The following is a 113,584-nucleotide window of genomic DNA, read 5'->3' on the forward strand; positions in this document are numbered from 1 at the left end:
TCCTTTTTGTGGTCTTCTCATTGCGGCTTGCGGGGGGGGGGGGGGGGGTTTTGGGGGGGGGGGGGGGGGGGGGGGGGGGGGCCCCCGGGGGCCCCCCCGCCCCACCGGCGAGGGACGGCCTGGATCAGGCCGGGTCCTCGGTGAAGGAACCGCAGGCGGAGGCGCCGGTCGCGCAGGTGCTGCCACAGCCGTCGCCCGTGGAGCACATGAGCTTGCCGTACGCGTGCTCGGCGATGATGACCTTCACGTCCAGGGGCGCGAAGTCGTCGTCGTCCAGGCCCGCCAGCGGGGCGGGCGGGGCCAGAGTGGCGCTCGTCATGGTGTGCCTTTCTCTTGTTCGGGATGGTGCGGGACTACCTGGATCCCGGCGTTACGCCGAGGGCCAGGAGAGCGAGATCCGGCTGTGCACCTTGTCGATGACCCGGTCGGCCGGGATCTGGCCATCGGGGGTGCCTGCCGGATAGACCCGGATGACCGGGCTGGGGCCGCCGCGCCGGTTGGCCTCCCAGTCGCGCAGCACGTCGGCGATCTTGTCGGCGAGCTGCTTCGCGTTCGGACCGAGGGCGTGCACGCCGTACTCGATGTGTTTGCTGTCCTCGGTGCGGCGGGTGACGAGATAGGCGAAGGTGTCGTCCTCGACGGCAGCGAGGGCGAACCGCTTGTTCACGGGAGCGACCAGACCCGTGTCCAGGTCGTCATCGACGGCCATCGTGCAGAAACCCGGCAGGCTGATCGCCATGGCCATCTGGAGGGTGTCGATGAGTTCTTGGATACGAACGGTGACGCCGGTCCACAGTTCGTGGCGCGGTGTCGTGACGGCGTTGTCCAGCCGGTGCGGGTCGGCTGGCAGGCCGTCATCGAACTTGAGCCCGATCTCCGGGGTGCCGTTGACCAGGAGGAGTTCTTCCCGGTGGGCGGTCGAGCCCTGCATCGGTACGAAGCCGCAGATTCGCGCCGACTCGCTCTCCAGGTAGCTGCCATGCTCGCCTGTGACCTGGGTGAAGGCGACCGACCGGGTCAAGCCCCGCATCCGCAACGGCACCACGAGCCGGCCGCCCTGCCTGAGCTGCGCGGTCCACGCCGGAGAGATGTCCCAGGCCCCGGCGGTCACCATCACGACATCGACCTCACCGAGGCCAGGGATGGGCTCGGCCGCGTCGGCGGTGACGACGTGGACGCGGCCGTAACCGTGCTCGTCCAGGAGACGGCGCGCGCGTCCGGTGACGACGGGGTCGATGTCCACGGTGACGACTTCACCGTCCTGGCCGACGAGTTCGGCGAGGTAGGCAGCGTTCAGCCCGCCCGAACCGATCTCCAGCACTCGCATCCCGGGTTTCACCTGGGCCTGCTCCAGCATCATGGCCTGGATCTGAGGGGCGGAGACGGAGCTGAGCTGCACGCCGTGCTCATCCGTCTTGGTGATCACGGCGGCGTACGTGTCGTACGCCTTGTCCAGCGGAGTGTTGGGGGTGAACTCGTGCCGGGGCACCTTGCGCATGGCCGCTTCGATCTCCGGGGAGGAGATGTTGCCGTCCGCGCGCAGCTCGTCCACCACCTTGTTCCGCAGGCGGGTCGCCTCGTCGGGATCGACGGTCGTGTTCGTCATGGACTTCCTTCGGTCGTACGTGCTGGGGGGAGGTAGGCCGGCACCGCGTGCCGGAGGGCCGGGAGGCTATCGGCGAACGCTCTCCGTTCTCGTCGGACCGCCCAAGGGGCGGCGGTGTCGTGCCGGACGGCGCGCGAGGGTTCCAGCGCCGGTGGTGAGCTGCCCGGCAATCCCGTCCGTACCTCTCAGGACCGCCTGGCGGCCGTCTATGCGGCGGGCACAAGATTGTCCAGATTGACGACCTCGTAGTCCCGCAGTTCGCGTACGAGTTGGCTCGCCGGGAACCAGCCCAACTGGGGGTGCCCGTACGCCACGGGCGCATCGTTGTCCTTGGTAGGAAGCGGCTCGAGTCCGGTTGCTGTGAGGCGGTACCGGGAGCCGATGACGCCCCAGACCGATGTCGCCCGCGCGACGAAGGCGACGTGCCCCTTCCGGAGGTGCGGGCACAGTTCGATCGCGGTCCGCACATGCTTCAGGCACACCAGAGGCTGGGCCGTCCTCACCGGCTCATCGGGGCGGTGAGCCGGGTCTTCCTCCGTTCCGGCCAGGAAGACGTACCCCCGGTCGGTCTCGGCCGAGCAGAAGCCGATCTGGCACCGAAGCTGCTGCATAGCCGCCAGCTGCCGGGCGGGGTTGACCAAGCGCCACTGCGGCTTGCCCGTAGGCATCCCAGCAGCGTTGAGCGACTGGGAGCACCGCGCCCACAGCTCACCGCGCGGGCCACGGTCGGCCGGTGTCTCGTCGTGGTAGGCGAGACGCACGGAGCCGAAGGCGTTCATGCTCAGCGTGAGTTCCGACTCCAGCCCGCCGTACTCGCCCTCTCGCGAGGTGATGTACGGGACGAGCCTCGGCGCTGCGCTGGTCCGCTTCACGCTGCTGCCCTCGCGCTGTCGATGGACCGGTGCGGGGCGACCACACGGCCGTCGGAGAGGAGTTCGCCAGTGTCAAAGAGAAGCACCCCGTTGCACAGCAAGCTCCAGCCCTGCTCAGGGCGGTGCGTGACGGGGCGCGAGGCCGCCTCAGCCGTGGGGCACGGCGGGTTGTGCGCACACATGGTGCTCGTCCTCTCGGGTGGGAAATTGGGCCCTCTTCGGCGAGTTACGGTGCCGTGGGGGAGCACGGAACGGAGATTGCCGAAGAGGGAGTCGTGTGGTGCCGCGGCATGAAGTCGGCGATGGCTGCTTCGCTGTAGCCGTAGAAGCGGCCAAGGGTGGTGATGCTGCGGTCGCCGCAGAGCATCGGTGGCTTCTCGCCCCACTCGACAACGGGGCCGGTGTCCGGACAGGACGGCAACCGCAAGCGGGGGTTGGGGAAGCCGGGCTGCTCAAGAAGGAGGTCACGGACCTTGAGCCCGAAGCAGAAGCACGACACCGGGTAGTACCCGCCTCGCCGCGTGCCCCCGACGGGGACCGCGAGGAAGGGCATACGCAGGGTGCGCACAGCGACGCTCTTCTCCAAGAGCCAGGTGTCGGAGATTCGTCGCTCGTAATAGTCGAAGTCGTACGCGTCTCGCGGAAGGGCTGCCGCCGTGGCGGTCACGGGCGGGTGTCTGACAGCGCTGGGGTTGTGCATCACTCCGCCTCCGTGATGTAGCGGGCTTCGATCAGCTCTTCGACCAGGCCGGAGGTCACGAAGGCCAGGCGACGAGCAAGGCCGACAGCCTGCTGGTGTGCGGCCGGCGTTCGCTCGCCCCTCAAGGGGAGACCTCGTTCAACGAGCTGGACCATCACCCGGGTGGGCGGAAACTGCTCGTCCGCGACGGCGATGTCGCTGAGCTGCTTCAAGTGGCCGCGGAGGCGGTCGACCAAGGCGCCGGTCGTCGTGACCGGCGGCGGCTGATTGCCGATTGCCATGTCGAGGTCGTCAAAGACTTCCTCGACATCGAGCGGCTTCCAGTCCTTGATCCGCTCCAGGACGGACCTCAAGCCCTCTGCGTCGAGTGGAGGTGTCCACCGCGCAGTGCTGGGCTCGTCGGCCGGCGGAGGAACCACGTCGTTCTCCGGAACCAGAGCGGTGAGGGACATCGGAACTCCTGGGGGAGGGCCAAGCGCCGGCCGTGGGGGTTAGAAGTGCTTGGGGGCTTCCGGGGGCCCTATGAAGACCCACACGTCCTTGCCCGCTGGGGACACGGATACGGACGTGTCGTCGGCCAAGGCGCGCAGCAGCATCAGACCGCGCCCCTCTTCGGCCAGAGTGTCCGGAGACGCGTATACAGGCGGGCAAGGGTCCTGGTCGCGGACGATGGCGGTGACACCGTCCGGCACCTTCTGGAGGAGCAGGCTGGCCATCCGGCGTCCGTCGGCGTCCGCCGCCGTGTGCTGCAAGACGTTGGTGATCAGTTCGTTGACCACGGTCAGCATGCGGTGCGCGGTGCCGTTGTCGATGCGCCACCAGCAAAGGTGCGCCGCGACGATGTCCCTGACGGTTACCAGATCTTCGGCCCGAACTTCGAAACTCATGTCGAGTTGGCCGCCCACGCTTCTGGACGTGGCTCGAACAGAAGCCTCCCGATCACGGGTGTCGACGAGTAGTTCCATCGCTGCTTCCTCCGTTCTGCCAGAACCCCTTCAGCAGGGGTGGGTTGCGGTGTGTACTGGAATGGAACCGATCAGCAACCATTTAGGCAGAGCGCACCGAGAGCGTGCAGAGCCTGATGCCGACAGATGAAGAGTTCGGCATCAACGACTTCGGGGACAGAACATGCCGCAGCCAATGAAGCAGCTCGATCCGGGTGCCTCCGCCCAGGAGTGGTTCGGGAACGAGCTGCGCAGGCTGCGCCTGGAGCAAGGGCTGTCGGCCAAGGAGCTGGGACGGTTGGTGCAGGTCAGCGACGACATGATCTTGTCGATCGAGAAGGGTAAGTACCCAAGCTGCCGTCGCGACGTGACTCAACGGCTCGATGACGTCCTCCGCACAGGCGGACTGTTCGACCGCGCGTGGCCGATGGTCTTCGGCAACCGCGATGCCGACAAAAAGCGGGCTGATGCCGATAAAACTTCAACGGGCAGGGGGCAGCGGCCCGTTCAGGCTCCGACAAGCCGCATCCTGGGCAGAGACGATCCAACTCTTCGCCCTGGGAGCCATGAGCCCGTGATTCGACGCTCGTTCCTCCAGATCGGTGGCCTCGCCGCCATCGCCCCCCTCGACTTCACCGAGGTTTTCGCCCCCGCCGAGCTGTCTCTCCCGGCAAACGTCAACCCCGGCCACATTGACCAGGTCTTGGCCGCAGCCACCGCTATCAGCGGCATGGACAACGAGCTCGGCGGCGGTGGCATGGTGCGTGACGTGGCCAGTCGAGCGATGCAGTGGTCGGCTGGCCTGCTGCAGGCCCAGTACCCCGAGCACCTGCGAACCGAACTGTTCGCCTCCGTATCGCGACTCGGCATCGTGGTGGGCGCCTCTGCGTTTGATGCCTACCACCACGATGAAGCCACCCAGACGTTCCGGTTCGCAGCAGACTGCGCCGAGGAGGCTGGCGATTGGCATCTACGAGCCAAGACGTACTCGTTCCTCGCACGGCAGGCCGTATGGATCGGAGCCCCCGACGACGGCCTCACCTACGCCGAGAAGGGGCTCGTGCGCGCCGACCGGTTGTCCGCGACGGAACAGGCGATGCTTCACACGGCACGGGCCAGGGCTTTCGGGAAAATGGGTAACGTGCGCGACACCATGGCAGCCGTCGGCGCCGCGGATGAAGCGTTCACCCGGGCCCGGCCTGCCGACGACTCACCGTGGATGGCCTACTACGACGAGGCGCAGCACAACGGGGACACAGCGCATGCCCTGTTTGATCTCGCCATCCTTGCTGGACAGGACCCGGGCAGGGCAGCCCGCCGATTCGGCACAGCGGTGAAGGGACACACCGACGCCTACAAGCGGTCCCGTGCGATCTCGCGCACCAAACTGGCCTCCCTGATCATGGCCAAAGGCGACCCCCGCCAGGCGGCGGCACTCGGCCACGAGGCCCTGGACGAGGTAGGCCGGCTCACCTCCCGGCGCGCCGCCGACGACCTACGACAGCTCGGCCGTTTCGCCTCGAAGCATCGGACGGTCCAAGAGGTTTCGGGGCTGCGCGAGCGGATCGCCGCTACGGTTTCCGCATGACTTCTGCGGCAGCCGCGCCTGCGCGTCACGTCCTGGAGCAGGCATGTTCCGCGGTCGGACTGGACTCCGCCGGGGCAGAACCCCTACGTCTGGCCGAGAACCAGATATGGCGGCTACCGGGCAGGCGGGTGATCGTACGGATATCGCGGGCGGGTCAGAGCGCTGCGGCGGCCCGTGAGGTGCGCGTCGCACGTTGGCTCGCTCAGGAGAACGTCGCGGCTGTTCGCCTGGTCGACGTGGAGCAGCCGGTCGAGGTGGGCGGTAGGCCAGTGACCTTCTGGGTGGAACTTCCATCGCAGGAGCACGGCTCCGTTCAAGAAGTCGCCCAACTCCTGGCGCGGCTCCACTCCTTGCCCATGCCAGACATTGAGCTGGGGTATCTCGATCCGTTCGTCCGGGTCGGAGAACGGCTGCAAGCGGCCACCACGATCCGCGACGACGACAGAGAGTGGCTGCACGGACTCCACCGCGACCTCGAAGCGGCCTGGACCGAGCGGCCGGCCGGCCTCCCCGACCGGGCCGTGCACGGCGACGCCTGGCCCGGCAACTTCGTCCGCACGGCCGACGGGGTCCTGATGATGGACCTGGAGCGCTTCTCCGTGGGGCCTCCGGAGTGGGATCTCGTATCCACCGCAGTGCGCGCGAAGACCACGGGCGCGGTCACCATGCGCGAGTACGACCAGTTCTGTGCGGCTTACGGGCACGACGTCACGGCGTGGGAGGGCTATCCCATCCTCGCGCGCGCCCGAGAGCTGCGGATGGCGACGTACGCGGCCCAGCATGCAGCCGGCAACGAAGAATGGATCAGCCAAGCGCAGTACCGGATCGACTGTCTGCGCGGTCGATCCGGTCCGCGGCCGTGGACGTGGAAGGGAATCCTCTGACCAGGGCACTCGCCGACGCACCGCCGGCGTCAGCGCGGCGGCGAATCGGGCCTGTGCCAGCGGCGTGATGCCGCACCTCGTACTTGTCGAGTTGTATGAGCTGGGCCGCTCACCGAAAGCGCACTACCTGAGGAGCCCGAACGTCACGGCAGCGGCAGTTCCGCCCAGCAGAGCACCGACGATGGTCTGCGCGATGGTGTGGTCCCGGAGCTGGACGCGGGACCAGCCGATGGCGGCGACGACAACAGCGAGGCCGGCCATGGGCGGACCGAAGGCGAGTGCCAGGATCGTGGCCACTCCACCGGCGACGGCGGTGTGCACCGACACCTTCCACCAGACGGTGACCACCATGGTGGCCGCCAGGCCGACGAGCATGGCGATGACCAGAGCGAAGAGCTCACGGGGAGCGTCGAAGACGACCTGGATCAGGATGCCGACGAGCACGGAGACCATGGTCGCCGAGAGTGGGACGGCACGCTGGGAGCGGACCTTGACGTGCTTGTCCGTCCAGGACCCGCGTTTCACGCCGAACAGGATGATGGCGAAGGGAATTCCGCCGCAGAACAATGCGGCAAGGAGCCCCCAAGCCAGCCCTTCGGGGCTTCGCGTGCTGTGCCAGCCGATGATCAGCAGGATGGCTATCACGAGGTAAGCCGGCGCAAGGGCGTCGGTGACTATGCGGGCCAGGCGAGTTGAAGTGATTTTCATCCTGAACTCCGGGCGGAGGAGAATTCTCGAACAAGTGCTGATTCGTAGGCTGTTGCCAGGTGCCTCAAAGCTTCGACTTCGCTGTGAAGGTCCTTGCCGCCACTGGCCGGGGCTGTGTGCTCACCCACGCGGGCGTCTCCGTTTTCCCGCGCCTTCTTCGCTCTGGCGATCCAGCACGCCTCGGCATATATCTCGGCCTGGGCGCCTATGAGGCCCTTCTCCACGACGTATCTTGCGGCCTCGGACCGTAGCGTCGGGGAGGCATGGTCCCCGAGATCCAGAATCGCGTCTCGGATTTCTATCCCCCGTCGATACAGACGACCGCGTGTGTGGCGGAAAAGAAGAGCATCCGCTCGTCTGCTGCGCGGTGGATCGAGACGAACTGAAGGGACAGCGGAAGTGAGCTCAAGCCAGAGGGGGTAGAGCCGGGTGAGAGCGAGATGGGCGCGGCCCCATTGGTGGAGCCGACGGACGACCGGCAAGGTACTTCCGGCGAGGATGAAGACCAAAGCCCCGAACAAGAGGGCGCTGCTGACGTTTTCATCAGTCCGAGGAGATAGCGACGTCAAGCCGAAGTAACGAAGCGTCAAGGCCAGGACGCGGTGCCCCGCGTAGAGGATCCCCAGCGCCGTCCCCATGCCGGTGATTCGAAGTCCGCGCCCCAGGAGGCCGGATCCCGGAAGGCGACCCCATCGCCAGCACAGTCGAGTGGCACTGACGAGGGCCGTACCGAGGTAGCTGGACCAGATGACGCCGTAGACGGCTATACGCCAGTCGTCGGCGAAGTCGGTGAGAAGGTCGGTGGCTTCCCCGGGCTGCGGAGCGGCGAAGAACAGCAGGGTCAGACCGACTCCGGCGGCAAGAGGGACGGCGATGCGCGGACGTGATCCGCGGAGCGAGGTGGCCTGCTCCTGTGCAACGTCATACACGAAGGTCAGTACGGCGTAGGCGGCCGTGATGCCTGCCAGGTGCTTGCAGAGGGTCGCCACGCGGCCGACCACCTTCGCGGACGGCTCCTTGTACCAAGGCCGCAGATCGAGCATCGCCACCCGGATACCCGTCGCCAGGAGCAGCGCCTTGCCCTTGGGCAGGGCACGGATCGCGTCGGGCGGCAGGATCCGCTGGGTGCGCATGCTGATAGAGGTGGACTTGCCGCCGTCGCTGGTGGAAACCGAAGTGGTCTGCACGTCGTGGTCGCCGACCTGCCGGCTGAGCCGGTCGGCGAAGTCGGCGTCATCGATGCCCGATCCGATGATCTTGATGGTGGCGGCGGACCAGAGGGCGTCCATGCCGGCCTCGCCCCAGCACCGCTGGCCCTGCCGGTAGGACTGCAGGATCGTCATCGGGATGACACCCCGGCTGCCCAAGTGGCTGTAGAGGTCGGGGAGGTCGGAGATTTTGCAGACGTTCGCGGCTTCGTCGAGGACGCACAGGGCGGGTGGGTCGAGCCGTCCGCCGGAGCGCTCGGCGACGATGACGGCCGCCCGCATCACGGCGTCGGCCGCCGCGGCGATGATCGCGGACGCGCTGCCGCCACCGTCCTTGCTGAGGAGATACAACGTGTCGCGGGAGGTGGCGAAGGCGAAGGGCTTGAACTCGGGGAGGTCCTTGGCGGGGGTGACCCAGGCGGCGACGTCCGGGTCGAGCAGGCAGCTCGCGTACTGCCGCGCCGTCTCGTAAATGCCGTCGCGGGTCTCGGTGGCGCCGGAGACGGTGCCCTGGAGTTGGGCGGCGACCGCGTCGTGGCCGGCGTCGGTGAGGAGGTCGACCGGGGTCCGGTCGGCGGGGGAGGCGAGCCAGGCCAGGACATCGGTGATCGGCCGCCGGTGGCCGGCGGCGGCGAGGAACAGTGCGCCGAGCGTGTTGGACGCGGCGGTGGACCAGAAGTCGGAGCCGTTCGACTCGTCCACGCTGGCGGCGACGAAGTGCCCGGCAAGACGCTTCGCCCCGGCCAGGTCGCGGGCGTCGGCCAGGATGTCCCACCACATCTCGCGCGGATGGTGGGCGATCTGCTGCGGGTCCAGGGTCCAGACCGTGCCGACCTCGGCACGGGCGTCGACCGTCGCGGTGAAGGCATCGTTCGCCGCCTTGTTCGACGTCAGCAGCACCGGACCGGGAGCCGCGAGAATCGCGGGGATCGCTAGCCCGGAGGTCTTGCCGGAGCGCGGGGCCATGATCGCGACGATCACGTCCTCCCAGGACGCACGGACATCGGCACGCCCCGGGGAGAGGCCACCGAGCAGGATGCCGCGGTCAGCCGGAGCGACCTCTTTTGCACCCCCGGCCGCTCAGGGACGGCCGCAGGCTCCTGGCCTTGGCGGTGATCTCCTTGTCCAGCAGCGGGGCGAGATCGGCCTTCCGCGCGAGACCGTTCCTTGCACCGCCGCGCAGCCGCATCCACACCACCAGGCCGAGGACGGCGAGACACACGGTCAGCAGGCCGGGGATGATCCGCGCACTGACGAACAGGGCGGTGGGGCTCAGGTGCGGCCACAGCACCTCGGGGTGCAGCACTGCGTCGGTGGCCGCGTATGGGGTCCAAGGCCCCGCTCCGACGAGGGAGTTGCTGAGGTTGCCGGTCAGCCAGGCCAGCGAACCGAAGGCGAGCGCGATGCCGATCAGGCCGAAGAGGAGATAGAAGAGGAGATAGAGGAGCGCGTCCGACCTGGTGGTGGTCGAGGGCGCGCTGGTACGCGGTGCGGGCATGGTGAGTCCTGGGAGTGAGCGCAGGCGAGTGATGGGGGCGGGGCGCGCGGCGCTCTTCTGCTGATCATCGAAGAAGGCACACATCGGCGGTCGGGGCTATCGGGTGCGGGGAGCACGCGGCGACGGGGTGCTCGTCTGCTTACCGCGTTCGCCCGGCGTACAGGTACGCGAACAGGCCCGGCGGTGTTGCTGGCGCTCTGCAGGTGGGGGATCACGGCGTCTTCCTCAAAGGGGAGTGGCGAACAGGAGCCCCGGTGTTCGGGCTGTCAGGGAGAGAGGATCCGCAGAATCCGCGATTTGGCGCGGCCGGAGATCACTGGTAGATGCCGCCGCTCACCCCCGGGGCGGCGGAGCCGTGGTCGTAGGTGAAGTTCGCACAGGCGGCGCGGGCGAAGTAGACGTCGCTGTGTAAGCGGCCCAGCGGCCGTCCCGGCGGATGACGGTCGCGACGATGTCGAGCCCGGGTCTGCTTGCGTATGGCCACCCATCGGCAGTTCGCCGGTTAGCGGCCGGTAAAAGCCGCGAACTGGTTACGATTAGCATGCCGAGGCTGATCGGCGCCTGGTCATAGCGAAGGGGCTCATGCGCGCCGACGACATCAAGCCCGGCATTCGCCTGACCGGGCTGTCTTCAGGGACGGTTACTGTCGTGGCTGTCACTGAGATCGGTCATGCCCTGCAAGTCACCATCCGGGACGATCTCGGGCATTTGTCCGATCAAGTGCTCTTCCCCAGTGACATTGCTTCGCTGCGACCAGAGGCGCCGAGATCCCGGTGGTCGTTCGACGCCGACCCCGGACAGTTCCGTCTGGCCGCCGAGGCACTGCGCATGCGGCACGCGGGCCTGTCGGACCCGATGCTGGCGGTCGAGACCAGCGACATCGACCCGCTGCCCCACCAGATCCGAGCCGTCTACGGGTCCATGCTGGGCCAGTCCGGCTCTCTGCGCTTTCTGCTCGCGGACGATCCGGGCGCCGGTAAGACGATCATGGCTGGCCTGTACCTCAAGGAGCTGCTGCTGCGCGGCGATGTGCAGCGTTGTCTGATCGTCGCCCCGGGCGGGCTGGTCGAGCAGTGGCAGGCCGAACTCGCAGAGAAGTTCGGGATCGAGATGGCGATCTTGACACGCGACCTCGCTGAGGCGGACCGTGACGGCGACCCGTTCAGGCACAACCCGATGCTGATCGCGCGCATGGACCAGCTAGCCCGCAACGAGGAGTGGCAGTCCATACTCGCCGAGTCGGAATGGGACCTCATCGTCGTGGACGAGGCCCACCGCATGAGCGCCTCCTGGTTCGGAAACGAACTCAAGCGCACGCGCCGCTACGAACTGGGCCAGCTGCTCGGCAAGATCACCCGGCACTTCCTGCTCATGACCGCGACACCGCACTCCGGGTCGGAAGCCAACTTCCAGACCTTCCTCGCCCTGCTGGACCCCGACCGGTACGACGGCCAGTACCGCCAGGGCGTGCACTCCACCGACACCACCGGACTGATGCGCCGGATGATCAAGGAGGACCTGCTCACCTTCGAGGGCAAGCCGCTCTTCCCCGAGCGGGTGGCTGAGACAGTCGAGTACACCCTGTCCCCGCAGGAGATGCTCCTGTACGAAGAGGTCACCGAGTACGTACGCACGGAGATGAACAGGGCCGAGCAGGCCGACGGCAAGCGGCGCACGGTCGGCTTCGCGCTCACGGTCATGCAGCGGCGTCTCGCATCCAGTCCTGAGGCGATCTACCAGTCGATCCGGCGCCGCATCGCCCGGCTGCGCACCCACCGTGAGCAGACGCTGGCGGGCCCGTTCGTTCCCCCGTCCGAGACGCTGTCGTTCGACCCGGACGACTTCGACTCCGACGAGCTGGGAGCCGCCGAGCTGGAGCAGCTGGAGAGCGAGGTCCTGGACGCCGCCACGGCCGCGCGCACCGCAGCCGAGCTGGACGCCGAGCTCGCAGTCCTGGCACGTCTGGAGGAGATCGCCCAGCAGGTGCGTGCCTCGGGTGAGGACCGCAAGTGGCAGGAGCTGCGTTCCCTCGTTCTCAAGACCCGCGAGGATGGCCTGAGCGGCGCCCACCACATCCCGCGCAAGATCATCATCTTCACCGAGCACCGCGATACCCTCGACTACCTCGCAGGCCGCATCACCACCCTGCTGGGTGGCGACGGGGATGCCGTGCGCATGATCCACGGCGGCACCGCGCGACAGGCGCGTCGGGAGATCCGCACCAAGTTCACCAACGACCCGCGCTGCCACGTCCTGATCGCCACCGATGCCGCGGGCGAAGGACTGAATCTTCAGGCCGCGCACCTGATGGTCAACTACGACCTCCCCTGGAACCCCAACCGGATCGAGCAGCGCTTCGGGCGTATTCACCGGATCGGCCAGCGCGAGGTCTGCCGACTGTGGAACCTCGTGGCCTCCCAGACCAGAGAAGGTCAGGTCTTCCAGCGCCTGCTGACCAAGATCGAGCAGCAGCGCCGTGCCTACGGCGGCAAGGTCTTCGACGTCCTGGGGGAGAACGCCTTCGCGGACGAGCCGCTGCGCGACCTGCTCATGCGAGCCATCCGCTACGGCGAGCAGCCGGAGGTCCGGGCCTACCTGGACCAGGTCATCGACAATTCTGTGGCCGACGGGCTGCAGGAGCTGATCAAGGAACGTGCCCTGGCCACCCCGGACATCGGGCTGGAAGAGCTGGCCGAACTGCGTCGAAAGATGGACGAGGCCCGCGCCCGGCGCATGCAGCCCCATTTCGTGCAGGCATTCGTCATGGAGTCCCTGCGTGCCCTAGGCGGGCGGGCGTCCAAGCGGGAGAAGGACCGGTTCGAGCTGACCCAAGTGCCCGCTGTTCTGCGCGAAGGTCGGCGTACAGTCAGTCCGCGCTACGCACGCATCACCTTCGAGCCCTCGACCGTGGTGATACCCGGCCGACCGGTCGCCGAGCTCGTAGCGCCCGGTCATCCGCTGATGGACGCGATCATCACCGAGATCCTGAACAGGTACGGCGACGCCCTGACCCGCGGAGCCACCTTCCTGGACCGGAGCATCACCACCCCCCAGCTCGTGTTCGCCCTCCTGGAAGAGCTCTCGGACGGGCGCGGCACCGCGATCAGTAAGAGGTTCGAGTACGTCTCCGTGCTGCCGGACGGAACCGCACAGCCGGCAGGCCCCGCCCCGTACCTCGACCTGTCCCTGCCCGCAGGTCTGAACCTTGAGCAGCACACTGCACTGGCCCTTGCCGTCAACTCCGAACTCTCCAACGCGTGGCTAGCCGAAGGCGTGGAGAAGATCGCCCAGAGCTGGGCGATCCAGCACGGTCTCCCCGAGCACCGCGCCGACGTCGCCGCTCGCGTCGTCCCGGCCGTCGAGCGCACACGCAAACTTGTACGTCAGCGGCTGCTGGCGCAGATGAACTACTGGGACGGCGAGTCGATCAAGCTCGCCGAGGCCCAAGCGGCCGGCAAGAAGATCCGCATGTCGCCGGCCACCGCACGTGACCGCGCCCGATCACTTGAGGCCCGGCTCGATCACCGTCAAGGCGAGCTCGACCTCGAAACCCAGGTCAACGTGCACCCGCCACAGATCATCAGCGCCGCGCTCGTCCTGCCTGCCACGGTCATCCCGAGAGCCGCCGGCGAACAGCCGACACCCGGCAGCTTCGCGCTGGACACCACCGTCACCGAGCGTCGCGCCGTCGATGCCGTACTGGCTGCCGAACGCCGGCTCGGTCGGGAACCTGAGGAGATGGCGCACTCTAACAAGGGCTTCGATATCCGTTCCCTCAAGCCCAACGGCCACCTGGTCTTCATCGAGGTGAAGGGGCGAGTGCTGGGCGCTGACAACTTCACCGTCACCACCAGCGAGGTCGGCTACGCCAAGAATGCCGAGCCCGAGTACCGGCTCGCCCTGGTCGCTGTCGACCCCGACACCCCCGACGGCTCCAATGACCAGGTCCGCTACGTGCTCAACCCCTTCGCCGACCTCGTCCTAGACAAGTACGTCGACGACCTGCGCCGCAGGTGGAAGGCCGAGTGGGAGCGCGGTGTAGAGCCTCTCTGACGCACAAGATCCACACGCTTTCATCCGCTCGACTGCCACCCGAGGCACGGTTCGAGCGCCTCGGAATCTAAATTGAGTAGGTGAACACCGCAGTGCAGCCCGGAACGCCGTCAGGTTCTGTCCCTCGACGCAAGCTCATCGAGGTCTCCCTCCCGCTGGAGGACATCAACGCCGAGTCGGCCCGCGAGAAGTCGATCCGACACGGACATCCCTCCACGCTGCACCTGTGGTGGGCCCGCCGCCCCCTGGCAGCGGCGCGGGCAGTGCTGTTCGCCCAGCTCGTCGACGACCCGTCTTCGCATCCCGAGCTGTTTCCCTCCGAAGTGGAGCAGAAAGCGGAGCGCGAACGCCTGCACGGGATCATCCGACGGCTGGTGGTCTGGGAAAACATCAACGACGAAGGCCTGTATCGAGAAGCCCGCGAGGAGATCCTCAAGAGCACGGGAGGGAACCCGCCGGCGATCCTAGACCCGTTCGCGGGCGGCGGCACGATCCCGTTGGAAGCGCAGCGCCTGGGCCTGGAGGCTCACGCCAGCGATCTCAACCCGGTGCCCGTACTGATCAACAAGGCCCTCATCGAGATTCCGCCGAAGTTTGCGGGTCAGCCGCCCGTATTCCCAGGGGCCGCGGAGAGTCGGTTGGGGGCTTGGCCTCGGGCCACCGGCCTGGCGGAGGACGTGCGGCGTTACGGCGCGTGGATGCGCGACCGCGCCCAAGAGCGCATTGGAGACCTGTACCCCAAGGCGCAGATCCCAGTGCTGCGGCAGAACGGCGAACCCACTGGGAAGAACACCGAATCCACCGTCATCGCGTGGATCTGGGCACGCACCACGGTCTGCCCAAACCCAGCTTGCGGGATCCGTATGCCGTTGGTGCGCTCCTGGTGGCTCGGTAAGAAGAAGGGTAAGGAGGCCTACGTCGTCCCGACCGTAGTCGACGACGTGGAGGCGTCTGGCGGGCGGAGGGTCGAGTTTGCTATCGGGCACGACCCGAAGCAGGCGCCGACGAAGGCAAACGACGGAACAGTCAGCAGGAATGGCGCAATCTGCATTGCCTGTGGAACCACCGCCGAACTGGCTTATGTCCGTGCCGAGGGCAAGGGTTCGCGGATCTCACCCCAGCTGATGGCTGTGGTGGCGGAGAGCCAACGCAGACGCATCTACTTGCCTCCCACCTCCGAGCACGTTCAGGCCGCCGACGTTTCGTTCCCAGCCAGCTCGCCGCGTGGAGCCCTCCCTGATGCCGCACTTGGGTTCCGTGTCCAGGGCTACGGGCTGACCGAGTGGACTGACCTTTTCACACACCGGCAACTGACCGCGCTAACTACGCTCAGCGATCTCGTCACTGAAGCGCGGGAGAAAGCGCTCACAGATGCCCTCGCCTCCGGCCTCGCTCACGGCAAGCGTTTGAACGACGGTGGGTTGGATGCCGAGGCGTACGCCGATGCGGTAGCGACTTACCTCGGTATGGCGCTAAGTCGGACAACTGACCTCAACAACTCGATCGCCACATGGTCGAGCAGCCGTGACCAGACACGAAATCTCTTCGCCCGTCAGGCAATTCCAATGGCATGGGACTTCGTCGAAGTATCGCCATTCGCCCGTGCCGCAGGCGATCTCTCGATCGCCACCGAAACGCAGGCCGATGCGCTAGAGAACATGTCTGGCCAGCTTAGCGGTGAGGTACGTCAAGCAGATGCCGCTAGCCGTGACTATTCAGGTCTTCTGGTTGCCACTGACCCGCCATATTACGACAATATCGGCTACGCTGATCTATCCGACTTCTTCTATGTCTGGCTCCGTCGAGCCTTGCGCACAATTCACCCAGACCTGTTCGCCACGATGCTTGTCCCCAAGGCCGAAGAACTCATCGCTAATCCCTTCCGGCAAGGGGGTCCAAAGAGTGCTGAGAAGTTTTTTGAGGAGGGATTCCAGCGTGTCTTCGCTCGCACTCGGCAGTCGGCATCAACGGACTACCCTATCAGCGTAATCTACGCCTTTAAGCAAGCCGAGTTGGAAAAGGACGGTGTCGCTTCCACTGGGTGGTCGACGTTCCTGGAGGGTATGGTGCGCAGCGGCTGGACCATCACTGCGACCTGGCCGATCCGCTCTGAACGAACCGGCCGCATGCGCGATGTCGGGTCCAACGCCCTCGCCTCCTCTATCGTTCTAGCTCTGCGCCCCCGCCAGGAAGCTGCCCCGGCCACGGATCGCACCGGGTTTCTCGCTGCATTGCATATTGAACTAGACGAGTCTCTTCCACGGATTCGTGAGGGTGCAATCGCCCCGGCGGACTTGCGTCAGACGATCTTGGGTCCAGGCATGGCAGTGTTCTCGCGCTTCTCCCGGGTGCTGGAGGACGACGGCTCCACCATGTCCGTGAAGACCGCGCTAGCGCTGATCAACCAGACATTCGACTCCTTGCAGAACGAGCATGACGCCGAACTGGACGCCGACACCCGGTTCTGCCTGGACTGGTTCCGTTCCTATGGCTGGGACACGCGCCCCTACGGTGACGCCGAGTCGCTGGCCGTGCCGCTGGGCCTGTCTGTCGACGGCATCGCCCGCGGCGGAACCCTCACCTCCGGCGCCGGCAAGGTCGCGCTGATCAAGCCTCAGGATCTCGACCCTCGGTGGAATCCGGCGCACGACGACCGGCTGTCACTGTGGGAGGTCACCTGCCACCTGGCGCGCGCGTACGCGACCGAGGGGCGCGAGGAGGCCGCCAGGCTCATGGCCGAGGTGAAGGGGAGGGCGGACCTGGACGAGGTCAACCGTCTGGCCACCCGCCTGTATGAACTGATGGAGTCTCAGGACTCCTCGACTGCTGGCCTGTTCAATGGGCTCGGTGGTGCGTGGGCCGATGTCTCCGCGACGTCGACCACGATTCGCCCGGCCGCTGTGGCCGAGATGCTCTTTGGGGAGGAGATCTGATGGCGCTGACGAACAATGAGAAGGTACTGCGCAGCTTCGACCAACTGCTTGAGGGCATGCGGCCGTGGGTCGACATGCGTATGTCTGCGCAGGCTCCGACCGGCAAGGACTGGATGGAGCTGATCGCCGCTGAGGACGTGGCGAAGTTCGGCACGGCCAAGACGTACTCGCGGGACGACGTGCGGTTTCTGCTGCGCATCGTGACGGAGAGATGGAAGGTCTTCGAGAAGGACCTCTCGCGCCCGCAGTCCGCGTTGGCCTCCGAGCTGCGGGAGACGGCTAACGCGGCTCACCACGGGCAGAAGTTTTCCTCGGACGACACCTACCGTGCGCTGGACACGATCGAACGTCTCCTGACGGTGATCGGTGCCGGGGACGAGGCCGATGTGGTCGCGAAGATGCGCATGGAGCACCAGCGGGAGGTTTTCGAGAAGCAGACCCGCAACCGGCTGATGCGAGAGGCGCAGGCGGTCAAGGTCGCCGGCGTGCAGGCTGGTACGACTATCAAGCCGTGGCGTGAGGTCATCCGGCCGCACGCCGACGTGATCCGTGGGCAGTTCTCCGCCGCTGAGTTCGCTGCCGACCTGTACGCGGTAGCCCGCGGCCACACCGCGGCGCCGGAGTATCTGAACCCGGCTGAGTTCTTCTCTCGTACCTATCTCACCAGCGGTCTGTCCGACCTGCTGACCCGTGCGCTCAAGCGTCTCTCTGGGGACGCCGGGGCGAGCCCAGTGATAAATCTGCAGACCCAGTTCGGTGGCGGTAAGACGCACTCGATGCTGGCTCTGTACCATTTGTTCTCCGAGGGCCTGGCCACGAGCGCGCTATCTCAGGCCGTGCAGGATGTCGTGCATGCCTCCCTGCCCACGGCCGAAGGCGACCCGCTGAGGTCGCTGGACGTGAAGCGGGTCACGTTGGTGGGCACGAAGCTTTCCCCGAGCCAGCCGATCGTCAAGGACGACGGCACGCAGGTGCGCACGATCTGGGGGGAGCTGGTCTGGCAACTCGGGGGACGCGAAGCTTTCGACCGTGTCGCGTTGGCGGATGCGACCGGCACCGATCCGGGTGACGCGCTGGACGCCGTCGTACGCGACGTCGTCGCCGGCGGCAAGAGCGTGCTGATCCTGATCGACGAGTGGGTGGCCTACGCCCGCCAGCTCGTGGGGCGCGACGACCTGCCTGGCGGATCCTTCGCCACGCAGCACACCTTCGCCCAGCACCTGACTGAGATGGCCAAGTCCATCCCGGGCGTCATGCTCGTGGTCTCTATTCCCGCCTCCGATTCCCTGGACAACGGCGGCGGCGGCTCGGCGCTGGAGGTGGGTGGCCCCAACGGGCACGTCGCTCTGGAAACCCTGCAACACACCATCGGTCGCAACGCCGATGACTGGCGGCCGGCCAACAACATCGAGTCCTTCGAGATCGTGCGCCGGCGCCTGTTCGAAGAACCCGATGCCGTGGCCCTGGCGGACATCTCCGCGGTGGCCAAGCAGTACGTGAAGTACTACCAGGACAACACCGGGTTCTTCCCGCGTGAGACGACCACCGGCGAGTACGAGCAGCGCATCCGGGCGGCGTACCCGATCCATCCCGAGTTGTTCGACCGGCTCTACGAAGACTGGTCGACGCTGCCGAAGTTCCAGCGCACCCGCGGTGTGCTGCGTCTTATGAGCGTGGTCATCAACTCGTTGTGGGCCGCCAATGACACCACGCCGCTCATCACGCCCGGCGCGGTGCCCGTCCACGACACTCAGGTCTTCAGCGAGATCACCAAGTATCTCGACGACAACTGGAAGCCGGTCGTGGACAAGGACGTCGACGGCGAGGGTGCCACCCCGGTCCAGATCGACCGCGAGCGTCCGTCGTTCGGACAGCGAGCGCTCACCAGGCGAGTCGCCCGGTCGGTGTTCATCGCAACCGTCCCGACGCTGCGCTCGGCGCACAAGGGCGTGGACATTCAGCAACTCCGCCTGGGCACCGCGGTGCCCGGCGACGTCATCAACCACATCGGTGACGCCCGTGCCCTGCTGGGGCAGCGTGCCACGTACTTCTACGAAGACGGCGACCGCTCCTGGTACGACCTCGCGGCGTCGGTCTCCCGAGTGGCAGCCGACCGGGCCGCCGGCTACAGCGAAGCCGACGTGCACGCCACGATCGTCGAACGCATCAGGGCCACAGGGAAGGCGCCCAAGGCGTCCTTCGGTGCTGTGCATGCTGCACCCCTCGACACCGGGGACATCCCCGATTCCGAGGTCCTCAAGCTCGTGGTCATGCACCCGAAGTTCACCTGGGGCAAGGATGCCTCCACAGCCACGGACTTCGCCGAGCGTCTTCTGCGGGAGGCCGGTACCGGGCAGCGGCAGCGCCGCAACATGCTGGTCATGGTCGCTGCCGATCGCGAGACCTACCCCGAGCTCGACGGAGTGGTACGCGAGTACCGGGCCTGGCAGTCCATCGCCGACGAGGCCGACGAACTCGAACTCAGCGCCCAGCAGCGCAAGCAGTCCATCACCCGCGGCCGCCAGTTGAACGCGGCCGTCGACGACCGCGTCCGCGCAGCCTTCACCGCAGCACTGATCCCGACCGAGCTGCCCGGCCAGAAGCCGACCATCTCCTTCACCCGTGTTGCCAAGGACGGCGGTTCCCTTGCCGAGCGCGTCACCGCGGCGCTCAAGGCCAAGGGCTGGATCACTCCCGTGCTCGGGGCCACGCTCGTACGCATGGCTCTCGAAGGCGCCCTGGTCAACGCCTGGAGCAAGGGGCACGTGCGGTTCGGTGACCTGTGGTCCTGGTACACCCAGTACCCGTACCTGAAGCGCCTGCCCAACCGGCAGGTGCTTGAGCAGGCCGTACTCAGCGCTGCCGATGTCCTCCTGTGGCAGCAGGACGCCTTCGCCCTCGCCGATGGCTACGACGAGGCCACAGACGAGTACCAGAACCTGTGGATCCACGGTGACAAGCCCGAGCCCGGTTTCGTCACCGACGACATGCTCCTCGTCCAGCCGGGACGAGCGGTCGCCCAGCGTGCACGGGTCGTCGCCACCCCGCCGGCTGAGCCGAAGAGCCCGGCCGAAGACGCCAGCAGCAGCAAAGACAGCACCCCGCAGCCCAGCATCGTCACTCCTCTCCCGGGCACCGGTTCTCAGCCTTCGAAGCCGATGGCCAAGAAGGTCGCGCGGAGGTTCTGGGGCGTCAAGACTCTCAACCCCAACCGTCCTGCCGCCGACTTCGCCAACATTCAGCAGGAGGTCCTCGCGCACCTTGAGGCTGCCGACGGCGCCCGGCTCGAGGTCCGCATCGAGATCACCGCAACGACCACTGATGGTTTCACCGAGCAGCAGGTGCGAACCGTCCGCGAGAATGCTGTCCAGCTGAGGTTCGAGGACAGCGGCTTCGAGGAAAGCTGAACAAACTACACGCCGATACGCGGTCCCACATGCGGCAGGCCTTTTTGCGCCTCGGGATGAGGCAGCCACCTCGTCCCGAGGCGCGAGAAGGCCAAGAGCCGTGCCGTCGTCATAGCCGGGAATGGGAGCGGAGAATTTGAGACAGGTCGAGGTTCCCGAGCGACCCAGTCGTTAGCTTCCCGCTCGGGCATCCGGCGTGCGGCTCTTCGGCTGGGTGACCCAGTCAAATACACGGCCGTTCTTGCATTGAACTTCTTGGTGGAGTGGCTACTGAGGCAGTGGGCAGTCAGAAGTGGGGGTTCTCGGTGGGCCGGTCGGCTTCGGTGGCTGCCTGGAGCAGTTCGGTGAGGTCGTCGGGTTCGGACGAGCGTTGATCGATCCACCACCCGGCACGGGTGATGGTGCGGGTGGCTTCCTCGATCTCCTCCCACTCCGGTTCGCTGGTCTCGCCTTCGAGGACCAGTGCGGTGTGGGCGGAGGCCAGGACCTGGTGGCGTCAGCGCACGCCCCAGGCGACGGCTCGCTCGGTCCCCTCCAGGGGAGGCATCCGGTACTGCTGCGACCAGGCTTCGGATTCGGCCTGTTCCTCGGCCCGCTTGGTCTTCAACCAGGCGGCCTTGTCCTGTTCGTCTCCTTCCTCGGCGGCCCGCCAGCAGTTGGTGCTTATCTGCACTTCACTCGTATGGGGTGGAGCCTGGTCTGTGAGTGATGTGGCGGACGACGATGTGGAAGTTGAATTTCCATCAAGAAGCCGGTCAGCAGGTCGCGCCAAGCACCGCAGAGCCTCGTGCATCCGGCGCTGCAGGCAGTTGCAGCAGCGGTGCGACCAGCTCGTGGTCGGAGGCGCGTGACCTGTGGCAAGCTCATCCCCCTTGGGGAGAGGACTAACTGATGAACCGTTACCAATGCGGGTCGTGCTCGTATCAGAGCGACCATCCCGGCGAGGCTCAACAGCACTCGCACCAGACGGGCCACGTTTGCATCGGCAGGGACGGTGCCGGGCCAGCCGAAGGTAAGTTCGGCAAAGCCAGGGTCGTGGTTAGGGTCGGCGCCAGCGTTCTGGCCGCCACGACCATCGGGGTCCTCGTCTGGAAGTACAAGGGGCTTCAGGAAGAGCACGAGGAGCTCCAGACGAAGCACGAGGGGCTTCTGTCCATGGCTGAGGGACTGGTCGTGCAGTTGGCGGAGTCGACGGCGGAGAACGAGAGTCTGAAGTCGGAGAACGACTACCTGAAGTCGGCCACCGGTGCCTCGAAGACGCTCAAGAGCTACGACTGTTGAGTGACGGCGTACTGCGGGGTAGTGCCACTGGTGCACGGGTGCCCCGGCGCTCGATGCCGTTGGAAGGTCGAGCGGGCGCCGGCCCATCCCGGTGTTAGATCCCTTCTCCGCAGGTCATCCATTCGGGAAGATCAACTGATCGTTGCGGTTCAGCCACCGCTCAGCGCAGTGGCCCGAGTTGCAGAACCCGCCGAAGCACGATCACCTGAGGACCGTGATCAAGCTCGGAGGCTGTGCAAAAGAGTGACCCCCGTGAAGTGCGGAGCTAAAGGTCAGCGCGCTGTGCCAGGATTACCCGATGGACTATGACCTGACGCGTCTGGGGTGGCGAGAGTTCGAGCACCTGTCTCAAGCACTGGCCAAGTGCGTGCTTGGCTCTGGTGTTTCAGTCTTCGGGGACGGCAAAGACGGTGGTCGGGAGGCGGCGTTCACCGGTCAGGTTCCTTACCCCAACGAGCAGCAGTCTTGGGATGGCTATGGGGTGGTACAGGCCAAGTTCAGGCAACGTTCCCAAGGCGTTAGCTCTGGCACCGAATGGCTTGAGCGCCAGATCGAGGCGGAGTTCAAGGCGTGGCTCCACCCTGATTCCAAGCGCGGGCGGTTGCCAGACTATTTGATCTTCACGACTAACGTGCCCCTCTCGCCCGTGCCTGAGACCGGCGGAATCGCTCGTGTTGATCGACTTATATCTTCCTACGCCAACAAGTCAAAGGTCGCCCTGAAAGGCTGGGCCGTGTGGCACGGCGACGAGATTTGTCGCTTTCTAGACATTCACGAAGGCGTCCGTCGGGCCTTCGCCCACTTCATCACCCCCGGTGATGTTCTCTCACGCTTGCTCACCACGGTCAGTGACGCGGATGCCGATACCACAGAATTGATCCGCGCTCATGCCGGCAGGGAACTCCTTTCCGATCAGTGGGTGCGCCTCGGTCAGGCTGGAGCTCAGGCAGACGATCAAAAAATCCGACTCGGTCCGGTAGCGGTCGATCTGCGCGCCACCTTTGGAGAGCGTGATACGCGGCCAGAAATGGAACGGGCCCCCATCTACCAAGACGGACCAAGCTCATACTCTACCCGTGTCGCCGCATATATCCTCGAACGTGGTGATACGGTTCTACGTCCGTCGCGGTACACCTCGACAGAAGCGCGGAATGTCGTGTTGATTGGCGGTCCTGGGCAGGGAAAGAGCACCCTTGGACAGCTGATCTGTCAGGTCTATCGCGTCGCTCTCCTTGATGAAGAAGGCGAGCATCTGCTCACCACTGAGGCTCGCGCAATCCTACATGCTCTCCGTCGCGATTTCGCAGATATCGGGCTGCACCCGCCCCAGGGCCGCCGGTGGCCCATTCGTATCGCCCTCAATCAGTACGCCAATGCCATTCTTGGCGGCGAGGACGTGAGTCTCCTACGCTTTCTAGCCGATCGGGTAGGTCACCGCAGTTCCGTGCCAGTCACTGGTATCCACATCAAGCGCTGGTTGCGGACATGGCCGTGTCTGCTGGTCTTGGATGGACTCGATGAGGTGGTCTCCCGCCAGGCGCGGGAGGAAGTAATGTCCCGCATATCTGATTTCCTTCTGGAAACCCGACAGATCGATGCGGATCTCCTCGTTATTGCAACGACGCGCCCGCAGGGCTACAAAGGCGAGTTCCACTCTGGCGACTACGAGGCGCTCACTTTGGTACCCATGTCAGACAGTGATGCACTGCATTATGCCGAGCGGCTCGCCACCGCGCGCCATAGTGATGACCCCGACATGCGCGACACTGTGTTGGAGCGAATCAGAACAGCTGTATCCGAGGATGGCACCACCCGCCTAATGCGCTCGCCGCTGCAAGTGACAATCATGTCTTTGCTGGTGGAGCGACGCGCCCGACTACCGCAAAACCGCTATGAACTTTTTGACGCCTACTACGACACCATCTACGCTCGCGAAGTTGATAAGCCGGGCGTAACCGGACAGCTCCTTGCTGACAATAGGCTCCACATCGATTGGCTTCACCAGCATGTGGGGCTACTCCTGCAGATTCGCGCAGCCAAGTCGCAGGAACTGGATGCGGTGATCGAAGATGATGAACTTCGCGAACACATCCGACAGCGACTGCGCGAGGAAATCGAGGACCCGGATGAGTCCGAGGTCCTAGCTGGTAATCTGCTGGAAGCAGCAACCGACCGGCTTGTCTTGCTCGTTGCCCCGAATGCGGGTTTCATCGGCTTCGAAGTACGCAGCCTTCAGGAATACATGGCTGCCCGGGCGCTAATCTCCGGTCCTGAAGCCGAAATCGTCCCGCGACTCGAATCTCTCGCTGCCAGCTACTCATGGCGTAACACCTGGATGCTGGCCGCTGCAGGCATCTTCACGCACCGTCCGCACCTGCGCAGCGACCTGATCAACGCGCTACGTTCGCTTGATTCCAGGGACGCTATGACAATGCTTCTGGTTCCTGGAGCGCAGCTGGCGCTAGATCTCCTAGATGACGATTTCAGCCGTCATCACCCTCGCTTTCATAATCTGCTAGTTGACTATGCGACTACGCTAATCGGACGCCCTCCACGGATCGATATTCTCCAACGCGCCGCACATAGTTTGGTTTCGGCAGCGCAGCGCCATGAGCAAGCTCGTATTCGAGTCGAACACGCAATACGAGATGCGCTGAGCGCACGTGACGCCCGACTCCTAACGGCTCTCGGAGTCCTAAGCTACCTGGCCCGAGCTACAGGGCCTGGAAGTGCATGGGCTCGCCGCCTACTTGCCGCGACTATTTTCAACTTCAGATCCGAGGAACGCTCGGCAGCAGCAGTTCTGTCCAGCCAGTATCTTTCAGGAATGATTCCAGATCTCCCTTCTCTCGATTTCGAAGTAGTCAAAGACTCCAATCTCGCCCAGTACCTACGGGATCACCTACCGGCAGGTGAACTATCAGAGCTTGACCCCGTCCGAGGCTTTCTTAAGGCACTTGAACGACACCCCGTTCATCAGGTTCGAGTCGAAGGCATTATTATTCCTGTCGTCGAACCTTCACTCCCCCTGGATAGTGAAGAGGCGCTCGCCGCCACAGGCGACCCACAATCGATCGAGGCGTGCATCAGCGTCATCAACGCCCAGGACATTAAATCCTGGCAGATCACTATGACTTTCACGCAGCTTCTCGACTTGCTCGCCTACCCCCTGCTACTTCCTCCAGGAGACCTCAAAGTCACCGGCGTTAGCTGATTGTTTATGAACATTCAGCCGGGCGGGCAGACGCCCTGAGGTCCAGCACGCATCACTGGCCTTTCGTCCTCTTGCTAAATCTGGGCAACTCGAGATCGACGAGAGGGCGTCCTGTCCGGCGCTGACTGTCTTCCCTTTTGGCACGTAGGAGTTGGAGGGTGAGGTCGAGTCCTTCAAGCTCACCGGCCCAGCCTTCGGCTTGGGCGCGGGCTCGGCGGGTGATGAGATCGGCTTCGAGGTCGTTGAGTCGATTGATCATCTTCGGGCTGATCTGGAGCATGGGACACCTGATGCCCCGTTGACCGAACTAACTGAGGTGCCCCCTGGGCTTCCTTCGAGGATGGTGTCGACACCGATGCGGGGCTTGCCGTCGTGGCGGACGCTGATCTGCTGGCGCCAGGAGCTGTAGAGGTCGGCCGGAATGTTTAGATCGGCTTGCTCGGGGTTGATCTCCTCGATGCGGGCCCAGAAGTGGTGGGCGACGTGGCGGACGAGGTGGACCAGGAAGGCGTAGTCGGTGTCGGACTTGCGGCGGTGGAAGTAGTCGAGCAGGAGCCGTCGGACACTCTGGTTGCGGATGGTGTGGCGGTCGACGAGTTCCTCGAGAGTGAGCTGGCCGCGGTGCAGGGCCTGACGCAGGGTGGCGGGTGTGCTGGGTGCGAAGTGGCCCATGGCGTGCAGGACGTTCCAGGCAGCATGCCCGGCGAACACGTTGGCGTCCTTCTTGCCGGGCCGCAGAACAGCCTTCGCCGTGCGTGAGGCGTGGGCGTGGTGGAGCAGCGCCGCCGGGCTGAGGTCGGCGAAGCCGATGCCCTGGACCGCGAGCAGGCAGCACACGTCGAAAAGTGCTTCGCGTTTGTGGGGCCACGAGAAGTCATGGTGAGCGACCTGGGTGGCGTACTTCTCCAGCAGGGGGTCGTTCTGGGCAGCGATGAACTGGTCAGGGAATCCGTTGAAGTTGTGCTTCTTCATCACCAACAGCGTCGGCTGGACGACGCGGAGGCAGAACAGAGCCCTGACGCCGACGCTGTACTTCTGCCCGGTCCGGTTGGCGCCCAGGTCAGCGGCGGTGATCTCGCCGCGGCCCAGCGGGCTGGCATCCCAGCGCTGTTGCCAGGTGCTGCCCTCGAACCCGCCCAAGTAGGCCAAGACGCGCCGGGTGGAGGCCCGGTGCTGTTCGGTGGTCCGCGCGGACGCTGCCGGCGAGGCGTCGTGCGCGAGCTGGCCGATGAGCAGCGGCGCGGCGGCGGACAGATCCCCGAAGGGGCGCGGCACGGTGGTCGGCAAGGCCGGTCGGGCCTCGATCTGGCTGGAGGCGAAGGCCGGCTCGTCGCCGGTGTGGGTGTGGCGGCGGCTGACTCCGGTGGTGGGACGGGCGAGGTCAGGCACCGAACACCGCCTCGATGTCCGCTGCGGCGTAGCCCGCGGGGTAGTGCCGGGCCGGGCCGGGCCGGGGCGTGGCGTAGTGCTCGGTGAGTTTGTCGAAGAGTTCCTCGATGTGGACGGCCAGATAGCGGTTGGTGGTCTGGATGTCAGCGTGTCGCGTGATCGTCTGGACCTCGGGGAGCGTGAGTTTCCCGCCATTGGCCATGCGGTAGGCGGCGGTGTGCCGTAGATCGTGCAGGGACCAGTTCGTTCCCAGCAGGGTGTTTGCCCGCTGCATGACACGGCGCATGGCCCAGTAGGTCAGCGGACGGTCGGGGCCTCGACGGGCCCTCCAGAGGGGTCCGCCATCGGTGGGTGTGCCGGCCGCGTCGAGGTAGAGGGCCAGGCGGAACAGGCCCTGCGGGGAGACCGGGACCGCTTCCCTGGCCCGGGTGCCCTTGGTGATCACATAGATCCGCTGGCCGGACCAGTCGATGTCGCCGACGGCGATGCCGAGAAGTTCCTTGGCGCGTGCGCTGCTGGAGACGAAGATCTCCAGCAGCGCCCGGTCCCTGTCGCAGTTCATCGCGGTGAACAGTTCGTCCCACAGCCGGTCGGGAATCGACCGCGGCGACCGGTCGGACACTCGCTGCCGTAGCCGGGCCCGGCCCACCATCGGCGTAGGTTCCAGCGGACTGCGGTGCCCCAGCGCGCAGCGCCGCTGAGCCGAGTGCGGCACCGGGTTGACGACCGGTCCGCGGCCGTGATGTGCGTGGAACTCGTAGAACCCGCTGATCACCGTCAGAGCGTGGTTGATGGTGCGCGGCGAGTACCCGGCGCACAGGGACGCCTTGCCCGTGCGGAGATTGACCGTCCCGGCCACCGGAGCATCGGCCCGGTGCCGCTGACGCTGCGGGTTGGCGGCCGAGCGCAGCCAACCCGTCAGCACCGCGACCTCCGACTCCGTCGCCCGCTCCCACCTGGTGCCCAGCAACCACAGCAGGCGGAACCACCGGAGCATCCCGTAGCCGTAGCTGCGGCAGGTCAGCGGGCTGGAATCCCCAAGCGCCAGGTCCCGCAGAAACGCGGTGACCGGCTCGACCTCGGCCCCCGTCGCATCGAGCATCGCGTACGGCGGATGTGCCCGGTTCACCTCCACCACTCGTCCAAGGCGAGGGATGGCCCTGCGGCCCTCCATCAACTCAGCGCGTACACGCATCACTTGCTCCTTGATCGCGGCCTGCTACGCCGTGACCAACGAGGCGAGGATGGTGCAGTTAACAGAGCACTCTTGCTTGGCGAGCCACTCGGCGAAGCCCGCGCGACGGTCGGCCGCCCGGTCGGACAGGTCGCGCTCGTTTCGGTGGCCACAGGAGTGGGTGATCTGCCAGGTGGTCTTCACTCCCGGGTAATTCCGTTTAACGGGCGTTGCGTTCGAGGTCGTGCGGTTGTACTGCTGCTTCAAATCGAGAGCCTCTCTGTTGGGGTGTGGGGTGGTGGCCTGCGTCGTTGCGGAGCGTCGTGCATCGGATGCACGATTCACGCGGCGGACGGAGGTGGTTGATGGTGGCGGGCGGCGGGCCGGGGGAAGCTTCCGCACGGCTGGTGTTGCTGCAGGGTGTGTCCCTGCTGCGGCCCGAGGACGCTGTCTTCGAGGCGATGCTGGAGGGGTGGACGCGTCAGCAGCGCGGTGGGCGACGTCTGCAGCCGAAGACGATCGGTGACCGGCTCCGGGTGGTGGAGCGCTTCTCGGAGTTCGCGAACGCCTATCCGTGGCAGTGGACCGCGTCGGACCTCGACGACTGGATGACGCACCTCATCGGTGTCTTGCGCCGGGCAGAGTCGACAATCCGGAGCTACCAGGGTGCGATCCGGCTGTTCTGCGACTACGTCACCTCGCCGCACTACCAGTGGCCCGCCGAGTGCGAAGAGCGCTTTGGAACCCACCCGGTTCAGATCTGCCACGAGTGGAACACCGTGGCCCATTTGGTCGAGTGCGAAGGTCGGCGGGGCCGTCGGCCGATGACGCGGGCCGAGCTGCAGACGTTCTTCGACTACGCCGACGAGCAGGTCGAGCGTGCCGTGCGGATGGGACGGAAGGGTGCGTTGGCGGCGTACCGGGACGCCACGGTCTTCAAGGTCATGTACGGGTGGGGCAGCCGATGTACAGAGACGTCACGCCTGGACACGGTCGACTTTCACCGCAACGCCGCAGCACCGGAACTGGGTGATTTCGGTGCCCTGCACGTACGCTACGGCAAGCGCACGAGGGGGTCGCCGTGGCGGCGGCGCACGACCCTGTCGGTGATGCCCTGGGCCGTGGAGGCGGTAGCCGACTACGTGGCCAACGCCAGGCCGCGGTACGCGAAATCGGCGGACCATGCGGCGCTGTGGCTGACGGAGCGGGGTGGTCGGTTGCAGCCGAGGGAGATCGAGGATCGGTTTGCTTCCTACCGGGATGCGCTGGGTCTGGATGGGGATCTGGTGCCGCACTGCCTGCGCCACAGCCACGTCACGCACCAGATCGAGGACGGCGCCGACCCGGCGTTCGTGCAGCGGCAGGTCGGTCACCGCTACGCCTCGACGACGGCCCTGTACACCGGCGTGAGCGGGGACTTCATGAACGCGATGATGCGGAGAATGCTGGACCGGGCCCTGAGCCCGGTGCGCTAGCCGACGGCTGGGGAGAGGGGACACGTGCGGAAGTTGGATTACCGCTGGCATCTGCGGGAGGTGATGGCCATGCGGGGCATGTTCGCCACCACCGACCTGCGCCCACTGCTGGCTGAGCGGGGCATCGATCTTTCGCCGTCGCAGGTCTACCGGCTGGTGACAGAGCGGCCCGAGCGGCTGAATCTGCCGGTGCTGATGGCCGTGATGGACATTCTGGGGTGCCGGATGGAGGAGCTGATCGAACCGGTGGCGGCGCAGGCGCCGGCCGCCCGCCGGGCGGCCGGCGAGAACAACTCGGGCCGGTCTGGCGGTGCGGGGGTGGGGGAGTTCCGTCCCCGCCGGGCCCGGGTTCTCCCGTCGCCCGAGGACGGGCCAGCGAAGTAGGTGGCCGAGATGGAGCTGCCGCGGTGGCAGACCGAGCCCGAGGCGGTCGTGGCTGACGTGGTCGCCGCGGTCGATCCGTCCTGCTGGCCGAGCGTGGTGACCGGTGCGGTGGAGCGGGTGTTCCGGCAACGTCCGCAGCGGCGCGAACTCGCCCGGATGCTGGAGTGCGATCCGTCCCTGTTGACCTCGGGCCTGCCGCAGGTGCCGCGACTGGTGGAGCGGCTGATCCGCGACCTGGTCGAGGGCGGGGCCTCGGGGCTGGTGCTCCCGAGGTGCGCCGCGTGCGATCGCCAGCGGCCTCTCACCGCTACCTCTCCGGAGGGCCGCATCTGCGGCACCTGCTACAACCGGTCCCGAACCGAGGACCGCCGCTGCGTCGAGTGCGGCCGTCGCGACTTCTGCGGTCGGGACCGGCAGGGGCGTCCGCGGTGCCGCAAGCACCTGCCCGACCAGGGAATCGATCCGGCACACGAGATCGCGCAGCTGCTCGCTGCGTCCACGGGGCTCGAGCCGGACGTGCTGGCGGGCGCGGTCAGGCAGGCGGAGCGCAGCCGCGCCGGACAACTGCGCTTGTGGTGGGCGCTGTCGGACCGCCCTGACCTCTTGACGGGCGCGGGCGCACACGGCCCGCAGGCAGTCTCCGCACTGGCGCAGATCCTGGTCGATCGCGGTGCGCGCGGCGTCGTGGTGCCGCTGTGTCCGTGGTGCACCGCCAGCACCAACCTGGTTAGCGTGCGCGATGGCGTGCGCTGCTGCTCGTACTGCTGGGCGAAGAACCGGACGGCCCGATGCGCACGCTGCGACCGGGACCGGCCGGTGAGCGGTCACGACGGCGAGGGCCGGGAGGTGTGCGGTTCCTGCCGACAGAAGGACCCGTTGAATCACCGTCGGTGTGACGGCTGCGGGGAGACGCGCCTGCGCCGCAGGCGTACCGAGGACGGTGGCGGGCTGTGCCCGGCATGCTGTACCAACCCCTACGCCCTGTGCGCGACCTGCGGAGCATGGCGGCCGTGCTGGTTCGCCTCGACGCCGGCGCCGCGCTGCCAGCCGTGCACGGCAAAGGCCCGGCACCAGGCGGTGTGCGTGGGCTGCGGGCAGATGCGCCGGGTCAACAACCGCACCACGGACGGGGAACCTCTCTGCGCCACATGCGGCAAGCCACCGTCACCGTGCGACGGCTGCGGCAAGACCTACCGCATCTCCGCGCTTGTTCCCGACGGGCGACGCCTATGCCAGACTTGCTGGAGCAAGCACCCCAGCGCCAAGAAACCCTGCGAGCGCTGCGGGATTGTCACCCGCCTCTTCCACCGAGGGATGTGCCCGAACTGCGCCCGCGACCGCAGTCTGCGCGACGTCTTCGCCGGAGCCGACGGCCGGGTGCGCCCCGAACTCCAAGGCGTCGTCGACCTGCTGGGCACGCTGGACGGCCGCACGGTCCTGCGATGGGTACACAAGACCCCGGCCCGCCGCGCGGCCTTCCGGGCGCTGGCGACCACGACGGGCCCCGTTACCCACGAGAGCCTGGACGCCTTCGCCGACGAGGCGATGGCCGAGCATCTGCGCGCGCTCCTGGTCGCCCACGGCGTCCTGGCCGTCCGTGACGAACACCTCGCCCGGATGGAGAAATGGCTGCCGAAGGTCCTGGGCCGTCTTCCCGACGCGGGGGAGCGGCGGATCGTCGAGCGGTGGGCACGCTGGCAGCCCTTGCGCCGCCTGCATCGACAGCCTGCGCACCGCCCGACCAGTGCGGGGCAAGCCTGCGGGATCCGCCAGGAGATCCGCGCGGTCGTCCGGCTGCTGGAGTGGCTGCCCGGCCAGGGCAGCAGCCTCGCCGCGTGCACGCAGCACCACATCGACGACTACCTCGCCACGGGCTCGGCCGAGCGTCTGCGGATCCGGTCCTTCCTGCACTGGACCAGCCGCCACCTGCACACCCGAGCCCTGACGGCCCCCTTCTACACCAGCTCTCTGGCCGCCGACATCGTCGCGGCCGACGCTCGCTGGCGCTTGGTGCACCGGCTCGTTCAGGAGCCCGGCCTTGCCGTCCGCGACCGCACGGCCGGACTGCTCCTGCTGCTGTATGCGCAGCCTCCGTCCCGGATCTGCGCACTCACCAGGGACGATGTCCTCGACGACGGCACCGCGCTGCGACTGCGTCTGGGCACACATCCGGTGGAGATTCCGCCGCCGCTGGACACCATGGTCCGCGAGCTGCTTCGTCACCCGGTCAGCAAGGCGCACCGCCTCGAACCAGGCCCCAGCCGCTGGCTGTTCCCCGGTTCCCGCACGGGCCGGCCGATGGAGCCGGTCAGCCTGTCCCGCAGGCTCAAGGCACTTGGCATCCGGCCGCGGCCCACACGCAATGCCTCGCTTATGGACCTCGCCGCCGGGCTTCCTGCGTTCGTCTTCAGCCGCCTGCTCGGCTTCAGCGAGCAGACCGCCGCCAACTGGATGGCCGAGAGCGGTGGCGAGGACGCCTCCTACGGCGCCCACCGGGCCCGTATAGCAGGCAGCGCCCGACCGGCCAGTCACGGCGATCCGGTCACGGCCCCGCGGGGCCCGTGACCGCATGCGCCGCAGCCGGACGACATTCAGCTGCAGAAGGAGCTGTCCTGTGCCAGCGGCAGGGCCGCACTGGATCCGACGCCGATGGGCGCGGTGGTGGGCTTGACCGCCCGGACGATGGCGGAGTGGATGCGTTGCAGCACGAGACTGCTTCAGGAGGCTTACTCCGGTGAAAGCAGTGGGTAAGGGGGAGACATGGAGCAGGGGAAGGGGCCACTGGGGCGGGAGCTCGGCGGGCGGTATCGGATCACGCGCAACTTAGGATCCGGTGGGTCCGGCCGCGTCTGGGAGGCATACGACGAGACGCTGGAACGCCGCGTGGCTGCAGAGGCCATGGGGCGAGACCGCCTCACAGCGGTGGAAGCGCGACAGTTCGCCCGGGCGTTCACTGCACTGGACCATCCGAACATCGTCACCGTGTACGACCTCGTCGAAGAGGACGGAATGGTGTGGCTTATCAGGCCGCTCATCTCCGGCCCATCGCTGGCGACGTACCTTTCCGAGCATGGGCCGATGTCCAGCGAGCAGGCGCAGGACGTCGCGCGGTCGCTGCTTGACGCCCTGGCCGCGCTACACGAGGTCGGAGTTGTTCACGGGGATGTACGGCCCACCAAAGTCCGTATGTCCGGCAGCAGATGGGTGCTGATGCCGGCCCTCGGTGCACCGGCACGGGACGACACCTTCGATACCGATGATGGCCGGATGGAGGCCGCCGCGGAATACACCGCCCCTGAACTGGTGCACGGCGCCCAGCTAATGCCGAGCAGCGACCTGTTCTCGCTGGGGGTGACACTCTGCCTTCTGGTCACGGGACGCTCGCCGTTCCGGCGGGAGAGCACGTGGGCAACCTTGGCAGCGGTAACCAGAGATCAACCGCCATCACTCGAACACCTCGGTGAGTTCGGATATCTGATCTATGACCTGCTGGACAAGGACCCTCAGCGACGTCTCACGGCGGCCAACGCCCGGCTGAGACTCGACAGCCCACCACGGGGTGGGGCACCCATGGCAGCCCCGCCAGCGATGTCGATGCCTAGCTCAGCGGCCAGGAGAAGCGCCATGGGTCTCACAAGTTCGCTTCTGCTGGTCCTCTTGATACTTGCAACGGCTCTGGTCTGGGCTGTGCCGCGGGCCCACGTTTCCTCGGCCGACGTCTCGAACCTCCTTGTGGCAGTGCTGCCCTGGGCAGTGTTCTGCCTCGGCCTCTGTGTCCTAGTTCTCCAGGCACGCACTGCACTGACACGCAGCCGCGCACCAGCTTACGAGCCGCTCTCCGTTTGGCGCAGCTACACGCGATCGCTTGCGCCACCCGCTCGGTGGACCAACGAGGAACGGGAACAGCGTCGCGCTTCCGCCGAACAAGCCGTGGACGAAATGCTGTTGAGAATCGATCAGAGGGTGGCCTCCGCGGCACCCGGCCCGGGTGAGGGCAGGGGGATCAACTGATGTCTGACCAGGACACACCACCCGCCGGTACGCCCGCCTGGACGATGCCCTCCTTTCTCGAGGCCGACGAGGCACGCAAGTGGCAGGAGATTGATCCAAGTCACCTGGCTTGGCGGCGCGATCTCGTGGAGCGCCAACTTCACCGAGAACGCGTCGACCAGTGGGTGGGATACGGCTTCCGCCTGCTCGAGCACGTGATCGTTTTGGGATTCGGTGTTGCCTTCATCTGGCTGGGGTTCTACGCCATCAACCACAAGGTGTCGATGCAAGTCGTACCGATGATCGGCGGAGGAGTAGCAGGGCTCGCCGGAGCAGTCCTTGCGGTGAGAAACCGGCGTGAGTGAACCACCGCCTGAAAGCTTCTGCACTCATCAGGACACTGACCAGGAAGGACAGCCCACCGGCTCACGAGCAACACACACCGCTCCTGGGCAGAGCTGAACGCCGAGGAGGCAATCTGCCTCGGCGTTCAGCTCGGCGGATCACTATGAGCCTGGAGCGAGCGGCCCCTCTACAGCCTCGACATCAGCGCCAGAGGGGCACGGGCCTGGCAAGACCTACCTCGACTGGCAGCTCGACGACCCCGTGGGCCAGGGCATCGAGGCCGTGCGCCCGATTCGCCACGAGATCCGGCAACGAGTGCAGACACTAATCGCCGAGACCCGCACCGCGCGGACCTGAACCCTTCCGCCCTTCAACGCATTACCCGCGAGGCGGGGCATTCGTCACGTTCGAACATCCCGCTGTACCAACAACGGCCATGGGATTTGTTCCTTACGGGAGTTGGCTCAGCGGTTGCGGGCGAAGGCGATGCGCGGGTCGACCGGCCGGGCCGCCGGGGTGGCGGGAACCGGTGCCGGGCCTGGACCCGGGAGGCCGGCGCGGGCTGGACTGGTGGCGAGCGCGGCGGCGCTGGACAGGGCGCTGTGGGCGGGGAGGCCCTGGTCGCGCTCGTGGTGCGCGGCTGCCGCAGGAGCAGGGCGACTGCGCGCTGCGACGTCCTGAGCGAGGCCGGGATGGATCGCGACCTGGAGATCGGCTCGGCGCATCGACACCGTGGCACCGGCGACCTTCCCCAGGGCCTCACTGCGGTCGGTGGTGATGGGCAGCGTGTAGATGTCCAAGACCGGGTTACGCCGCCAGCCGTGTTCCTCCAGGATGAGACGGCCGCCGAGAGTGGAGAGGCGGTCATCAGTGGCCGCGACGATACCGAGCCGCGGGTGCTCGGCGAACGCGACATCGGGAGCTGCACGCGGAGGCCGGTCGCGAGCGGTAGCCGTATCGGAGGCCAGACCAGGGTCGAAGGCGGCGTCCGCATCGACCTGGTAGCCGGCCTTGCGTAGCAGCGCGACGGCTCGGGAAGTACGGCCCTGCCCGTCCCATTGCTGATCGGCCAGGGCGTACAGCGTCGGCTGGTCCGGGACGGGGTGGAAATCGAACCCATTCAGCATCCACGCGCTGGCCGCGAGGTTCTTCGGGTTCGCGGCGACGATGCCGTGGTCGGGGTGGTGGCCGAATGCGAGATCGGGCAGTGAGTCGTAGTGGGTGGGCATGGCTGATCCATCCGGTGCAGGCGCGGGGAGTTGGGCAGTAGGGGGCCGGGGCGGTTCTGTTGGTGCGGGACATGGCGTACTCCGATGCGGGGAGCGGTCAGCGACCGGGTACGGACGAGGGACGGACGGGCGGCAGCGCGGGGCGTACGGGCGAAGTTGCCGGCACTGGTGCCGCGGCCGTGTGCCGGGCGGTCGGTGAGAGCGCGAGGGCAGCACTCACGCGGGGCGAGGCGGAGGCTGGCCGTGGAGGCACACCGAGCTGGTCAAGGCGGGTGTCGATGGCGGCGAGCAGGCTCGGGACACTGCCGCCGTGCCGGGCGTGGGGACCGTTGGGCTCCGAGTTGTAGATCACTTCGTGGACTGTGGTGTCGTCGGGATGCCCTCGGGTCACCAACCAGCTTTCGGGGCGCCCGGGCGGGTGGTCGGTCGGCGGTTCCTGGGGCGGCGAGATGATCAGTGAACTGCCGTCGGGAAGTGCGGCGTGGACGATGTAGTCGCTGAGGCCGTACTCGACGGTGCACTCCAGGCCGCGCTGCCGAAGGGGAACGGTGAGGTGTTCGTACCCGTGTTCCTGTCGGAGGGCGGCCAAGGGCTGGTCGGAGTGCATGCGGTTTCTCCGTGTCCGGGTGCCCGTCAGCCGACGACGCGAGCCGCAGGCAGGTGGGGCATGGGGTGGTGGGATTCACGAGGATCCGGGGATCGGCCGGTTTGGTCGGGCCGGAACTCGGTGGTAGGGGCGTCAGCGGGAACGATGCGGAGCCGGTGCGTTCGACGCGGGAGGGACGGGCGGCGAGGCGAGTGGGGTCGTCTTGATGGCGGAGGCGGAGGCGGATCGGGCAAGGGCCACCTGGACCCGTGTCGCATGAGGGGACTGACCGGGATCCGGTCGACCGGCCAGATGGTCAGCGGCCCGGGCGAGCGCCGCGCCCTGGAAGGACAACTCGTCCGCGTAGTGCCAGCCTTCAGAGTTACGGATCTCCTGCGCCTGGCTCTCGTAGATCTCCCGCGAGCCGGGCAGCGAGTCGTCCATGAGGGCCATGACCTGATCCCACTCCTGCTGGATCTGGCCTGCTCGTTCCAGGGTGGTGTCGATGCCGCGCAGCCGCCGCAGGTCCTCGCTGATCGGCCCCTCGACGTAGTCGGCGCCGTGGGCGGCGGCGCGGACTCCGGCCAGTACCTCGGTGCTGTGGGCGAGGAAGGCCTCGACGTGTTTCCACGCTTCGGCATCACGGGCCACCTTGCCGTCCGCGTAGCCCTTATCATCGATGGGCCAGCCGTCCTTGTCGCAGAAGGAGTCCGAGACTGCGTCCCAGGCGTCGGACGCCTGCTTGATGCCGGCGGCGGCAGCGGCCAGAGCCGGGATGTACTGCCTCCACGCCAGATGGCCGGCGGTAGCCGGTGGCTGGTCCTCATGGGAAGCGGGAGAAACAGGCATGGTTGATCCTTGTTCTTGTACAGGGGCCCGCCGGGAGGCGGCAGTGAGGGGGCGGGGGCTGGGCTATGCCGACATACGGGCGTCGGTGTCGAACAGTTCGCGCTCGGCCGGGTGCAGGATGTGCTGAGTGATGAAGGAGCGGCCTGCGACCTTCCACAGGCCCCGGCCCTTGGTCAGGGCGGACACCGCCTGGGTCTCGACGCCGGTCAGACCGAGCAGCGAGGCAGCGGCAGCGAGTTGGTCGGGTTCCTGGCGGTAGATGATGCGGGTGGAGCAGTCGGCGAGGAGGCCCTCGGCCAGCACCCGGCCGCGCGAGCCGACATCGCCCGCCGAGAGTAGGTCGCTCAGGCGGTGGATGACCATCAGGTTGGCGATCCCGAGACCGCGCGAGAGCTTCCACTGGGACTGCATGCGCTCCAGCAGGCCGACGTGCCGCATCACCCGCCACGCCTCGTCGTAGATCACCCAGCGCCGGCCGCCGTCCGGGTCGGCGAGCGCGCTCTCCATCCACGCCGAAGCACAGGTCATCGCAAGGACCAGAGCAGTGTCGTCGCCGGAGCCGCCGAGGCGGGAGAGGTCGATGGACAGCATCGGCGTGGTCGGGTCGAACGTCACGGTGCTCGGGGCGTCGAACATGCCGCTCAGGTCGCCGTGGACGAGCCGGCGCAGGGCGTGCGCGAGGTCCTGTGCGGCTGGTCCCATGTGTCCGGCCTGGTCGCCGAGGGCTTGGTCGAGGCGCTCGGGTGAGCCGAGGATGTGCGCGATCTCGCCGAGCAGCGGCACCGTGCCGCTGGCGTCGGCCTCGGTCACGGCCAGGTCGAGCGCGAGGTCCAGGGCGGTGTGCTCCATTGGCAGGAGGTCACGCTTCAGTACGGTGCGTGCCAGGCCTGCCAGGAGCAGGAGGCGGCGCTTTCGCACCTCGGTTACCCAGGCGCCTTCGCTCACAGAGGCGGGCTGGGCCGGAGCGTCCAGCGGGTTCAGCCTGCCCGGAAGTCCTGGTCCCAGCGCGATGCTGTAGCCGCCGAGGGCTTGTGCGACGGCCGTCCACTCTCCCTTGGGGTCGCAGGGCACGTAGATCCGGTAGCCGTGGGCGATCGCCCGGGTGGCTATTGACTTGGCCAGCGCGGACTTGCCCATGCCGATGATCCCGGCCAGGACGGCGTTCGGGTTGGTGAAGCCCTCGATCCGCCCGCTGCTGTACAGCGAGAACGGGTCGTAGCAGAACGCTGCCTCCGCGTGGACGTCGCGGCCGATGAAGATGCCCTCCGCGCCCAGGCCCCCCTCGGCGAGGAAGGGGTAGGCCCCAGACACGGTGGCGGTGGTCATCCGGTGGGCGGGCAGGCGCAGCTTGCCGCCCCGCGCCGAGGATGGGCCGGGGCGCCCAGCAGGCGGGTAGGCCGGCCGCAGCTCCGGGGCGAGTGCCTCCTCGGCGCGGTGCTTGGGCGGGGCGCCGGCGAGGCGGGCCTGACGGCGGGCTTCGGCGAACTCGGCACGGGCGGCCCGTTGCTCGGCACGGGACGCCTTACGGGGGACGAACAGGTTGGTCGCGCTGGCGCGGGTACGAGGCATGAACGGTTCTCCAGGCGGAAGGCGGGTCAGCGGCGGACGAGGCCGGTGAACGGCGCGTGCAGGTCAGCCGGGGTAGTACGGTGGCGCGCCAGATGCGCGGTGCGCTGATGGCGCTGGCAGATCGTCAGCTCCGGTGCCCCTTCGGGCAGGCCTGCCCGGCATCCCTCGGGCGCGGGTACCTCGCCGGCGCCCGGACGGGGCGCCGCGTGGTAGGCGGCGTGTACGTGGTCGGCGGCCTGCCAGATACGGGTACGGGCGGCACGCAGCTGCTCGCCCTCGGCCGGGAGGAGTTGCCCAGTGCGGGCGGTGTGGGCGTCGAGCAGGCTGTACAGCGAGACGAGATGGGCGTGCAGGGCGTCCAGCTCGGTGCGAGTGGTGACAAGGGGACCGCCGGGAAGGTTGAGCGCGCGGTGGAAGTCGAGCGCGGCGGTGGCGAAGGGCACGAAATCCTGCGCGGTCGTACCGGATGTGCGGGACATGAGGGGTGCTCTTTCAGAAGGATCGGCGTCAGACGGCGAGGGCGAGCGGCATGGCGGCGACGGTGAACGCCTCGGCCTGCTGCCAGGTGAGCGGCCGCAGATCGAGCTGGGCACCGACGGCCGCGGTCTCCACGACCGCGCACGCGGAGCGCAGCACTTCCTCGGAGTCGGCCGAGACGGTCAGCAGACCGGTCATGGCGACATCCGCGTGCCCGGCGATGAGCTGACGCTCACGGGACTTGATGTCCTGGTACTCGATCGAGTCCGCCTCGGAGTCGACCTGACCGCGCCGGGCCCGCTCGGCGGCATCGGCGATCACGCTGGCCTTCCTGCGCTGGACATCGCGCAGGGCGGCGTCCAGGCCCTTCGGCTCGTACGAGAGCGACAGGGTGCGCCGCACCCCGGCCGTGAACAGCAGCTGGTGAAGAAAGCCCGCAGACGTCTCGGTGCGGGGCCAGTTCTCCACCCAGTACGTGGCGTGGACGGCCGAGTCGGTCGCGATGTGGTCCGCCTTCTCGACGACTACGACCGGGCCGGCAGCGGCAGGCTCCGCCTCCGGACGACCAGCAGTTGACCAACGATCCAGAGTGGCCCGGGCCTTGGGGTCGTACGCGGTTCGTACGACGGCCGCGATCTCACGGGCGGTGAGCCACCCCGTGGGGTTGAGCCCGGCGGTACGCGCGGCCTGGTCGAAGGTCGAGGTCAGCTGCGCCAGGACGCTGAAGGAGCCGGTCAGGCCGCCTCCGGCCTGGCTGATCAGTCGCCGTGCGGCCTTGGCGTCGAGCGACACCGCGACGTACGCCTCGTGCGGGGCCGCCGCCGGACCGGCGCTCTGAATCAGCTCGTTGTAGATCACGCCGGCCACAGGGGTCTCGGGCCGGCCGTGCTCCTCCCAGTAGCGGCGCAGGGCGTCGCCGGAGTCCGGGACGGTGCGCTCGATCACCTGGATCCTGGCCACCTGTCCGGTCCGGGCGAGCGCGGCCAGCGCGCGTCCCCAGCCGCTGACGTTGGCGTTCTGGTTGCCGGGATCGAGCAGTGCGTAGGCGCGGGAGGAGACCTTGACGACGGCGGTCAGCGTGCCGGTGTGGGGATCGTGGACCGCGCCGTATCGGCCATCGGGGGCGGTGAGTACGCGCAGGCTGGCCGCGGTGCCGGGCAGGTGGAGGAGCCCTTCGCGGACCGGGCGGTGCGAGGGCCGGGCCAGCCAGACGAGCTGACGCCGGACCCGGCGCAGGACGTACCGGGTGACGATCGGAGCCCAGTCGGCCAGGGTTCGCCCCCGGTGACGGACGAAGACGAGGAGGGCGATGACGGCCCAGAGGGGGATGAGCGCGAGAGCGCCGACCACGCCGCGGGCGAGGATCACCGCGAGCAGGAGAAGGCCGGTGAGACCGACCACGACCAGCTGTGGGACGGTCAGGCCGAGCAGGACGCCGCGCCTGCTGCGGTGGGGAAACTTCACGGTGGCCGTGGTGGCTTCGGCCTGGGACTTGGCGGACATGGTGGTTCCAGACGGTGGGAGCGGGTGGAGGACAAGGAGAGCGGCGTTCTTCTGGAGGTCATGGCGGGGCTCCGTTTCTGGTGATCGGTTGGGCGGGGTGGGGGCGGGCTGCGGACCACAGCCCGCCCCCGGCTGTGGTGGGTCAGGAATCCGAAGGCGGCCGACTGGGGTAGACCCAGCTCGTCGGCGTGGGGGAACCGGTGGCCGACGGCCCGGAAGAGAGCGGCGGCGTTGCGGCAGGGCCGCGTCCGCCACCAGGGGCAGGGCTGACAGGCGGCGCGGACCCCACGTCGGCCATGCCTCCGCTCGGGGCCGACACGGCAGTCACCTGACCACCTGAGGTGCCCCCTTCGACGCCGCCGGTTTCGCCTTCACCGGGCCGGGTGATGAGCGGCGGGATGCCGGGGCGCTGGATCAGCGCACGGCCCTTGTCACCGGAGGCGTTCGGGTCTTCGCCGTACCGGAAGCGGGTCTGCGGCTTGACCTGCCCGGCGTCGATGCCCTCCTTGCTGAGGTTGCCGCCGGAGGGGTCGATGCCGGAGGCGACTCCGTCGGTGCCTGCGCCAGGGACCTTGCTCGGACCCTGCGGTGCAGGGGCGCCGGTGCCGGCCCGCATCGCCATGCTGCCCGCGGTCTTCGCGGCCCCTGCGGCGACCGCCATGCCGGCGACGCTGGTGCGGTGCAGGTCGTCGTGGCCACCGCCGTCGCTGGCCCAGTGGACGAACTTGTACGTCGCATACGGGCACAGCAGCACCAGAACCATGACGACGATGCCGGCCATCGCGTCGGACAGCGCGGCCATGCCGTCGCTGGCATCCGACTTACCCATCGCCGAGACACCGATGAGGAAGACCACGGTCATCAGCAGTTTCGAGACGACCAGGGTGGCGGTGGCCTCGATCCAGCCACGCCGCCAGCGTTTGGCCACCTCCCAGCCACCGCCGGCTCCGGCGAAGACGGCGAGGGCGACCATGACCAGGACGCCGACCTTACGAGCGACCATCACCCCCCAGTACAGGAACGCGCCGATCGCACAGCCGAGGGCGACCAAGGCCGGCACTCCCCAGCCAAGGCCGTACATCGCCCCCAGCAGGTTGACCTTCACCACACGGCGGATCGCGTCGTCGACGGAGGTGTTGGCTGCTTGGAACAGGCCGTCGGACAAAGCGTCGACCACGGTGATGGCGACAGAGGTGAAGGCGATGGCGCAGAAGCTGAACAGGACGCCGGTCATGGTGCCGATCGCGGCCTGGGCCAAGGCACGTTCGTCCCGTCGCCAGGCTGCGAGCATCAGCTGGATGCAGAACGTGCCGACGGTCAGCGCGAGCCCGATAGGCAGCAGCAGTTCGTAGTTGTCCCTGAACCATGTGGCGTTGAGATCGATGGCGGTCGTCGCGTTGACGGCCTTGGCGGCGAGATCCGCAGCGCTGGCGGCCAGCTCTCCGGACGACTTCGCAATCCACGCTCCGATGCCGTCGGTGACGGCCCCGGCGGGGTTGGTGGCGAAGTCGACGGCGCTGCACACCTTGTCCATCAGAGGAAAGTCGCAGACTCCCATGGTGATGCCTCCTTCCTTACGTGAAGAGTCAGGGCGCGACGGACGGCAGGACGCCGACCAGGGCGCAGGGCTGGTTGGGTCGGCACTGGACCGCGAGGGTGGCCATACGGCTCTCCGCACCACCGGCGGGCGAACCCTTCCAGGCGATCGACTGCTTGCCGGAGACCGTGACGGCGTAGATGTACGCCTGCGTGATCGCCCCGGGATTTGCCTGCAGGGCCTGGGTGAACGAGTCGGGGAAGTGCCCCTCGTTCACCTTGGCGGTGGCGAACTGACCGTTGGCGGCCATCTCCTTCCAGAGCACGGGCGAGGGAACGACCTCGTCGACCGAGGCCGAATCGGCGTACTCGGCCTCGGCGGTCACCCACCCGCGCAGGGCGGACAGCAGCTCCGCTTGGGAGTACGCACGGGTGTCGTAGGACCACAGAGCTGCGGCGGCTGCTTTCCCGAACGCGATCGGGTTGTGCGTGTCCGGCGGGACCGGGAGGGCGACGGAGTGTGCGCTCGGCGAGGGCGATCCGGACGGCGAAACCGCCGAGGAAGAGGGCGCCGCCGAACTCGACTGCCGGGCAGCGGGCTCGGCGGGCCCCCTGCCGTCACGGGTGAGGTAGGCGGTCAGGCCGGCGAGGGCGACGAGCACCACCAGGACGGCGGTGCCGAGCAGCGCCCGGCGGCGCAAGCGGGAGGCGCCGCCGAGGTTCGGGGAGCTGGAAGGCATCAGTGGACCTGTGTCCCCAGCGTGCTGAAGAACGCCACCACGCCGTTAGCGGCGCCCAGTAGCAGGGCCGCACCGGCGCTGACCAGCACGCCCTTCTTACCGTTGGCCTCGGCCTGGTGGCCGCCGGAGTGATGGCCCCAGGCCCACACGCCCGCGCTGACGGCGAGCGCGCCGACCACGGCGATGATGCCGAACAGGTTGATGGAGCCCATCACCTGCTTGAGGACGGCCAGGCCCGGCAGCCCGCCCTCGTTCGGCTTGATGCCAGGGTCGTAGGCGAGCTGAACGACCTTGTCGGCGAGATACATAAAGAACTCCAGTTCGATTTAGTGCACGCCGAAGCCCGAGGCGATGAAACGGCGGTGCGAGAGAGAAAGTGGAGGGGGCTGGTCAGACGACTCGGCGGGCCGCGAGAATCTGCGCTTTCCAGGAGGCGAGGGTCGTGATGCGGACCACGTCACCGGTGTGCGGGGCGTGGATGATCAGGCCCTGGCCGATGAACATGCCGACGTGCTCAGGGGTGTTGGCCGTCCCCTCGGTGAAGAGGAGGTCCCCCGGCTGGAGTGCGTCGACCGACACGGCTTTGCCATCCTTGACCTGCGTGTACGTCGTCCGCGTCAGGGTGACCCCGGCGGACCTGTACGCCTGCTGCATCAGCGAGGAGCAGTCGCACCGGCCCATCGGATCCTTACCGTGGGAGTCGGTGCAGCTCCCGCCCCACTGATACGGGGTGTCGAGCTGGCCGAGCGCCCAGCGGATCGCCGTCTGGACCTTCGGCGAAGCGGCGGAGGGGATTTCGTACCCGTCCGGCACCGAGCCCGCCGGGATGGTCCCGAAGTCGGTACCGTCCCCGCCGGCCGTACAGCCACCCGCGGTGCTGGTGGTGCTTCCTGAACCGGACGGCGAAGGAGTCGTTGACGCTCCGTCGGTCTTCGGCAGCAGGGGCTCGATCGCCTGCTGCAAGGCAGTGGCCAGGGGCTCCCACTTGGCGTACGCCTCCGGGAAGCCGGACCTCTGCACCGCCTGGGCGGCCTGGGTGACAGACAGGGACTGCCAGCCCGAGACCTTCTTCAGCCCCTCGTAGAACTTGGTCGAGGCGTGCACCGGGTCGAGGATCTCGTTGGCGGTGCCCCAGCCCTGCGACGGACGCTGCTGGAACAGCCCCAGCGAATCACGGTCCCCGTAGGTCAGGTTCCGCAGCCCGCTCTCCTGCAGGGCAGTGGCCAGGGCCACGACCTGCCCCCGGGCCGGAATGTTCATCGCGACGCCGGTCGCCTGGATCGTCTTGGCGTTGGGCACCTGCTCGGCCGGATCATCCAGCCCCGCCACGGAGACCGTCCCCTTGTCGCCGCCGTCCAGGATCGCCTTCACCTGAGTAGCCACCGCTGCGGTATCCACAGACTGTGCACCGCCGGTCGAACAGGAGGCCGAAGCCGTCCCGGCACCGATGGCGAGGATCGGAACGGCCAGCAGCAGCGGACCGGACGCGAAGAGACCGACGATCGCTCCAGAGGTCTTCTTCATCGCCTCAGCCGTTCACCGAGGCGGTGATGCCGGCCGGACAGCGGTGTTGGGTCAGGGCGCGGAGGTATCAGGACATGCTGCATCGCAGCGGCTCCTCGGTGTTCGTAGGAAGCGCGGTGCCGACTTCCCGTGCGAAGCCGCCGGCACCACGCCGATGCAAATCCGCCTTCCAGGGCGGGCCCGGTGCAAGGGAGTTGGTAGCTCCCGGACACCGGTCTCACGTCACGCGCGGCAGCCAGCCGCGCTCGTAATCTCCGGCAGTACACCAGGGCTCCTGACGGCGTGCGGAACGAGAGAGATGCGCCATACCCGCAGCTCGATTGGACAAGACGGCACGGATAAGCACAGGTCAGCGGGGGTGGAGCGAGGCTCCGACCCGGTGACACGGCGAGACAGTAGACCGGGACTCCGGCCGCACCAAACGGCTCTCGGGCTCGGCCTCGGACAGAGACACGGCTCGTTAGGTGCGGCCGGAATTCGCGACTAACCTCCGGCGCAACCCCGCTCGAAACGACCGCTGTTGAGCGACGTCCGGAGCGGGTCCAGTCCCGCCGTGCCCTGAAAGAGGCCCCGCACATGAGCTACACGCTGCACCGAGGCGATGCCCTCACTGTGCTGAAGACCCTCCCGGACGAGAGCGTCAACGCCGTCATCACCGACCCGCCGTACAACTCCGGCGGGCGTACCAGTTCGGACCGCACCGGTCGCACCGCGCGAGCCAAGTACGTCACCAGCAACAGTGCGCACGACCTGCAAAACTTCCCCGGAGAGAACCGCGACCAGAGGAGCTATCGGAGCTGGCTGACCGCCCTGCTCACCGAGGCGTACCGGGCCTCCACCGAGCACTCGGTCGCCATCGTCTTCTCGGACTGGCGCCAGGAGCCGACTACGTCCGATGCCCTGCAGATGGCGGGCTGGACCTGGAGTGGCACGATCCCGTGGATCAAGCCCGCCAGCCGGCCTCGCAAGGGTGGGTTCAAGCAGTCGGCCGAGTTCATCACCTGGGGAGTCAAGGGCAGCCTGGCGAAGGACCGGGACCTGTACCTGCCCGGCCACTTCATCGCCTCCCAGCCCCGCAAGGACCGGGTACACATCACCCAGAAGCCAGTCGAGATCATGCAGCAGCTCGTACAGATCTGCCCCGAAGGCGGCACCGTCCTCGACCCCTTCACCGGCAGCGGCTCCACGGGCGTCGCAGCCCTGCGCGAGGGACGCCGATTCGTGGGTGTCGAGCTGTCCTCGCACTACGCCGACGTCGCCGAACAGCGGCTCCGCGCCGAGCTGACGCAGGACGACTTCACCCTGGCCGGACCGGAGGAATGATCACGAGAGTGGAGAGTCCGGGGCAGACGGGCCGCAGACGCCGAAGGGCGGCTGGCATCGAGAACCCGATGCACCAGCCGCCCTTCTGTCTTACGTCAGGCCGCCTCGAACGCCCGCCAGATCAACGGGCCCGCCTTCTCCAAGTCGGCAGGCCACGAGATCCGCACATCCAGGTCCCCAGTCCCGAGGTGCCCGATGTCGCGCATGTCACGGGAGAAGCCCTCCTCCAGCGCGACGGTGTCCGGGGCGAGTCTGAGGTAGACCATGATCGCCTCGTGCTTTGGACGGAAGATCACCGACGCAACGTTCACCAATCGCCGATAGGCGATGTAACTGCGACGACCTTGAACCCGAGCAGTACACATCCAAGGACTTCGCCAAGCTCTGCAAGAAGCTCGGCGTGACCCAGTCCATGGGGGCCGTCGGCACGTCGGCGGACAACGCCGCCCTGCGAGAGCTTCTACGTCTTCCTCAAGCGGGAGATCCTCCAAGGTGCCCACTGGTGGGAAAGCGACACCAACTGCCGCCGTACGGTGTTCCGTTGGATCAGCCGTACAGCACCGCGACGCAGGCATTCCGCCACCGGAAACGTATGCCCGATCGAGTTCGAGCGTCAGCGCGAGCTCCAGTCAAGTAACGTGACGCTCACCGCAGAAGCGTGTAAATCGGTGTCTACCGTTCACGGGGGCCCCAACTTCCGTGAAGTGGGCACGGTGAGTAACGACTGATGGCCGGAACAGCCTTGACGAAGTTGCCTGGAAGCGTCGTGAAGCTGGACCAATATCGCTGCCGCAACCGACCACTACCGGTCACGCCCCGACTACACCACCGCACTCCTCAAGATCACCTGCTGAGAACGCATCAGCCCTGAATCGGTGGGCAAGCTGAAAGAGCTCGATATCACCCGTTCGGCGAATTCCGCCCCTAAGGTGCATCCTTTCTCGGCGTGAAGGAAACTTTTGTTCCATGGCGGCGAATGAGATCTTGAATATGAAACCCATTGATGACTACGGTCACACCAGCGAGAAGGAACAATGCCCCGTAGGTAATCTTCTGTGCCGCAACCAGCCTTTCACTGCGCGTGATTACGGAGATAAAAGTCGCGCCAGTAAGTACAATCCACGGGACTCGTTTTGCAAATACTTCCCACCGAGATTCCCTTGGAGCGGGAACGGCATGCCCCGGGAGGCCACGCTCCACAAGCTCCATCAATGGTTCTGCTTGATTGACCTCCATTGCGCGCTGTCGCGCCCGGCGGGTACCCCGCTCCAGATCCGGGTCGAATTCTGCGAACTCGCCAACCCAATCATCGTTGAACCGCACAACCCCACGAAGAGGGTTCTTCTTTTGCATTCGGCCAGATCGAATTGAGACCGGAAGATCCGGCAACAGAGGAATAGGAAAAAAATGCTCCCCCGCTCCTGCAGCTACACGATCCGTCAAGAAGTTGGATGCCAGTTCTTTAAATCTCCGATAATCGCCATCGTCATTGCACACTAGCAACAGAAATTGAGACGGCGGGACTATCCGCAAGGTCTCGGTGAACTCCCAGAGAGTTCCTTCCGGGAAGGATTTCTCACGGACCGCAGCAATCATCAAAACCAGGCGCGCAGACTTGATTCCTTCACTCACGTCCGACTTCCAGTCGTCTAACGGTAGATAGAAGCGTTCCACGCCTGGAAGTGGATGCTCCTCTCCTGGGCGCCCCACCCCAATAACACGCCCGAATCGGAGGAACTTTCGAAAAATTCTCTCTTCGTTCGTGGCCTCAGTGTTGACGTTACCAAGGAAGCCAACCACAAATTTCCACAATGACGACAGGGATGCCCATAATCCAGCAGATTCCGACCAGAAAAGCTCTTTATCAATATCAAAGGATCTCAAATAGAGGACGTACTCCCTATCCCGCAAATTCTTGTCATTGCCATAGAAAGAGATGATTGCACTGTGCGCGTACTTTCCGATCGCCCTCGTAAGGGATAGTGCCAACACGCACGACGCCAACATTCCGAACCAGTTGAGAACTAAGATCCAGGTTACGGGATTCCCCGCAATTGCCCCGACGATGTCGACGACTAAGAGTGAGGCGATGGCACCGCCGGGGACGAGAGCACACATCAGTGCCAGTACTGGCATGGCCACTCGGCGCGCCGCGGCTGCGGAGTCCTTAGGTTTTCCTGGTGGTCTCAGCATGTAGTGAGTGTTCCACAATCTCGCAAATTGCGTCTATGTTCACCGGAAAAATCCTCCGTACCGGCTTGGCGGCCCCGATGAGCGCATCGAATTAACGAGGCCTGCACATTGTCGAAAGGTCTATACCCTCCTGCCCCGGATGCACGGCGAGCTTCACCACCGTCCAGCACCGGCCCGCTCCATCTGAGCCGTCCTATCCGACCCAATGGTCGCAACTAAAGGCTCGCCGGCAGGTCGAGGCGCGGCCCGGGCGCTCACCATTCATGGCTGCGAGCACCCATGCTGACCGCGCCAACCTGAGGCGCATTCATGAACCGTGCGTCCGCAGTGCGTCTGGCGATGGGCTTTCATGGGACTTCCGTGCGACCCATCGGTGAGTTTGAGAGAACCTTGGGACTACTGCCTTGTCGAGCCCGGCGGCCAGATGACCCGGACGTCCATACCTTGCTGTCTTGCATAGGCGACGATATCGGCCGTGCCGCCTTTCCCGCCCGCTGGCTTACCGTCCCAAACTGCCAGCAGGATGTCGCTCTGATCAGCTACCTCTTGCCCTGCAGCCAAATATGCGTCTTCACCAGGCGTGGAAAAAGCCAGCTCTGAACGAGAGGTGGCCAGCTGGAGCAAAGAATTGTAGGCAGATCGCGCTTCATCGTTCTGGAAGCTGCTTTCGTAATCTCTGCTCGGGATGACAACATGCAACCGTCCTCCGCTGGCCAGCATTGCCAGCGCGAAAGCCTGGTCTGCTCCCTCCGCAAGGCACGTCACGCCCAAAATTTCATCTTCCAGGCCGCTCAGCTCTGCTGCCATGGCTTCGACGACATGCCGTCGCGTGGCGACGCTCAGCGTCTGATGCCCTGTACACCCGATGCGTTTCATAGCACCTTCCGCTTGGCCAGCTTCCAAAAGTACTTGCCCATAGGGGTCAAGTAGACCTCTCCACTTTCCATGGCTACCCAGTAGTGATCACGTTTGCCGTCTGTGGTCACAAGGTTGGCGTTACGCAGCCGTCCGAGATAGTCGAACTGCTGCTGCTCCGGAGTACCTGGAGTTCCGGGAGACAGAGGTCTTCCTTCGCCCTCGTGTTCTGGGCTCAGGCGTACTCGGCTGTCTGCTTCAGGGAAGTGCTCGGGCAACTTTCGCAGCATGGTGGCGTCCAGCCATGGAGGACCGATACGCAGAACAACGGGCTCGGTCAGGTTGGCCTTGAGAATAGGACGCTGCTGCCATGCGTCGAAGGCTGGGCTTATGTATCCGTAGAGGCTGAGCGCAGTGACCTTTCCCAGGTGGTCAGTGGCTCCTCCTTCGAGGCCGTCAAGGAGAACGCGGGTGAAGGCACCGTGTCCTTCTACCTCCTGCGATGCTTCGATTCCTCGGCTTGCGGCCAGGATGGTGACGTTCTCCCGCAGAACGCTCTTGTTAAGGCGGAAGTTTTCCGAAACGGCTGCAGCTTGCTGCCCCGGTGTGTTGCCCAGGTCTCCGCTGAAACAGCAGTCGAGTATCAATGTGACGCTACGGGCGGGGGAATCATTGGCCAGGGTGATCAGGTCGTTCATCGATACGCCCAGCGTCTGGTCTGTAGCGTCCTGGGTGACTAGATCAGCGCCCCAGGGCGTCTGAGCCCCGTGGCCGGCGAAGAAGAAGAGCAAGTCCGCGTCACGGGCGTTAGCAAACAGTTGGGTGAGGGCGTGGCGCAGACCATCTCGTGTGACTTCAGGACCGCCCTCTGCACCCGTGATCAGTTGGGTGCGCCAGTTCGGGCTGTCATCGGCGTTGACCGAGAGAAGTTTGTCAAGCGCTGTCGCATCTGCGACGCAACCTCCCAGGGATTGACCTTCCGGATAGTGGTCAATACCTACGATGATCGCCCGCTTCACGCGTTCTTGCCTTCACCCATCATTTGCCGAACCGCCGCAGCAATGAGGTCCCACTTCCACGCCATGGTGCGGTTGCGCTGCAGGCCGACCGGTAGTGCGCTGCTGGCTCCGGCGCCGTCGACGTAGACACCGAAGACGGGGACCAACAGCTCCTTGGCCATGGTGATCTCCTTGGCCACCCCGGTGGCAGTCGCCATGTGCCGGCCCACCAGCACGATGCACATGTGCGTACTGGCCATCTTCTTCTTGATGAGGGCTTCCCACTGGCTCTGAGGCAGCGAGGTCTTGCTAGACCAGTCCTCGACGGTGAACGGCGCGGGCGAGTCGGTCACCGCCTGGCCCGCGAACATCTTCTTCTGCAGTTCGTTGTGATCAAAGTCAAAGCTGAGGAACGCGCGCGGACTTGTCATGGTTCTTGCTCCCGAGCAGGATCGATGGAGTCTCACACTAGGCGACAGGTCCGACAGCGCGGCGGCGTTTTTATGACTTTGAGCTGGTCGCAACTGGGCCCGCTAGTCTCCGGGCACGAGTCGCAGCTTCCATAGCCCAGGCCGGCCCCCTCCGGCGAACATCTGTGCGTGACCGCTCGAGCTGTACAGGACCGAATTGCGGCTCTGTAGGCTCCTCGAAGGGAAGGTCCTGAGCGTTGTCGCGGCAATCGCCAGGACGCGTATGTCTGGAAAGGATGCGCTGTGACCGATTCGCCTAATCCACCCCGTTCAGGTGGCCAGCCACAGACAAAGCCGTCGGGTTCGTCCGATACACGTGGTCACAAGCCTACGAGGCAGCCGGGGCGGACCCCTGCGTCGCCGCCTCCCCCGCCCCCTGCTCAGGGTGGGGGTAACTGACGAACATGGTCACGATCCGGCGGGCCGAGATGCATGCCGCTCCCCACGGGAAGTCCTGCACATCGGTCGCGCCGGGCGAGCGATACTTCAACGGTTCCACCAGCACCAGGTCTCTGTCTGGGGAGTCGTCGGAGCTGACGTTGAAAGACGCCTGCCGCCCCTCAATGTAGGAGCCGTCTTCCAGGATGCAGCCAACGATGGGGTTTTCTCCGGGGAACCAGCGGTCGAACATGACCCACCACGCTGACATCACGGATGCATGAGGCCGCTTTCCTATGATGGCTGCGGCCGCGGCCGCCAGTGCACATGAGAACAGCAATAGACCGGCAGCCCACCAGGCAAGTTGGACATACTGATCGCGCGCGTAGCTGCCCCCTTCACGCACAAGGCGACCGACGTCTGGCGTCAGATTGGGCATGAGGCCGCGCGCTGCCGCGAAAAACGCGAGTGTCACCAATTCGGTGAGAACGCTGCAGAACACTACCGCTCCCGTCTCCCGGAACGGCGTAGGCCGACGCTCGCTGCCCTGACGTTCGCGGATGACGATGAACGTCAGCCCTGGTAGCAGCAGGACGACCAGCAACACGAGACCGGTGAAGGTAGTGGGCACGGCGGGCCCTTCTGGCCGTAGAGGAACAAAGACAGTCGGCCACCGTACAAGCCCACAAGTGCCCTGCCAACAAAGCCGACATCGGCATCGCCGTGACAGACGCCTCCTTCACCGGTCCCGCTGATGACTTGGCAGCGAGCTCTTTCAGCTTGCCCACCGATCGGGGTGACGGTCGTGGGGTGCGCAACGCACGAGGATCCCATGCCGTTGAGGGAGGTGTTCGAGGTCTCAACTCGCTCGAGCGGGAGCATCGTTGGATTCCTATCCTGCCGCACTCGACCTGCCTCTCGCTCTGGTCGAGTGGGTCACCATGCTCATAGTCACCCGCGAGGGTGGCCGCCGCTGCAAGCTGCCCCCGCACCAACGCGTGCTGGTCGCCCTGGTGCACCTGCGCATGCACGACGCCCTCACCCAGATCGCCGCCGCCTTCGGCATCTCGGTCGGCACGGCCCACGCCTACACCCTCGAAGGTGAAGGGACCGATATTCGGACAATGCTCTGAGAACCACTGATGGCCAGCCCCACGAGGGGCTGGCCATCAGCCGTCGGTGGTTCCGGACGAATCCGACCCCTTCGGCAATGTGTCTCATGAGACACCTCGAACCCGGCTGATTCAGCGGAATTGATCGATCTGACGTCCTGATAGCAGAAAAGGCGCCTTGACCTGCGAGGGTGCGAGTGTCTATGTCGTACCCGGCACAAGAGTCAGGGCACCTTTCTGGTGAGCGAGCGTACAGAGTGGGACCGTCGGCTGCGTGTGCGGGCCGATGGCAAGGGGCTGGTCGGACATGCTGGGGCGGTACTGCTGCGCCGATGCGCGGACGGGGTGGGGCTGACCGGCGCCCTCGCCGCCGTGCTGCCGGTGGGTGTTGGGCGAGGCTGGCGCGACCGGGCGACGGTGGTGGTCCAACTGGCGGTGGCCATCGTGCTCGGCGCGACGAATCAGAGCGAGACCGAACAACTGGGTCTGCACCACCGGGACTTGTTCGGCCCGTCCGCTTCGGACTCCCCCACCCGCCGGACGCTGGCCGGCCTGGACGACACTGTGCCGGCGCTGATCGCGCAGGCCCGGAGGAAGGTGCGCTGGCATGTGTGGTCGCTGCTGCACCTGCTGCACCTGCGGCCCGGCGGCTTTCCCTGGCTGAGCGTCGCGGGGCGGCACCTGAAGGGCTGGATCGTGGTGGACATGAGCAGGTCATCGTCCTGCTGAACCAGCCGGCCAGCCCGTTCCGGCTCCGGGGCGACGAACTGTCACTGAACGGCAAGGTGGTCGCTCACGTCGAATGCGTCGACGCCGACGAGGCGGTCGGAGGGTACTTCCGTAACGGCGGCCGGGCCGCGACCCTGAACCCCAACGCCCGCAGCCGGTGCGTCGGGTGCGCCTCTCGGTCATGGGAAGGGGGGGGGGGGGGCCCCCCCCCGGGGGGGGGGGCCCCCCCCCCCCCCCCCCCCCCGCGCGGGGGGGGGGGGGGGGGGCGGGGCGGGGGTTTGGGGGGGGGGGGGGCCCCCCGGGGGGGGTGGGGGCCCCCCCCCCCCCCTTCCCATGACCGAGAGCAGTGCTTGTCGACACCGTCCAGGGCGAGCCCTTACCACCGATTCCCGGCCTGGTGAAACCCTCGGACCTCCGGATCCTGACCAGGCCGTCGCCAGTTCCGCGACGCGGTTCACGTCCTGCCGCCGGGAGTTCCTGCATGCCGCCGATTCCGAATCTTCGTACCGCCACCGCCACCGACGACCCGTGGAACCGGTTCTACGAGTTCATCGGTTACGCGGTTGGACAACAGTGGAGGGATCAGGGTGCATCGCTCAGTTCCGCCAGCGGCTCGTCCTCGACGCGGGCAACCGCTGCCCCGCCGAAGGCACGCCCTGGGGTCGGCAAGGCCGCCTGAGGGCTGTACTTCTCGGCATCCTCAACCGGGATGATCCGCACCTTGTCCTTCGTGCCACGGGGCCCGGGGCGGACCACGATCCGGTGGACGACCATCGACAGGGCTTGACGCTTCGCCCAAGCCTCCAGCCCCTCCCACTCGGCGAGGATGCCCCGGAACACCTGGGGGCTCGGGGCTACGGCCGGCACCGGCACGTTCTCCCGCTGCTCGATCTGCCCCTCCAGCTTGGCGATCGCGTCGGTCAGCTCCCGATAGCGGTGCTCGTAGCTCTCCAGCTTGATCATGCCCTTGGTGTAGAGGGTGACCAGCCGCTCCAGTTCGGCGTTCCGCTCGTTGAGCTGGGCATACTGATCCACTTCAACGGGCCGTGCCACCGGGATCGCCGCGGCCTCCCTGGCCGAAGCCGCCGCGATGGTGTCTCCCTCCGGAGTGACCCGCGACACCAGGAACGAGCGGACTGCGTCTTCCACGACGGTGAGGAGCACCGTGCCACCCGCGCACGTGGCCCCGCGAACCTTCGCCGAGCAGCGGAAGAACACCGAAATCCCGCTGTCACCGTTCTTCCGCTTGTACTTCGTGCTACCGGACACCATGCGCCAGCCGCACAGATCGCAGTAGATCAGGCCCGTCACGCTGTGAGCCGGGGAATTGTCCCGAGTGCTGCCCGCCCTGCGTCCCCGCCGCGCCTTGTACGCCGTCCAGAGGTCCTCGGGAACGAGCGGATCATGAATCCCCTTGATCCACTCGATGCCGGGAGCGTCCACGTGGCTGCTCCCGAGCTCCTTCCGGTACTTGGTCGGCTGGTGGCGTACGTAGCCCGCCTGGTAGCCGCTGTCGAGCATCCGGTACCACTTGCCGATGGTCAGGACCGCCCCTTCGCGGGTGCGTAGGCCGCGCGCTGTCATGTCGACCACGATGCGGTTCATCGGCTCTCCGGCCGACAGGCGCTCGAACATCTCCCGTACGTAGGCGGCTTCCGACTCCTCGACGTGGAGAGCTCCCACACGGCACTTCTCGCAACGGGAGTCAGGATCCCCTTCCAGCGGGCGTCGGCACTTTCCGTAGCCGAATCGGAGCTGGCCGTCGTGAGTGACGCCGCGGTTGCGTCGGTGGTCGTGGGTCTCCATCCAGGATTCACGGCTGCGGTCGACCTCGTACTCGGCGACGATCAAGTGCGTGTTCCGGCCGAGCCGACCGCCGCTGCTGGAGGTGTCGATATCCTCCTTCGCCGCCCGGATCTCTCCGCCGGCCTGCTCTAGGCGCTTGATGTTGTACGAGCTCAAGGTCGCGTCGCGCCCGAACCGTGACCAACGCCACACCAGGACGACGTCCGCTTCGCCCCGTTTGATCCGTTGAATGATCTGCTCCACCTGGCGTTTCGCGAAGTACTTGCCACTCAGGTTGAGGTCCTGCAGGACATCGATGACGACCATGCCCTCGCGCTCCGCCAGCGTGTTGCACGCATCGATCTGGAGTTCGGGTGAGATCTTCTCGTCCTTGTCCCTGTACCGTGATACGCGCACGTAGATGATGGCGCGCTTGGGCTGCTGTGGAAACAAGGAGCCGGTGAGCATGCCTGGAGTCACGGCCGATCCCACCCTTCTTGATCCTGAGCGGACGTTTGTGTCATGAGTACTAGTATCGGAATCGTCGGCCTGCCGAATGTCGGCAAGTCGACCCTGTTCAACGCCCTGACCAAGAACGACGTGCTGGCGGCCAACTACCCGTTCGCCACGATCGAGCCGAACGTGGGCGTCGTCGGCGTCCCCGACTCGCGCCTGAACAAGCTGGCGGAGATCTTCGGCTCCCAGAGGCTGCTCCCGGCGACGGTCGACTTCGTCGACATCGCCGGCATCGTCCGAGGCGCTTCGGAGGGTGAGGGCCTGGGCAACAAGTTCCTCGCGAACATCCGCGAGTCCGACGCGATCTGCCAGGTCATCCGCGCCTTCAAGGACGAGAACGTCGTCCACGTCGACGGCAAGGTCTCGCCCAAGGACGACATCGAGACGATCAACACCGAGCTGATCCTCGCCGACCTCCAGTCCGTCGAGAAGGCTGTCCCGCGCCTCACGAAGGAGTCCCGCCTCCAGAAGGAGAAGGTCGCGGTCCTCGCCGCGGTCGAGGAGGCCCAGAAGATCCTCGAGTCCGGCCAGACCCTCTTCGCCGCGGGCATCTCCGCAGGCACGGAGAAGGGCAAGCTCCTCCACGAGCTGCACCTCCTCACCACCAAGCCTTTCCTCTACGTCTTCAACGTCGACGAGGACGAGCTGGTCGACGAGGACTTCAAGAACGAGCAGCGCGCCCTGGTCGCTCCCGCCGAGGCGATCTTCCTCAACGCCAAGATCGAGTCCGAGCTGATCGAGCTCGACGACGACGAGGCCCTCGAACTCCTCCAGTCCATGGGGCAGGAAGAGCCCGGCCTCGCCACCCTCGGCCGCGTCGGCTTCGACACCCTGGGCCTGCAGACCTACCTCACGGCAGGCCCGAAGGAAGCCCGAGCCTGGACGATCAAGAAGGGCGCCACGGCCCCCGAGGCGGCCGGTGTGATCCACACCGACTTCCAGAAGGGCTTCATCAAGGCGGAGATCGTCTCCTTCGAGGACCTGGTCGAAATGGGCTCGGTCGCCGAGGCCCGCGCCAAGGGCAAGGCCCGCATGGAGGGCAAGGACTACGTGATGCAGGACGGGGACGTGGTGGAGTTCCGCTTCAACGTCTGATCGCATACTCCAAGGCCTGCCGCGTGCGGGCCTCATCAAGGACCCAGGCGTCGCCTCCTGTGCATCCTTGAGCCAGTCTGCAACCAGTCCGCAGGACACCTGTACGCGCCCTTCGGAATCCAACGCGAGGCAACGAAGAAATGCCAGGTCAGGGCCCTGGTTGGCGCTACGTCGCAGGTCAGGGTCCGTGGGCAGGCATTCCGCTTCAACGTGCAGTCGCCTCGTTACTGCATGTTGGTTTCGCTAAATGTGCAGGTCAGAAGGGGTCGGACTCTGGCGAGTCCGACCCCTTCTGCGTTCCCGTGCGGACATGGTGCTGACTTTTCAGCTGCTTCGGGGCGGTGTGAGCTTGTCGAGGTCCAGGCTGATGTCGAAGGGCACCGGACGCTGGAGGGCGCCCCGGAAGATACCGGCGGGCGCGTAGGCGCCGGTGGGTTCGTCGAGCTCGTAGGCGTGGACGACGGGTGCCCCGTCCTCATCCTCGATGCACCAGTAGTGCGGGATGCCGGCCTCTGCGTACTTACGAAGCTTTACGGTGCGATCGCGGTGGGCGGACTCGGGGGATACGGCCTCGATGACGAGTTTCACGTCCTCTGGGGCGTACCAGGTGCGGTCGGGGTCGTAGGGCAGGTCCGTCAGCAAGAGGCCCGGCTCGGGGCGGTTGCGGGCATCGAGGCGGATCGTCATCTCCCGCTCGACCTCGAAGCCAGCTGGCGCCTGCGCCATGAGTGTGGTGGTCAGGGCGGTGACGAGGCGGCCATGCCAGGACCGCTGGGGCGACATCATGAAGACGAGGGCTCCGTCGATGAGCTCGGTGTGGCGGGGTGCCTCGGGGAGGCGGTCCAGGTCCTCCGCGAACCAGCCTTCCGCGCGCGGCGGGCGCATCCAGTCGGGCAGTGCGGTCATGAGCCAACCCTAGCGATTGCGGCCGTCGAGAGGGGGTGTTGTGCTGCTGATCCATAATCGGCGCATGGATGTCGTGGGGATACTTGAGGCCGCCTCGCTGCTGGTGCCCGAAGGCGTTGCCACCGACAACGACATCACCGTTTCCGATGTCTGGGACTACCTCGCGCACGACGAGTGGGAAGTGGCGCTCGACCTGCTCCAGGAACTGGGTGACGGATGGACAGCGCCGACGGGCTTCTGGGAGCAGTTGGAACGCGCGGCGGTGACGCTGGGGCTCGAACGGAGCAGGGAGTGGTGCCGGTGGCGGGGTGCCGAGACGCGAGTGGGCGTCATCCGGGCTGATCTCGTGCTCCTCCCGGCTGGTGAGATGTTCCGGCGTACTCCGATCCCCGGAGCTGGGGTGCTGCGGCCGATGTGGGACATCGGCCACCGGAGGGAGGACGGGGCATCCCACCTGGACATCGCCCGCGTGTGGGTCGAATTCGCTCCCGACCTCGCGTCCGGCGCTCGGGCTCCAGTGCGCCTCCTGCCCCTGACGCCGGCGCGGTGGAGGCGCCTCGCCCCCGGCGACCGGATCACGCTGTACGAGACCGCGGTGGTCGGCGGGACGGCGTCGATCCTGGAGGTGCACCCTCCAGAGGTGTAGGGAGAGTGGACGGGAGACGGGTCGCGGGCGTGGAAGACCGTGGCCGCCTCGCGCCAGACCAGCTGCACCGTCGTCAGGTCGAGCTTGAGCCCCGCTCTCCAGGTGACAGAGTTCGACACAGGTCGCCTGCGCAGGCTGACGGCGCCGTGATGCGGGCCTTGGCCCTGCTGGGTGCGACCAAGTGCACGATCGGTGACTGTGAGCGACAGCCGGCGAGGTAGGGGATCGGTTTGCTGCTAACATCTACGTTACTAACATAAGTGTTAGTGTCATGCGTGGAGGTCGACGGACGTGGTGGATTTTGTTGGTCGTCGGCAGGAGCTGGCGATGTTGGAGCGAGAGCTGCAGAAGGTGGCGGCAGGGGCTGGCGGGGAGCGGCCCGGTCGGTGCGTGATGTTGCGCGGGCGGCGCCGAGTGGGCAAGTCGCGACTGGTCGAGCGGTTTGCGGAGCGCTCCGGAGCCCCGTTCCTGTTCTATGCGGCGACTGGTGCGTCCCCCAGGGATGATCTGGCACGGCTGGCCCGGGACGCCCAAGCATCGACGCTGCCGTTGGCGGGGCTGGTGGCCGCCGCGCGGCCGGAGAGCTGGGATGCCGCGTTCGACGTGCTGGCTGCGGCGCTGCCCGCCGACCGGGCGAGCGTGCTGGTCATCGACGAAGTGCCGTACCTGATGGATATCGCTGGCGCCTTTGAGGGGATGCTGCAGAGGGCCTGGGATCGGGTTCTGGAAACCAAGCCAGTGCTGCTGGTCCTCATCGGCTCCGATCTGTCGATGATGGAGGCTCTGAACAGCTACGGACGACCCTTCCATCAGCGCGGCCGGGAGATGGTGCTGGGACCGCTGAACCCCGCCGAGGTGGGGAGGATGCTGGGGCTGGATTCGGCAGAAGCCTTCGACGCCGCGCTGGTCACCGGCGGGCTACCGCTGATCTGCGCGGAGTGGTCGAGCGGCGCAGGGCTGTGGGACTTCCTCGGCGAGGCGTTGAGTGACCCGGTCTCGGCCCTGCTGGTGTCAGCCGAGCGCTCGCTGGCTGCCGAATTCCCCCCGCAGGCTCAGGCACGTACGGTACTGGCGGCCATCGGCAGTGGCGAGCGGACTTTCACCAACATCGCCCGTGCAGCCGGCGGAATCGGGGCCACGCCCCTGCAGCGAGCGCTGGAGCTGCTCATGGACAAGCGGATCGTCGCCGCGGAGCTGCCCGTATCGCTGCGTCCGTCGAAGGATCGCCGCTACCGGGTGACAGATCCCTACCTGCGGTTTTGGCTGCATCTACTCGGCCCCTCCATGGAGGAGATCGAGCGGGGGCGGGGCGATCTGACCTTGGCGCGGATCCGGGAGAACTGGACCAGCTGGCGCGGCCGGGCCGTCGAGCCCCTTGTCCGTGAGGCCCTGGCGCGGATGCTGCCCGACGACCGGCTGCCCGCGGCCCCCGCAGTGGGCGGCTACTGGACCCGTACCAACGACGTCGAGATCGATATCGTCGGGGCGGACCGCGCCCCCATTGCCAAGGAGCTGCTCTTCGTTGGCTCCATCAAGTGGCTGGAGCAGTCGCCCTTCGATCGGCATGACTTGGCCGCTCTCCATCGGCACCGGGCCGCCCTCACCGACGAACCTGTTCCAGTCGTGGCGGTTTCGCGCAGTGGAGTCGACTGTCCGGGGCTTGATGCCACGTACGGCCCCGGCGATTTGCTGACCGCCTGGCCGCTGTGAGTGGCGGATGGCAGGCGCGGAACGGGAGTTGGGGAGCGCGATCAGGCTGAACAGGCGTTGCGGAGAAGTCCCTCGAACCTCGGCCCCTCGCTGGCGCTGTTGTGTAGCGTTGGCGAACCTGAGCCCTCTCGTACTCTGTCGCGAATCCCGTGCTGGGATGGTGCTGGGATGACGTTGCATTTCCGCAGGTCACGTGGGTTGTGGTGGAGTTCCGGTTCAACGTGTGAGTGAATCGTTACTGTGGGCTAGGTAGCTCGTCAAGTTTGCAGGTGGCTAGGGGGCGACTCTTTCGGGAGTCGGCCCCTAGCCAGTTCCCGTGCTGGATGGGTGCTGGATTTTCTGACGTGCCGTCACTTCGGGTTGAAGTCGTCGCCGGGTTCTAGGCGAGCATCGACTGGAAGGAGGAGTCCTCCTCGTCGGGCCGGTGCGGGAGAAAGCCGTCGGGGACGGTGCGGGCGGCGGTGGTGAGGAGACGGTCCAGGACTTCCCGTTCAGTGGCCGGGGGGAGTCCCAGGGCGGTGAGGAGACGATTACGGACCGCGGGGTGGTCCGGGTGGTCGTCGAGGTAGTCGGAGCTGAGGGCCGGGGGCCGGAAGCCGGCCAGGGCGTCGTGCCAGGACGGGAGGGCGACGAAGAGGGTCAAGGCCTCGGCGAGGGACTCGGCGATCAGGGAGGCCTGGCCCTCGGAGTCTGTGTAGAGGACGGGGCGGGGGCCGCCGAGGACGGCCGGCCCACAGAGGTAGTGGGTGCCGCCCGCGTTGCAGCCGGCGATGGGCTCCACCGGGAGGCCGTTGGGCAGGGCGATCGGCTCGATCGGGTCGGTGCGGGCCAGGTCGAACTCGCCGTCGCAGGCCAGGTAGGAAGCGGCCTCGGGATGCGCGGCGATCCTGCGGAGCAGGGCGTTGTCCGAGAGTACGGCCGGGTTGAGGGCTGCGGCGATCGCAGGAATGAGGGGACGCCCGGCGAGGACATGGCGGACGGCGTCGAGGGGGACAGGGCGCTCGTAGTAGTCCTCGAAGCGGGCCTGGACCGCCTCGGGGGAGCGGTCGGTGAGCAGGTGGAAGAGGAAACCGGAGCCGTCGGGGTCCTCGCTGCCGGGCGGGAAGGTGATGGCGGAGCCGGCGCGCCAGGCCGTGTCGCCGGTCTCCCGCCACAGGCAGGCGGTGACCCGAGGGGCGTCGATGTCCTCGTCATGGAAGGCGGGTTCATCCAGGAGCGGGCGCAGCGCGGCGGGAACTTCGTCGATGACGCCGGGCCAGACCTGCTCGTCGTCCGTCGCGTACGGGCTCATCTCCGACTCATGGTCGAAGCCGCGTATGAGCACGCCGGCCGGGGTGAAGAGGACGGAGAAGTCGTCCCCCGAGCCGTTCTCCATCAGGGCTGCCTCTTCGCCGGGGCCCCAAGCCGTGTCGAAGGTGTAGCTGCAGAACTGCGGATCGCGGCCGATCGTGGCGTCCAGGACGGCCAACGCGCGCAGGTGGGCGCGGAGTTCGGTGGGACCGGGGAGGAGGGCGGCGGTCTCGTGCACAGTGCTCATGGCGCCATGAAAGCAGCCACCACTGACAACCCGGCAGTGGTGCGCCACCTCCAGAGAATTCCGACCGCCAAGTGTTCCTGGCGCGGGATCAGGTGTCGTAGACCGTGGAGCGGTGACCGACGTGCACGACCCACACCACCAGCTCTCCGTTGTCGATCGTGTAGACGACGCGGTAGTCACCCACGCGTAGGCGACGGCGGTCGGGCTGAGAGACGAGTGCGGTGGTGTTGAAGCCGAGTGGGTCGCTTTCCAGCTCGGTCAGCTTTGCCAGAATGCGGAGTGCCACGGCGCGGGGAATCTTTCGCAGCTCCGCTTGGGCCTCAGGTCGGAAGACGGTGCGGTACTCACTCACTGCGCGCCAGGGTCTCCCTCATGATGTCCTCAAGGGGAATGCCGGCCGCGGGGTTCGCCATTCTCTCGTCGATGATCTGATTGATCTCGCGCTCTTCCCAGGCCTGGTACTTCCGCAGGGTCTCGATGGACACCACCGCGGCAACTTCCTTGCCTCGGCGTGTGATCACCGTGGGCACGTCGTCGCGATCAGCACGCTCCACGACCTCGGCCAGGTGTGCGCGCACGTCGCGGATGGACTCTATGGGCAGTGGGTGCGTCATACTCTCAAGTGTACCGAGTGTCTCATGTGTACACAACGCGACCAGGGGCTTTGTTGTCGCGATCGGTGCTGAATGTGTTGGATGGACTCCGGCCGTGCTGGATCGGTGCTGGATGCGGCGGTAAGGAAACCCGTTTTCGCAGGTCGGAGCGATGCTCTGAATGTTCCGCTTCAACGTGTGAGCGGGTGAAGTAACACCACGTTGGTGGCCTGGCAAACGTGCATCAGCCGCTCTTTCCGCTGATCAAGAAGGTCAACGACGATCACGGGGCCATCGAGATCGTCTCCAAGTATGGCAACGCCGTGCTCGTCTCGGCCGAGGATTACGCGGCCCTGCGCGAGGGCTCGTACCTGCTGCGCTCGCCTGCGAACGCGCGGCGGCTGCTCAAGGCGTACGAGAACGCTCTGGGCAACATCAACGTGTCGGAGCGCGAGCTGATCGATCCGGATGCGGCGGATCCTGCTGCGGGTGCCGCGTGAGGCTTGTCTTCGAGGACCAGGGCTGGGAGGACTACACGTTCTGGCTCAGGAACGACCGCAAGATGCTCGCTCGGATCAACAAGCTCATCGAGGACGTCAAGCGCGACCCCTTCACGGGGATCGGCAAGACCGAGCCGCTGGAGTACCACTTGCCCGGGGTGTGGTCGAGGCGGATCGACGATGAGCACCGCCTCGTCTACCTGGTCACAGACAAGGGGATCGTGATCCTCGCAGCCCGCTATCACTACTGAAGCGTCCGCTGAGAGTGCCGTGATCCACGTCTCGGTCGCGGGATTCGATGCCGTTCAGCCCACCGAGGCGGATCTGCCCGGCCGGTCCGGGTAGCCGACGGTCCCGAGCGGGAGCCCTCCTGGGGCGTCGCCCACGCCCTGTCGCGGGCCGCCGACGGGCGTGCCATGTCCGTCCTCCTCACCGCCCCGCAGCCCGACTGGCCGTCCGGATGGCTCACTGTGACGCGGATGACGGAGGAGGGCTACGACGAGGTGCGGGCGCACGTCCTGCGGTGCCCGGCGGACGCGCCCGGATTCTGGCGGGGTGTGTACACCCACGAGAGCGTCCCGGCCGAGCGCTTCTTCACCTTCACCCAGGACGCCTTTCCCCGGCTGCTGTTCGCCGACTCCCTGCGCCTGCAGCACTTCAAGGGTTCCTATGTCGAGGAACTGCCCTGGCTGATGCGGCTGCCGGGGGCCCCGACGACCACTTCGCCCGGACCCTGGCCGAGTGCGGCGGGGACCGGAACCAGGTCATGCGCAGGTTCAAGGCCCTGGACCTGGAGATCTCGTCCGAGAGCCCGAACACGAAGAAGAACGCGAAGGTGTGGGAACAGCGCAACGTCGGCCACGAGGAGGCCACCTGCCGTTGCGAGTGGCACGGAGAGCGACTGTGGGACCGCGACCGGGTGCACTTCTCCCTGCCGATTCCCGAGCACGACGACCGGATCCTGGGCGGGATCTTTGTGGGGGATCTGGCGACCTGAAAGGGGACGGTGACCTCTCTCCGCCGTCGGACACGCGGGTGGTGCGTCGGGCCGTGGCGCTCCGTATGGTAGGGGTGGGGTGCGGTGCTGAGATGGCGCCCCGTGCCGGGATGGCGCTGGGAAATCTGATCCCTCGTCACCCGTCATCACCCCTGCTCACCTCTACCGTGCCGGGTCGGTGGGGATGCGGCGGTGCATCACACGGCGCCCAGGGCGCCACAGCGGAAGATGCGGCGGTCCACGGGATTGTCCCGCAGGATCGCCTCCCGCAGATCCTGCAGCTCGCGGCTCAGATCCAACCCCAGCCGCGCGGTCATTCGTGCTCGCGCCGAGGACAGCACTCGCAGCGCATCCGCGCGACGGCCGCACTCGTAGAGCGTGGCCGCACGGAAGGCCAAGAGCATCTCGTGTTCCGGATGGTCCTCGGTGAGCCGCGCGAGCTCCGCGGCGAGCGACCAGTAGTTATGCAGCTTGAACTCCGCCGCGACACGCAGCAGTTGCGCCGAGATCAGCAGTTCGTCGAAAGCGGTGCCGACACCTCGGCGTGTCCGCTCGGATGCGACGTCCTCCAGCACCGCCCCCCGCCACTCGGCCAGGGCTGACGAGGCGAGTCGTGAAACCTCCTGCGGCTCGGTGCCCCGCTGAGCCCGGTTGACCAGCTGAGTGAAGCGGTGCAGATCCACCAGCTGCGGATCGCCGGTCAGGGTGTACGTCGAACCGCTCCGCACCAGCCGCACCGACGCGTCGCATCCGCCCTGGCGAAGGCTCGTCCGCAGCCGGCAGACATTCACATACAGATCGGCCCGGGACCGCGGTCGTTCGTCCTCGTCCGACAGCAGCTCGATCAGCCGGTCCATCGGGAGCGGCCGGCCCATCTCCAGCAGGAGTAAACCCAGCAGCAGACGCTCGCGGCGGCGACCGATGGCTCTGGGGTGCCCGTCGACGGTCCACTCAACTCTGCCGAGCACTCGAAAATGCGACCCCGTGGCAAGCATGGCGGCAATGATGCTCAGCTCGTCATGTTCCTGGCAAGGTTTTGGCATCCTCCCGACAGGCCTCATCTATCACACTGCTCCCCCGTGCAACCGCGCCAGGGGGTCGAAACTTGCCTTACGTCATTGCCGGTCTGGTGCTCGTCGGAGCCGTCGCCCTGCTCAACCTCGTCCTGCTCATGGTCGTCCTGCGCCGCTGGCAGGAGCTCGAAGTCGTACGCCGACGCGACGACTTCGCAGCCCAGGGGCCGCAACCCGGAGACGGACTCCCGGACTTCACCGCCACCGCGCTCAGCGGCCGGACCCTGAACCAGGACGACTTCCGCTCCGGGGAGCTGCTGCTGGGCGTCTTCTCCCACGACTGCCCGTCCTGCACCGACAGCCTCCCCGACTTCGCCGAACGGGCCGACCGGGCCCGGGCAGCAGGCGGCCGGGTCCTGGCCCTGGTGATCGGCGCCGAAGCCGGCGAGAGCAGCCTGACCGCCCAACTCGTCGGGCCGGCGGACGAGGTGGTACCGGAGCCCGAGGCGTCACCACTGTTCCGCGCCCTGCGCGTCCCTGCCTTCCCCACGATCCTCAGCTACCAGGACGGCGTTGTCGCCGCTCCCTCCGCCGCCGGCCGCGAACCGGTATCGGCGGCCTCCTGAACCCCGGTGCGACCGCGGACCGCGGTCGCACCGCGGAGTACGCACATCCCATCCACACAGGAAGAGGAGAACCATGCGCACACTCAAGGCCGGTGCGGGCCGCCTGATCGAGCGGATTCTGCCCAAGGCCGAAGCCGAGGCCGGCTGCCCGCCGGACTGCTGGACCGAGTGGAGCACCAGCGCCCAGCGGTGCCGCCGCTGCTGCTACACGGGCGCGTGCGGGGTCAGTTGCGGCAGCTGGGACTACTGCTGAACAACCACGGGGCGGGCCGCGTGCGGCTCGCCCCGTGCCCGCCGGCCCAGGACCCATTCTTTCGGAGTCACCCTTGTCCGACCTGCTGCTCGTCTGCCGCCTGACCCTGATCTGCGTGCTGGCCGTGGCCGGCCTCGCCAAGCTGCGCGACCGCCACCGATTCGCCACGGCACTGGGCGACCTCACCTACCTGCCGGCTGCCGCCCGGCCGGCTCTCGCCGTCCTGGTGCCCGTGGCCGAGCTCATCGCCGCCGTGCTCCTCGCCCTGCCCCGGACGCTCACCGCGGGCCTGGCCGTCGCCGCCGCCCTGTGCGCGGCATTCAGCGCCGTCGCCGTCGCCACCATGCGGCGCGGCAGTTCCGCCGGCTGTCCCTGCTTCGGCAGCAGGACCACTGTGCCCATGGGCCCCTGGCATGTCGCCCGCAACGCCACACTCACCGTGCTCGCCCTGCTCGGCGGCGCCATCGCCCTCACCGACGGCACCACCACCCCCCTCAACGCCCCTGCACTCGCGCTCGCCGTCGCCGTCGCCGTCTATCTCACCGCGTTCGCCGTCTTCACCGACGACCTCGCCTTCTTCTTCTCCGCCCGCACCGGCCAACGCTGAAAGGACGATCACAGAGTGAGCTACGCCATCACCGGCCTCGCCCTTCTCGCCGCGGTCACCCTCGTCAACGCCCTCCTCACCTTTGCGGTCATCAAACGCTGGCGCGCGACGATGGCCGCCCCCGCCCCGGCCGCCGCGGCCTCGGGCCCGCCGGCCCTTGCCGTACACGAAGGTGACCGCACCCCCGCTTTCACCTTGCACACCCCCCGAGGCGAAGTCAGCGAATCCACCCTGGCCGGGCACCCCGTCCTCATCTGTTTCCTTCGCCCCGACTGCGGGCCCACCAGGGAAAGCCTCCCCGACATCCAACGGTGGGCCGAGGCGAACACCCCGTCAGGCGCGCATCTCGTCGCCGTCATCAGCGGACAGCCCCCCGAAGCCGGCCCCCTGCTCGAAGCAGTCGGCCCGCTCACCGAACTCACCGCCACCGAACCCCCGAACGGTCCCGTAGCCGGCGCCTTCGGCGTACGCCACCACCCCACCTTCGTCCTCCTCGACGCCGACGGGACCATCACAGAGACAGGCATCGGCCAAGGTTCCCTGCCCGCGCTCGACCTCCTCACCGCATGAGCGGGCAGTCCACCTCCCGCACGGCCGAATTCCTGCGGGGCCTCACCGCCGTACTCGCCCTCACGCTGCGCTCCTGCCCCGGGGCCCTCGCCGTCCGCATCGCCACCGTCGTCATCGCGGGTACAGCCCCCGTAGCCGCCTCCTGGCTGCTCAAGTACGTGGTCGACAGCCTCACCGCGGATGAATTCCGCGCCTCGGACCTCAACTGGGCCGCGGCCGGTATCGGCCTGCTCACCGTCCTCCTCGCTGCCGCCTCAGCCATCTCCTCCTACGCTGACGGCCGCATCCGCCGCGCCACCTCCACCCGGGCCCAGAGCGACCTGCTCACGGCTGTCAACCGGCTCAGCGGTCTGTCCAAGCTCGAACAGCCCGCCTTCCACGACCGCGTCCAACTCGCCATCCAAAGCGCGCAGGGGGCCGAGCGACTCGTCGGTGCAGCACTCCAGGGCGCCCAGGGAGTCCTCACCCTGGCGGGCTTCCTGGGAAGTCTCCTGCTCATCAGCCCCACCCTGGCCGCCGTCCTCATCGCCGCGGCCGTTCCGGCCCTCTTCGCCCACCTGGCCAACAGCCGGCATCGCGCGGACATGTTCTGGCGCACCAGCAACCTCGCCCGCCGCCAGATCTTCTACCGAGGGCTCCTCACCGACACTCAAGCGGCGAAAGAGATCCGCCTCTACGGCCTCGGCGGCTACTTCGCGCAGCGCATGCGTACCGATCTCGACAGCATCAACCGGCAGGAGGAACGCCTCGACCGCCGCCTCGTCACCTACGAGACGGCTCTCGCCGCCCTCGGAGCCGGCGTCTCCACCGGCGCACTCGTCTGGGGCGTGCACCAGGCCGCCGCCCACGCCCTCACCGCCGGTGACGTGTCCCTCCTCGTCGCCGCCCTCGCAGGCATGCAGACGGCACTCATCGGCCTGGTGGGGTGCATCGCCCAAAGCCACCAGACGGCCCTGCTGTTCAGCCACTACCTGCATGTCACCCAGGTCCGGGACGACCTCCCCGCCCCGGCCGCCCCGATCGCCCCACCGCCCCTGAGCCATGGCCTCGAACTCCGGGACGTCTGGTTCCGCTACACCGACGACGGACCGTGGATCCTGCGCGGAATCAGCCTGACCATCCCGCACGGCACCAGCCTGGCCATCGTCGGTCTCAACGGGGCCGGCAAGAGCACCCTCGTCAAACTGCTGTGCCGCCTCTACGACCCGCAGCGGGGCAGCATCCACTGGGACGGCATCGACCTCAAGGACTTCCCTGCGGACCAGCTGCGCCGGCGAGTCAGCGTTGTCTTCCAGGACCCGATGGAGTACGACCTCACCGCCGGGGAGAACATCGGCCTCGGTGACCTCGGCTCTCTCCACGACCATGGGCGCATCCACGCCGCCGCCGCCGACGCGGACATCCACACCGCCCTCGCCCGCCTCCCACAGGGGTACGACACCATGCTCAGCCGGATGTTCTTCCCCGACGACACCGAAGACACCAGCCCTGGCGTCCAGCTGTCGGGCGGCCAGTGGCAGCGCCTCGCGCTCGCCCGGGCCCTGATGCGTTCCGAACGGGATCTCATGATCCTCGACGAACCCAGCACCGGCCTCGACGCGGTCGCCGAACGCCACGTCCACGACCGGCTCACCTCACTCCGCCAGGGCGCGACGAGCATCCTCGTATCCCACCGCCTCAACACCGTCCGCGCCGCAGACGCCATCGTCGTCATCGCCGACGGAACCGTGCAGGAGGCAGGCACCCACGAACAGCTCATGACCGCCCACGGCACCTATGCCGAGCTCTTCACCACACAAGCCGAAGGCTACGAGGAGACCGTCCGGTGACCGCCGCAGCCCCGGTGCTCCTCGCCCTCGCAGGACTCCTCGTCCTTTCCGCAGCCCTGTTGCTGGCGCGTGGGCGGCTGGTGGCCGTGACCGTCCGCGGACACAGCATGTCGCCGACCCTCATGCCCGGCGACCGGATCCTCATGCTCCGCGGCAGACGCCGTGTCGCCACGGGCCGGGTGGCCGTCGTCGTCGCACCCCACCCCGAGCAAGGCTGGCACTCCCCCACGGGCACCACGCCCGACTCGTGGTACGTCAAACGCATCGTCGCCGTCGCCGGAGAGCCCGTACCGCACTGGGCCGGCCGTTGCCCCGGTACCCACGTGCCGCCGGGCATGCTCGTCCTCCTGGGCGAGAAGCCGGGCTCGATGGACTCCAAACAGTGGGGCTACTGCCCCGAGGACAAGCTCATCGGAACTGTCCTGCTCCGCCTGCGGGCCGCTGCGGCTTCTGGTGCACCTTCTTCGCTTCCTTCTTGAGGCCGGGACGTACCGTACTGGGACGGTGCTGGGATGGCCCGCGTCAGAACGACATCTGTGCAGGTGGCAGCTCTGTGCTCGGCATTCCGCTTCAACGTGTGGTTGATCAACCAAAGGCCCGCTGACCTGCACTGGGGAGAAGATCTACCGGGCCGTGGCCACGCGCTTTGAGGAGAGGGCGTACGTCTTTCACGGCACCGCGACCATTGCTGCCGTACGTCTCCGGCTCCGCTCCTGACTTGCCGGACGGTCCCTAGGAGGCGCGGTTCATCGGCACAGGGCCGTGTCCACGACACTGTCGACACGCTCCCCCTGGCTGCCTCGTCGGTCAGCTGAACGGTCACCGCGACGTTGGCGGCGCGGCCGTCGTCCGTGGCCCCGCCCCGGGTCTCGTATCCCGGGAAGCTGCCACCATGGCCCCAGTAGACGCCGCCGCACGGCAGGGGCTTGCTCACGAGCCCCAGTCCGTAGCGGGCGCCGGGGCCGAAGGTGGTTTCGGCGGGGAGGGTGGCGCTGCGCATCTGGGCGAGCTGGGCCGCCGGGAGGAGGCGGCCGGACAGGAGCGCGGTGAAGAACCGGTTGAGGTCGGAGTCGGTGGAGATTATCTGACCTGCGGTCCAGCCCCAGGAGGGGTATCACGGCGCGGTCACCTCGAGCACGCCAGGCCGCGTTCGTGGAGGAACCGACGACGGCCGGCCGACAGTGAGATGCGGACCGCCAGGGTGTCTATGCTGACGCGCATGGAACAGGAGCTGGAGATCCCATTGACCGGGGGCCGGATCACCAAGGGAGTCGTCCGTGTCGGGGACACGGTGCGGCGGCCGGTCGGGCCGCACTCGCCGTTCGTGCACCAGCTGCTCCAGCATCTGGAGGCCGTCGGCTCCGACGCCGCGCCGAGGCTGCTCGGAACCGATGCCAAGGGCCGCGAGATCCTCAGCTTTCAGCATGGTGACGTCACGACCGCCTTCCGGGCCCGTGACTGGTCGACCGCCCAGATCACCGCCGCAGCGCAACTGCTGCGCCGGCTGCACGACGCGACCGCCGGCACGCCGATCGCGGGTGGCGAGGAGACGGTGTGCCACAACGATTTCTCCCCGCTCAACGTCGCCTTCGTAGACGGCCTCCCTGTCTCCGCCTTCGACTTCGACCAGGCCGCTCCCGGCCCCCGCACGCGTGACCTCGCCTACGCCGCCTGGCTGTGGCTGCTCGGCGCCGACATCGCCCACCCTCTCGACTGCCAACTGGCCCTCTTGCGTGCCTTCCTCGACGTGTACGGGTTCGAGGACGAGTACCGTCGGGGTTTCGGCGGGCGCATCGTTGCCCGGGTCGAGGCCGAGCGCGACATGCATGACCGTGCCGGACGCGTCACCAGCCCGGGGTCATGGCTGCATCTTGAGATCACCTGGCTGAGCGAACATGCCGATGCCATCGACCGGTACTTGGAGAACAGCATCTGACGCATGACCAAAAGCGGCCCTCAACGACGGACGAGTGGCACGACCGACGCCGTGGCCTCGCACTCAAGGAGGATCCGCCCCAAGCTGACTCCGACCGACCCTGGCCGCGCGCCGGGGGCGGCCCCGTTCGGCGAGCACCGCGTAACTGCGGTGCGGCCGGTCGTTGGGCACGGCATGGATCTCGATCCCTACGCGGGTCCCGGTTGCCGCCGGAAGCCGAAAGAGCCGCTCACCGCCTGTACGTGCTGCGGGGCGTTCGTCTGCCCGCGCCTCGCCGATGAGCCGCCCCCGCCCCCTGCGCGCCACCGCCGGCCCCGGTGCGACGATCACGACGTGGCCGTCCTGAGCGAGTGTCTTCCTATGCCTCGGGACTGGCTGGCGGGTTGATTACCAGGTCAGCAGCCGGCTTCGCCTGGCAGGATCGGGATCATGTCGATGGATCCGTTGCTGCTCAGAGCCCGTGGGCTGTGGGAGGACCTGGCCCGGGTGCCGGTGTCGTTCGCGCCGACGGGCGGTGTGCACGTGGTGGTCTCCCCGGAGTCAGGGCTGTGCCCGGCCGGCTGGGTAGGGGCGGTGACTCTCGGCGAATCAGCGATCGTGACCGTGCCAACTGAGAGCGCCGCAGTGATCGTTCGTGGTGCACTGGAGGGACTGTCGGTGGAAGCCGTCGTGGACGGCACTTCGATCCGGGAGGTACTGCCCGTTGCGAGGGTGCTGGGACCGGCGGTGTTGTCGTATGTGTCTCCGGAGGCTTTCCGCCCGGTGGAACCTGGTGCGCTGCGGGTGGAGCAACTGCCGGCCGGCCACCCGGAGCTGCGGCGTCTGGAGAAGACGGCTGGCGACGGAGACGCTGGGGAGGCCGCGCTGGATGAGATCACGTCGGCCGCCTTCGTGGTCCGCGAGCATGGCAAGGTAGTTGCTGCTGCCGGCTATCGAGCCTGGCCGAGTCGTACCGCTCACATTGGCGTGCTGACCGCGCCAGAAGCGCGGGGGCGGGGGCTGGCGCGGCTGACGGGCTCAGCGACGGTCACACATGCCCTCGCTGCCGGGCTGCTGCCGCAATGGCGTGCACGGCCGCCCGCCTCCCGACGTGTTGCAGCCACATTGGGCTTCGAGGACCTGGGCTTCCAGCTGAGCGTCGAGATCGTCCCATCGGTGAAGACGGGCATGCCGAGGTGCTTTTCCGCACCGAGAAAGCGATCACGAATCGGCCCCCTTCAGGACTCGGGGGAGATGAGCGTGATGGTGGTCGACCTCGGCGTCGCGTCCGTTGTCGCGAAGGCGTTGGGCAAGAATTTCGACGATGCTGCACGCCCTGTGACGTCCTCCTGAGCAACCGACCGCGACGCTCTGGGGGCCGGCGGGGAGACCGGCGTAGTCGACCAGGTTGTCGAGCAGTTCCCGGGCGCCGGGGGTGTTCAGCACGATGGCCTGGACGCATGGGTGGAAGCCGTCCAGGTCGAGGATGTCGCGGACGTCTTCGATCCGGTCGGCGGCGGGCGGGCGGGACGGGGCGGCCGTCCGGGCCGGTGGGCAGGTGCAGGTAGCCGAACGGGATCAGGCGGATTGGCTGCATGCGGATCTCCTATCATGGAGCCGAGTCGGAGGAATCTGCCGGTGGGTCGGTGAACAGGGGCATGCCGAGGTCGACCAGTTGGGGGCGGCCGTCGGTGCAGGTTCGGTTGAGGCTGGTGAACTTGGCCATGGCGGTGTTGAGGCTGACCTGGAGTCCTTCGACCTCGCCGAGCCAGCCGTTGGCACGGGGCCTCGGTGATGCGCTCACGGAGGTTGCGGATGATCTCGATGAGGCGGGGCCGCTGCTGCGGATCGAGCTGGAGCACGGGGCAACGGATGCAGGCTTCTCCGAACCAGCGATAGCCCGGGCGAACGGGCGGGAAGGAGAATCGTGATTCTCTCGGCTCGCCTCGGGGCCAGGAACTACTGTCGCGAGCATGGTCGAACACGATGCCCTCAGTGCCACCCGCGAGGCTTACGACGCTGCTGCCCCCACCTATGCGCAGCTGTTCCGCGACACGCTGCGTGACAGGCCCCTGGACCGCGCGATCTTGGGTGCCTTCGCCGAGGCCGTAAGTGCGAGTGGGGACGGTCAGATCGCGGACCTGGGGTGTGGGCCTGGCCATATCACTGCTTATCTGGACGAGCTGGGGCCAGCGGCGTTTGGTGTTGATGCCTCTCCTGCGATGATCAAGTTGGCTCGACAGGCCTATCCGGGCCTGCGGTTCGACGTGGGCTCGATGGCCGCGTTGAACATCGCTGACGGCGTGCTGGGCGGCGTACTCTCACGTTGGTCCATCATCCACACTCCGCCGCAGGAACTCCCCGTCATCCTGGAGGAGTTCCATCGTGTGCTGGCACCTGGCGGTCACCTTCTGGTCGGCTTTTCGGCAAGCGATGATCCGTCTCACCCGACGCAGGTCTTCGATCACGCAGTCGCGCCGGCCTATCGGTGGTGGCCTGATCACCTCGCCGCGATGCTGCGCAAGTCCGGGTTGGCCGAGGTGGCCCGGATGGTTCGCGAGCCTCAGCCCACCGACCGACGGCAGTTCCAGGAGATTCAGCTGCTCGCCCGCAAAGCCTAGGCAGGGGCTGTCTGACCGAACACATGACCGCATCCAGCCTGCTGCACGGGGAGCCGTCAGGCTCCAGGCGTCGATTCGTGATCAGGGCGCACCGCCGTTCGAGCTCCGATTTGGCCGAACGAGGGGACTCCGGGGAACACCTTCGATGACCTGCGCTCCTGGCGGGCATCGAGCTGGGCGATCTTCTCTTCTGCCCCAGCGAGGCTGACCCGTAGCCCTTCGACCTCGCCGAGCCGGCCTTCGCGTTCGGCCTCGGCGATGCGGGCGATCAAGTTGTCGCGGATGTCGGCAAGTGGTGTCCGTTGGGCCGGGTCCGGTCGAAGGAGTGAGCATCTGACACAAGCGTGCGGTGGGGGTTCGGTACTCTCCGCTGGGGCGAGAGGTTCGACGGCGGGCGATGAACGCCCGGTGGGCTTCGATCGTCTTTCAGCTGCTTCGGGTCCATCAGCGAGGCGGCCGTGCTCGTCCTCACCAGCCTGACAACGCACGTCCGTCCCGTCCGACCGGTCAGGAGGGCGCGCCGGCCAGGACTTCCACCTTGCCGGTGTCGAGCGAGTAATAGGCGCCGACCACGGCAAGGGCGCCCCTTCTCACGAGTGGGGCCAGGTCCTGGTTGGAGCGCAGGTCGGCCGCGGTCAGCTTGACCTGGGCGCGGGCCATGGTCTCGACCGGGTCGGCACCGCCTTCCCGGACTGCCTGCTCGTACGCCGGCCGCAGAGCCTTGGCGATCGCCTCCAGGTTGCCGGGCAGCGGTTTGCCGTCACGGATGGAGTTGTACGCCGCCTCGACGGCACCGCAACGCTGATGCCCGAGGACCACGATGAGCGGAGTGCCACTCGTCATGGGTCCGTACTCCACGGAACCTGTGACCACCGGGCCGACCGCCTCCCCGCCCGTGCGCATCACGTAGAGGTCACCCAGCCCGGTATCGAAGAGGAGTTCAGGCGGCACCCGGGAGTCGATGCACGAAAGGATCGCCCCGAAAGGCTCCTGCTTCTGGGCTACGAACTGGCGCCGGTTCGGATCCCGGTCCGGATGTCGGAGGTCTCCGCTCACCCAGCGCTTGTTGCCGTCCATCAGTCTCGTGAATGCCGCGGCGGGCGTGGTCGGCCGCGCTTCCGGCGAAGTGCTGGTCGCCAAGGGGGTGGCGCTCGTCGATGAGCACCCCGCAAGCGCGACCGAGGCGACCACGAGTCCGCCGGCGAGCAGAGCTCTGCGATCCGGATGTCCCGCTCTGTCCATCGGTCGTTCCCCTCAGTCTGCTGAGACGCGTCCGTACGTCCTGACCCGGGTGATTGTTCAGCGCGGTGGGGGAGCCCGACGGCAGGCGCAAGCGGGCGTGGGCGGCTTTGCCACCGACGGCCCACAGAACCGGCTCGGGCGGCGGCATGAGCGCCTGATTCGTGAGGCGCGCCTGCACAGTGTGAGCCCACGCCGGCCCCGGCGAATTCAGCGGGGCAAAGCCATCGCCGCCCCATCCCGGGGCGGCGGGGCGTGGCCAGGATGCGGACGGCAATGTCTCGGGAGCTTTCCGAGGCTCGGCCTGAGCACCTTCCCTGCTTTCGCGCCGGGTTCTACGGCATTGCGGTGTGTGTGCTCATTGCCGGGAACCGGTCAGTTGCGTGGTGGTTCCCGGGGGGCGCGTGGCAGGAGAGGCGGCGGATTCGAATCCCCCGGCGGGCCGATCGATCCGCCCCTGTGCGCTCGTCCGTTCAGGTGGCTGTCCGTCAGGATGCTTGTGTCATATTCCATTCGTATGGGTCACTTGGGTGACCGAACCGGTGGGCCGCCCATCCCTCTCCGGGGGAGCGCGGAACCGTTCTGTTCGCCGACCGTCCATGTGTGACGGACCTCGGCATCGTTTGCTCCGGATGGCCGCGATGGGCGCCCCTGCAGAGGACTTGGATCCGACCAGTCGCCCCTGCCAGGTAGTGGCAGGGGCTGGTGCGACAGCCCCCGGCCTCTGCAAGGGAGCGGTGCGCGAGCCATCCGCGCACACCGAGTACCTCGTCATCGAGGCCACAAGCGTGGCCGCGGACTCTGCGACCCGCGTGCGGTTTGCCGCCGTGAGCGAGTCGACATCAGTCGCGTGAACGCCTCGGCCTCATTGCGGACAGTGCGATGGCTGTCGGTTCATCAGCGCGAGTGCGGCCCCGGCTCGTACGGAGCGGCGCCCGCGGCGGGCCGGCCACGGCGTCCGGAGCCGACGGCCCGCGACACGGCTCATCACGGCTCCGAGCGCCCTGCGCGAGGACGGCCGGGTCCGGCAGCGGCCGGTGGTCCAAGTCGGGGCCATGGGTCTTGAGCCGAACGCGGCTCGGAGTCAACTCCCTTATACGGGAGTTCAGTTCACACACACGGAGGACGACCATGCCAATCAGTCCGAACCAGGGCTCCACCGGTGGCGGTACCACCGTCACCGTCACGGGAACCAACCTCACAGGCACCACCGCTGTGCTCTTCGGCACCAAGCCGGCGACCGGCGTCACCAACGTCTCGCCCACCCAGGTCACCGCTGTCTCGCCGTCCGGCTCCGGCACGGTCGGCGTGACGGTGACCACCCCGGGCGGAACCAGCAACCCGGTTCCGTTCTTCTATGTCGGCGCACCGTTCAAGTCCGGTCTGAGCGTGAGCTCGGGCGCCACTGCGGGCGGCAACACCATCACCATCAGCGGCACCGGCCTGTCCACCGCCACGGGGGTGACATTCGGCGCCAACACCGTCACGCCGACGGTGCTGTCGGACAGCCAGATCAGTGTCGTCGTGCCCGCGGGTGCGGCAGCCGGGCCGGTGGGCGTCAGCGTGACGACCGCCGGAGGCACCAACAACGGTCTGTCGTACACGTACATCGACGTCCCGACCGTCACCGGTGTCACTCCGGCTTCCGGACCGACGTCCGGCGGAACCGCGGTGACCATCACGGGTACCAACCTGACCTCGACGACCCAGGTCACGTTCGGCTCGGTGCCGGCACCGTTCTCGGTCATCAACGCGACGACGGTGTCCGCCGTCACCCCGCCCGGCACCGCCGGTGCGGTCGACGTCGGTCTCTCCAACCCTGCGGGCACGGCCACGGACGCCGGCGCCTTCACGTATGTGACGGGTCCCGGCATCTGATCCGTCACGGTTGCGGCACCGACTGCCGACGCGGAACAGCGCCCGGCGCCGGTACCGCCTCCGAATGCATGACGTCCGCCCCGGTCCGGGACATTTTACGCCCGGCCGGGCGGGCGACCCACTCGGCCCCACTCGCTCATCGCCGCCCGGCCAGGAGGTCCGGGCGGCGCCCCGATCACCACATTCCGATCTCGGCGTCCCGTCCACAACGCGCCGATCACATCCCGCTGATCACGTCACCCGACAGGAGAACGGCTTTGGAGAGCTCCGACAGCGCGATGCCCCGCGCTACGCGACCGTCGACGGCCGCGGCGGCCCCCGTAATCACCACGAGCAGCCCCTTCTCGGGGGCTGCCGGAACTGTCGTCACGCTGACCGGCACCGGATTCACCGGCGCGACCGCGGTCACCTTCGGCGGTACCCCCTCCGCTTCGTTCACCGTGGTGTCCGCGACCGAGATCACCACGGTCGCCCCGGCCGGTGCGGGCACCGTGCAGATCACGGTGACCACGCCCGATGGAACCAGCAACGGCATGGGCTTCACTTACACGATCGCGACGCCCGCGATCAGTTCCGTCGTCCCCAACCAGGGGTCGGTCGAGGACGGGAACACGGTCACATTGACCGGAACCGGCTTCGCCGGCGCCACCTCGGTTCGTTTCGGTACCGTGGCCGCCGCGTTCATTGCCGTCTCCGCGACGCAGGCCACCGCGGTCGCCCCCGCCGCGCCCCCCGGCACCGTCAACGTCACGATCACCACTCCGGGCGGCACCAGCGCCGGGATCCCCTATACGTATGTCGCCGCTCCGGTTCTGGGCAGTGTGACTCCGGCCCAGGGGCCACTCGCGGGTGGGAACAGCATCACCTTGTCCGGGACCGGCTTCACCGGAACGACCTCCGTTCGCTTCGGGGCGAACGCGGCGAGTTCGTTCACCGTCGTCTCGGCGACCCAGCTGACTGCCGTTGTCCCCACCGGCGGCCCGGGTCCGGCTGCCGTCACGGTCACCACGCCCGCTGGTACCAGCACCCAGACCGTCTCCTACTACTACCTCGCCGCACCGGTCATCAGCGGGGTCACCGCCGGGTCCGGGCCTGTGGGCGGTGGCGTGCCCGTGACGCTGACCGGTGCGAATTTCCTCCAGGCCACGGCGGTTCGCTTCGGTGCGACGGCAGCGACCCCCTACACCATTTTCTCGGCCACGGAGATCAGAACGGTATCGCCGCCCGGTGCCGCCGGCACCGTCCCGGTCACCGTCACCACGCCCGGTGGCACGAGCAACGGTGCGGCCTACGTATATCTGGGTGCCCCGGTCATCAGTGGTCTGGTACCCAGCCAGGGGCCGTTGGCAGGCGGAAACACGTTGACGCTCACCGGCGTCGGACTGACGTATGCCACCTCAGTACTGTTCGGTGCCGTGCCCGCCGGCTTCACCGTGGTCTCCGACACCCAGCTGACAACCACGGCACCGCCCGGCGTGGCGGGCGCAGTCACCATCAGGGTCGTCACCCCCGGTGGCACCAGTGTCGGCGTTTCCTACACCCGAATCGGCCCACCCGGCATCTGAGCGGTCCGGCGCGCAAGTTGAGGAGAGGTGCCGGCCGGTGTGCCGGCGGGGAAGCGGCTCGACGGGCAGGCCGGCCGGCTCGGCGAGCCGGTTCGGTGGGTTTGCGGGCGAGCCAGGCCCGTGGACAATCGCGGCCATGAGCGAAGAGTCGATACAGAACTACCTGGCCTCCGTCGAGAGCCGACTGGCGGCCGACGGCTGCGCCCCGCGCTGGGAGGACTGGGCCGGGGTCCCTGTGCTCGTCGGGCGGCGGGCCGACTTCCGGATGCGGTGGGCGGCCACCAATCTGCATCTGTTCACCGTGGCCGCCGCCGTGCCCGAGGTCACCGTGCCGGTCATCGACGCGTTCACCACGCAGGTGCTCGCGTATGCCAGGAAGAACAAGGGCGGCCTGCCCGTCGGGATGCAGACCGGCGTCGCGTCCTTCCCCGTCCTGGTCAGTGACCGGATCGATCCGGCCGCCATGGCGTGGGCGGAGGAGAAGCAGCGCAATCAGTTCGCCTGCTTCGCGCGGCCGGTCGTCGTCGACAGTGCGCAGGGCTACGTGGGCATGTACCGGGGCAAGCCGGCCCTGGGGCGTGCCTACGCCTCGCATCTGATCGAGAAGGGTGCCCGCTACTTCCAGCCACAGGGCTGAACCGCCGAGTTCAGGGGCGTTTCAGCCGGCGTTGTGCCGTGGGGTGTTCGTGAGCCGGTTCGCCGTGTGGCGGGGATCATGTGCGGTCTCATGCGCCGTGCGGCGACTCCACGCGGCCAAGCCATCCGGTCAGGAGCACCTCCAGCTGTGCCGCTTCCTCCGTTGACAGGGCGTCCAGGAGGTGGCGTTCGTTGCGCATGTGCTCAGCGAAGGCCTGGTCGATCAGCTCCCGTCCCGCGTGGGTGAGTGCGACCACCCGGCCCCGGCCGTCGCCGGCCGAGCGGCGGCGGGTGACGAGGCCGTCCCGTTCCAGGCGGTCGATCCGCTTGGTCATCGCCCCCGTGGTGACCATGGTGTGCACCGCCAGCTCCCCGGGGGCCCGTTCGTACGGCTCTCCCGCACGGCGCAGCGCCGCCAGCACGTCGAACTCGCCCTCACTCAGGCCGAACCGCCGGTAGACCACGCAGAGGTGTTCCGTGAGTATTCCGGCCAGGCGGTGGAGCCGGCCGATCACCCCCTGGGGGCTCACGTCGACGTCAGGTCGTTCCCGGGCCCACTCGGCCTGGATGCGGGCGATGTGGTCGAGGGGCGGGGGAGTGGGTGGGGCGGTGTCGGGCTGCATGGGTTCACTGTAGCTTCCATGGAAGGCATAATAACTTCCATGGAAGCTACTTTGCGATGGGTCCTCATCACGGCGATCGCGCCCGTCGCCTGGGGTACCAACTACTTCGTCACCCATGCCTACCTGCCGGCCGATCACCCCCTGTACGGGGCCGCGATCAGGGCCCTGCCGGCCGGGCTGCTGCTCCTGGCCGTACGCCGGGAACGGCCGCGCGGCGCCTGGTGGTGGAAGTCCCTGGTGCTCGGAGCCCTCAACATGGGCGGGTTCTTCGCCCTGATCTACATAGCCGCTCAGCTGCTCCCGACCAGCACCGCCTCGACGGTCATGGCGACCTCGCCGCTGGTGATGATGCTGATCGCCTGGGCGCTGCTGGCCGAGCGCCCACGCCTGCTGCCGCTGGCCGGTGCCGTCGTCGGTCTCGGCGGGGTGTGTCTCATGCTGCTCACCGGGACGGCATCGATCGACCTGCGCGGAGTGCTCGCCTCCGTCGCCGCGATGCTCATGTCGTCCCTCGGCTATGTCCTGGCCAAGCGGTGGGGCGCCGAGGTCGACGTGCTCGCCTCGACCGCCTGGCAACTGATCGCGGGAGGGCTTCTGCTGCTGCCCCTCGCCGCCCTCGTGGAGGGCGCGCCACCCGCACTCGACGTCCCGGCCGCCCTCGGATTCGGCTACGTCACCGTCGTGGCGACCGCGCTCGCCTTCGCCGCCTGGTTCGCGGGCCTGCGCCGGCTGCCCGCCGCCACGGTCGGCCTGGTCGGACTACTCAATCCGGTGACGGGCGTGCTGCTCGGCACGGCGATCGCCGGTGAGTCGCTCACCCTCAGGCAGCTCTGCGGACTGGCGCTGGTGCTGGCCGGGATCCTCCTCGGGCGGCCGGTGGGCGGGAGGAAGGTGCGACGCGCTGCGGCGGCCGGGGAGGCATCCGACAGGCTCTAAGGCTGAGTCACCCTCAACTCACGAACCCCCACCGGCTTCTCCGCGTCCTTTGAAGTGACCGTCAGTCGCACCTGACGGGCCGTCACCCCCGGGCGGTACGGCTGCCAGTCCGTGCCGTTCACGGATGTCTCCAGGCGGTAGGAGGAGAAGCGTGCGTCCGTCCACTCCGGCTCGACCGAGGTCACCGGGGCCGCGCGCCCCAAGTCCACCGTCAGCGCGCCCGTCGCGCCGTCCGGGGACCAGGACGTGGCCGGGCTGCCGTCCACCGCGGCGGCCGCGTACAGGCCGCGGGTCTCGGAGGTCGCCGTCGCCGGGCGGCAGCGGGCCGCGTCCGTCGTCCGCGCGAGGTCGGGGCGGCGGGTGGCGAGGGCGAGCGTGCCGGCGAGGAGGCGGGGGCCGGTGGGGGTGTGGACGGTGAAGGGGGCGCCGGAGATCAACCGGACCGTCGTCGTCAGGGGACCGATCGCGATGTCGTACGTACGGCCCCGGTAGCGCAGCCCTGTCAGAGTGACGCCCTTTCCCAGCTGCGGCGGCAGCAGAGGATCGAGCCGCACCCCGTCCTCCCGCAGCCGAAGACCCGTCAGACCGTGCGTGAAGACCTGGAGGAATCCGCCCTTCCCGGTGAGGAAGTCCTGGGCGGGGGAGCCCGACAGCGGGTCCTGTGCGCCCGCTTTCGCGCCCCGGGCCTCGCTGAACAGGGCGTACGGGCCGCGCATGAACGGGCGTACGGCGCGCTGGAGATAGGTGTACGTTGCGCAGCCGGCCTCCCCGATCGTGGCGGCGTCGATCGCCTGGACCGAGTCCGTCATCGCCGGGCCGTCCGGATCGGTGCGCGCTGCGTAGTAGTCGAGCGTGGACGCCCGGGCGCCCGGCTCCATCGGCCACTCGAGCGGGTAGATCAGCAGCACCGCGTCGGCCTGTTTGATCGTCGAGCCGTTGTAGCCCGCGTACTGGAGGAAGATTTTCCGCTTCGGGTCGTACGGGATGCGCAGACCGTCCGCGACCCGCGTCCACTCGGCCGGTGCGGGATGCCCGAGCAGCTGCGCCGCGCGGGTGGCATTGCGCAGGGCGGTGGCCGCGACCGCGTTGGTGAAGACCCCGTCGGTGACGTCGTTGCTGTACTCGTCGGGGCCGGCGACATCCTTCACCGAGTAGCTGCCGTCGTCGTTGGCGGTGGCCCGCGAGACCCAGAAGTCGGCGATGCCCCGAAGCAGCGGCCAGCCGTGCCCGGCCAGCCAGTCACGGTCCCCGGTCGCCAGGTAGTACTGCCAGACGGCGAGCGAGACATCGCCCTGGAGGTGGTTCTGGGTGAGGCAGTGCGGGGGGTCCCAGCTCTGGCACTCGGCCCAGAGGTTGCCCTTGCTCGCGCTCGTCCACGGGTAGAACAGCCCCCGGAATCCCAGCTTCTGGGCGTTGGTACGGGCGGCTCCGCGCGTGCGGTAGCGGTACTCGACGACGGAGCGGGCCAGTTCGGGGCGGGTGGCGAGCAGCGCCGGGTACATCCAGGTCTCGGCGTCCCAGAACACCAAGCCCGCGTAGTTGTCGCTGGTCAGACCGGTCGGAGCGATGCTGTCGCGGGACCCGGTCCGGGTGGAGGCGAGCAGTCCGTACTGCGCCGACCGCAGCCACCTCTGCAGCTCGGGACTGTCCGGTACGGAGATGTCGGCCGCCCAGGCCTGTCGCCAGGCGGCGGCGTTCGCGTCGAGGACACCGGACCAGCCGCGCCGGGCCGCGCGCCGGGACGCCTCGCCGGCGGCTGTGCGCGGGGCGGACGAGGTGAGCGCGGTGTCCACTCCGACATACTTCTCGAAGGTGTACGTGCGCCCGTTGCGCACCCGGACCGTGCTGCGTACCCGGTCGGTGCCGCGTCCCTGCGCCGACGTCGATCCGCCGGTGCGCATCGTCTGGACGATCGCGCCCGCTGTCCCGGTGCCCTGCGTGCGGAACGTTCCGTCGTGGTTGAGCGTGATCCGGCGTGCGCCCCGCGGGTCGAGGCGGCCGGTGACGGTCGCCGTACCGCTCCAGTGCGGTGTCACGCGTAGCCGCACGGCGCCGGTGTGCACATCGGACCGGTCGGCGAGCACCTCGTACGTCAGGTCCGTCGTGCGCCCGCCTGCCGTGGTCCAGCGCAACGACGTACGCACCAGACCGCAGCGCAGGAACACCGTCTGGCGGTAGTGCGAGACCCGGCCCGGAGGCGTGGCGGAACCGTAGGTCTCGTCGCCGACGCGTACATCGAGCGTCGTCCAGCTCGGCAGTGCGGCGATCACCTCGCGGCCGGCCGCGAGGTTCTTGTCGCGCCCGAACAGGCCGGAGACGAAGGCGCCGTCGTAGCGCGGAGTGAACAGCGGCCAGCCCGTCTTCCCGCCCGAGGCGGCATAGCCGGCGCCCGAGGCGGGCACTCGATGGGCCAGATATCCGTTGCCGGTATAGGGGGCGTAACCGGCCGCCTCACCGAACCGGGTGGAGGTCAGCGCCCAGGCGGGGTCGGTGTCCCGGCCGCAGGCCGTGGACGAGGGCGGGAGGGGAGCGGCGGCGTACGAGAGGGGCGGCAGCGGTGCGGTCAGGGCGCCCGCTACCAGAGACGTCAGGGAAGTGAGGAGACAGAGGCGCGAGAGGCTCACCGTATGAAGGTATGGACGCGCGCGCCGAGCGGCGGCGCGCGGCGCGCGGCGCGCGGGTGAACGGCCGTCGGCCCCGTCAGCCGGCGAGGCCCGTTTTGAGGCCTGCGCCGCACAGGGGCACGACGACGCTCCGGTCCGTCCAGCCGCCGACCGCAGCCCAGCAGGCGACGCCCGTCGTCTCCACGTAGAACCCGCGGGCGGCCAGATCCAGCTGTGCCGTGCGGATCTGATCCTCGGTCACCGTGAGGAAGGTGCCGCCCGATTCCCGTACCGCGGCCAGGATGGCCCGGGCGCGCGGCGGGCGGGGGATGGCGATGCCCTCGGCAAGGGTGGGGGTGGCCGCGCCGGCCGGGGCGTCGAGCAGTCCGTCCGCCTCGGCGTGGAAGGCGGCGGCCAGCGGGGACACGGCCTCGGCCTGTACGGCGATCAGCGCCGGGCGTTCGTCGATCAGCCCCTGGGCGTGGAGTTCGGCGGTGGCCAGGGCCGCGCCGAGGAGGAGCGTGCCGTTGCCGACCGGTACGGCGATGGCGTCCGGGAGGCGGCCGCCGAGGTCCTCCCACATCTCGTACACGTAGGTCTTCGTGCCGTGCAGGAAGTACGGGTTGAAGACATGTGAGGCGTAGAAGGTGCCCGGGGTGTCGGCGGCGGTACGGGCGGCCAGCGCGGTTGCCTCACGGTCGCCGGGGACGATCTCCAGGCGGGCGCCATGGGCCCGGATCTGCTCGGTCTTCTTCGGGGACGTGCCCTCGGGGACGTACACCGTGCAGGGGAGCGAGGCGCGGGCGCAGTACGCGGCGACGGCCGTGCCCGCGTTGCCGCTGCTGTCCGCGATGACGCGCTCGGGCGAGAGGCGGCCGGCCAGTTCGGCGAGCATCACGGCGCCGCGGTCCTTGAAGGAGAGCGTCGGCATCAGGAAGTCGAGCTTGGCCGTGACCGTGCCGGTGAGCGGAACGAGTGGGGTGCGGCCCTCGCCGAGGGTGGCCGTGGGTGCGGCGAGGGGCAGCGCCTCTTCGTAACGCCACAGTGAATTGACGCGCCCGGTCAGGGAGTTGAGCGAGAGCGGCCCGGCGACCTCGAAGTCGAGGTCCCAGGGGCCGCGGCAGACCGGGCAACACCAGGTGAGGGTGGTGGTTTCGGCGCGGGTGCCGTCCTGCGGACAGAGATACATGGCCATGCCCGTCAGCATGTCAGGCGTGTGGCGGCTGAGTGGCGAAGGTATGGCACACGTTGACGCACCCTTGTGTGATCCCCCACGGATCGGTCCGTCTTTCGCTGTCGGAGCGACCGGATCTGGCGCTTGATGTACTGACAAGGGTGCCGTCCGGGTGCCGCAATTCGTGCGGGTGCAGGGCCCCGGTGGCCGGCGCGGGTGCCGTGGCGGGCCGGCCGAGGCCGTTGCCGCCGCCCGTGACGCCCGCCCGGCCCTGACCGCAGAACGGGGGCCGAGGTCTCTCCGGTGGCCGGCGGCGGGATATGCGCGAGGTCGCGATGAATCATCACTTCGGGTGAAACTCTGGCCTGCGCTTGCGATTCACAACCGACGGTTGCCAGGCTGTTGCAGACTGTCAACCTGTTGGGAGTGGCCTGTGACTTTCGGTGAGCAGCCCGCCTATCTGCGCGTTGCGAGCGATCTGAGAGAGAAGATCGTCAACGGTTCGCTGCCGCCGCATACGCGCCTGCCGTCGCAGGCCCGTATCCGCGAGGAGTACGGAGTCTCGGACACCGTCGCGCTGGAGGCGCGCAAGGTGCTCATGGCCGAGGGTCTGGTCGAGGGACGTTCCGGCTCCGGCACGTATGTGCGTGAGCGCCCGGTCCCGCGCCGGATCGCCCGCTCCGGCTACCGGACCGGAGCCGGGGCCAGCCCGTTCCGCCAGGAGCAGACGGCGGAGGGGGTGCGCGGGACCTGGGAGTCCCGCAGTGAGCAGGAGGGCGCGAGCGGTGAGATCGCCGAGCGTCTCGGCATCGAACCGGGCGACCGGGTGATGCGTACGAGATACACCTTCCGGGAGGCCGGGGAGCCGATGATGCTTTCCACGTCCTGGGAACCCCTCGCCGTGACGGGGCGTACGCCGGTGATGCTGCCGGAGGAGGGCCCGTTGGGCGGCTGTGGGGTGGTCGAGCGGATGGCCGCGATCGATGTCGTTGTCGATAACGTGGCCGAGCAGGTCGGCGCGCGCCCGGGGCTGGCGGAGGAACTCCTGGCGCTCGGCGGCGTACCGGGCCATGTGGTGATGGTGATCGAGCGTACGTATTACGCATCGGGTCGCCCGGTCGAGACGGCGGACGTGGTGGTGCCCGCCGATCGATTCCGGATCGCCTACCACCTTCCGGTCAGGTGACCGATATCCGGCGGGCGCCGTCCGGCGTCGGTGACGACAAGCCAATGCCCTGCCGGGTCCCGTAACCGAGGGGCGATCACCGGCCGTCATGGCTTGTCATGTCCTGCTCCTTCCGGGCCGATGCCGACGGTGTGTACGGCGACGGACCGGGGACGCAACGGCCGCAGGGGGCGCATCCAACAGGGTGCGCCCCCTTTCTCGTGGCCGGATCGGTATCTCTTTGTGTAATTACGTATCCGTTGAGTGAAGGTCAGGCGTAGGCTCCGGCATATGCGTACTGCGGTTTCCTGGGGATCCTTAGAGACATGCATGCCGTTCGAGGGAGGGGCGCAATGCTGGGGAGGGGCGCGATGAGCGACAACGGTGCCGAGCTCCCTTGGCTGGTGATACGGCAGGACGACAACGGCAATCGCTACCGCGTCGGCAGGTATGCCACACAGGGCGAGGCCCAGAAGACCGTCGACAAGCTCGGCGCCCACGGCCACAAGCAGCTCTATTGGGTGGAGCGCATCGGGCAGAGCGCCCAGCCGTAGAGCGTCCGCAAGGAGCGGGGCGCGGGCGTTACGCTCCAGCTCATGAACGATCGTGTGGTGGTGGCCGGAGCCGTCTACGACCGGGGCCGCCTGCTGGCCGCCCGCCGCAGCGCCCCGCCCGAGCTGGCCGGCCGGTGGGAGTTGCCGGGCGGGAAGCTGGAGCCGGGGGAGAGTGGCGAGCAGGCGCTCGTGCGGGAGCTCCGCGAGGAGCTCGGCGTGGAGACGGAGCCGCTGCAGCGCATCCCCGGTGAGTGGCCGCTGAAGCCCGGGTACGTGCTCCGGGTGTGGACGGCCCGTCTGGTGTCCGGGGTGCCCGCACCGCTCCAGGATCATGACGAACTGCGCTGGCTCGGGCCCGGTGAGAGCGACGCGGTCGACTGGCTGGACCAGGACCTGCCCGCGGTGGCGGAGGCGATGCGCCGCCTGCCGGACGGTGCGCCCCGCTGACGCGGAACGCTGCGGCGAGCGCTGTCGGCATGGATTCAGGCATGGATTCAGGCGTGGATTCCGGTGGCGCGCGCCGATTGCCTCGTGCGCCCCTCTCTCTGTGTACGGCTGTTCGTGCGCGCGGTCATACACCCGTACGCCCCACGTGTCGATCCTGGCGATAGCTCGCCCCGAATATCGGGTATGTCCTGATTAACCCCCGTAAACAGGACGTTCCCGTTGCTGGTCTTGGGAAGTGATCGGCGTGATCGACACCGAAGGCGACTGCGCCGAGTGGACCTTTCCGGCTGTGCCGGGCGCCGTGCGTTCCGCGCGGCATGCCGTCCATGAGGCGTTGCGTGGCTGGGGGCTCGACGCTGCCGTCGGGGATATGACAGTTCTGCTGGTCAGCGAGTTGGTGACCAACTCCATGCAGTACACATCGGGCCCCATCGGCGTACGGCTGCTGCGCCCTCATCTCAACGGTCACGCCCCCGCCGCCCGTCCCGGACTACTCGTGGAAGTCTCCGATCCGCTTCCGGATCCGCCCACCGAACGTGCGGCGGGACCCGATGACGAGGGCGGCAGAGGACTGCAGCTGGTGGCCTGTTCTGCTCGCCGTTGGGGGACCAGACGCGGAAAGACCGGCAAGACCGTGTGGTTCGAGCTGGCCCTGCCTGGTTAGGAGTGGGGTGGGACGCACAGCGATCACCAGAGGTCGGGCAGAACCTGGCTGAAAGGGACTGAGACCGTGCTGTGATCGTGAACGCCGTGTCGGTAGGGGCTGTAGTGCTGAATACTGCGGGCAGGACCGGTCCGGTGTGTGAGCTGGAGGGGACGGTCGCGTGAGCGAAATACCTGGGACAGCGGGCGACATTGTGTGGCAGAGCAGCCCGCCTGGCTCGATCTATGACTACATCAGGGTCGCCTCCTTCTCGATCGGCCCCGACGGCCTGATCGAGCAGTGGAGCCGGCGGGCCGCCGGCCTCTTCGGCGTTCCCGCAGACAAAGCGGTAGGCATGGATCCGGTCGAGGCGTTCATGCCCGCCGAACTGCGCAGGGACGGCCACCGCCGGGTCGGCGAGATCCTCGACGGCAAGGAGTGGACGGGTCTCGTCCCCTTCCGGATACCGGGCGGGGACCCAGTGCACGGGCTCGCCGAGATCTATGTGATGCCGAGCGAGACCGGGACCGGGGAACGCGCCGCGCTCTGCATCGTCGTGGACGTCCGCGCGCTGCGCCACATCGAGACTGACCTTGCTGCGTCACAGGCCATATTCGGCCAATCTCCCTTCGGTTTCGTGCTGTTCGGTACGGACCTCACGGTGATACGGGCCAACCAGCGCTTCGCCACCGTCTTCGGCGGCCAGGCCGCCGACCACCGCGGCCGTACGGTCGACGACTACCTCTCCCGCCCCGAGGCCGACCGGCTCACCGCCACGCTGGAGCGCGTTCTGGAGACCGGCGCGTCCGTCACCGATCTCCAGCTCGTCGGCACCGCGCCCGGCGACAGCGACAACCGCCACTGGTCCATGAACCTCTACCGCGTGCACAGCGGATCGGGCCGCCCCATCGGCATCGCCGGACTGGCCACCGATGTGACCCGACGGCACATCGCCGCCCGCGAGGCCGCCAGCGCCCGCCGCAACCTCGCCCTGCTCAACGAGGCCAGTGCCCGTATCGGCAACTCCCTCGACCTGGAGACCACCGCTCGCGAACTCCTCGATGTCGCCGTGCCCGGCTTCTGCGACCTCGCCTCCGTCGACCTCTACCAGGGACTGCTCACCGGCGACGACGCGCCGCCCGGCAGCTGGGATTCGCTCCGTCAGGAGTCCGTCGGCGGCTCCGCCGAACTGCGCCGCGTCGCCCTGGCCAGTGCCGTGTCGGACGCCCTGCCCGCCACCGCCGCACCCGACACGGCCGGCCCGCCCGCGCTCGGCGCCGTACACCGCTTCTCGTACAACTCGCCCTGTGCCATTGCCCTGCGCACCGGTCAAGTCGAGGATGTGCCCGGCGACGGCCGGGGCTTCGTCCAGTCCACGCTCGCCGTACCGATGGTCGCCCACGACACGGTGGTCGGTCTCGTCCAGTTCTCCCGTACGAAGGGCAGCGAACCCTTCGGCGAGAGAGACCGTGCACTGGCCACCGAACTTGCCGCGCGCGCCGCGGTCTGTATCGACAACGCCCGCCTCTACCGGCGCGAGCACGAGCGCGCACTGATCCTCCAGCGCAGCCTCCTGCCGCCCGGCGACCCCGTGGCCGCCGGCCTGGACATCGCCTGCCGCTACCTCCCCGGCAACACGGCCACCGAGGTGGGCGGCGACTGGTTCGACGTGATCGAACTCCCCGGCCACCGGACCGCCCTCGTCGTCGGCGACGTCATGGGCCGTGGCCTGCGGGCCGCCGTGGCCATGGGCGAACTGCGCACCGCCGTACGGACCCTGGCCCTCCTGGACCTGGAACCGGCCGAGGTGCTCTCCGCGCTCGACGAGGTCGCCCGCGGGCTCGGCACCCCCGGCGGCGGCACCTCCTCGTCCGACGGTTTCGGCGGCGGCGCCCAGTGGCCCTCAAGGGCCGCCCACAAGTCCCGCGAGGCAGACCTCTCCGAGGTCTACCTGGCGACCTGCGTCTACGCGGTCTACGACCCGGTCACCCGGCGGTGCACCTTCGCCAACGCCGGCCATCTCCCCCCTGCCGTGGTCGAGCCGGGCGAACCGGCCATGCTGCTCGACGTCCCGCCCGGGATGCCGCTCGGCGTCGGCGGCGAACCCTTCGAGGAGGTCGAGGTCGAGCTGAAGGAGGGCGCCCTGCTCGCCCTCTACACGGACGGCCTCGTCGAGTCCCGCGACCATCCGCTCGACGAAGGACTGGATGCCCTGCGCGGTGCGCTCATCGAACCGGAACGGCCGCTCGAAGACGTCTGCGACCACGTACTGACCACCCTCGACACCCGGCATGGCGAGGACGACATCGCCCTCCTCATGGCCCGCATCCAGGGGCTGCCGGCCGACGCCGTCGGCGACTGGCGGCTGCCCCGCGAACCCCGCTCCGTCGGCCGCGCCCGCGAACTGGCCCGCGGCCGGCTGATCGCCTGGGGCCTCGAGGAGCTGGTGGACACCACCGAACTACTGGTCAGCGAGCTGGTCACCAACGCCCTGCGGTACGGGGAGGGTGAGATCCGGCTCAGGCTGCTGCGCGACCGTACGCTCGTGTGCGAGGTATGGGACGCGGGTCTCGTCCAGCCGCGGCGGCGGCGGGCCCGCGACACCGATGAGGGCGGGCGTGGGCTGCAGCTGGTCGGACTGCTGAGTGTGGCCTGGGGGTCGAGGCGGACACCGCGCGGCAAGACCGTCTGGTTCGAACTGGCTCTGCCCGACGGGGAGCCGGCCGCCGAGCGCACGGTCGAGCAGCTGCTGAGCATGTTCTGAGCGGTTCGGGAGGCCGCCGAGGGCTCCTGCCCGCCATGGGGCCGTCGGCGGCGCTGCCCCGTCGTCAGCCCGCCGGGACCGTGGTCACGAGGCCGTTTTCAGCGCGGCGAGACGGGCCTCGACCTCGGCGCTGTCGCCCAGGCTGTCCAACTGCTCGAACTGGGCGTCCAGGGACGACGCGGCGAGCTCCTGCTTGCCCAGCGCCTTCGCCTCCTCGCGCCGTACCTTGTCCTCGAAGCGGCTGAGTTCGCTGGTCGGGTCGAGCACATCGATGTTCTTGACGGAGTCCATCATCCGGTTCTGCGCCTGGGCGGACCTGGCGCGTGCGACGAGCTCGTCACGCTTGGACTTCAGCTCCGTCAGCTTGGTCCTCATCTGGTCCAGGCCGGACTTGAGCTTGTCCACCACCTCGGTCTGCGAGGCGATGGTCGGCTCCGCGGTCCTCGCCTCCTTCTCCGACCGGAGCTGACGGCCGAGCGCGACCTTGGCCAGGTTGTCGAACTTGTCCGCCTCCGCGCCCGCCCCGCCCGCCCGCAGTTCGTCGGCCTTGCGACTGGCGGCGAGCGCCTTGCCGCCCCACTCCTTGGCCGCGTCGACGTCCTCCTGGTGGTCCTGTTCCATCAGCCGCAGATTGCCGATGGTCGAGGCGACCGCCTGCTCGGCCTCCGAGATGTTGGCCGTGTAGTCGCGGATCAGCTGGTCCAGCATCTTCTGCGGATCCTCCGCCTGATCCAGCAACGCGTTGATGTTGGCCTTCGCCAGCTGGGTGACGCGGCCGAGGACGGTCTGCTTGGTCATGGCACCTCTCCTGTGTGTGAACGCGTACGAATGAAGCCTTGAGCCGGTGTCCGTGCCGCCGGCTCAGAAGCGGCCGCCGCCGCCCCGCCGGCCGCGCGTGCCCCCGCCGCCGAAACTGCCCGGCCCGCCGCCTCCTCCGTAACCCCCGCCGCCGCGGCCGCCCCCGCCGCCCAGGAGTCCGCCGAGGATGATCCCGCCGAGCACCGCGCCGCCGACCCCGCCGCCCCCTCCCTGCATACCGCCCGGACCGCTTCGGTCCCCGTACGACCGCACATCCTGTTCGGCCAGGCTCCGGGCCTGCCCGGCCAGGGAATCCGCCTGCTGCGCCTGGGCCAGCGCGCCCTGGGGATCGCCGGTCCCGGCCAGTTCACGGGACCGGTCGAGCCGCCGCTGGGCCTCCGCGAGGCGGGTCCGGGCCCGGCTGCCCACGGCTCCGCGGTTGGTGGTGATGTAGTCGGCTGCGGCGGCGATCGCCGAACGCGCGGTGAGCGTCGCCTGGTCGAGAAGGGAGCGGGCCCGCCGGTTGCCCTGCTCCTGCTCGCGGGCGCCGGCCAGCGCCTCGTCGAGCGCCGTATCGGCCTCCTCCACCCTGCGCAGTGCGTCGATGGGGTCGTACGGACCGGCCTGCATCTCCCCCTTCACGTCACCGAGCACCGACTCCGCGCGTGCGATCCGGCCCCGTAGGTCCGCCGTCGGCACACCCTCCGCGGTGCCTTCGAGCAGCCCGCCCGCATCGGCCAGGTCGGTTTCCGTCTCGGTGAGGGCGGCAGGCAGTCTGCCCGCTGCCTCTGCGAGTTCCCGGCTCCGCCGGTCCACGGCATCGACGAGGGTGGTCGCCTGGTCGACAGCGCCCTCGGTGGCCCGTACATACACCGCCGCTGCGGCGTTGTTCCCGCTGTCCAGCGACTGCCGGGCCCGGTTGAGACCGGAAGTGGCGAAGACGAGCCGGTCCTTGGCCTGTTCGATGGCGCCCGCGACCGGCGCGGAGGCCGACTCCGCGTACCGGCTGCGCATCGCTGTCAGAGCGGCCTCGGCAGCGCTGACGCGGCCGGCGAGAGCGCGGAAAGCGGTCTCGGCCGTGGCCAGGGCCTGCGGAGCGTTACGTTCCAGGGCGCGCAGCCGGTCGAAGTCCTCGGACACGGCATCGAGGCGGGTGTTGGCCTCCGTGCAGCGGCTGATGATCTCGTCCAGCATCCGGCGCCGCGTCGCATCGTCCTCGGGAAAGGCGTCGTCCAGCTGCTGGCGCAACCGGAACGCTGCCGTCAGCTCGCCCTTCGCGTAGCTGACGGCCTCGGTGAAGGGGGCTGCGGCCTCCTCACCGAACTGGGCGGTGGCAAAACCCAGTTCCTCCTCACTGGTGCGGACCGCGTCGTCGGTGTCCACCAGCAACTCCTTCGCACGGGCATCGAGCTCCGGCAACGGAGTCGGTGGCCGGGGCGGCGGGCCCGATCCGGCGGAGCCCGGACCCCAGCCGGTCGCACCGGGCGTGGTGCGGGTCGTGGCCCGCCTCCTGCGCCGGGTGTACGCGTAGCCGGCGACCACTGCCGCCCCGCCGACGACGACCACCGGCAGAATCAGGTCCGCGGCACTCGTCCCGCCGGAATTCCCGGTTCCGGGATCGGCGACGCCAGGCGTGATCGTCGGGGTGGGCACGGCCTTGTCGGCCAGCACGGCGGAGTACCCGTTCGCGGCGCCGATCGCCGCGCCGGCCCAGTCGTGCTCCCTGAGCGCGGGCTCGATCGCCGTGCTCGCCACGTCCTGGAGCTGGGTATCGGTGAGGCGTGAGCCCTGTTCGACGGTGTACGCGTACTGCCGGTCGTGGGTGGCGACGGCGAGCAGGACGTCCTCGCGGCCGAGGCCGTTGCGGTTGGCCGTCTCATCGGCCCAGCTCTGCGCGGACCGGCCGGAGAAGTCCCGTACGTAGACCACGAAGAGCTGGATGCGGCGGTCGGCGTACAGCCGGTCGAGCGCGGCCGTGACCTGGCCCCTGCGGTCCCCGAGCGCCCCCACCTTGTCGGTGATCTGCCCGTCCCTGGACAGGGGGACGGGATCATCGGCGCGAGCGGTCAGCGCGGCGGGAAGGGCCAGCCAGCACACCGCCAACAGCACAGCGGGAAGGGCCCGGCCCGGTATGGATATCCGGGTACGGCTCACGAGCGGCATCACGTTTGTGAGGCTATGTCCACCCATCGTCACCCGCGACCGGGCGATCGGGCCCGGAGCCGGGCACGATGGCGTTCATACTGCGACGGCACACCGACATCAGGCATTCAGGAGGGACGGACGTGCGGACGCGGATGAAGCGCATGACTCGGGCCGTACGGAACCGGGCGGCCCGGGTCCGCTGGAGTGGGCTGTGGGGGACCTGGCCGAGACGGATCGCTCTCGGAGCGGTCCTGGTGATCGTGGTACCGGTCCTCACCGCCGGGACCGCCCTGCGGCTCAACTATTCAGGTGACCCCGGCGACGGCACCCGCACCCGTGGCCGCGACGCCATCTGGCTCGGCCACGCCTGGGTCGACGGGCGCAAGGACGACGCAGACCTCGCCGCGTTCGCCGCCCGGATCAAGGGGACCGGGATCAAGGACCTGTACGTCCACGCCGGGCCGCTGGAACACGACGGCACCCTGCCCGCCGCCCGCTACCCCCGGGCGCGGTGGCTGCTCGACGCCGTACACCGCACCCTGCCCGGCATCCGGGTCCAGGCCTGGCTGGGCGACAAGCTCGCCACCGAAGGGCCCGACGGGCTGCGTCTGGAGCGGGCCGCGTCCCGAAGCGCTGTCGTCGCATCGGCGCGGCAGATCCTGGACGCCGGGTTCGACGGCGTCCATTTCGACCTGGAGCCGCTGCACTCCGGCGACGGCCACTACCTCTCGCTCCTCGACGACCTGCGCGGGCTCACACGGGCCCGCGAGGTTCCCCTGTCGGTCGCCGCCCACCAGATGGACCCGCTGCCGGCGGCGCACAGGGTGGTGGGGGCGCTCAGCGGCCGCCAGAAGTGGTGGTCGCAGAAGTTCTTCGGGCAGGTCGCACGCCGGGTCGACCAGATCGCCGTGATGTCGTACGACACCTGGATGCCGCTGGAGGGCATGTTCGGCGGTTACGTCGCCGAGCAGACCGCGCTCGCCCTGGAGGTGACGCCCCCGCAGACCGATCTGCTGATGGGGCTGCCGTTCTTCCACGAGAACGACCTCGGACACCACGAGTCGGCGGAGACGGTCGCGGCCGCGGTCCGGGGCACCAGACTGGGGCTGGGGCGCACGGACCGCGGCCGGGAACGGTTCGGGGTCGCGCTCTACGTCGACTTCGCGGCGCGGGACGGCGACTGGGCGGCGTACCGGAAGGGCTGGAACTGACCTCCGCGCACGCCGCCACAGGGCAGATCAGATGGAGAAACGCTCCTTGGCGAGCAGCGGACGCACCTCCGACTGGAACCCACCGGTCCGGAACGGCCGCTGCAGCCGGCCCGGGCGGAGCGCCTGGGCCGGCGCCGCGGCGATCAGGCCCTGGTCGAGAGCGAGCATGTAGTCACTGACCCGCCCGGTGCCGACGTTGACGGAGTCCCGGAATCCGTATCCGGCGTGGCAGGCACCGAAGTCGCGGTCGAGCGCACGCAGGTTGGCGATCGCCTCGTCGGGCGCGTAGGGGAGGGCGAGGAAGGAGGCGTGCCGGGTGACCACTCCGTTGGTGAACGCGGAGGGGGCGGCAGCAGCTCACCCCTCGAAGAAGAGCCACCGACTGTGGGCGGTGGGCGGATTTCGTTCGTCGGTCGTGATGGAAGGCGCGGGGCGCCGTGACGCGCACGGCATCCGCGCGGGCGCCGCCCGTGGACGGGGCTGGACAAGGGCGGCGCCGCACGCGGACGGAGCAGTGCGGGAACCGGCGTCCGTCAGGTGCCGCCGGTTCCCGCACGGTGGGAGCTGTCAGGTAGCTCCCGGTCGGGGGAGCCGAGGCCGGTCGGCTCGGGGGCCGACGTCAGTCGGCGATGCGCGGCAGTGCGCGCGTGCGGCCCATCTCGCCCAGCCAGACGGCGGACGGCTTGGGCAGGCGCTCGAAGGTCTCCGGGTTCCAGCCGATCAGACCGAAGGCCGGCTTGTAGGAGCCCCACTCGTAGTTGTCGAGCGCGCTCCAGGCCAGGTAGCCCTGGATGTTCAGGCCGTCCTCCAGTGCGGACGCGACCTCGTTCAGCGCGCCGGTGTAGTAGTCGATCCGGCGGCTGTCCTCGTCGGTCGCGATGCCGTTCTCGGTCACGATCAGCGGCACGTCCTTGCCGACGACCTCGGCGGTGTGGCGCAGCGCGTAGCCGACCGCGGAGGGGTAGTACTCCCACTGCGTGAGGGTGCGCTCGACGCCTTCGGGCGTGGGTATGGGGCCTTCGGTGCCGATCCTGGTCCGGGTGTAGGACTGCACACCGATCCAGTCGTCGCCGCGGGCGGCCTCGATGAAGATGTCCTCGCGGGGGTGACGGTAGGCCGCGGTGACCTGCTCGGCGCCGGGCAGGGCCTGGTAGACCTGGTTGGCGATGGTCCAGCCGACCTGGATGCCGGCGTCGATCGCCTTGACCTCCTTGACGGCCGCGTGGTGCGCGGCGATGACGGCCTGGGTGGTCTCGTCGTCGGGGGTCGGCAGTCCGGCGGGCGGGAAGCTGTTGTCGCCCCGCTTGGCCTGACCCGCCATCACGGCGATCATGTTCGGCTCATTGATGGTGCAGACGTGGCTGACGCCCTCGCCGATCACCGGTGCACAGGCCGCGACGTAGCGGGCGAAGAGCTCGACCGCGCCGTCGGCGGTCCAGCCGCCGCGCGCCTCGAACCACTGCGGCACGGTGAAGTGGTGCAGGGTGATCATGGGGCGCAGGCCGCGTTCGACGGCGCCCTCGACCATGCGGCGGTAGTGGGCGAGTTCGGCCCGGGAGAACCGGCCCTCGGCCGGTTCGATCCGCGCCCACTCGATGGAGAACCGGTAGTCGGTGAAGCCCAGACCGGCCAGTGTGTCCATGTCCTCGTGCCAGCGGTGGTAGCTGTCGCAGGCGTCCAGGCTGGGCTCCTGGATGTGGGTGCCCGCGGCGTGCTCCTTGACCCACCAGTCGCTGTTGGTGTTGTTGCCCTCGATCTGGTGGGCGGCCGTGGAGGCGCCCCACAGGAAGCCTTCGGGGAACGGGACCTGGGTGTGAGTCATCGCAAACTGTCTTTCTGGTGATGAAGGGGTGTGGCCGGCGGGGGTGCGGGGTGCGGCCTCGTACGTTTCGGTGGGGCGGCCGGGACGGGCCGGCCTGTCCAGGGGGACGGCTACTTCATGCCGGCCGTCGCGATGCCCTGGGTGAAGTGCCGCTGGAGCGCGATGAAGACGACCAGGACCGGCAGGACGATCAGGAAGGACCCGGCCATCAGCATGCCGTTGGACCCGCCCGCCTTGTTGGGGTCGGTGGCGAAGGTGGCCAGGGCGACCGGAAGCGTGTACTTGTCGGGGTCGTTGGTCGCGATGAGCGGCCAGACGAAGTTGTTCCAGGAGCCCAGGAACGTGAAGATCGAAAGCGTCGCCAGGGCGGGCTTCACCAGCGGCATCACGATCCGCCAGAAGATGTACCACTCACCGGCGCCGTCCATCCGGGCCGCTTCCAGCAGCTCGTCCGGGATCGACTGCATGAACTGCCGCATCAGGAAGACACCGAAGGCCCCGGCGGCGAACGGCAGCACCAGACCGGCGTAGGAGTCGATCAGGTGCAGCTTGCTCATCAGCACGAAGAGCGGCAGCAGCATCAGGTTGCCGGGCACCATCAGGGCGCCGAGAACCAGGCCGAAGATCTTGTTGCGCCCGGCGAAGTTCAGCTTGGCCAGGGCGTACCCGAGCATCGAACAGAACACCAGGTTCGAGACGGTGACCAGCACCGCCACGATGACCGAGTTCATGAAGTACAGCGGCAGATCCAGCTTGTCGAGCAGGTCCCGGAAGTTCTCCAGGGTCCACTCGGTCGGGATCCACACCGGCGGGCTGGCCGTCAGCTCCGCTTGCGTCTTGAAGGCCGAGAGCGCCATCCACAGGAACGGCGCCGACATGATCAGCAGGCCGACCGAGAGCAGGACGTAGACGAGGGGGCGCTTCAGATTGCGGGCCTTCTTCGGCCGGGACGGCTGCATGTCCCCGGGCTTCTTCGACGGCGCCGTCGAGACGGCGCCCGGTGCACTGGTGGCGCTCATTTCGTGTTGTCCTTCAGCAGTCGGAGCTGCAGCACCGTGATGCCCATGATCACTACGAAGAGGACATACGCCATGGCACTCGCATAGCCCATGTGGAAGAAGTTGAAGCCCTCGCGGTACATGTTCAGCGAGACCGTGAGCGTGGAGTCCGAGGGACCGCCCTGGGTCATCACGAACGGCTCCTCGAAGACATTGAGGTAGCCGATGGTCGTGATCACCGTGGCGTAGAGCAGTGTGGGCCGCAGCAGGGGCACGGTGATGCCCTTGAACTCCTGCCAGACACCGGCACCGTCCAGCCGCGCGGCCTCCCGTACCTCGGTGGGAATGGCCTGCAGGCCGGCGATGAAGAGCACCATGACCGTGCCGAGGTTGCGCCAGACCGCCATCGCGATCATCGAGGGCATGGCGAGCGTCTCGGAGCCCAGGAAGTCGGGCGAGGTGAGGCCCACTTCGGAGAAGAGCCCCGCGACGAGCCCGTCGCTCGGGTCGAGCACGAACCGCCAGACCACGGCGACCGCGACGATGGTCGTGACCACCGGTGCGTAGAAGCCGACGCGGAAGAAGGTCCGCGCCCGGTCGATGCCGTTGTTCAGCAGTACGGCGACGAGCAGCCCGAGGAAGATCGTCAGGGGGACGCCGATCACCACGAAGTACGCCGTGTTGAAGAGCGACTTGAGGAACTTGTCGTCGCTGAACAGATTGACGTAGTTCTCGAAGCCGATGAAGTTCGCGTCCAGCGGGTGCGTCACATTGCGCAGCCCGAAGTCGGTGAAGCTCATCACCAGCGTCGCGAGGATCGGGAGCGCCATGAAGACGAGGAAGAGGACGAGGAAGGGAGTGGAGAACAGCCAGCCGGCCAGGTTCTGCACGCCCATCGAGGACTTCTTGCCACCCCGGCGACCTGCGGGCCCGGTGGCCGGGGGCTCGGAAGCCCCCGGCCCGGCCTGCACCTTGGCCGGCTGAGCGGCCTTTGAGGTCATGGTGCGCATGACTCCTACTTCACGAGGCCTTCGATTTCGGACTGGGCCGTCTTGAGAGCGTCCTCGGCGGACGCCTTGCCCTGGGTGACCTTGGCGATGGCCTGGTCGACCTTGTCGGTGATCTCCGTCCAGTTGGACAGCGACGGGGAGGACTTGGCGGTGTCCATCTGCTTCTTGAAGACCTGGAGGCCGGCGTCGTCGGCGAGGTCGCCGGAGGTCCAGGCCGAGGTGTTGGCCGGCAGGTCCTTGGTGCGCTTGTACCAGTCGGCCTGGCCCTCGGTGTCGGTCAGGTACTTGATGAATTCCGTGGCGGCCGCCTTGTGCTCACTGTCCTTGGAGATCACCAGGGAGGAACCGCCGGCCATGGAGACGGAGGACTTGTCGGCGGGCACATTGGCCACCGCCCACTTGCCCTTGATCTGCGGCTGGCCCTCGTTCAGCAGGGTGACGTGCCAGGGGCCGCCGAAGAACATCGGGACGCGGCCGTTGCCGAAGTCCTTCACCACGTCGTAGCCGGGCTGCACGGACTTGTTGGAGAGCCCCTTGTCGAAGTACGAGCCGTACTCCTTGAGCGCCTTGACGGCCTCGGGGCTGTCGATGACGGCCTCGCCCTTGTCGTTGACGATCTCGCCGCCGGCCGAGTACAGGAAGGAGTAGAAGTTCTGCACCGTGTCCAGGCCGCTGGGCTGGATGGACAGGCCCCACTTGGTTCCGGCCTTCTTCTGGTAGGCCGAGGCGAGGTCCTGCATCTCCTTCCAGTCGGTCGGAGCCTTGGTGATGCCGGCCTTCTCGGCCAGGTCGGTGCGGTAGTAGAGGACACGGGTGTCGACGTACCACGGCACGCCGTACGCCTGACCGTCCACCTCGCCCTGCTGCCAGCCGGACTTGAAGAAGTCCTTCTCATTGAACGTCTTGGTGTCGACCGGCTCCAGAACGCCGAGCTCGGCGAACTCGCCCATGTAGCTGCCGCCCATCTGAGCCACGTCCGGCAGGGTGCCGGCGGCGGCCGCGGAGACCAGCTTCTGGTGGGCGACGTCCCAGCCGACCGGGGTCACCTTGACGGTGATGTTCGGGTTGGCCTTCTCGTAGACCTTGGCCACATCTGCGAGCTTCTCGCCCTCGGCCCCCATGGCCCAGACGGTGATCGTCTGCTTCTTGTCCGCGGCGACGTCGTCGCCACCGGAACTGCCGCACGCGGTGAGACCGAAAGTGAGCGCGCCTGCGACTGCGATACCGATCGAGGCGTTTCTGGCGGTGCGGGGCATGGAGGGCTCCTCCTCGAGCAATCCGAATGTATGCGCTGCCTGTAAGCGCATACATCACTCTGCGACAGAGATTCAGGAATCCGCAAGAGGGTGCTAGGTCACACTCGTGCAACGTGCTGGACATCTGAATGTTCAACTTGGCACGGTAAGCGTGATGTTTGCGAAATTGGCAACGATGTGACCTATTTCGCGGCGTTGATCCGCGTGCTCAATGGTCGTGCTCAATGGTCTGCACCGGCACGAGTGGGGACGATATTGTCGTGATCATGGCTCCGTTCGAACATGACTTCCCCTTCGATCCGGCTTACGGGCGCACGCTCGACGACCTGCTGCTCATCCCCGCTCCCGCCGCCCCGGACGACTTCGACGCCTTCTGGCGGGCCCGGTACGAGGAGGCTCGCAAGGTCGCCACGGAGCCGGACATCGGCCCGCTGGAGGACGAGCGTGACGGTGTACGGATTCACGGCGTGACGTTCACGTCGGTGGGCGGGGCGCGGCTCGGGGGCTGGGTCGCGCTGCCCGCCGAGGGGGGCGCGGAGCACGGATTCGTCGTCGGGCACGGTTACGGAGGCCGGCAGGAGCCGGGCCCCGACGTGCCGCTGCCGTTGCCCAGGGCGGCGGCGATCCTGCCGTGCGTACGGGGCATGGGAGCGCGTGGCCTGCATCCGGGCATCCCGGACGTGGCCGACGGCCACGTGCTGCACGGCATCGAGTCGCGCGACAGCTATGTCATCGGCGACTGCGTGGCGGACCTGTGGTGCGCGGCGTCGGCGCTGCACGAGCTGGTGCCGGAACTGGCGCCCGGGGAGGGCGGGGTGCGGCTCGGATACCTCGGAGAGAGCTTCGGCGGCGGGCTCGGTGCGCTGGCTCTGCCCTGGGACGACCGGTTCGGGGCCGCGCAGCTGACGGTGCCGACCTTCGGCAACCATCCGTTGCGGCTCACGCTGCCGTGTCTGGGCAGCGGGGAGGCGGTGCGGGGCTACCACCGGGAGCACCCCGAGGTCGCCGAGGTGCTGCGGTACTTCGACGCCGCCACGGCCGCGACACGGCTGGAGCTGCCCACGCTGGTGGCTGCGGCGCTCTTCGATCCCTCGGTGCCGCCGCCGGGGCAGTTCGCCGTGCACAACGCGCTGGCCGGTGAGCACGAGCTGCGGGTGCTGAGCGCGGGGCACTTCGCGCACGAGGGGCTGGCGGCCGAGGTGGCGGCGCTGCGGGCGGCCCGGCGGGACTTCTTCGGGGCGTGGCTGGGGCGGTGAGGCGGGGTGGTGGCCGGGGTTGCGGCCCTTGCTGCCCGTGGCATCGCACGTCAGAGCCCGGCCCACACGCGATCGGCGGTGTGAGCGGGGCGAGGGCCTGCGCGCCGGGCTGTGCTGATCGCCGCCGCTCAGCGGGACGCGGCCTACTCGTCGCGAGTCACCCGGGCGTGATCCGTCACCACCCTCCGGAACAGGTCGTGCCCGGTGCGCCCGCTGTGGCCGAGCGCCCAGTCCTGGGCGCCGGCCTGCTCGTCCCGGGCGCCGGATCCGGCTCCGCAGCCATCAGCGACACAGAATGCCTTTGGTCAAAGCGCACGTCTGGGGCGTGAACGCGTACGGTGCGCCCGTGTGGCACCTTCGCCGCCATGGCGACGGGGGCTTGTTCGACACCTGCGCGGACAGTTTCAACGCCGTGTGGCAGACAGCGCGTCCCGTGGAGGAGTGATCCGATGGCCCGGACCGAGTACTACGACGATCCCCACGCGCCCAAGCCGAACAGCATGGTTGTGGCAGCCTCGGCGGTCGTCACCGACAGCGAGGGCCGCATCCTCCTGCAACGCCGCCGGGACAACGACCTGTGGGCCCTGCCCGGCGGAGGTATGGACCTGAGCGATTCGCTGCCCGGCACGGCCGTCCGCGAGGTCAAGGAGGAGACCGGATTCGACGTGGAGATCACAGGGCTGGTCGGCACATACACCGACCCCCGGCACATCATCGAGTACAGCGACGGGGAGGTGAGGCGACAGTTCAACGTCTGCTTCACCGCGCGCATCACCGGGGGTGCGCCGGCCATCTCGGACGAGAGCACGGAACTGCGCTTCGTGAAACCGGCAGAACTCGACTCACTGCCCATGCACCACACGCAGCGCCTTCGGCTGCGCCACTTCCTGGAGCGCCGCCCTGCCCCCTACCTGGGGTAGCGGCGCTCCGGCCGAACCTTCCCCGGAACTCACGTGGCCTTCCAGGCTCCGATTCCGGCGCAAACACCGGTGGGTTCGCCCTTGGGCCGGCTCGAACGGCGAGGGTTTCGTCTCAGGGGCCGGACGGGCTTGACTTGCCCGCGCTTGCGTGTGGCGTCCCCGTCAGCCGCAGCCGCAGCTCGCGCGGTGGATCACCGACACCGGAAGCATGAGCGACACCGGATCGCGCCCGCTGTTGCCCAGGCGCTGCACCAGCAACTCGACGGCCTGCTCGCCGAGTTGGCGGATCGGCTGGCGTACGGTCGTCAGCGGCGGCCGTACGAGCCGGCTCAGCGGAATCCCGTCGAACCCGGTCACGGCGATGTCCTCCGGGACCCGGATCCCGCGCCGCTCCAGTGCGCGCAGCGCGCCCACGGCCATCTGGTCATTGGCGAACAGCATCGCCTGCGGCTGTTCCCCGTCCCGGTCGAGCAGGGCCTCCGTGACCCGGAGGCCCTCGGCCTGGGTCATCATCGTGGCCCGCACGGCCGGTGCGTCCGGCACCGGAAGCCCCGCGTCGCGGCACGCCTCCTGGAAGCCCACGAACCGGGCCTCGGCGTCCGGGGACTTCGCCTCCCCGCCGATGAAGGCGAGGCGGCGCAGCCCGTGGTCCTCGATCAGGTGCCGAGTGAGCGCGCGCTGCCCGTCGGCGTTGGCGACGACGATGTGGTCGAGATGATCGATGCCGCGCGGGCCCGCCAGCATGACCACCGGCAGCCGCCGCGAGATCACTTCGAGGTCGGCGGTCGGGACGGTGCCGGCCAGGACCGCGAAGCCGTCCACCCGGCCTGCCACGTTTGCGACGAGACTCTCCGGACCGCCCTTGAGCGAGGCGGCGATCAGCAGGGCGTAGCCGTGCTGTCGGGCCGCGCGCTCCATGCCCCGGATGATCTGGTCGGAGTAGAGCATGAAGGCGTGGTCGTCGTCCTCGTCGGTCGCCGCCGCCTCGTTCTCGGTGTCCGGGTCCGAGTAGTCGGGGAAGCAGAGGCCGAGCACGCCGGTGGTGCGGCTGGCGAGTCCGCGCGCGCTGCCGCTCGGTACATAGCCCAGTTCGCGGGCCGCCTCCAGAACCCGCTCGCGGGTCTGGGCGCGTACCGAATCGGGGGTGCGGTAGACCCGCGAGACCGTGGCAATGGAGACGCCCGACCGCTCGGCGACGTCGTACACCGTTGGGGCGCTCACTCGACCGACCGTCCGCTTCTTCTTCCGTACCCAAGCACCTGCTGTTGCACGTACCACCCTCTTCTGAAAGCGCATTCACCCTAGATCGCGGGCCGTGTGACGAGCAAGACCGTTCCCGGTTCCTGGCCGAAAAATAGACAGGCAACCTTGCAAGATTGCCTGTGCATCTTCTATGCTGGAGGCATGCCGGAACCGACCGAAACCATGCCCGCCGACCCTCACGCCGAGCTGAGCGCCGAGCAGTTGACGACGCAGCTCACCGCCGTGGTCAGCCGGCTGATCCGGCGGCTGCGCACCACCTCGTCGGACAGCCTGCTCACGCCGACGCAGCGCTCGGTGCTCGCCAGGCTGGAGAGTGAGGGCCCTGCCACCACGGCCGCGCTGGCCCGTGCCGAGTACGTGCGTCCGCAGTCCATGCGGCTGACTCTCGGTGCACTGGGGAGCCAGGGGCTCGTCGAGCGGGCACCCGATCCGACCGACGGCCGGAAATCGGTGATGTCGATCACGCAGACCGGACTCACGACGCTCGCCGCGGTCCGGGCCGCCAAGCACAACTGGCTCGCCGAGGCCATCGCCGCCGAGCTCGACGGGGCCGAACGCCGCACGGTCGCAGAGGCCGCCGATCTGCTCGACCGACTGGTCGGGAAGTGACCGGCCTGCCGCCCGGCCGGGCGGCACCCCCGGAAGCGATACGGGAGGCGGCGCCGCCTCCCGTACCCGCACCGGCGACGACATCCGCACCCTCCCCGACGCCCGCAGGGGCATCGTTCCCCCCCATTTACAGGAGCACCACCATGACCGCCACCACCCTGGACCCGAAGGCCGCCCTGGTCGTCGTCGACCTGCAGAAGGGCATCGTCGGACTGCGCACCGTCCACCCCACCGCCGACATCGTCGCGAATTCCGCGACCCTCGCCGACGCCTTCCGCGCCAAGGGCCTCCCGGTCGTCCTGGTCCGCGTCACCGGCGGCGCCCCCGGCCGCACCGAGACGCCCGGGCCCTCCGGCACGCCCGCCGCCGACTGGGCCGAGATCATCCCCGAGCTCGGCCCGTGCGAGGGTGACATCGTCGTCACCAAGCAGCAGTGGGGCGCCTTCTACGGCACCGACCTCGACCTCCAGCTGCGCCGCCGCGGCGTCACCCAGGTCGTCGTCACGGGCGCGGCGACCAGCATCGGCGTCGAGTCCACCGCCCGCTCCGCCCACGAGCACGGCTACCACGTGACCGTAGTCACGGACGCGGTCACCGACCTGGACGCCGACGCCCACCGCAACAGCGTCGAGAGGATCTTCCCGCGCCTCGGTGAGACGGACACCACCGAGGCGATCGCCAAGCTGCTCGGCTGAGCGGGATCAGGGAGTCACTCCCGTCGCCGGATCTTGTTCCCCAGCCACACCAGCGGGTCGTACTTGTGGTCCACGGCCCGTTCCTTCAGGGGGATCAGCGCATTGTCAGTGATCTTGATGTGTTCGGGGCACACCTCCGTACAGCACTTCGTGATGTTGCAGTAGCCCAGCCCGTGCTCCTCCTGGGCCGTCGCCTTCCGGTCGAGTCCCGACTCGGCGGCAGCGTCCAGGGGATGCATGTCCAGCTCGGCGATCCGCATCAGGAAGCGCGGTCCGGCGAACGCCGTCTTGTTCTCCTCGTGGTCGCGCACCACATGGCAGGTGTCCTGGCACAGGAAGCACTCGATGCACTTGCGGAACTCCTGCGAGCGGTCCACGTCGACCTGCTGCATCCGGTAGTCGCCCGCCTTCACCCCCTGCGGGGGTACGAAGGCCGGCACTTCCCGTGCCTTGGCGTAGTTGAACGCCACATCCGTCACCAGATCGCGGACGACCGGGAAGGCCCGCAGCGGGGTGACAGTGATTGTCTCCTCGCGGCCGAACGCCGACATACGTGTCATGCACATCAGCCGCGGCCTGCCGTTGATCTCCGCGCTGCACGAACCGCACTTGCCCGCCTTGCAGTTCCAACGCACCGCCAGATCGCCCGCCTGGGTGGACTGGATCCGGTGGATGATGTCGAGGACGACCTCGCCGTCGTTCACCTGGACCTCGAAGTCCTCCAGGTCACCGCCGGCCGGGTCCCCGCGCCACACCCTGAACTGCGCGTTGTAGCCGCTCACTTGTACAGCTCCTCTTCGGCCAGGTACTTGACCAGCTCCTCCTTCTCGAAGAGGGAGAGCAGATCCGGACGGATGGGTTCGGTCGTCTTCCGTACGAGTTCGATCCGGCCGCCCGACGCACCTCGGGCAGCTTCGTCGGCCAGCCGGCACAGCAGATTGGCCGGGCGCCAGGAGCGTTCCATCGTCGGACAGTCCTCGCGGGTGTGACCGCCGCGGCTCTCCGTACGCTCCAGCGCGGCCCGGGCGATGCACTCGCTGACCAGCAGCATGTTCCGCAGGTCCAGGGCGAGGTGCCAGCCGGGGTTGAACTGCCGGTGCCCCTCGATACCGGCGCGCTGTGCCCGTAGCCGCAGCGTGGCCAGTTTCTCCAGGGCCTGTTCCATCTCGGGCGCCCGCCGGATGATACCGACCAGGTCGTTCATGGTCTGCTGGAGTTCCTGGTGGAGGGTGTACGGATTCTCCGCGGGCTCCCCGGCCGTATCCGGCTCCCCGGCGCTGAACGGACGCAGGGCTTCCGCGGCTGCCGCGTCGATCTGCTCGTTGTCCACCACCGGCGGGGTGCCGATGGTGTCCGCGTACTCGGCGGCGTGCAGCCCGGCCCGCCGCCCGAAGACCAGCAGGTCGGAGAGGGAGTTCCCGCCGAGCCGGTTGGAGCCGTGCATGCCGCCCGCGACCTCGCCCGCCGCGTACAGACCGGGCACGGCCACCGCGGCCGCGGTGTCGGAGTCGACGGCGATCCCGCCCATCACGTAGTGACAGGTCGGGCCGACCTCCATCGCCTCCGCCGTGATGTCGACATCCGCCAGCTCCTTGAACTGGTGGTACATCGAAGGCAGCCGCCGCCGGATCGTGTCCGCGGGCATCCGGGTCGACACATCCAGGAACACCCCGCCGTGCGGCGAGCCGCGGCCCGCCTTCACCTCGGAGTTGATGGCGCGGGCGACCTCGTCGCGCGGCAGCAGTTCGGGCGGGCGGCGGTTGTGGTCCGGGTCCTCGTACCAGCGGTCGCCCTCCTCCTCCGACTGTGCGTACTTCTCCTTGAACACATCGGGGACGTAGTCGAACATGAACCGCTTGCCCTCGGAGTTGCGCAGTACCCCGCCGTCGCCGCGCACCGATTCGGTGACGAGGATTCCCTTCACCGACGGGGGCCAGACCATGCCGGTCGGGTGGAACTGCACGAACTCCATGTTCAGCAGGGGCGCGCCCGCCAGCAGCGCGAGGGCGTGGCCGTCGCCGGTGTACTCCCAGGAGTTCGACGTCACCTTGAAGGACTTGCCGATGCCGCCGGTGGCGAGGACGACCGCGGGCGCTTCCAGCACGAAGAAGCGGCCGGACTCGCGCTCGTAGCAGAAGGTGCCGGAGACCCGTTGCCCATCCTTGAGGACGCGGGTGACGGTGCACTCCTGGAAGACCTTCAACCGGGCTTCGTAGTCACCGTGTTCGCGGTGGTCCTCCTGTTGCAGCGAGACGATCTTCTGCTGGAGGGTCCGGATCAGTTCGAGGCCGGTACGGTCCCCGACGTGCGCGAGCCGCGGGTACTCATGGCCGCCGAAGTTGCGCTGGGAGATCTTTCCGTCCGGCGTACGGTCGAAGAGCGCGCCCCAGGTCTCCAGCTCCCAGACCCGGTCCGGCGCCTCCTTGGCGTGCAGCTCCGCCATCCGCCACTGGTTGAGGAACTTCCCGCCGCGCATGGTGTCGCGGAAGTGCACCTGCCAGTTGTCCCCGGAGTTCACATTGCCCATGGACGCGGCTATTCCGCCCTCCGCCATGACCGTGTGCGCCTTGCCGAAGAGCGATTTGCAGATGACCGCGGTACGGGCCCCGCGCTCCCGCGCCTCGATGGCGGCGCGCAGCCCGGCGCCTCCGGCACCGACCACGACGACGTCCCACTGTTGCCGTTCGAGCTCTGTCATTCAGAAGAACCTCGGATCGTCGAAGGCGCCGGAGGCGACGAGATAGACGTAGAAGTCGGCGAGCGCCACGCTGATCAGCGAGGCCCAGGCGAGCAGCATGTGCCGGGCGTTGAGCCGGCCCACCCAGCCCCAGAGCCGGTAGCGCACGGGGTGCTTGGAGAAATGCCGCAGCCGGCCGCCGATGATGTGGCGGCAGGAGTGGCAGGACAGCGTGTACGCCCAGATCAGCGTGATGTTGGCCAGGAAGATCAGCGAGCCGAGGCCCATGTGGCCCCAGGCGTAGTGCTCGTCGCGGAAGGAGAGCACGGTGTCGTACGTGAGGATCCCGGCGACCGGCACCGCGGCGTAGAAGAAGTACCGGTGGATGTTCTGCATGATCAGCGGGAAGCGGGTCTCGCCGGTGTATTTCGTGTGCGGCTCGGCGACCGCGCAGGCCGGGGGCGATGCCCAGAAGCCCCGGTAGTAGGCCTTGCGGTAGTAGTAGCAGGTCAGCCGGAAGCCGAGCGGGAAGATCAGGATCAGCAGCGCGGGGGAGAGGCCCCACCAGCTGCCGAAGAGTTCCCAGTTCGGGCCGTGCCGCATGGGGGCGCAGTTCTCCGCCAGACAGGGCGAGTAGAACGGCGACACATAGGGAGCGGCGTAGTAGTCGGCGTTCGAGAAGGCCCGCCATGTCGAGTAGACGATGAAGGCGAGCAGCCCGCCGGCCGTCAGAGCCGGGGCCAGCCACCAGCGGTCGGTCCGCAGATGGCGGGCGGCGATGGCGGCCCGGGAGGCGTGGTGGACGCCTGCCGCCCGTGGCGCCGCCGTAATCGGTCGAGATGGTTCCGTACCTGGTTCCGTACCGGTGGCCAAGGAACTCTCCTAGGGGGCGTGCCGGCCCCGGACGCCCAGACCTTCGTCGTCCGAGTCCGTCCACAGGGTGGCGTCGTACGGCGCTTCGCTGATCGTGATGACGCCGTCGACGGGTTCGGTGCGACCGGCGGCTTCGAGCGGCACCGGCCCGGCTTCCGCCTCGCGCAGCCGCGCAAGGCTCCGCTCCAGCCGGCCGACGGTGCGGACCAGGTCGTCGAGGCAGTGCTGAACCGCCGTCAATTCTGTGTGCAGTGACATGACTTGTTCTCACTTCCGCGGTCGCGGGTGGTCATGTTCGTGCGCCTGAGAGTGTCGCGCGTCACACCCCGGTTGTGAAGAGTGCGGGCCTTCCCGGTCTCGCGGGGTGTTCCGCCGCGCGGGTGAGGTTCGGGGGCGCTGACGCCGTGTCTGCGCCGCCTCTCGCGCGGGGGCGCCTTCAGTGGACGGACGGAACCAGTGTGATCAACTGCATATGCCACCAGAAACGCACAATCCTGCCTATCCGCGTGCGGGTGGGCAGGGCCGGCCACGGAGGTATCAGTCATGTCCCACGTCGGCGTCCCGCGGGGGACGGCCCGAAAGCGCCGCTCGCTCGCGCTCCTCACGACGGGCGTGCTGACGCTCCCCGTGCTGGCCGGCTGCAGCTCCGACGACGGCGGCGGCTCCACCGGGGCCGTCGCTCCCCAGGACCTCGCGGTCGCGGCCCGGAACCTGGTTGCCGCAGGGGGCACGGTCAACTGGGCGATCGATGCCGTGCCCACCACCCTCAACGCCTTCCAGGCCGACGCGAACAGCTCCACGACCCGCGTCACGGGCGCCCTGCTGCCGACGCTCTTCCCGCTGGACGCCAAGGGCAGGCCGCAGCTCGACCCGGACTATCTGGAGTCCGCGAAGGTGGTCGAGCGCGAGCCCAGGCAGGTGGTGCTCTACCGGATCAACCCGCAGGCGGTGTGGAGCGACGGCCGGGACATCGGGGCGTCCGACTTCGTGGCCCAGTGGCGGGCGCTGAACGGCAAGGACTCGGCGTTCTGGACCGCCCGCAACGCCGGCTACGAGCGGATCGAGAAGATCGAGCGCGGCGCCGACGACCAGGAGATCCGGGTCACGTTCGCCAAGCCGTACGCGGACTGGCGCTCGCTCTTCTCCCCGCTGTACCCGAAGGAGGTGACCGGCTCCCCCGACGCCTTCAACGACGGTGCGCGGACCACCCTCAAGGCCACCGCGGGACCGTTCCGGCTGGGCAGCGTGGACACGGCGAAGGGCGAGGTCACCCTGGTCCGCAATCCGCGCTGGTGGGGCGGCCGGGCCAAGCTCGACTCGCTGGTCTTCCGGGCCGTCAAGCCGCAGGACCGCACCGAGGCCCTGATCGAGGGGAAGGTCGACGTCGCCGACATCGACGCCGCGGCGGCGCACCGGATCGTGCAGGCGGCCGGCGACAAGGGCGGCAACGGACAGCCGCTCGCCCAGGGCCCCGGTTCCGGTTCCGGTTCCGGGACCGGCCCGGCCGCCGCACTGCGCTCCTGGGCCGAGGCACACGGCTCGGACGAAAATGCGGCGGCGGCCGCCCAGGCAGCCAGGGAGAGGAACCGGGCAGCCGCCGAGGCGTACGCCGCCGAGCAGGGCAAGCTGCGCGCGTATGCGGTCCGCAAGTCGCTGGAGCCCGCCTACACCCAGCTCGCACTGAACGGCGAGTCCGGGCCGCTCGCCGACGACCGGGTACGCAGGGCGGTCGCCCGGGCCCTGAACCGCCAGGAGCTGGTCGACACCGTACTCAAACCGCTCGGCCTGCCCGCCACGCCGCTCGGCAGCCACCTGGCCCTGGCCGGACAGCCGGCGTACAAGGACAACAGCGGCGCACTCGGCGGCCAGGACACCAAGGAGGCGCAGGCGCTGCTGGCCGACGCGGGCTGGACGCGGGAGGGCGCGGTCAAGAAGCCGGACGGCGCCAAGGCAGGCAGCGAGGTCGAGAAGAAGGGTGCGAAGAAGAAGGACACCACCGCCGGGAAGGACGACAAGGCGGCCTCGTCCGAGAAGCCCGGCAAGACCGGCAGCGACGACGGCAAGGCCGACAACGCCGCTCCCGAGCGCGAGCACGCCGCCGACGATGCACAGGCCGTCGTCGGCGACGACAACAAGTCCGGCGCCGGCGACGGAGCCGGCAACGCCCCCCAGGTCCTCGCCCCCGCCACCGCCGCGGCGTTCCACAGCGCCGCTCTGCTGCGCCAGGCCGGATACCTGGCCGGGACCAGCACCACCGAGGACGCCGCCCAGGACCAGCGGCCGGGCGGCGCCGCCGGTGCGTACGCCCCCGCGGGCACCGCGGCCCCCGCCCAGGCCCCCGACGCGCGCCGCGGCCCGCTCGGCAAGAACGGCAAGGCGCTGAGCCTGCGCTTCGTCCTGCCGGCCGGACCCGGGTCGGAGCCGCTGCGTGCCGTCGGGGACAAGATCGCGGCGATGCTCGATTCGATCGGCATCGCTACGGCCATCACCAAGGTCTCCGACGACAGCTACTTCCAGGACCACATCGCTTCCGGCGACTACGACCTGGCGCTGTACTCCTGGCCCGCCACCGCCTACCCGGCCACCGACGACCGCCCGATCTTCGCCAAGCCGGTGCCGGCCACCGACGGCTCCCTGCTGGTCGAGCAGAACTACACCCGCGTCGGTACGGACCACATCGACCAGCTCTTCGAGCAGGCGGTCTCGGAGCTCGACGAGGGGACCGCCCGAGATCTGATGAAGCAGGCGGACGCCCGGATCTGGGCCGCCGCAGGATCGATTCCGCTTTATCAGCGTCCACAGCTCGTGGCGACCGACAGAAAGCTGGCGAACGTCGGCGCCTTCGGCTTCGGCGCACCCCACTACCAGGACATCGGTTTCAAGAAACCGCAGCCTGCCGGAGCTCCGGCAAACAAGAAGAAGTAGCAGGTCAGAACGGCCCCGGAAGCTCAGAACTGGCTCAAGTCCCTTGCCCGCCGGGATCCCGGCGGGCAAGCTCGTGTCCCGACCGGACCCGAGCTGCTCGCCCCCACACGCCCCCCACGGGACCTTGCGGAGCCCCCACGGATCCCCCTCACGGATCCCTCCGCATCCCCCTCCTCCCGCCACGCACACCCACCCGGCACAGCTCCGGTACTGAGGTAATACCGACCGAATATCGGTTGAAGAGTGGCTTAAGACCGGTCTCGCGGATCGGGCCGGGAAGCCCGGGACGCGCCAGCCCCGTACCATGGGGGGTAGCCGTGGCGCGTCCGCCCGGCGGGCGTACGAGGACCCGAGAGCGACTGAGACGCCTGATCCCACGATCCGAGAGAAGCGCAAGCCACCCATGCCCACGCGCCACGACATCCGTAACGTAGCCATCGTCGCCCACGTCGACCACGGCAAGACCACGCTGGTCGACGCCATGCTCAGGCAGGCCGGCGCCTTCGCCGCGCACGCCGCCGAGCACCTCGACGAACGCATGATGGACTCGAACGACCTGGAGCGTGAGAAGGGCATCACGATCCTCGCCAAGAACACGGCGGTGAAGTATCACCCCAAGGACGGCGGGGACCCGATCACGATCAACATCATCGACACCCCCGGCCACGCCGACTTCGGCGGCGAGGTCGAGCGCGGTCTGTCGATGGTGGACGCGGTCGTGCTGCTCGTCGATGCCTCCGAGGGCCCGCTCCCGCAGACCCGCTTCGTGCTGCGCAAGGCGCTCTCCGCGAAGATGCCGGTCATCCTCTGCATCAACAAGACGGACCGTCCCGACTCCCGGATCGCCGAGGTCGTCGACGAGACGTACGACCTGTTCCTGGACCTGGACGCGGACGAGGACCAGATCGAGTTCCCGATCGTCTACGCCTGTGCCCGTGACGGCGTCGCCTCGCTGACCAAGCCGCAGGACGGCACCGTCCCGCAGGACAGCGAGAACCTGGAGCCGTTCTTCTCCACGATCCTGTCGCACGTCCCGGCCCCGGAGTACGACGACGAGGCCCCGCTGCAGGCCCACGTCACCAACCTGGACGCCGACAACTTCCTCGGCCGTATCGCGCTCTGCCGCGTCGAGCAGGGTGAGCTGCGCAAGGGCCAGACCGTCACCTGGATCAAGCGCGACGGCACGATGTCCAGCGTCCGCATCACCGAGCTGATGATGACCGAGGCGCTCACCCGCAAGCCGGCCGAGAAGGCGGGCCCGGGCGACATCTGCGCCATCGCCGGTATCCCGGACATCATGATCGGCGAGACCCTGGCCGACCCCGAGAACCCGATCGCGCTGCCGCTGATCACGGTCGACGAGCCGGCCATCTCGATGACCATCGGTACCAACACCTCGCCGCTCGTCGGCAAGGGCGGCAAGGGCCACAAGGTCACCGCCCGCCAGGTGAAGGACCGCCTCGACCGCGAGCTGATCGGTAACGTCTCGCTCCGCGTCCTGGACACCGAGCGCCCCGACGCCTGGGAGGTCCAGGGCCGTGGTGAGCTCGCGCTGGCCATCCTCGTCGAGCAGATGCGCCGTGAGGGCTTCGAGCTCACGGTCGGCAAGCCGGAGGTCGTCACCAAGCAGGTCGACGGCAAGACGCACGAGCCGATCGAGCGCATGACGATCGACTCCCCCGAGGAGCACCTCGGTGCGATCACCCAGCTGATGGCGACCCGCAAGGGCCGCATGGAGACGATGACGAACCACGGTTCGGGCTGGGTCCGCATGGAGTGGATCGTCCCGTCCCGCGGCCTCATCGGCTTCCGTACGGAGTTCCTGACGCAGACCCGCGGTACGGGCATCGCGCACTCCATCTTCGAGGGCCACGAGCCGTGGTTCGGCGAGCTGCGCACCCGTCACAACGGCTCGCTGGTCGCGGACCGCGCGGGCTCCGTGACGCCGTTCGCGATGGTCAACCTCCAGGAGCGCGGTGTCATCTTCACCGAGGCCGGTACCGAGGTCTACGAGGGCATGATCGTCGGCGAGAACTCCCGCGCCGACGACATGGACGTGAACATCACCAAGGAGAAGAAGCTCACCAACATGCGTGCGGCTTCCGCGGACACCACGGAGAACGTGGTCCCGGCCCGCAAGCTCTCCCTGGAGCAGTCCCTTGAGTTCTGCCGCGAGGACGAGTGCATCGAGGTGACCCCGGAGACCGTGCGTATCCGCAAGGTCGTCCTGGACCAGAAGGAGCGCGGCCGCGCCGCTTCGCGCGCCAAGCGCTGACCAGCGCATCTCCTGCAGCAGGACGGCCCGTTGCCTCAACTCGGTTGAGGCAACGGGCCGTTGCCTTATTGAGCCACGGAGCTCCACTGCACCAAACCGAAGCTCAGGATTTGCTCAACTCCCATGCGTTTGCGTACGCGCAGCGATAACTTCTCCGTGTTGCCGCTCCTCGGGGGGTGGCTGATACGGGGAGGGATTGCATGTCGACTCTTGTGCGACGAAAGACGGCTCTGACCAGCGCCGCAGCAGCCTCAGCACTACTTGTACTCTTCGGGGCCGGGACCGCGAGTGCGGGTATGACTCCTGGGACCACCACGTACGCCAAAGTGAAGTCCGGGAAGCAGACACTCCGCTCGGGCATAGCTGGAGTGGACCCGGACGGCTGCAAGCCGGGTGCCGGCTGGAATGCCATCGTCACCTGGCATCTGGGCAAGGTGACGAAGGACTCCATCCGCGTCAACAGCATCAACATCCGGCATTCCAACGGCCGGACGCTGAACGTGGGAAGCCTGTCGGTGGTCGATGACACCAGGACGGTGTGGAACAAGGGCTATGGCTGGTATCTCCCGAAGGGAGCAGTCAACAAGGCGTACACCATCAACAAGACGCTGAAGGTCAAGAAGCACAAGGCGTACCTCATCATCAGGGGGAAGATCGCGGACGCGCCGAATGAGCGCGTCGAGTGCCACCAGATCTCGCACGTGTACTTCTACCTCAAGCAGAAGAAGTAGCCCTGTGCCGGCAAGGCGTGTCAGCGAGCGCTGCGGCTGACACGCGCTCAGATTCCTGAGGCCCGGACTCGCCCGGCAGCGGGCGAGGCCGGGCTGCCGCATGTCGCGGCGGAGGAGTGGGACGCCTCGGCGTCATCGGAAGCCCTCGCCGTCAAATCCATTTTGGGTGGCATGTGTCCGGAAAGCGGTCATCACTCTCCGGGGGTTGCGTTAACAGTCCGTTTCGGGCGTGTCTGTCTGGGCTCGCTTTGTCCGGATTTCGGTCAACCGTGCCCTGTCGATGTTGTCAAACCGAGACCCTTTAAGTGTGGTTTACGGCCCGGCTGTACTTAATAGTTGGCTCCATTGAGCTCGGGTCAATGGGTCACGCACTGTGGGGAGTGCCGACTCACGAGCACACTCAGGGCACTGAAACGATCACCGTCAGGGGTGTCGGTGTATCACTCCAGTGCCCTTCTTGTAGTCAAAAGTGGACTCATGAGGAGGAAACCCATGCGTGGTGCCAAGAGCGCCAAGTGGGTCGCGGGAGCGGCCGTCATCGCCCTGGCCGCGACCGCCTGTGGTGGTAGCGACAAGGGCAGCGACAACGGCATGAACTCGGGCAAGGCGGACCCGAACGGGATCCTGACCGCCCAGCTCAGCGAGCCGCAGAACCCGCTGCAGCCGGCGAACGCCAAGGAGAGCCAGGGCAGCCGTGTCCTGGGCGCCATCTTCGCCGGCCTCGTCAGCTACGAGCCCGGCACCGGCAAGCTCACGTACGTCAACGCCGAGTCCGTGACGCCCAACGCGGACTCGTCCGTGTGGACCGTCAAGCTCAAGCCGGGCTGGAAGTTCCACGACGGCACCACGGTCACCGCCAAGTCCTACGTGGACTCCTGGAACTGGTCCGCCAACGTCAAGAACAACCAGACCAACTCCAGCTGGTTCCAGGACATCAAGGGCTACGCCGATGTCCACCCGGACAAGGGTGACCCGAAGAAGACCGAGATGGAAGGTCTGAAGGTCGTTGACGACAACACCTTCACGATTTCCCTGAGTGGTTCGGTCTCGTACTTCGCGTACAAGCTGGGCTACGACGTCTGGGCGCCGCTGCCCGAGTCCTTCTTCAAGGACCCGAAGGCCGCCGGTCAGAAGCCGATCGGCAACGGTCCCTACAAGTTCGTCTCGTGGGACCACAACAAGATGATCAAGGTTCGGAAGTTCGACGGTTACCAGGGCCCGAACAAGGCCAAGAACGGTGGCATCGACTTCAAGAACTACACCACCGCCGAGGCCGCCTACTCGGCCCTGCGCTCGGACCAGCTCGACTGGATCGAGCAGGTCCCCGTGACCGCGCTGAAGAACTACAAGCAGGACCTCGGTGACCGAGCGATCGACCAGGAGTACTCCGCGGTCCAGTCGATCGTCCCGGCGTTCTACACGAAGCAGTTCAAGAACATCGACCCCAAGGTCATCCAGGGCCTGTCGATGGCGATCGACCGTGACACGATCACCAAGACCGTCCTCAACGGCACCCGTACCCCGGCCGACTCGTACGTCGCCCGTGGTGTGCTCGGCTACAAGCCCGGTGCCCTCGGCGACATCGTGAAGTACGACCCGGTCAAGGCCAAGGCCCTCATCAAGGAGGGTCACGGCGTCCCGGGCAACAAGATCTCGATCCAGTTCAACGCGGACCAGCCGCACAAGGCGTGGGTCGACGCGGTCTGCAACAGCATCCGCCAGGCCACCGGCGTCGAGTGCGTCGGCGACTCCAAGCCGGACTTCGCGACCGACCTGAACGCCCGTGACGGCAAGAAGGTCAAGTCCATGTACCGCGGTGGCTGGGTGCTCGACTACCCGGTCAACTCGAACTTCATGCGCGACCTGTACGGCACGACGGCCGCCGGTAACACCAGTGGCTACTCCAACAAGGCGTTCGACGAGCTGGCCTCCAAGGCCGACAAGGCGAAGACGCTCGACGAGACCGTGAAGATGTACCAGGAGGCTGAGCAGCTCCTGGCGAAGGACATGCCGGCGATCCCGCTCTGGTTCTACAAGGTCAACTCGGGCCAGTCCAAGAACGTATTCGGCAAGATCGTTTACGGCCAGGACGGCGACCCCATCTTCACCGACGTTCAGGTGAAGTCGAAGAAGTAAGTTTCGGGACCTGCGGGCCGGTGCCGCCCTCCGGAACGGATGGCGGCACCGGCTCGCAGGCGTTGGCCCGGCAATCTCCCCACAACCCCGCGGTGGAGACCATGTGTAGGCCATCGCCGACCCCTCACGGCATGGAGGCATGATGGGGCGTTACGTCGCTAGGCGACTGCTCCAGATGATCCCGGTGTTCATCGGGACTACTCTGTTGATTTTCCTTATGGTCCACATCCTTCCCGGTGATCCCATCCGGGCGATGTGGGGTGACAAGGCGGCCGACCCCGCACAGGTCGCGGAGCTGCGTCACAAGTTCGGGC

Annotated in this window: 101 protein-coding genes and 8 pseudogenes (1 of these 109 cut by a window edge); 52 read left to right on the plus strand and 57 right to left on the minus strand. The window is 67.9% G+C overall.

Features of this window, described 5'->3' with window-relative positions; genetic code table 11:
- Positions 1-124: 124 nt before the first annotated feature.
- From ACIPEK_RS09250 to ACIPEK_RS09280, 7 genes are all read right to left on the minus strand, one after another.
- The gene (locus tag ACIPEK_RS09250; RefSeq protein WP_266412424.1) at positions 125-319 is read right to left on the minus strand and encodes an FxLD family lanthipeptide; all 195 of its coding nucleotides are present in this window, start codon (positions 317-319) and stop codon (positions 125-127) included.
- A 51-nt stretch (positions 320-370) separates the two neighbouring features.
- The gene (gene fxlM, locus ACIPEK_RS09255) at positions 371-1,606 is read right to left on the minus strand and encodes a methyltransferase, FxLD system (RefSeq protein ID WP_401992756.1); all 1,236 of its coding nucleotides are present in this window, start codon (positions 1,604-1,606) and stop codon (positions 371-373) included.
- Between the two features lie 206 nt (positions 1,607-1,812).
- The gene (locus ACIPEK_RS09260; protein WP_401992759.1) at positions 1,813-2,478 is read right to left on the minus strand and encodes a hypothetical protein; all 666 of its coding nucleotides are present in this window, start codon (positions 2,476-2,478) and stop codon (positions 1,813-1,815) included.
- Positions 2,475-2,660, minus strand: coding sequence for a DUF5999 family protein (locus ACIPEK_RS09265; protein ID WP_401992762.1), 186 nt, complete (start codon positions 2,658-2,660; stop codon positions 2,475-2,477). Before ACIPEK_RS09265 ends, ACIPEK_RS09260 begins: the two co-directional genes overlap by 4 nt.
- Before the next feature lie 44 nt (positions 2,661-2,704).
- Positions 2,705-3,145 (minus strand): DUF6302 family protein, encoded by a 441-nt coding sequence (locus tag ACIPEK_RS09270; RefSeq protein WP_401992765.1) that lies wholly within the window; start codon positions 3,143-3,145, stop codon positions 2,705-2,707.
- Positions 3,146-3,177: 32 nt separating this feature from the next.
- Entirely contained in the window at positions 3,178-3,630 is a 453-nt protein-coding gene (locus ACIPEK_RS09275) for a DUF6415 family natural product biosynthesis protein (protein ID WP_401992768.1), read from the minus strand.
- A gap of 39 nt (positions 3,631-3,669) precedes the next feature.
- Positions 3,670-4,065, minus strand: coding sequence for an ATP-binding protein (locus ACIPEK_RS09280; protein ID WP_401992771.1), 396 nt, complete (start codon positions 4,063-4,065; stop codon positions 3,670-3,672).
- 253 nt (positions 4,066-4,318) lie between these two features.
- Here ACIPEK_RS09280 and ACIPEK_RS09285 point away from each other — a divergent pair, with 253 nt between their 5' ends.
- Both ACIPEK_RS09285 and ACIPEK_RS09290 read left to right on the plus strand, forming a co-directional pair.
- Complete coding sequence (locus ACIPEK_RS09285; RefSeq protein WP_401992774.1) at positions 4,319-5,710, plus strand: helix-turn-helix domain-containing protein; 1,392 nt, start codon at positions 4,319-4,321, stop codon at positions 5,708-5,710.
- The gene (locus ACIPEK_RS09290; RefSeq protein WP_401992777.1) at positions 5,707-6,594 is read left to right on the plus strand and encodes a phosphotransferase family protein; all 888 of its coding nucleotides are present in this window, start codon (positions 5,707-5,709) and stop codon (positions 6,592-6,594) included. The genes ACIPEK_RS09285 and ACIPEK_RS09290 overlap by 4 nt, the downstream gene beginning before the upstream one ends.
- A gap of 123 nt (positions 6,595-6,717) precedes the next feature.
- On the opposite strand, the gene ACIPEK_RS09295 is transcribed toward ACIPEK_RS09290, so the two are convergent.
- From ACIPEK_RS09295 to ACIPEK_RS09305, 3 genes and pseudogenes are all read right to left on the minus strand, one after another.
- Positions 6,718-7,302, minus strand: a complete 585-nt coding sequence (locus tag ACIPEK_RS09295; protein ID WP_401992780.1) for a hypothetical protein — start codon at positions 7,300-7,302, stop codon at positions 6,718-6,720.
- Positions 7,299-10,008 (minus strand): annotated as a pseudogene (locus tag ACIPEK_RS09300) (MAB_1171c family putative transporter). Before ACIPEK_RS09300 ends, ACIPEK_RS09295 begins: the two are co-directional and overlap by 4 nt.
- Before the next feature lie 313 nt (positions 10,009-10,321).
- Positions 10,322-10,492, minus strand: a complete 171-nt coding sequence (locus ACIPEK_RS09305) for a hypothetical protein (protein WP_401992783.1) — start codon at positions 10,490-10,492, stop codon at positions 10,322-10,324.
- A gap of 164 nt (positions 10,493-10,656) precedes the next feature.
- Here ACIPEK_RS09305 and ACIPEK_RS09310 point away from each other — a divergent pair, with 164 nt between their 5' ends.
- The 3 genes from ACIPEK_RS09310 (at position 10,657) to ACIPEK_RS09320 (ending at position 20,401) form a co-directional block, all read left to right on the plus strand.
- Positions 10,657-14,061 (plus strand): helicase-related protein, encoded by a 3,405-nt coding sequence (locus tag ACIPEK_RS09310; RefSeq protein ID WP_401992786.1) that lies wholly within the window; start codon positions 10,657-10,659, stop codon positions 14,059-14,061.
- Positions 14,062-14,141: 80 nt separating this feature from the next.
- Positions 14,142-16,994, plus strand: coding sequence for a DUF1156 domain-containing protein (locus ACIPEK_RS09315; protein ID WP_401992789.1), 2,853 nt, complete (start codon positions 14,142-14,144; stop codon positions 16,992-16,994).
- Positions 16,994-20,401, plus strand: a complete 3,408-nt coding sequence (locus ACIPEK_RS09320; protein WP_401992792.1) for a Swt1 family HEPN domain-containing protein — start codon at positions 16,994-16,996, stop codon at positions 20,399-20,401. The genes ACIPEK_RS09315 and ACIPEK_RS09320 overlap by 1 nt, the downstream gene beginning before the upstream one ends.
- A gap of 496 nt (positions 20,402-20,897) precedes the next feature.
- Here the strand turns inward: ACIPEK_RS09320 and ACIPEK_RS09325 are convergent, their stop codons facing one another.
- The gene (locus ACIPEK_RS09325) at positions 20,898-21,074 is read right to left on the minus strand and encodes a hypothetical protein (RefSeq protein WP_401992795.1); all 177 of its coding nucleotides are present in this window, start codon (positions 21,072-21,074) and stop codon (positions 20,898-20,900) included.
- Positions 21,075-21,436: 362 nt separating this feature from the next.
- On the opposite strand from ACIPEK_RS09325, the gene ACIPEK_RS09330 reads away from it, so the two are divergent.
- Together ACIPEK_RS09330 and ACIPEK_RS09335 are read left to right on the plus strand one after the other, a co-directional pair.
- Positions 21,437-21,682 (plus strand): hypothetical protein, encoded by a 246-nt coding sequence (locus ACIPEK_RS09330; protein ID WP_401992798.1) that lies wholly within the window; start codon positions 21,437-21,439, stop codon positions 21,680-21,682.
- Positions 21,683-21,980: 298 nt separating this feature from the next.
- Entirely contained in the window at positions 21,981-24,896 is a 2,916-nt protein-coding gene (locus tag ACIPEK_RS09335; protein ID WP_401992801.1) for an NACHT domain-containing protein, read from the plus strand.
- Positions 24,897-24,948: 52 nt separating this feature from the next.
- Here ACIPEK_RS09335 and ACIPEK_RS09340 read toward each other — a convergent pair whose 3' ends face one another.
- The 4 genes from ACIPEK_RS09340 to ACIPEK_RS09355 are packed head-to-tail and all read right to left on the minus strand — an operon-like array spanning position 24,949 to position 27,726.
- Positions 24,949-25,176: a hypothetical protein gene (locus ACIPEK_RS09340; RefSeq protein WP_401992804.1), complete on the minus strand. Its 228-nt coding sequence runs from the start codon at positions 25,174-25,176 to the stop codon at positions 24,949-24,951.
- Entirely contained in the window at positions 25,152-26,285 is a 1,134-nt protein-coding gene (locus tag ACIPEK_RS09345) for a hypothetical protein (protein WP_401992807.1), read from the minus strand. The genes ACIPEK_RS09340 and ACIPEK_RS09345 overlap by 25 nt, the downstream gene beginning before the upstream one ends.
- Positions 26,278-27,480, minus strand: coding sequence for a tyrosine-type recombinase/integrase (locus ACIPEK_RS09350; protein ID WP_401992810.1), 1,203 nt, complete (start codon positions 27,478-27,480; stop codon positions 26,278-26,280). Before ACIPEK_RS09350 ends, ACIPEK_RS09345 begins: the two co-directional genes overlap by 8 nt.
- Before the next feature lie 24 nt (positions 27,481-27,504).
- Positions 27,505-27,726 (minus strand): hypothetical protein, encoded by a 222-nt coding sequence (locus tag ACIPEK_RS09355; RefSeq protein WP_401992813.1) that lies wholly within the window; start codon positions 27,724-27,726, stop codon positions 27,505-27,507.
- 98 nt (positions 27,727-27,824) lie between these two features.
- Between ACIPEK_RS09355 and ACIPEK_RS09360 the strand changes: the two genes are divergently transcribed.
- The 6 genes and pseudogenes from ACIPEK_RS09360 to ACIPEK_RS09385 all read left to right on the plus strand — a co-directional run.
- Positions 27,825-28,934 carry a tyrosine-type recombinase/integrase gene (locus tag ACIPEK_RS09360; RefSeq protein ID WP_401993435.1) on the plus strand — a complete coding sequence of 370 codons (1,110 nt, stop codon included), beginning with the start codon at positions 27,825-27,827 and terminating at the stop codon, positions 28,932-28,934.
- 63 nt (positions 28,935-28,997) lie between these two features.
- Positions 28,998-29,318: a helix-turn-helix domain-containing protein gene (locus ACIPEK_RS09365; RefSeq protein ID WP_401993438.1), complete on the plus strand. Its 321-nt coding sequence runs from the start codon at positions 28,998-29,000 to the stop codon at positions 29,316-29,318.
- A 9-nt stretch (positions 29,319-29,327) separates the two neighbouring features.
- Positions 29,328-31,883, plus strand: a complete 2,556-nt coding sequence (locus ACIPEK_RS09370; RefSeq protein WP_401992816.1) for a hypothetical protein — start codon at positions 29,328-29,330, stop codon at positions 31,881-31,883.
- A 195-nt stretch (positions 31,884-32,078) separates the two neighbouring features.
- The gene (locus ACIPEK_RS09375) at positions 32,079-33,329 is read left to right on the plus strand and encodes a serine/threonine-protein kinase (RefSeq protein WP_401992819.1); all 1,251 of its coding nucleotides are present in this window, start codon (positions 32,079-32,081) and stop codon (positions 33,327-33,329) included.
- Positions 33,329-33,673: a hypothetical protein gene (locus ACIPEK_RS09380; RefSeq protein ID WP_401992822.1), complete on the plus strand. Its 345-nt coding sequence runs from the start codon at positions 33,329-33,331 to the stop codon at positions 33,671-33,673. The genes ACIPEK_RS09375 and ACIPEK_RS09380 overlap by 1 nt, the downstream gene beginning before the upstream one ends.
- Positions 33,674-33,875: 202 nt before the next feature.
- Positions 33,876-34,010: pseudogene (locus tag ACIPEK_RS09385) on the plus strand (phosphotyrosine protein phosphatase); the annotation flags it as partial.
- Positions 34,011-34,117: 107 nt separating this feature from the next.
- Here the strand turns inward: ACIPEK_RS09385 and ACIPEK_RS09390 are convergent.
- The 10 genes from ACIPEK_RS09390 to ACIPEK_RS09435 form a co-directional block, all read right to left on the minus strand.
- Positions 34,118-34,882 carry a hypothetical protein gene (locus ACIPEK_RS09390; protein WP_401992825.1) on the minus strand — a complete coding sequence of 255 codons (765 nt, stop codon included), beginning with the start codon at positions 34,880-34,882 and terminating at the stop codon, positions 34,118-34,120.
- Positions 34,883-34,979: 97 nt separating this feature from the next.
- Positions 34,980-35,489, minus strand: coding sequence for a hypothetical protein (locus tag ACIPEK_RS09395; RefSeq protein WP_401992828.1), 510 nt, complete (start codon positions 35,487-35,489; stop codon positions 34,980-34,982).
- Positions 35,490-35,621: 132 nt separating this feature from the next.
- Complete coding sequence (locus ACIPEK_RS09400) at positions 35,622-36,317, minus strand: hypothetical protein (RefSeq protein WP_401992831.1); 696 nt, start codon at positions 36,315-36,317, stop codon at positions 35,622-35,624.
- Positions 36,318-36,380: 63 nt separating this feature from the next.
- Positions 36,381-37,886, minus strand: coding sequence for an ATP-binding protein (locus tag ACIPEK_RS09405; protein WP_401992834.1), 1,506 nt, complete (start codon positions 37,884-37,886; stop codon positions 36,381-36,383).
- A 26-nt stretch (positions 37,887-37,912) separates the two neighbouring features.
- On the minus strand, positions 37,913-38,365 hold the full coding sequence (locus tag ACIPEK_RS09410) for a DUF6238 family protein (protein WP_401992837.1): 453 nt from the start codon (positions 38,363-38,365) through the stop codon (positions 37,913-37,915).
- A gap of 28 nt (positions 38,366-38,393) precedes the next feature.
- Positions 38,394-39,866 carry an SCO6880 family protein gene (locus ACIPEK_RS09415; RefSeq protein ID WP_401992840.1) on the minus strand — a complete coding sequence of 491 codons (1,473 nt, stop codon included), beginning with the start codon at positions 39,864-39,866 and terminating at the stop codon, positions 38,394-38,396.
- 142 nt (positions 39,867-40,008) lie between these two features.
- A complete protein-coding gene (locus ACIPEK_RS09420; protein ID WP_401992843.1) occupies positions 40,009-41,424 on the minus strand; it encodes an ATP-binding protein in 1,416 nt (471 codons plus the stop codon).
- 28 nt (positions 41,425-41,452) lie between these two features.
- On the minus strand, positions 41,453-42,142 hold the full coding sequence (locus tag ACIPEK_RS09425; protein WP_401992846.1) for a hypothetical protein: 690 nt from the start codon (positions 42,140-42,142) through the stop codon (positions 41,453-41,455).
- Positions 42,142-42,450 (minus strand): DUF6112 family protein, encoded by a 309-nt coding sequence (locus tag ACIPEK_RS09430; RefSeq protein WP_114247234.1) that lies wholly within the window; start codon positions 42,448-42,450, stop codon positions 42,142-42,144. Before ACIPEK_RS09430 ends, ACIPEK_RS09425 begins: the two co-directional genes overlap by 1 nt.
- Positions 42,451-42,532: 82 nt before the next feature.
- The gene (locus ACIPEK_RS09435; RefSeq protein ID WP_401992850.1) at positions 42,533-43,666 is read right to left on the minus strand and encodes a C40 family peptidase; all 1,134 of its coding nucleotides are present in this window, start codon (positions 43,664-43,666) and stop codon (positions 42,533-42,535) included.
- 576 nt (positions 43,667-44,242) lie between these two features.
- On the opposite strand from ACIPEK_RS09435, the gene ACIPEK_RS09440 reads away from it, so the two are divergent.
- Positions 44,243-44,989 carry a DNA-methyltransferase gene (locus ACIPEK_RS09440; protein ID WP_401992853.1) on the plus strand — a complete coding sequence of 249 codons (747 nt, stop codon included), beginning with the start codon at positions 44,243-44,245 and terminating at the stop codon, positions 44,987-44,989.
- Between the two features lie 95 nt (positions 44,990-45,084).
- Here ACIPEK_RS09440 and ACIPEK_RS09445 read toward each other — a convergent pair whose 3' ends face one another.
- From ACIPEK_RS09445 to ACIPEK_RS09470, 6 genes are all read right to left on the minus strand, one after another.
- On the minus strand, positions 45,085-45,285 hold the full coding sequence (locus ACIPEK_RS09445) for a hypothetical protein (protein ID WP_401992856.1): 201 nt from the start codon (positions 45,283-45,285) through the stop codon (positions 45,085-45,087).
- 628 nt (positions 45,286-45,913) lie between these two features.
- Complete coding sequence (locus ACIPEK_RS09450; protein WP_401992859.1) at positions 45,914-47,182, minus strand: hypothetical protein; 1,269 nt, start codon at positions 47,180-47,182, stop codon at positions 45,914-45,916.
- Between the two features lie 396 nt (positions 47,183-47,578).
- Positions 47,579-48,058, minus strand: a complete 480-nt coding sequence (locus ACIPEK_RS09455; RefSeq protein ID WP_401992862.1) for a hypothetical protein — start codon at positions 48,056-48,058, stop codon at positions 47,579-47,581.
- The gene (locus ACIPEK_RS09460; protein ID WP_401992865.1) at positions 48,055-49,056 is read right to left on the minus strand and encodes a caspase domain-containing protein; all 1,002 of its coding nucleotides are present in this window, start codon (positions 49,054-49,056) and stop codon (positions 48,055-48,057) included. Before ACIPEK_RS09460 ends, ACIPEK_RS09455 begins: the two co-directional genes overlap by 4 nt.
- Entirely contained in the window at positions 49,053-49,466 is a 414-nt protein-coding gene (locus ACIPEK_RS09465; RefSeq protein ID WP_401992868.1) for a TIR domain-containing protein, read from the minus strand. Before ACIPEK_RS09465 ends, ACIPEK_RS09460 begins: the two co-directional genes overlap by 4 nt.
- A gap of 367 nt (positions 49,467-49,833) precedes the next feature.
- A complete protein-coding gene (locus tag ACIPEK_RS09470) occupies positions 49,834-50,514 on the minus strand; it encodes a DUF6338 family protein (RefSeq protein WP_401992871.1) in 681 nt (226 codons plus the stop codon).
- A 253-nt stretch (positions 50,515-50,767) separates the two neighbouring features.
- Between ACIPEK_RS09470 and ACIPEK_RS09475 the strand changes: the two are divergent.
- Together ACIPEK_RS09475 and ACIPEK_RS09480 are read left to right on the plus strand one after the other, a co-directional pair.
- Positions 50,768-50,974: pseudogene (locus ACIPEK_RS09475) on the plus strand (transposase family protein); the annotation flags it as partial.
- Positions 50,975-51,235: 261 nt separating this feature from the next.
- Positions 51,236-51,724 carry a hypothetical protein gene (locus tag ACIPEK_RS09480; RefSeq protein WP_401992874.1) on the plus strand — a complete coding sequence of 163 codons (489 nt, stop codon included), beginning with the start codon at positions 51,236-51,238 and terminating at the stop codon, positions 51,722-51,724.
- A gap of 582 nt (positions 51,725-52,306) precedes the next feature.
- Here ACIPEK_RS09480 and ACIPEK_RS09485 read toward each other — a convergent pair.
- Positions 52,307-53,989 (minus strand): recombinase family protein, encoded by a 1,683-nt coding sequence (locus ACIPEK_RS09485; RefSeq protein WP_401992877.1) that lies wholly within the window; start codon positions 53,987-53,989, stop codon positions 52,307-52,309.
- A gap of 42 nt (positions 53,990-54,031) precedes the next feature.
- Between ACIPEK_RS09485 and ychF the strand changes: the two genes are divergently transcribed.
- Positions 54,032-55,120, plus strand: coding sequence for a redox-regulated ATPase YchF (ychF, locus tag ACIPEK_RS09490; RefSeq protein WP_401992880.1), 1,089 nt, complete (start codon positions 54,032-54,034; stop codon positions 55,118-55,120).
- A gap of 324 nt (positions 55,121-55,444) precedes the next feature.
- Here ychF and ACIPEK_RS09495 read toward each other — a convergent pair whose 3' ends face one another.
- Positions 55,445-56,026, minus strand: a complete 582-nt coding sequence (locus tag ACIPEK_RS09495) for a Uma2 family endonuclease (protein WP_401992883.1) — start codon at positions 56,024-56,026, stop codon at positions 55,445-55,447.
- A 64-nt stretch (positions 56,027-56,090) separates the two neighbouring features.
- Here ACIPEK_RS09495 and ACIPEK_RS09500 point away from each other — a divergent pair, with 64 nt between their 5' ends.
- Both ACIPEK_RS09500 and ACIPEK_RS09505 read left to right on the plus strand, forming a co-directional pair.
- Positions 56,091-56,672, plus strand: coding sequence for a hypothetical protein (locus ACIPEK_RS09500; RefSeq protein WP_401992886.1), 582 nt, complete (start codon positions 56,091-56,093; stop codon positions 56,670-56,672).
- Between the two features lie 291 nt (positions 56,673-56,963).
- Complete coding sequence (locus tag ACIPEK_RS09505) at positions 56,964-58,382, plus strand: ATP-binding protein (protein ID WP_401992889.1); 1,419 nt, start codon at positions 56,964-56,966, stop codon at positions 58,380-58,382.
- A gap of 379 nt (positions 58,383-58,761) precedes the next feature.
- On the opposite strand, the gene ACIPEK_RS09510 is transcribed toward ACIPEK_RS09505, so the two are convergent.
- The 3 genes from ACIPEK_RS09510 to ACIPEK_RS09520 all read right to left on the minus strand — a co-directional run bounded on the left by ACIPEK_RS09510 (position 58,762) and on the right by ACIPEK_RS09520 (position 60,533).
- Positions 58,762-59,919 (minus strand): hypothetical protein, encoded by a 1,158-nt coding sequence (locus ACIPEK_RS09510; RefSeq protein ID WP_401992892.1) that lies wholly within the window; start codon positions 59,917-59,919, stop codon positions 58,762-58,764.
- A gap of 88 nt (positions 59,920-60,007) precedes the next feature.
- Complete coding sequence (locus tag ACIPEK_RS09515; protein ID WP_401992895.1) at positions 60,008-60,271, minus strand: type II toxin-antitoxin system RelE/ParE family toxin; 264 nt, start codon at positions 60,269-60,271, stop codon at positions 60,008-60,010.
- A complete protein-coding gene (locus ACIPEK_RS09520) occupies positions 60,264-60,533 on the minus strand; it encodes a type II toxin-antitoxin system Phd/YefM family antitoxin (RefSeq protein WP_401992898.1) in 270 nt (89 codons plus the stop codon). The genes ACIPEK_RS09515 and ACIPEK_RS09520 overlap by 8 nt, the downstream gene beginning before the upstream one ends.
- Before the next feature lie 209 nt (positions 60,534-60,742).
- Here ACIPEK_RS09520 and ACIPEK_RS09525 point away from each other — a divergent pair, with 209 nt between their 5' ends.
- The 3 genes from ACIPEK_RS09525 (at position 60,743) to ACIPEK_RS09535 (ending at position 62,009) form a co-directional block, all read left to right on the plus strand.
- Positions 60,743-61,012 carry a type II toxin-antitoxin system Phd/YefM family antitoxin gene (locus ACIPEK_RS09525; protein ID WP_401993441.1) on the plus strand — a complete coding sequence of 90 codons (270 nt, stop codon included), beginning with the start codon at positions 60,743-60,745 and terminating at the stop codon, positions 61,010-61,012.
- The gene (locus ACIPEK_RS09530) at positions 61,009-61,263 is read left to right on the plus strand and encodes a Txe/YoeB family addiction module toxin (protein ID WP_401992901.1); all 255 of its coding nucleotides are present in this window, start codon (positions 61,009-61,011) and stop codon (positions 61,261-61,263) included. The genes ACIPEK_RS09525 and ACIPEK_RS09530 overlap by 4 nt, the downstream gene beginning before the upstream one ends.
- A 515-nt stretch (positions 61,264-61,778) precedes the next feature.
- Entirely contained in the window at positions 61,779-62,009 is a 231-nt protein-coding gene (locus ACIPEK_RS09535; protein ID WP_401992904.1) for a hypothetical protein, read from the plus strand.
- Between the two features lie 197 nt (positions 62,010-62,206).
- Here ACIPEK_RS09535 and ACIPEK_RS09540 read toward each other — a convergent pair whose 3' ends face one another.
- Positions 62,207-62,977 (minus strand): BTAD domain-containing putative transcriptional regulator, encoded by a 771-nt coding sequence (locus ACIPEK_RS09540; protein WP_401992907.1) that lies wholly within the window; start codon positions 62,975-62,977, stop codon positions 62,207-62,209.
- A 137-nt stretch (positions 62,978-63,114) separates the two neighbouring features.
- Here ACIPEK_RS09540 and ACIPEK_RS09545 point away from each other — a divergent pair, with 137 nt between their 5' ends.
- From ACIPEK_RS09545 to ACIPEK_RS09575, 7 genes and pseudogenes are all read left to right on the plus strand, one after another.
- Positions 63,115-63,648, plus strand: coding sequence for a redoxin domain-containing protein (locus ACIPEK_RS09545; RefSeq protein ID WP_401992910.1), 534 nt, complete (start codon positions 63,115-63,117; stop codon positions 63,646-63,648).
- A 73-nt stretch (positions 63,649-63,721) separates the two neighbouring features.
- Positions 63,722-63,901 (plus strand): hypothetical protein, encoded by a 180-nt coding sequence (locus tag ACIPEK_RS09550; protein WP_327273156.1) that lies wholly within the window; start codon positions 63,722-63,724, stop codon positions 63,899-63,901.
- Between the two features lie 73 nt (positions 63,902-63,974).
- Positions 63,975-64,508 carry a MauE/DoxX family redox-associated membrane protein gene (locus ACIPEK_RS09555; RefSeq protein WP_401992914.1) on the plus strand — a complete coding sequence of 178 codons (534 nt, stop codon included), beginning with the start codon at positions 63,975-63,977 and terminating at the stop codon, positions 64,506-64,508.
- 15 nt (positions 64,509-64,523) lie between these two features.
- Positions 64,524-65,078 (plus strand): TlpA family protein disulfide reductase, encoded by a 555-nt coding sequence (locus ACIPEK_RS09560; protein WP_401992917.1) that lies wholly within the window; start codon positions 64,524-64,526, stop codon positions 65,076-65,078.
- Positions 65,075-66,907 carry an ABC transporter ATP-binding protein gene (locus ACIPEK_RS09565; protein WP_401992920.1) on the plus strand — a complete coding sequence of 611 codons (1,833 nt, stop codon included), beginning with the start codon at positions 65,075-65,077 and terminating at the stop codon, positions 66,905-66,907. The genes ACIPEK_RS09560 and ACIPEK_RS09565 overlap by 4 nt, the downstream gene beginning before the upstream one ends.
- Positions 66,904-67,386 carry a S26 family signal peptidase gene (locus ACIPEK_RS09570; protein WP_401992923.1) on the plus strand — a complete coding sequence of 161 codons (483 nt, stop codon included), beginning with the start codon at positions 66,904-66,906 and terminating at the stop codon, positions 67,384-67,386. Before ACIPEK_RS09565 ends, ACIPEK_RS09570 begins: the two co-directional genes overlap by 4 nt.
- Before the next feature lie 139 nt (positions 67,387-67,525).
- Positions 67,526-67,624, plus strand: a pseudogene (locus tag ACIPEK_RS09575) (IS5/IS1182 family transposase); the annotation flags it as partial.
- Positions 67,625-67,653: 29 nt separating this feature from the next.
- Here ACIPEK_RS09575 and ACIPEK_RS09580 read toward each other — a convergent pair.
- A pseudogene (locus ACIPEK_RS09580) lies at positions 67,654-68,018 on the minus strand (serine hydrolase); the annotation flags it as partial.
- Between the two features lie 108 nt (positions 68,019-68,126).
- On the opposite strand from ACIPEK_RS09580, the gene ACIPEK_RS09585 reads away from it, so the two are divergent.
- Together ACIPEK_RS09585 and ACIPEK_RS09590 are read left to right on the plus strand one after the other, a co-directional pair.
- Entirely contained in the window at positions 68,127-68,843 is a 717-nt protein-coding gene (locus tag ACIPEK_RS09585; protein ID WP_401992926.1) for a phosphotransferase, read from the plus strand.
- A gap of 435 nt (positions 68,844-69,278) precedes the next feature.
- On the plus strand, positions 69,279-70,175 hold the full coding sequence (locus ACIPEK_RS09590) for a GNAT family N-acetyltransferase (protein ID WP_401993444.1): 897 nt from the start codon (positions 69,279-69,281) through the stop codon (positions 70,173-70,175).
- Here the strand turns inward: ACIPEK_RS09590 and ACIPEK_RS09595 are convergent.
- Both ACIPEK_RS09595 and ACIPEK_RS09600 read right to left on the minus strand, forming a co-directional pair.
- A pseudogene (locus tag ACIPEK_RS09595) lies at positions 70,140-70,268 on the minus strand (hypothetical protein); the annotation flags it as partial. The gene ACIPEK_RS09590 and the pseudogene ACIPEK_RS09595 overlap by 36 nt on opposite strands.
- A gap of 163 nt (positions 70,269-70,431) precedes the next feature.
- Positions 70,432-70,626, minus strand: a complete 195-nt coding sequence (locus tag ACIPEK_RS09600) for a hypothetical protein (RefSeq protein WP_401992929.1) — start codon at positions 70,624-70,626, stop codon at positions 70,432-70,434.
- A gap of 169 nt (positions 70,627-70,795) precedes the next feature.
- Here ACIPEK_RS09600 and ACIPEK_RS09605 point away from each other — a divergent pair, with 169 nt between their 5' ends.
- A complete protein-coding gene (locus ACIPEK_RS09605; protein ID WP_401992932.1) occupies positions 70,796-71,443 on the plus strand; it encodes a class I SAM-dependent methyltransferase in 648 nt (215 codons plus the stop codon).
- 56 nt (positions 71,444-71,499) lie between these two features.
- Here ACIPEK_RS09605 and ACIPEK_RS09610 read toward each other — a convergent pair whose 3' ends face one another.
- Together ACIPEK_RS09610 and ACIPEK_RS09615 are read right to left on the minus strand one after the other, a co-directional pair.
- Complete coding sequence (locus ACIPEK_RS09610) at positions 71,500-71,715, minus strand: hypothetical protein (protein WP_401992935.1); 216 nt, start codon at positions 71,713-71,715, stop codon at positions 71,500-71,502.
- 235 nt (positions 71,716-71,950) lie between these two features.
- Positions 71,951-72,685, minus strand: a complete 735-nt coding sequence (locus ACIPEK_RS09615) for a carbonic anhydrase (protein ID WP_401992939.1) — start codon at positions 72,683-72,685, stop codon at positions 71,951-71,953.
- A gap of 1,128 nt (positions 72,686-73,813) precedes the next feature.
- On the opposite strand from ACIPEK_RS09615, the gene ACIPEK_RS09620 reads away from it, so the two are divergent.
- From ACIPEK_RS09620 to ACIPEK_RS09630, 3 genes are all read left to right on the plus strand, one after another.
- Complete coding sequence (locus ACIPEK_RS09620) at positions 73,814-74,560, plus strand: IPT/TIG domain-containing protein (RefSeq protein WP_401992942.1); 747 nt, start codon at positions 73,814-73,816, stop codon at positions 74,558-74,560.
- Positions 74,561-74,817: 257 nt separating this feature from the next.
- Complete coding sequence (locus ACIPEK_RS09625; protein WP_401992945.1) at positions 74,818-76,125, plus strand: IPT/TIG domain-containing protein; 1,308 nt, start codon at positions 74,818-74,820, stop codon at positions 76,123-76,125.
- A 136-nt stretch (positions 76,126-76,261) separates the two neighbouring features.
- Positions 76,262-76,762 (plus strand): levansucrase, encoded by a 501-nt coding sequence (locus ACIPEK_RS09630; protein ID WP_401992948.1) that lies wholly within the window; start codon positions 76,262-76,264, stop codon positions 76,760-76,762.
- An 88-nt stretch (positions 76,763-76,850) separates the two neighbouring features.
- On the opposite strand, the gene ACIPEK_RS09635 is transcribed toward ACIPEK_RS09630, so the two are convergent.
- On the minus strand, positions 76,851-77,384 hold the full coding sequence (locus ACIPEK_RS09635) for a MarR family winged helix-turn-helix transcriptional regulator (protein ID WP_401992951.1): 534 nt from the start codon (positions 77,382-77,384) through the stop codon (positions 76,851-76,853).
- Between the two features lie 39 nt (positions 77,385-77,423).
- Here ACIPEK_RS09635 and ACIPEK_RS09640 point away from each other — a divergent pair, with 39 nt between their 5' ends.
- The gene (locus ACIPEK_RS09640) at positions 77,424-78,320 is read left to right on the plus strand and encodes a DMT family transporter (protein WP_401992954.1); all 897 of its coding nucleotides are present in this window, start codon (positions 77,424-77,426) and stop codon (positions 78,318-78,320) included.
- Here ACIPEK_RS09640 and ACIPEK_RS09645 read toward each other — a convergent pair.
- Together ACIPEK_RS09645 and ACIPEK_RS09650 are read right to left on the minus strand one after the other, a co-directional pair.
- A complete protein-coding gene (locus tag ACIPEK_RS09645) occupies positions 78,317-80,944 on the minus strand; it encodes a discoidin domain-containing protein (RefSeq protein WP_401992957.1) in 2,628 nt (875 codons plus the stop codon). The genes ACIPEK_RS09640 and ACIPEK_RS09645 overlap by 4 nt on opposite strands.
- Before the next feature lie 76 nt (positions 80,945-81,020).
- Positions 81,021-82,118 (minus strand): threonine synthase, encoded by a 1,098-nt coding sequence (locus tag ACIPEK_RS09650; RefSeq protein ID WP_401992960.1) that lies wholly within the window; start codon positions 82,116-82,118, stop codon positions 81,021-81,023.
- A 412-nt stretch (positions 82,119-82,530) separates the two neighbouring features.
- On the opposite strand from ACIPEK_RS09650, the gene ACIPEK_RS09655 reads away from it, so the two are divergent.
- The 5 genes from ACIPEK_RS09655 (at position 82,531) to ACIPEK_RS09675 (ending at position 87,670) form a co-directional block, all read left to right on the plus strand.
- Complete coding sequence (locus ACIPEK_RS09655) at positions 82,531-83,283, plus strand: GntR family transcriptional regulator (protein ID WP_383075817.1); 753 nt, start codon at positions 82,531-82,533, stop codon at positions 83,281-83,283.
- Positions 83,284-83,633: 350 nt separating this feature from the next.
- Positions 83,634-83,816, plus strand: coding sequence for an SPOR domain-containing protein (locus ACIPEK_RS09660; RefSeq protein WP_401992964.1), 183 nt, complete (start codon positions 83,634-83,636; stop codon positions 83,814-83,816).
- Between the two features lie 42 nt (positions 83,817-83,858).
- Complete coding sequence (locus tag ACIPEK_RS09665) at positions 83,859-84,263, plus strand: (deoxy)nucleoside triphosphate pyrophosphohydrolase (protein ID WP_401992967.1); 405 nt, start codon at positions 83,859-83,861, stop codon at positions 84,261-84,263.
- A 235-nt stretch (positions 84,264-84,498) separates the two neighbouring features.
- On the plus strand, positions 84,499-84,927 hold the full coding sequence (locus tag ACIPEK_RS09670) for an ATP-binding protein (RefSeq protein WP_401992970.1): 429 nt from the start codon (positions 84,499-84,501) through the stop codon (positions 84,925-84,927).
- A 193-nt stretch (positions 84,928-85,120) separates the two neighbouring features.
- Positions 85,121-87,670 (plus strand): SpoIIE family protein phosphatase, encoded by a 2,550-nt coding sequence (locus ACIPEK_RS09675; RefSeq protein WP_401993447.1) that lies wholly within the window; start codon positions 85,121-85,123, stop codon positions 87,668-87,670.
- An 84-nt stretch (positions 87,671-87,754) separates the two neighbouring features.
- Here the strand turns inward: ACIPEK_RS09675 and ACIPEK_RS09680 are convergent, their stop codons facing one another.
- Both ACIPEK_RS09680 and ACIPEK_RS09685 read right to left on the minus strand, forming a co-directional pair.
- A complete protein-coding gene (locus ACIPEK_RS09680; protein WP_401992973.1) occupies positions 87,755-88,468 on the minus strand; it encodes a PspA/IM30 family protein in 714 nt (237 codons plus the stop codon).
- Between the two features lie 63 nt (positions 88,469-88,531).
- Positions 88,532-90,631: a TPM domain-containing protein gene (locus ACIPEK_RS09685; protein WP_401993450.1), complete on the minus strand. Its 2,100-nt coding sequence runs from the start codon at positions 90,629-90,631 to the stop codon at positions 88,532-88,534.
- 134 nt (positions 90,632-90,765) lie between these two features.
- Between ACIPEK_RS09685 and ACIPEK_RS09690 the strand changes: the two genes are divergently transcribed.
- Positions 90,766-91,824, plus strand: coding sequence for a hypothetical protein (locus tag ACIPEK_RS09690; protein ID WP_401992976.1), 1,059 nt, complete (start codon positions 90,766-90,768; stop codon positions 91,822-91,824).
- A 27-nt stretch (positions 91,825-91,851) separates the two neighbouring features.
- On the opposite strand, the pseudogene ACIPEK_RS09695 reads toward ACIPEK_RS09690, so the two are convergent.
- The 5 genes and pseudogenes from ACIPEK_RS09695 to ACIPEK_RS09715 form a co-directional block, all read right to left on the minus strand.
- A pseudogene (locus ACIPEK_RS09695) lies at positions 91,852-92,169 on the minus strand (glucoamylase family protein); the annotation flags it as partial.
- Between the two features lie 274 nt (positions 92,170-92,443).
- Positions 92,444-93,646, minus strand: a complete 1,203-nt coding sequence (locus ACIPEK_RS09700; RefSeq protein WP_401992979.1) for a glycoside hydrolase family 1 protein — start codon at positions 93,644-93,646, stop codon at positions 92,444-92,446.
- Positions 93,647-93,756: 110 nt separating this feature from the next.
- Entirely contained in the window at positions 93,757-94,665 is a 909-nt protein-coding gene (locus tag ACIPEK_RS09705; RefSeq protein ID WP_401992982.1) for a carbohydrate ABC transporter permease, read from the minus strand.
- Positions 94,662-95,654, minus strand: a complete 993-nt coding sequence (locus ACIPEK_RS09710; protein ID WP_383075801.1) for a carbohydrate ABC transporter permease — start codon at positions 95,652-95,654, stop codon at positions 94,662-94,664. The genes ACIPEK_RS09705 and ACIPEK_RS09710 overlap by 4 nt, the downstream gene beginning before the upstream one ends.
- A 5-nt stretch (positions 95,655-95,659) precedes the next feature.
- Positions 95,660-96,910, minus strand: a complete 1,251-nt coding sequence (locus tag ACIPEK_RS09715) for a sugar ABC transporter substrate-binding protein (RefSeq protein ID WP_401992985.1) — start codon at positions 96,908-96,910, stop codon at positions 95,660-95,662.
- A 266-nt stretch (positions 96,911-97,176) separates the two neighbouring features.
- Between ACIPEK_RS09715 and ACIPEK_RS09720 the strand changes: the two genes are divergently transcribed.
- From ACIPEK_RS09720 to ACIPEK_RS09730, 3 genes and pseudogenes are all read left to right on the plus strand, one after another.
- Positions 97,177-98,166 carry an acetylxylan esterase gene (locus ACIPEK_RS09720; protein ID WP_401992988.1) on the plus strand — a complete coding sequence of 330 codons (990 nt, stop codon included), beginning with the start codon at positions 97,177-97,179 and terminating at the stop codon, positions 98,164-98,166.
- Positions 98,167-98,467: 301 nt separating this feature from the next.
- Positions 98,468-98,611: pseudogene (locus tag ACIPEK_RS09725) on the plus strand (transcriptional regulator); the annotation flags it as partial.
- Positions 98,612-98,615: 4 nt separating this feature from the next.
- On the plus strand, positions 98,616-99,086 hold the full coding sequence (locus ACIPEK_RS09730) for an NUDIX hydrolase (protein ID WP_401992991.1): 471 nt from the start codon (positions 98,616-98,618) through the stop codon (positions 99,084-99,086).
- Between the two features lie 162 nt (positions 99,087-99,248).
- Here the strand turns inward: ACIPEK_RS09730 and ACIPEK_RS09735 are convergent, their stop codons facing one another.
- Positions 99,249-100,307, minus strand: coding sequence for a LacI family DNA-binding transcriptional regulator (locus ACIPEK_RS09735; protein WP_401992994.1), 1,059 nt, complete (start codon positions 100,305-100,307; stop codon positions 99,249-99,251).
- A gap of 204 nt (positions 100,308-100,511) precedes the next feature.
- Between ACIPEK_RS09735 and ACIPEK_RS09740 the strand changes: the two genes are divergently transcribed.
- Positions 100,512-100,958 (plus strand): MarR family winged helix-turn-helix transcriptional regulator, encoded by a 447-nt coding sequence (locus ACIPEK_RS09740; RefSeq protein WP_401993453.1) that lies wholly within the window; start codon positions 100,512-100,514, stop codon positions 100,956-100,958.
- Between the two features lie 143 nt (positions 100,959-101,101).
- Positions 101,102-101,653, plus strand: coding sequence for an isochorismatase family protein (locus ACIPEK_RS09745; protein ID WP_401992996.1), 552 nt, complete (start codon positions 101,102-101,104; stop codon positions 101,651-101,653).
- A 14-nt stretch (positions 101,654-101,667) separates the two neighbouring features.
- On the opposite strand, the gene ACIPEK_RS09750 is transcribed toward ACIPEK_RS09745, so the two are convergent.
- The 4 genes from ACIPEK_RS09750 to ACIPEK_RS09765 are packed head-to-tail and all read right to left on the minus strand — an operon-like array spanning position 101,668 to position 105,461.
- Positions 101,668-102,435, minus strand: a complete 768-nt coding sequence (locus ACIPEK_RS09750; protein WP_401992999.1) for a succinate dehydrogenase/fumarate reductase iron-sulfur subunit — start codon at positions 102,433-102,435, stop codon at positions 101,668-101,670.
- On the minus strand, positions 102,432-104,351 hold the full coding sequence (locus ACIPEK_RS09755; protein WP_401993002.1) for a fumarate reductase/succinate dehydrogenase flavoprotein subunit: 1,920 nt from the start codon (positions 104,349-104,351) through the stop codon (positions 102,432-102,434). Before ACIPEK_RS09755 ends, ACIPEK_RS09750 begins: the two co-directional genes overlap by 4 nt.
- Positions 104,352-105,203 (minus strand): hypothetical protein, encoded by an 852-nt coding sequence (locus ACIPEK_RS09760; RefSeq protein WP_401993005.1) that lies wholly within the window; start codon positions 105,201-105,203, stop codon positions 104,352-104,354.
- Between the two features lie 9 nt (positions 105,204-105,212).
- The gene (locus tag ACIPEK_RS09765; protein ID WP_401993008.1) at positions 105,213-105,461 is read right to left on the minus strand and encodes a hypothetical protein; all 249 of its coding nucleotides are present in this window, start codon (positions 105,459-105,461) and stop codon (positions 105,213-105,215) included.
- A gap of 285 nt (positions 105,462-105,746) precedes the next feature.
- On the opposite strand from ACIPEK_RS09765, the gene ACIPEK_RS09770 reads away from it, so the two are divergent.
- The 5 genes from ACIPEK_RS09770 to ACIPEK_RS09790 all read left to right on the plus strand — a co-directional run.
- Positions 105,747-108,128: an ABC transporter family substrate-binding protein gene (locus ACIPEK_RS09770; protein ID WP_401993011.1), complete on the plus strand. Its 2,382-nt coding sequence runs from the start codon at positions 105,747-105,749 to the stop codon at positions 108,126-108,128.
- Positions 108,129-108,531: 403 nt separating this feature from the next.
- A complete protein-coding gene (gene typA / locus ACIPEK_RS09775; RefSeq protein ID WP_401993014.1) occupies positions 108,532-110,403 on the plus strand; it encodes a translational GTPase TypA in 1,872 nt (623 codons plus the stop codon).
- Between the two features lie 296 nt (positions 110,404-110,699).
- Positions 110,700-111,134 carry a hypothetical protein gene (locus ACIPEK_RS09780; protein WP_401993017.1) on the plus strand — a complete coding sequence of 145 codons (435 nt, stop codon included), beginning with the start codon at positions 110,700-110,702 and terminating at the stop codon, positions 111,132-111,134.
- 492 nt (positions 111,135-111,626) lie between these two features.
- The gene (locus ACIPEK_RS09785) at positions 111,627-113,270 is read left to right on the plus strand and encodes an ABC transporter substrate-binding protein (RefSeq protein WP_401993020.1); all 1,644 of its coding nucleotides are present in this window, start codon (positions 111,627-111,629) and stop codon (positions 113,268-113,270) included.
- Positions 113,271-113,412: 142 nt separating this feature from the next.
- Positions 113,413-113,584, plus strand: partial view of an ABC transporter permease gene (locus ACIPEK_RS09790; protein ID WP_401993023.1) — the 5' end (the start) only. The gene runs 755 nt beyond the window's last position; 172 of the gene's 927 nt are visible here — the first part of the coding sequence; the start codon lies at positions 113,413-113,415; the stop codon falls past the right edge of the window.

The sequence above is a fragment of the Streptomyces sp. NPDC088246 genome (assembly GCF_044741025.1).
In the GTDB taxonomy this organism is placed as follows: Bacteria; Actinomycetota; Actinomycetes; order Streptomycetales; family Streptomycetaceae; genus Streptomyces.

Excerpts from the sequence above, each read along its gene's own strand:
- ACIPEK_RS09550 (WP_327273156.1), top strand. The coding sequence starts at position 63,722 with ATGCGCACACTCAAGGCCGGTGCGGGCCGCCTGATCGAGCGGATTCTG.
- ACIPEK_RS09320 (WP_401992792.1), top strand. The coding sequence starts at position 16,994 with ATGGCGCTGACGAACAATGAGAAGGTACTGCGCAGCTTCGACCAACTG.
- ACIPEK_RS09690 (WP_401992976.1), top strand. The coding sequence starts at position 90,766 with ATGAAGCGCATGACTCGGGCCGTACGGAACCGGGCGGCCCGGGTCCGC.
- ACIPEK_RS09430 (WP_114247234.1), bottom strand. The coding sequence starts at position 42,450 with ATGTATCTCGCCGACAAGGTCGTTCAGCTCGCCTACGACCCTGGCATC.
- ACIPEK_RS09295 (WP_401992780.1), bottom strand. The coding sequence starts at position 7,302 with ATGAAAATCACTTCAACTCGCCTGGCCCGCATAGTCACCGACGCCCTT.
- ACIPEK_RS09400 (WP_401992831.1), bottom strand. The coding sequence starts at position 36,317 with ATGCCTGTTTCTCCCGCTTCCCATGAGGACCAGCCACCGGCTACCGCC.
- ACIPEK_RS09500 (WP_401992886.1), top strand. The coding sequence starts at position 56,091 with ATGGATGTCGTGGGGATACTTGAGGCCGCCTCGCTGCTGGTGCCCGAA.
- ACIPEK_RS09395 (WP_401992828.1), bottom strand. The coding sequence starts at position 35,489 with ATGCACTCCGACCAGCCCTTGGCCGCCCTCCGACAGGAACACGGGTAC.
- ACIPEK_RS09380 (WP_401992822.1), top strand. The coding sequence starts at position 33,329 with ATGTCTGACCAGGACACACCACCCGCCGGTACGCCCGCCTGGACGATG.
- ACIPEK_RS09770 (WP_401993011.1), top strand. The coding sequence starts at position 105,747 with ATGTCCCACGTCGGCGTCCCGCGGGGGACGGCCCGAAAGCGCCGCTCG.
- ACIPEK_RS09605 (WP_401992932.1), top strand. The coding sequence starts at position 70,796 with ATGGTCGAACACGATGCCCTCAGTGCCACCCGCGAGGCTTACGACGCT.
- ACIPEK_RS09565 (WP_401992920.1), top strand. The coding sequence starts at position 65,075 with ATGAGCGGGCAGTCCACCTCCCGCACGGCCGAATTCCTGCGGGGCCTC.
- ACIPEK_RS09420 (WP_401992843.1), bottom strand. The coding sequence starts at position 41,424 with ATGGGAGTCTGCGACTTTCCTCTGATGGACAAGGTGTGCAGCGCCGTC.
- ACIPEK_RS09350 (WP_401992810.1), bottom strand. The coding sequence starts at position 27,480 with ATGCGTGTACGCGCTGAGTTGATGGAGGGCCGCAGGGCCATCCCTCGC.
- ACIPEK_RS09275 (WP_401992768.1), bottom strand. The coding sequence starts at position 3,630 with ATGTCCCTCACCGCTCTGGTTCCGGAGAACGACGTGGTTCCTCCGCCG.
- ACIPEK_RS09660 (WP_401992964.1), top strand. The coding sequence starts at position 83,634 with ATGAGCGACAACGGTGCCGAGCTCCCTTGGCTGGTGATACGGCAGGAC.
- ACIPEK_RS09520 (WP_401992898.1), bottom strand. The coding sequence starts at position 60,533 with ATGACGCACCCACTGCCCATAGAGTCCATCCGCGACGTGCGCGCACAC.
- ACIPEK_RS09585 (WP_401992926.1), top strand. The coding sequence starts at position 68,127 with ATGGAACAGGAGCTGGAGATCCCATTGACCGGGGGCCGGATCACCAAG.
- ACIPEK_RS09365 (WP_401993438.1), top strand. The coding sequence starts at position 28,998 with ATGGCCATGCGGGGCATGTTCGCCACCACCGACCTGCGCCCACTGCTG.
- ACIPEK_RS09730 (WP_401992991.1), top strand. The coding sequence starts at position 98,616 with ATGGCCCGGACCGAGTACTACGACGATCCCCACGCGCCCAAGCCGAAC.
- ACIPEK_RS09390 (WP_401992825.1), bottom strand. The coding sequence starts at position 34,882 with ATGCCCACCCACTACGACTCACTGCCCGATCTCGCATTCGGCCACCAC.
- ACIPEK_RS09335 (WP_401992801.1), top strand. The coding sequence starts at position 21,981 with ATGGACTATGACCTGACGCGTCTGGGGTGGCGAGAGTTCGAGCACCTG.
- ACIPEK_RS09630 (WP_401992948.1), top strand. The coding sequence starts at position 76,262 with ATGAGCGAAGAGTCGATACAGAACTACCTGGCCTCCGTCGAGAGCCGA.
- ACIPEK_RS09705 (WP_401992982.1), bottom strand. The coding sequence starts at position 94,665 with ATGAGCGCCACCAGTGCACCGGGCGCCGTCTCGACGGCGCCGTCGAAG.
- ACIPEK_RS09635 (WP_401992951.1), bottom strand. The coding sequence starts at position 77,384 with ATGCAGCCCGACACCGCCCCACCCACTCCCCCGCCCCTCGACCACATC.
- ACIPEK_RS09360 (WP_401993435.1), top strand. The coding sequence starts at position 27,825 with ATGGTGGCGGGCGGCGGGCCGGGGGAAGCTTCCGCACGGCTGGTGTTG.
- ACIPEK_RS09745 (WP_401992996.1), top strand. The coding sequence starts at position 101,102 with ATGACCGCCACCACCCTGGACCCGAAGGCCGCCCTGGTCGTCGTCGAC.
- ACIPEK_RS09665 (WP_401992967.1), top strand. The coding sequence starts at position 83,859 with ATGAACGATCGTGTGGTGGTGGCCGGAGCCGTCTACGACCGGGGCCGC.
- ACIPEK_RS09415 (WP_401992840.1), bottom strand. The coding sequence starts at position 39,866 with ATGTCCGCCAAGTCCCAGGCCGAAGCCACCACGGCCACCGTGAAGTTT.
- ACIPEK_RS09465 (WP_401992868.1), bottom strand. The coding sequence starts at position 49,466 with ATGACAAGTCCGCGCGCGTTCCTCAGCTTTGACTTTGATCACAACGAA.
- ACIPEK_RS09640 (WP_401992954.1), top strand. The coding sequence starts at position 77,424 with ATGGAAGCTACTTTGCGATGGGTCCTCATCACGGCGATCGCGCCCGTC.
- ACIPEK_RS09755 (WP_401993002.1), bottom strand. The coding sequence starts at position 104,351 with ATGACAGAGCTCGAACGGCAACAGTGGGACGTCGTCGTGGTCGGTGCC.
- ACIPEK_RS09410 (WP_401992837.1), bottom strand. The coding sequence starts at position 38,365 with ATGTCCCGCACATCCGGTACGACCGCGCAGGATTTCGTGCCCTTCGCC.
- ACIPEK_RS09740 (WP_401993453.1), top strand. The coding sequence starts at position 100,512 with ATGCCCGCCGACCCTCACGCCGAGCTGAGCGCCGAGCAGTTGACGACG.
- ACIPEK_RS09700 (WP_401992979.1), bottom strand. The coding sequence starts at position 93,646 with ATGACTCACACCCAGGTCCCGTTCCCCGAAGGCTTCCTGTGGGGCGCC.
- ACIPEK_RS09510 (WP_401992892.1), bottom strand. The coding sequence starts at position 59,919 with ATGAGCACTGTGCACGAGACCGCCGCCCTCCTCCCCGGTCCCACCGAA.
- ACIPEK_RS09715 (WP_401992985.1), bottom strand. The coding sequence starts at position 96,910 with ATGCCCCGCACCGCCAGAAACGCCTCGATCGGTATCGCAGTCGCAGGC.
- ACIPEK_RS09780 (WP_401993017.1), top strand. The coding sequence starts at position 110,700 with ATGACTCCTGGGACCACCACGTACGCCAAAGTGAAGTCCGGGAAGCAG.
- ychF (WP_401992880.1), top strand. The coding sequence starts at position 54,032 with ATGAGTACTAGTATCGGAATCGTCGGCCTGCCGAATGTCGGCAAGTCG.
- ACIPEK_RS09620 (WP_401992942.1), top strand. The coding sequence starts at position 73,814 with ATGCCAATCAGTCCGAACCAGGGCTCCACCGGTGGCGGTACCACCGTC.
- ACIPEK_RS09265 (WP_401992762.1), bottom strand. The coding sequence starts at position 2,660 with ATGTGTGCGCACAACCCGCCGTGCCCCACGGCTGAGGCGGCCTCGCGC.
- fxlM (WP_401992756.1), bottom strand. The coding sequence starts at position 1,606 with ATGACGAACACGACCGTCGATCCCGACGAGGCGACCCGCCTGCGGAAC.
- ACIPEK_RS09285 (WP_401992774.1), top strand. The coding sequence starts at position 4,319 with ATGAAGCAGCTCGATCCGGGTGCCTCCGCCCAGGAGTGGTTCGGGAAC.
- ACIPEK_RS09615 (WP_401992939.1), bottom strand. The coding sequence starts at position 72,685 with ATGGACAGAGCGGGACATCCGGATCGCAGAGCTCTGCTCGCCGGCGGA.
- ACIPEK_RS09455 (WP_401992862.1), bottom strand. The coding sequence starts at position 48,058 with ATGAAACGCATCGGGTGTACAGGGCATCAGACGCTGAGCGTCGCCACG.
- ACIPEK_RS09765 (WP_401993008.1), bottom strand. The coding sequence starts at position 105,461 with ATGTCACTGCACACAGAATTGACGGCGGTTCAGCACTGCCTCGACGAC.
- ACIPEK_RS09250 (WP_266412424.1), bottom strand. The coding sequence starts at position 319 with ATGACGAGCGCCACTCTGGCCCCGCCCGCCCCGCTGGCGGGCCTGGAC.
- ACIPEK_RS09685 (WP_401993450.1), bottom strand. The coding sequence starts at position 90,631 with ATGCCGCTCGTGAGCCGTACCCGGATATCCATACCGGGCCGGGCCCTT.
- ACIPEK_RS09435 (WP_401992850.1), bottom strand. The coding sequence starts at position 43,666 with ATGAAGAAGACCTCTGGAGCGATCGTCGGTCTCTTCGCGTCCGGTCCG.
- ACIPEK_RS09290 (WP_401992777.1), top strand. The coding sequence starts at position 5,707 with ATGACTTCTGCGGCAGCCGCGCCTGCGCGTCACGTCCTGGAGCAGGCA.
- ACIPEK_RS09535 (WP_401992904.1), top strand. The coding sequence starts at position 61,779 with ATGCGCAGGTTCAAGGCCCTGGACCTGGAGATCTCGTCCGAGAGCCCG.
- ACIPEK_RS09650 (WP_401992960.1), bottom strand. The coding sequence starts at position 82,118 with ATGGCCATGTATCTCTGTCCGCAGGACGGCACCCGCGCCGAAACCACC.
- ACIPEK_RS09785 (WP_401993020.1), top strand. The coding sequence starts at position 111,627 with ATGCGTGGTGCCAAGAGCGCCAAGTGGGTCGCGGGAGCGGCCGTCATC.
- typA (WP_401993014.1), top strand. The coding sequence starts at position 108,532 with ATGCCCACGCGCCACGACATCCGTAACGTAGCCATCGTCGCCCACGTC.
- ACIPEK_RS09440 (WP_401992853.1), top strand. The coding sequence starts at position 44,243 with ATGAGCTACACGCTGCACCGAGGCGATGCCCTCACTGTGCTGAAGACC.
- ACIPEK_RS09590 (WP_401993444.1), top strand. The coding sequence starts at position 69,279 with ATGGATCCGTTGCTGCTCAGAGCCCGTGGGCTGTGGGAGGACCTGGCC.
- ACIPEK_RS09370 (WP_401992816.1), top strand. The coding sequence starts at position 29,328 with ATGGAGCTGCCGCGGTGGCAGACCGAGCCCGAGGCGGTCGTGGCTGAC.
- ACIPEK_RS09375 (WP_401992819.1), top strand. The coding sequence starts at position 32,079 with ATGGAGCAGGGGAAGGGGCCACTGGGGCGGGAGCTCGGCGGGCGGTAT.
- ACIPEK_RS09495 (WP_401992883.1), bottom strand. The coding sequence starts at position 56,026 with ATGACCGCACTGCCCGACTGGATGCGCCCGCCGCGCGCGGAAGGCTGG.
- ACIPEK_RS09720 (WP_401992988.1), top strand. The coding sequence starts at position 97,177 with ATGGCTCCGTTCGAACATGACTTCCCCTTCGATCCGGCTTACGGGCGC.
- ACIPEK_RS09340 (WP_401992804.1), bottom strand. The coding sequence starts at position 25,176 with ATGCTCCAGATCAGCCCGAAGATGATCAATCGACTCAACGACCTCGAA.
- ACIPEK_RS09425 (WP_401992846.1), bottom strand. The coding sequence starts at position 42,142 with ATGCCTTCCAGCTCCCCGAACCTCGGCGGCGCCTCCCGCTTGCGCCGC.
- ACIPEK_RS09710 (WP_383075801.1), bottom strand. The coding sequence starts at position 95,654 with ATGCGCACCATGACCTCAAAGGCCGCTCAGCCGGCCAAGGTGCAGGCC.
- ACIPEK_RS09450 (WP_401992859.1), bottom strand. The coding sequence starts at position 47,182 with ATGCTGAGACCACCAGGAAAACCTAAGGACTCCGCAGCCGCGGCGCGC.
- ACIPEK_RS09280 (WP_401992771.1), bottom strand. The coding sequence starts at position 4,065 with ATGAGTTTCGAAGTTCGGGCCGAAGATCTGGTAACCGTCAGGGACATC.
- ACIPEK_RS09405 (WP_401992834.1), bottom strand. The coding sequence starts at position 37,886 with ATGCCTCGTACCCGCGCCAGCGCGACCAACCTGTTCGTCCCCCGTAAG.
- ACIPEK_RS09680 (WP_401992973.1), bottom strand. The coding sequence starts at position 88,468 with ATGACCAAGCAGACCGTCCTCGGCCGCGTCACCCAGCTGGCGAAGGCC.